This window comes from Sphingomonas panaciterrae (assembly GCF_036890205.1).
In the GTDB taxonomy this organism is placed as follows: Bacteria; Pseudomonadota; Alphaproteobacteria; order Sphingomonadales; family Sphingomonadaceae; genus Sphingomonas; species Sphingomonas panaciterrae.
In genome coordinates this window covers 111,857-226,250 of the sequence record NZ_JAKNQR010000003.1, presented here as the reverse complement: position 1 = coordinate 226,250, position 114,394 = coordinate 111,857, and the positions used below count along the sequence as shown (strand labels likewise).

Genomic DNA, 114,394 nt, shown 5'->3' with positions numbered 1-114,394 from the left:
GGTCCGGCTTGCCGGGCCGCTGGTCGGTGCGAACCTTCTGCAGATGGCGGTCAGCGCGGTCGACGTGATCTTCGTCGCACGTCTCGGCACCCTCGATCTCGCCGCCGCCACCCTTGGCGTCTTTCTCTTCAACCTGTGCATGTACGCGCTGATCGGCCTGACCAGCGCCGCCGCGCCCCTGATCGCGGCCGAACTCGGCCGTCGCCGCCACGCGGTGCGTGAGGTGCGGCGCAGCGTGCGCATGGCGTTCTGGGTCGGTGCCGCCGGCTGCGTGCCCGTCATCCTCCTCCTCGCCCATGGTGAAACGGTGCTGCTGCTGTTCGGCCAGGATCCAGAGGTGTCGCGTCGCGCCGGCAGCTTCCTCGACATCATCCTGCTGGCCATTCCCGCCGGCGTCGCCGCTGGCGTGATGCGCACCGCTGCCGCCGCGCTCGGCCGGCCCGGCTGGGCCTTTGTGGTCACCGGGCTGGCGCTTGGCGTCAGCATCCTGGCCAATTGGATGCTGGTGTTCGGCAACCTCGGCGCGCCGGCGCTTGGCCTCGAAGGATCTGCCTGGGCCAGCGTCATCAGCCTTGTCGCGATGGCGCTGGCCTATGTCGCCATCCTTTTCTTCGACCCGCGGCTGCGGCGCTATCGCCTGTTCGGTCGCTGGTGGGTCACCGAATGGTCGCGCTTCCGCGAGATCGTCCGCCTTGGCGTACCGATCATGCTGACCTGGACCTTTGAAGGCGCGCTGTTCGGCGGGGCGGCGATCCTGATGGGCCTGATCGGCGTCGATTCCGTCGCGGCCCATGCGGTCGCGCTGAACATCGCCGCGATCGCGTTCCAGGTACCGTTCGGCATCGCGCAGGCCGCGACCATTCGCGTCGGCATGGCCTATGGCGCGGCAGACGCCGCATGGATCGCGCGTGCCGGCCGCGTCGCGCTCATTCTTGGCATCGGCTTCATGGGCCTTACCGCGGCGGCAATCTGGCTCACCCCCCGGCTGTTCGTCAGCGCCTATATCGACGTCGACGCGCCGCAGAACGCGGCGGTGGTCGCGCTGGCGGTGAAGTTCCTGGCGGTGGCCGCCATGTTCCAGCTGGTCGACGGCGCGCAGGCCGTGGCCGCCGGCGTGCTGCGCGGGCTGCAGGATACGCGCGTGCCGATGATCATCGCGCTGTTCGGCTATTGGGTGATCGGCTTCGGCACCTCAGGGCTGCTGGGCTTCTACTTCGGCCTGGCGGGCGTCGGCGTGTGGCTTGGCCTGGCCGTCGGGTTGCTCGTCGTTTCGATCCTCCTGATGTGGCGCTGGCACGCCCGCGCACGCCTTGGCCTGCTGCCACGCACGGTCTGACGGATAGTTCCAAAAAATTGTGATCGGCCCCGTTGACGGTGCCTGGGCTCGTCCACATATCCCCCCGGCTGGCACTCGCATCAGGGGAGTGCCAACGAACTGTCATACTCCGCTCAAAGAGAGGGAATCCGCATGAACTTCCGTCCGCTGCACGACCGCGTGCTCGTGCGCCGCGTCGAGGCCGAGGAAAAGACCGCTGGCGGCATCATCATTCCGGACACCGCCAAGGAAAAGCCGCAGGAGGGCGAAGTCGTCGCCGCCGGTGCTGGCGCCAAGGCCGAGGATGGCAAGGTTACCCCGCTCGACGTCAAGGCCGGTGATCGCGTCCTGTTCGGCAAGTGGTCGGGCACCGAGGTCCGCGTCAACGGCGAAGACCTGCTGATCATGAAGGAATCGGACATCCTCGGCATCATCGCCTGAGCGATCGTTCGTACCTGCACTTCTCTCAACATTCGTTCATTTGAAAGGGTAGCCACATGGCAGCCAAGGACGTGAAATTCGGCCGCGACGCACGCGAGCGCATCCTCAAGGGTGTCGACATCCTCGCCGACGCGGTGAAGGTGACGCTCGGCCCGAAGGGTCGCAACGTCGTTATCGACAAGAGCTTCGGCGCGCCCCGCATCACCAAGGACGGTGTGTCGGTCGCCAAGGAAATCGAGCTCAAGGACAAGTTCGAGAACATGGGCGCCCAGATGGTGCGCGAAGTGGCCTCGAAGACCAACGACATCGCCGGTGACGGCACCACCACCGCGACCGTTCTCGCCCAGGCGATCGTCCGCGAGGGCATGAAGTCGGTTGCAGCCGGCATGAACCCGATGGACCTGAAGCGCGGCATCGACCTCGCCGTCCACAAGGTCGTCGACGACATCAAGGCGCGCTCCAAGCCCGTCTCGGGTTCGCAGGAAGTTGCCCAGGTCGGCATCATCTCCGCGAACGGCGACCGTGAAGTCGGCGAGAAGATCGCCGAGGCCATGGAGAAGGTCGGCAAGGAAGGCGTGATCACCGTCGAAGAGGCGAAGGGTCTCGAATTCGAGCTCGACGTCGTCGAGGGTATGCAGTTCGACCGCGGCTATCTGTCGCCGTACTTCATCACCAACCCGGAAAAGATGCAGGTCGAACTGAACGACCCGTACATCCTGATCCACGAGAAGAAGCTGTCGAACCTGCAGTCGATGCTTCCGATCCTCGAGGCGGTTGTGCAGTCGGGCCGTCCGCTCCTCATCATCGCCGAGGACATCGAGGGCGAGGCTCTGGCCACGCTCGTCGTCAACAAGCTGCGCGGCGGCCTGAAGGTCGCAGCGGTCAAGGCACCGGGCTTCGGCGATCGTCGCAAGGCGATGCTCGAGGATATCGCGATCCTCACCAAGGGCGAAGTCGTCTCCGAGGATCTCGGCATCAAGCTCGAGACCGTCACGCTCGGCATGCTCGGCACCGCCAAGCGCGTCACGATCGACAAGGACAACACCACCATCGTCGATGGCGCCGGTGATGCCGAAGCGATCAAGGGCCGCACCGAGGCGATCCGTCAGCAGATCGAAGTCACCACGTCCGACTACGACCGTGAGAAGCTCCAGGAGCGTCTCGCGAAGCTCGCTGGCGGCGTTGCCGTGATCAAGGTCGGCGGTGCGACCGAGGTCGAGGTGAAGGAGCGCAAGGACCGTGTTGACGACGCGCTGCACGCAACCCGCGCTGCCGTCGAAGAGGGCATCGTTCCGGGCGGCGGCACGGCGCTGCTGTACGCGACCAAGGCACTCGAAGGCCTGAAGGGCGACAATGACGATCAGACGCGCGGCGTCGACATCGTTCGCAAGTCGCTCACCGCGCTGGTGCGTCAGATCGCGCAGAACGCTGGCCAGGACGGCGCCGTCGTCTCGGGCAAGCTGCTCGACCAGAGCGACACCGCGTTCGGCTTCAACGCTGCGACCGACACCTACGAGAACCTGGTTGCGGCCGGCGTGATCGACCCGACCAAGGTCGTTCGTACCGCGCTTCAGAACGCCGCATCGGTGGCGGGTCTCCTCATCACCACCGAGGCGACCGTTTCCGAGCTGCCGGAAGACAAGCCCGCAATGCCGGCAATGCCGGGCGGCGGCATGGGCGGCATGGACTTCTGATTTCGGACCGGGGCGGCACCCGCCGCCCCGGGCACGACATCGGATCCGCAGCGGCCCCGCCGCTGCCACCCGACCAAAAAGAAAGGGCCGGAGCGCACCAGCGTCCCGGCCCTTTTCTTATCCGCACCCCTGCGAGCGGCAGGTTCCTCAGGCCTGCTCCCGCTCCGCCAGCAACTGCGTCGCCTTCTTCGATCGCAGCGCCACCACCAGCACCCCCGCCAGCGCGAGCATCGCCCCGGCGATCATCCGCATGTCCAGCTTGTCCCCGGTCAGCGCGACTCCGAAGGCAATGGTGAACAGCGGCGTCATCAGCGTCAGCGGCGCCAGCAAATTGGCTTCATAACGGCGGATCAGCCCGTAATAGCTGGTGTGTCCCAGCACCGACACGACCAACGCGGCAAACAGCACCGCGCCGACGAACGGCCAGCCGACCGCAACGGCGCTCGTCCATTGCCCCTCCTCGAACACGGCTGACGCCACCGCCAGCGGCAGGAAGGAAACCAGCCCCACCCACGCCTGGAAGCGCAGCGGCGCCACGTCCTCCACCTGCTTCATCAGCACCGCGCCCAGCGATCCGGTGAACGCCGCGCCGACGACGAACCACAGCCCGGCGGAGAGATCGATCCCATCGGGATTCCACACCACCAGCAGCACGCCGGCCAGCGTCAGCGCGATGCCCAGCCCGCGGCGCCAGTGGATTCGCTCACCCAGCATCACGATCGACAGCAATGTCGTGAACGGCACGCCGATCTGGATCACCACCGCTGCGGCACTTGGCGACGCGGTCTGCAGCCCGATGAACAGCAAAGCGAAGTTGCCCGCCCCCATCAGGATCCCGATCACCACGATCCGCCAGCGCGGCCGCGGCATCGGCAGCAGCCATGGCAGGGTCGCCGCGATCACCACCAGGAAGCGGATCGCCGCAAAGAACAAGGGCGGTACCGCCCAATTCCCGACCACGATCTTGCTCAATACATTGCTGTATCCCCAGACCAGACAGATGAGGACGAGGAGCAGGAAATCGCGGATCTTCATGTCGCCCCCGTGGCAGAGGCACGCGGCGGACGCCAGACAGCCCAGCTTTTGCGTGCAATACCTCCAGCCATCATAACTATGCCCGCGCGGCCATTGCGCGCTTGGCGCATCGCCCCCGGCCCCCTATCTGCCGCCCTCATGGCAGCCCCTATTCTCGCGTACGAAGACCTTGGCCTCATCCAGGGCGCCGGCTGGTTGTTCCGCCACCTCAATTTCTATGTCGGGCCGCGTGATCGGCTGGCGCTGATAGGCCGCAACGGCGCCGGCAAGACGACGCTGCTGAAGCTCATCGCCGGCACGATCGACAGCGACGAGGGCCGCCGCACCATCGTGCCGGGCACCCGCGTCGTCCTGCTCGAACAGGATCCGAACCTCGCCGGCTTCGCCACGCTCGCCGACTACGTCCTGTCAGGCGACGACGCCCCTCAGCATTTCGAGGCGGATGCGATCGCCGACCAGCTCGGCATCGATCTCTCGCGCGAGGCCGCCACCGCCTCGGGCGGCGAGCGCCGCCGCGCCGCCATCGTCCGCGCGCTGGCGCAGGATCCCGACGTGCTGCTGCTCGACGAGCCGACCAACCATCTCGACATCGGCGCGATCGAATGGCTGGAGGAATGGCTGAACCGCTACCGCGGCGCCTTCGTCGTCATAAGCCACGACCGTACCTTCCTCACCCGCCTGACCAAGCAGACGCTGTGGCTCGATCGCGGCAATTTGCGCCGTGCCGAGGTCGGCTTCGGCGGCTTCGATGCCTGGACCGAACAGGTCTATGCCGAGGAGCAGCGCGCCGCCGAACGGCTCGACGCCCGCCTCAAGCTGGAGGAACATTGGCTGCTGCGCGGTGTCACCGGCCGCCGCCGCCGCAACCAGGGCCGCCTGACCAAATTGAAGGAAATGCGCGCCGCCCGCGCCGCGATGATCGGCCCGCAGGGCGCCGCCGCCCTCGCCATGGGGCATGATGACAACAAGACCAAGGTCGTCATCGACGCGGAGCACGTCACCAAGGAATATGACGGCCGCACGATCATCCGCGACTTCACCTTCCGGGTGACCCGCGGCGACCGGATCGGCATCGTCGGCCGCAACGGCGCGGGCAAGACCACGCTGCTGCGTCTCCTCACCGGAGAGCTCGCACCCGACAGCGGCACCGTTAAGCTCGCCAAGACGCTCGACGGCATCATCATCGATCAGCAGCGCAAGCTGATGGCGCCCGAGAAGACGGTGCGCGAGGTGCTGGCCGACGGCGGCGACTGGATCGACGTCCTCGGCACCAAGAAGCACATCCACGGCTATCTCAAGGAATTCCTGTTCGATCCGAGCCTCGCCGAGGCGAAGATCGCCTCGCTGTCGGGCGGCGAACGCTCGCGCCTGCTGCTCGCGCGCGAATTCGCCCGCCACTCGAACCTCCTCGTCCTTGACGAGCCGACCAACGATCTCGACCTCGAAACGCTCGATCTCTTGCAGGAGGTGATCGGCGACTATGACGGCACGGTGCTGATCGTCAGCCACGACCGCGACTTCCTCGATCGCACCGTCACGGTCACGCTCGGCCTCGACGGCTCGGGCAAGGTCGATATCGTCGCCGGCGGCTATGAGGATTGGGAGCGCCAGCGCGCCGTCCGTACCGAGCCCGCGCGCAAGGCCGCGGCGAAATCCGCGCCCGCACCGGCCGCCCCGCCGCCAGCCCGCACTAAGCTCAGCTACAAGGACCAGCGCGATTTCGATCAGCTGCCGGCGCGCATCGAGGCGCTCGATGCCGCGATCGCGCGCGACGAGGCGCTGCTCGCCGATCCCGCGCTCTACACCCGCGATCCCGCCCGCTTCGACGCGCTCATGAAGGCCATCGCCGCCGCCCGTGATGAAAAGGACGCGGCCGAGATGCGCTGGCTCGAACTCGCCGAGATGGTCGAGGGGCTGGCCTAGACCGACTTCCCCGCGCGCCCGGCAAGGTCGACCACATATTGCCAGGCGACGCGGCCCGACCGGCTGCCGCGTTTCGTCGCCCACAAAAGCGCATCCTGCGGCTCGAACGGCAGGTCGTAGCGCTCGGCATAGCTACGCACGATCTCGAGATAGAGCGGCTGGTCGACCACGTGAAAACCAAGGCTCAGGCCGAAGCGATCGGCCAGCGCCAGGTGATCGTCCACCGCATCACGCGGGTTGATGGCGCTTTCCTGTTCGTGGATGTCGCGCGGGATCAGGTGGCGCCGGTTTGACGTGACGACCAGCCGCGCATTTGCCGGCCGCGCCTCCGCCCCGCCCTCCAGCAACGATCGCAACGTGCGCGCATCCGCCGCGGCATCGAAGCCCAGATCGTCGAGGAACAGGACGAAGGCACGCGGCACGCCAGCGATCGCGTCGAACAGCTGCGGCAAGCTGTCGAGGCGGTCGGCCGCGACCTCGACGATCGCCAGCGCCCCGCCGGCGCCTTGCACCGCGCCAACCACCGATTTCACCAGTGCCGACTTGCCCGTGCCGCGCGCGCCCCACAGCAGCACGTCCTGCGCCGCATGGCCGGCCGCCAGTCGTTCCAGGTTCGTCAGCAGCGCATCCTTCTGCGCCTCCACCCCGTGCAGCAGGTCGAGCGACAGTGGCGCAAAGGCCCTTGCCGCCACCAGCACGTTCTGGCGCCACACATAGGCAGGATGCGCCAGCGGATCGGCACCGGCCGGCGGCGCGGGCGCCAACCGCTCCAGCGCAGCGGCAATGCGGGCAAGGTCGTCCATCTGCCCGCTGCTACGATCGCCGCGTTGGCGGCGCAATGCCGCGTCGCTCAGCCGCTGATCGCCCGCAGCAGCGCCTGCGCCGCGGCGCGCTGCGAAAAGCGGGCGTCTCCGAGCAGCTGCCGCAGCAGCCGCTGCGCCGCCGCCTTGTCGCCCGCCTCCGCCAGCACCTGCGCCTGATGCCAGCGGACCTCCGGCGCATCGGGTGCGAGCGCCACCGCCTTGGCCAACAATTGCCCCGCCCCCTCCAGGTCGCCGGTCTCGTACAGCGCCCAGCCATAGGCATCGGCAACGCCGGGATTCATCGGCAACAAGGCGTAGGCGCGCCGGGCAAAGGATAATCCGGTCCTTGGGTCGCCCGCCTCGGTATGGGCGCGCGCCAGTTGCGCCAGGACGAACGCGTCGCGTTGCGCGCCCGCACCGCGCAGCGTCTCCAGCGTGGCGACGGCCGACTCCCACTCACCGCTTGCCACCTGCAGGTTCGCCAGCAGGCGATAGGCCGGCAGCGCCTGCGGATTTTGCGACAGGTACAAGGTCAGCGCCGCCGCGCCGTCACGCAGCCGGCCGGTGCGCGCGGTCGCCTCCGACAGGCGGAGCAAGACCGGGCCGTCGAACCTCAGGTCAGCGGCCAGTCGGTACCGCTCCATTGCCGCCGCCCATTGGTTCGTCGCGGCGCGGGCGTCCCCCGCCAGCGATTGGGCGTCGGCCGCACCCGGCGACACATTGGCCACCGCCTCCGCCGCGCGCACTGCCGCGCCGGGGTCGCCCTCCTCCAGCAGGCTGCGCACATATGTCACCGCCAAGGCGGGGTCTTCAGGCTCGCGCGCCACCGCCGCCGCCGCCGCAGCCACCCCTGTATCGCTCGCGAACGGCGCCGGTTCGCCGATCGTCGGGCGGCTCGCACGATCCAGGTAGCGAGCGGCCCAGTCACGTTCCCCGTTCGCCTCGAAGGCTCTGGCGACCAGCATCAATGTGTAGCTGTCCGCATCCGCGCGCAGCGCCATCGGCCGCAGGATATCAAGCGCACCGCGCACGTCACCGGAACGCAACAACGAGGCGCCGAGCAGGCGCCGCGCGACAAGGTTCATCGGCTGCCGGCCGACGATCTCCCGAAAACTGACGACGGCCTGCTCATACGCACCATCGGCATACGCCAGCAGCCCCGCCAGCATGACCACCCCGGGCACCTCGACGCCGGCATCGCCGATCTTCGACAGCATGGCGCGCGCCAGGTCACGCTTGCCCGCCCGCGCGGCAAGCACCGCCTGCAGGTACAGGGCCGGGACGTTGCCGGGCCGCGCTGCCAGCGCCTTCCTGCTCGCCTCGAGCATGATGGCATAGCGCCCGGCGTCTCCGGCCGTGGCGGCATATTCGATCAGTGCCGGATAATAATAAGCGTCGGCCTCCAGCGCGCGGGCAAACCACGGCAGGGCCGCCACCAGACCATATCGGCTGCGGATCACTTGCCCGGCCGTCACGATCGCGCTCAGGTTCGATGGATCGATCGTCAACGCCGCCCGGGCCGCCGCTTCGGCGCCAAGGACATCGCCCGCATCCATGCGCAGGCGGGCCAGATCGCCAAAGGCCTTGCTGTCGCGGGGATTGGCACGAGTCACGGCGATCAGCAGCGCGCTTGCCGCGGCGGGATCGCCATTGGCGGCCAGCGCGCGGGCGCGAACCCGCTGTCCGTCTGCCGCGAACGCTCCCGCGACCCGGCCCGCGGTTGCCAACGCGCGATCGGCATCCCCCTGCAGCAGATAGGCTTCCGCAAACAGATGCCTCACCTGCCCGGCGGGCATTCCGGCCGAAACTGCGCGGCTGAACGCGGCCTCTGCGGCCGCCCCGCTTTCCATCAGCAGGTCGACCTGGCCGAGCAGCACGTTGGAACGGGCTTGCTCGCTTCCGGTCACCGCGACGAGCGCGTGGTTTCGCGCCGCGCTGTAATTGCCGCGCTTGAGGGCCGCGATGCCGTCCGCATAGGCGCGCGCCGGATCGGGAGCACTCGCCCGCCGGGCAAGCATGACAAGCCCGCCCAGCACCAGCGCCGCAAGCAGCAGCACCGCGACCACGCGACGCGAGACAACACGTACGCGGCTTCGCGTGCCCGTCGACCTGCGCCGCCGCCGGCGCAGCATGGGATAGCGTGCGCTCACTTCATGCATGCAGGTCGTAGCTCTTCAGCAGGTCGTACAATGTCGGGCGGCTGACGCCCAGCAGCCTCGCGGTTTGCGAGATGTTGCCTTCGGTACGTGCCAGCGCCCGGCGGATGGCACCGCGATCGGCCGCCTCGCGCGCGGCGCGCAGGCTGGTCGGCCGCTCGGCCCCTTTGACCAGGTCCAGGTCCGCCGACGTGATCAGACGCGCGTCAGCCATGATGATGGCACGTTTGATCCGGTTCTCAAGCTCGCGCACATTGCCCGGCCAGTCATGGGCATCGATCGCCGCAATGGCGTCGGCGGCGAGCCCGCGTACCGCTGGATTCATCACGGGCGCGAACTTTGCCACGAAATGCCGCGCGAGCAACAGGGCATCGCCCGGCCGCTTCGCCAGCGGCGGGATCGCCACGACGATCTGTGCCAGCCGATAATATAAATCCTCCCGGAACTGGCCGTCGGCGACCATCTGGTCGATGTCGCGGTGGGTGGCGCAAACGATCCGCGTGTCGACCAGGATAGGGCGCCGTCCGCCGATCCGCTCGATCGCATGTTCCTGAAGGAAGCGGAGCAGCTTGACCTGCAACGGCAGCGGCACATCGCCAATCTCGTCCAGGAACAGCGTCCCGCCCGCCGCCTGCTCGATCTTACCCGGCATCGTACGGATCGCGCCGGTGAACGCACCCTTTTCGTGGCCGAAGAGCTCGCTTTCCAGCAACGTGTCGGGAATCGCGGCGCAGTTGATCGCGACAAAGGCACCCTCGGCACGCGGCGAGGCGGCATGGAGGTGCAGCGCCAGCAATTCCTTCCCCGTGCCGCTCGCACCCGACAGCAGAACCGACACGTCGGTGCGTGCGATACGGCTCACCGTCCTCAGTACCTGCGTCATTTCGGGGGCAGCAGTGATCACACCGCTGTCACCACCAGCCTCCTCTCCCCCGCCCGCTCCGGCGGACGCCGCCGCGTGAAGCGCGTGAACATCAAACGCACGCGCGACGATCTGGCGAAGCGCCTGCGGATCAATCGGCAGATAGCACACGTCCCACGCTCCGGCCGCGACCGCCGCCTGCGCGGCCGCGTACGACCCGGCCCGGCAGATCACGATGACCTTCAACGTCGGACGCGCTTGAAGAAGCGCGGCGATCAACTCGGGATCGCCAGCGTCATCACCAGCCTCCAGCAACGCGCCGTCGATGACCGCGACGCCGGTCGGCGTCGTCGCTACCAGCTCGACCGAACACGCACCCGTCGTCCCAAGGTGAACTGGCCAGGATGCGAGCGCGCCGATCACCGGCTCGAACCCCGCGGGGTCCGCGGTGGCGCACAACAATGCTGGCCGCTCCTTACCCGCGGACGCACTCGCCGAGGCCGAGTTATCTGCCGGGGCGGCCGAGATGCGGCCGCTCACCGGGCGCCCGACGGCCAGAGGACGACCCGCAAGGTTTGCAGCAGGATCAGCAGATCGAGGAAGGGGGAGTAATTCTTGGCGTAATAGAGGTCATATTCCAGCTTATGCCGCGCATCCTCGATCGAGGCACCATAGGGATAGTTGATCTGCGCCCAGCCCGTGATCCCCGGTTTCACCATGTGACGCTCGGCATAATAAGGCAGCTGCTGTTCCAGTTCGGCGACGAACTGCGGGCGCTCCGGGCGCGGGCCGACGAAGCTCATCTCGCCCTTCAGCACGCTCCAGCATTGCGGCAATTCGTCGATCCGGACCTTGCGGATGAAGCGGCCGATGCGCGTCACCCGCGGATCGCGCTCCTGCGCCCAGACCGCGGTGCCGGCGGCTTCGGCATCCTGCCGCATCGAGCGCAGCTTCGGGATGTCAAAGGGCTCATTGTACAGGCCGACCCGACGCTGACGATAGAAGGCCGGACCGCGGCTCTCGAGCCGGATGGCCAGCGCGGTCACTAGGATAAGCGGCCCCGCGATCAGCAACAGCAGCGAACTCACCACAATGTCGAACGCGCGCTTGGCGACGCCGGACAACATGCGCCCGGACGAGAAGCCGTCGGAAAAGATCAGCCAGGACGGGTTGAGGCTGGCCAGATCGATCCGACCGGTCTCGCGCTCGAGAAAGGTGGAATAGTCGCTGACGTGCACGCCCGTCGTCTTGACCCGCAGCAGATCCTTGAGCGGGAGCGCCTTCCGCCGTTCCTCGATGGCAAGAACCACTTCCGTCGCGCGTCGCTCGACCACAAAGGCCGCGAGATTCGCGATATCGGCGCGCGACACGGCATCTTCCACCTCCCGCGCCCCCTCGCTCATCGCAACCACGCCGGCAATGACGAAGCTGGCGCCGTTTGCCTGTTCCAGCTGTCGCAGGCGCGCCGCGCGTGATCCGGCGCCCAGCACGATGATCCGGCGGCGGAAGCGCTCGCCGCCCAGGATGCGCAGGAAAAGCAGCCGCGCCGCGACGAGGCCAACGATGGAGAACAGCATGGCGTAGAACAGGCTCGACCGCCAGAAGCTGACCGAGGGCATGAAGAAATAGAGCAAGCTGAGGAAAATCACGCCGACGCACACGGCGACGATCAGCCGCATGACCGCCTGCCGGACGGAGACTAGGACGTCGGCATGATAGGCGCCAACCGCCACCATCGCCGCGAACAAGGGCATCGCGAAAGCGAAAAGCGCTGGCACGCGCGTGGTCACGGCACCTGGCAGCATGTCCAGCTGCGCCGTCCGCACCAGCCAGCCGAGTTCGGCCGCGAACAGCAGGATGACGAAGTCGATCAGGCCGACCAGCGCCACCGCATTGGGCACATAATGTTTGAAAATCCTGATCATGCCCGCGCTCGCCGATCGGTGTAAGGAAATCCGACAGGATCGTGTCGCAGCAAATGACAAAGAAAGGCTGAATACGGAAGCGCGTGGATCGATTTCGCCGGATGTGCATTGAAGCGTAGGGGAAGCTTCCGCTTACCGTTCGTCTGCCGCGCCCCTGACCGGCGTACCATCACCATCTGCAAAGGAAACAGCGCGCATGTCGCCAATCGTTCCCGTGATCCTGTCTGGCGGATCGGGCACGCGCTTATGGCCGATGTCCACGTCGGACCGTCCCAAGCAGATGCTGCCCCTGACCGCCGATCAGACCATGCTGCAACTGACGGCACTGCGCGCGGTCGGTGATCGGTTCGCCTGCCCGATCGTGGTGGCGAACGTTCGCCACCTCGACATGATCGACAGTCAGTTGAGCGCCATCGGGTGCCGCCCGGAGTCGGTCATTCTTGAACCGCTCGGTCGAAACACTGCTCCTGCGATCGCGCTCGCCGCTCTATGCGCCAGCGATAGCGCCGCGCCGCTGCTGGTCATGCCATCGGACCATGTGATCCACGACGTCTCCGCCTTCCATGCCGCGATCGAGGCGGCACGCCCGATGGTGGAGGAGGGCTGGCTGGTCACTTTCGGCATCACCCCCGATGCGCCGGAAACGGGCTATGGCTATATCAAGGTTGGCACCCCCGTTGCGGAAGGAGTGCACCGCGTCGACCGTTTCGTGGAGAAGCCGCCGCGCGATGTGGCAGAAGCGATGCTCGCCTCGGGCGACCATGTGTGGAACGGCGGCATTTTCCTGTTCCGGGCCGATGCCTATCTTGATGCGCTCGCCCGTTTCGAACCAGCCATGCTGGATGCTGTCCGTCGTTCGCTGGCCGAGGGGGAACGGTCCGGCCCGCATATCCGACCGGCCGCCCAGGCCTTTGCGGACGCGCCCAACCAGTCGATCGACTATGCCGTGATGGAAAAATCCGACCAGGTCGCAGTCGTCCCCGTCGCCATGGGATGGAACGACGTCGGCAGTTGGGACGCGCTGCATTCGATCAGCACGTGCGACGAGGCGGGGAATGCGATCCGCGGCGAGGTGATCGCGCTCGATTCGTCCAACTGCATGGTGCGCACCGACGGTGCCCGCATTGCGATGGTCGGCGTCAAGGACCTGATCGTCGTGGCCTCGGGCAACAACATCCTGATCCTGCCGCGCGGCCGCAGCCAGGAAGTGAAGTCGCTGCTGGACGCGATGCAGAACCGATGAGGGTGGGGGGTGCCGGCGGCTGTCCGGCACCGATGACTTGGGCGCTTTACCGCTCAAGAGGCGCGCGCGCTCAGACCTCCTGATCGGCCAGCAGTGCGGCGGGGTCGAGATCCAGCAACTCGATATAGGCTCGGATCCGCGGCCATTGCTGGGTGACGAACATGTCGCGCTCGGCCACGCGCAGTCGATCCGCCGCCCCCGGCAGCACGAACATACCGACTCCGCGCCGAACCTCGACATAGCCGGCGTCCTGGAACGACTGATAGGCCTTGGCCACCGTCAGCGGGTTCGCGCCATGTTCGGCGGCAAGCGCTCGAACCGACGGCAATTGATCCCCGGCCCGATAATCGCCGCGCAGGATCGCGGCGGCGATCGTGCCACGCAGTCGAATATAGACCGGGCTGTCTTCGTTGCTCAGCGCTGTCATGCTGCCTTAATACAGCAAAAGAGCAGACAGATCGAGCCTTAACCGACGCGATCCGGGTGAACGCACCGTCAGCCTGTCCCGCTTTACCCGCCAACGGCGTGGATCAATCGAGAATGTGCATCCACAAGGGCTCACCGGCGAGGCTCTGCGAACCCCGTAGGCGCTCCAGCGCCGCTTCGATGTGCGCATCAGGCGCTTCATGCGTCACGATCACGACCAGCGCGGTGCCTTCAACCGGCACGGCGCGCTGAATCAGGCTCTCGATCGAGACACCGGCATCTCGCATCGCCGCGGCGATTTCCGCCAGCACGCCGACCCGATCAGCCACCGCGAAGCGCAGATAGGCGCGTCCACGTTGCGCCCCCGCGGCTGCGGGCGCGACTTCGGCCAGCGCGGCGACCGGCATCGCATACGGCGGGCCGGCCTCGCCGCGCGCAATGTCGATCAGGTCAGCGACGACGGCGCTCGCCGTCGGGCCGTCGCCCGCGCCGGCACCCTGGAACAACAGGCGACCGACGAAATTGCCCTCTGCAACGACGGCGTTGGTCGAACCGGTGACATGCGCCAGCGGATGGGCGTGCGGGACGAGATGCGCATGGACACGCTGGAACAGGCCGCTCGCATCGGCCTGCGCCATGCCGACCAGCCGAACCCGATAGCCAAGCGCCTCGGCCTCCGCGACATCCGCCGCGGTGACGTTTCGGATGCCGCCGATCGCAACATCGGCGAACGCCGGCCGCGTGCCAAAGGCGATGGTGGAAAGGATCGACAATTTGTGCGCGGCATCGACGCCATCGATGTCGAAGGACGGATCGGATTCGGCAAAGCCGAGCGCCTGGGCATCGGCCAGCACGTCGCCAAAGTCGCGTCCTTCCGATTCCATCTTGCTCAGGATGAAATTGCAGGTGCCGTTGAGGATGCCATAGACGCGCGACACCGCATTGGCGGCCATCCCCTCGCGCAGCCCCTTGATGACAGGGATCCCGCCCGCCACCGCGGCCTCGAACTTCAACGGAACGCGCGCGGCCTCCGCCATCTCCGCCAGTTCGGCACCGTGATGCGCAAGCATCGCCTTGTTCGCGGTCACGAACCCCTTGCCACCGCCAAGCGTCGCGCGGGCGAGCGCCAGTGCCGGGCCATCGGCCCCGCCGACCAGTTCGACCACCACATCCGCGTCGCAGCGGGCAAGCGCGGTGGTATCGTCCACCCACTCATAGCCGCTGACATCAACACCGCGGTCCTTGGTGCGGTCACGGGCGGACACGGCAACGATCTCGATCGGCCGGCCCGCGCGCCGCGCGATCAACTCGCGATTGGTCTCCAGCACCCGGATCACCCCGCCACCGACGGTCCCCAATCCTGCCAAAGCCACTCGCAACGCTGTCGTCATGACTACCCCTTTCCTCAAGCCGGTCGGCCTAAGCGGTCAGGGCGGGCGTGTCGACTATCACGAGCAGTGGCGCAGCCCGAGCCTTCCTCGGCCGCGCCACCCGCGATCAGGCAGCCTTGGCGAATAGCTGCTCATCCTCCAGCGCCGCCTGATCCTGCGCGATCACCGGCACGTGCGGAGCGACAGCGAACCGCGGCCGCACCAGGATGCGCGAGATCAACACCCCGGCGCCCAGAACGAAATAGAGGGTGACGATCGCGACCGGCTGGAGCACGAACGAAGCACCCAGCGCCAGTCGCAACCACAAGGGGTTGAAGCCGAAATCCTCTCCCACCGCATTGCAGATGCCCAGCAGATTGTCCTTGGGGGCTGCGCGCGAAGAAACGTCGGTCATCATATCTGCTCCGGTCCATATGCAGGCGAACCGCCTATTACCGGCCGCATTGCAGCCGCCGTGCCAATTACACCGCACAAGCAAATACAATGACTTAGGCCTAGCAGGCTGCTAACCGACTGCCAGGAAGCAGGATTATCCGCCAATCCGTGGCAAAGCGCGCCGGCCTGCGGCAAGCAGCCGCCAACTCACATCAGCGACAGCAGCTTCTCGATCTCGACGAAGGCGAAGCCCACCGAACTGTCGGCGATGCCATAGGGGATGAACAGCTTGTCCCCATGGCGCATCGCCCCACAGGTGTAGACGACATTAGGCACATAGCCCTCGCGATCCTGATCGGCAGCGGCCAGGATCGGCTCGCGCGTGCGCCCGATCACCTTGGAAGGATCGTTCTTGTCGAGCAGCGCGGCGCCGATCGAATATTTGCGCATCGCGCCCACACCATGGGTGAGCAGGAGCCAGCCTTCATCGACCTCGATCGGCGGACCGCAATTGCCGATCTGCACAAGCTCCCAAGGATAGACCGGCGTCAGGATCAGTTCGCCGTCGTCCCAATGATCCAGCCGATCGGAACGGAGCAGGTAGAGGTTCTCACCGTCCTGACGCCCGATCGACAGATATTCGCCGTTCACCGTGCGCGGGAACAGCGCGATTCCCTTGTTGCGCGCCGCACTCCCGGTCATCGGCACCAGATCGAAGGCGCGAAAATCGCGCGTGCGCATCAGCTCCGACTGAATTCTCGCGCCATTATAGGCGGTATAGGTGCCGAGCCACTCCTGCGATCCATCCTCATGGGTGAAATGCACCAGCCGCAGGTCCTCGAGTCCCTTCGACTGTGCCTCGGTAATCGGGAAGATCACCGTACCGGACAGCGTCGAATCGCGATCACGGTGCACGGTCACGGGGCCACTCGGCATCTCCGGCCCATCGATGCCATAGGCATCCGCGGCCGTGGCAAAGGGCGGCTCGGGCGCCAGGATCAGCTCATTCTCGTCCGTGATGATGCCTTCGCGGAAGGCGACGGAGGAAATATGCCCCTCCCCCACTGCGCGAAGGCTCATCAGGATGCGCTGCGACCCTTCGGGCATGCCCGACTGGTCGTAATGTGGAACGGCGCTGGGGTTCATCAGCGCCGCGGCCGCATAGCTGTATTCGTGGCAGAAATAGGCACCGATCAACTGCCGCTTTTCGTCGCCAAGCGCGCTGTCGTCGATCCCGTGGGTCTCCGCAATCTCGCGATAGCGGGTCAGGAACACGCGCCGCGTCTGCCAGTGACGCGCCTCGAAATCGCGCAGGACAAGGCTCAATTGCTCGCTCGCCTCGACCGCTGACATCGCCAGCACTTCGTCGATCATGCGCTGCGCACGGCTTTGCCCCTGCCCGTTCAGGGCAGTGCTCGAAATATGAAACGGGCGTACCACGACGCGAGACGGATCGGCGTGCAGCCGGAGCCGGTGATTGTACAAGTCCAAGAGAAAAAGGCCTCGCGTTGCGGTCCGTTGGTCGACGCCGTGGAAAAGCGGTGACTTAAGCGACGGCGCGGCCCGTCCCTGCCACGCTTGGGGCCACCTTTGAAAGCCCCGAAATCGCGCAGCTGGACAATTGCAGCGCGAGGATCGACTCGGCACCCTGATTGCGGTTGAGCCCGGTCGGCATCAGGCCGTCGAAACAACCGCCGTCATGGACCGACGCCAGCGGCAGATCGAGGTCGTTGAGACCAAGGTACCAGCCATAGGCGCGCTCCGCCTCGATCCGCCATTTCTCGTCACGCGTCGCGCTATACGCCGCGCAACAGGCCTCGATCGTCGCCTGCGCCTCCAGCGGCTGCTGGTCGAACGGCAAGGGCGCCTCATAGGCGCGCCCGAAACTCTCCGACCCCACCGCGCGGAAGCGCCCTTCCGGGCTCTTCTGCTGCGAGATGATCCAGTCGAGCGTCTCGAGGCCGGTCTCCACCACCTCCGGACGGCCCAGCGCCTTGCCCGCGCGGATCAAAGCTTCGGGCAGGCGGGCGTTGTCATAGGCCAGCACCACTTCGAACCACACCCAGTCCGGGCGGCGCGCCGTGTCGAGCAGCGCCATATGCTCGTCAGGGAAGCGCGACAGGATGGCATGTGCCAGTTGGTGTCCGGACGACGCCTCCAACATCGCCGCCGCGCCCAGCATCGCAAAGGATTGCGCGCGCGGGCTGCCCAGATCGAATGCCAGGCTCGCGGTCATGTCGAACATCATCGTCGCCCAGTCACGATGCTTGCGCGTGCGCGCGTCCCGCGCCGTGACCCCCAACGCCCACAGCGCGCGACCGTTCGAATCCTCCGAACCGGTCTCCTCACACCAGGTCCGGTCGAAGTTCATGAAATTACGAAAGCGCCGCTTCTCCGGGTTCCAGGCATATTGGACGAAGGAGGCATAGACGGTCGTCCATTTGTCGCGCGTCGCCTCGTCCAGCGTGTCGATCGCGCTCATCAGGATCAGCGCGCGGGCATTGTCGTCGATGCAATAACCGTGGCGGCGATCAGGCACCGAATAGATCGAATGCTGCAGCATCCCGGTCGAATCGCTCATCCGTTCCACCGCCGCGATGTCGGGGGCGAGCGGACTGATCGGCGCGGGCGCACCGATCCGCTGCGGTCGACCGTCGATGATGCTCGCGATCTCACTCATGGCGCGCTCCGCCAGTCGCGACCATGTCATGGTGCGGCCACGCTCATAGGCGCGCTGCGACAGACGGGTGCGATTACGCTCGCTGCCGAGCAGATTGTTGATCTCGCGCGCGAACGCACCGATGTCGCGGAAATCGACCAGCACGCCATGCCCGTCGCCCAGAATCTCGGTCGCGTGCACATAGGGAGTGGAGATCACCGCCTTGCCGACGCCCACGGCGTAGGAAAGCGTCCCGCTCGTGATCTGCGCCGGGTTCAGATAGGGCGTGACGTAGAGGTCGGCCGCCTGGAGATAGTCGATCAGTTCGTCATGTTCGACAAAGGCGTCGATGAAGGCGACATTGTCACCGACGCCCTTCTCCGACGCCAGAGCACGCAGCGAATCGCGGTATCGCTCGCCCTCATGCGCGACAAGGTTCGGGTGCGTGGCGCCCAGCACCACGTACATCGCGTCGGGGTGCTGGCCGACCACCTCCGGCATCGCCTCGATCACCGTCTCAATCCCCTTGCCCGGCGCCAGCAGGCCAAAGGTCAGGATGATCTTGCGCCCTTCCCAGCCGAAACGCGGCTTGAAGCTGTCGGGGTCGGCAAATTCGCGGTCGGGCACGCCATGCGGGATCATCACGATCGAACGGGGATTGGCGCCATAGACCCGAGTGAGGATGTCCACGCCGCGCTCCGCCATCACGATCACCTTGGACGCGCGCCGCAGCAGGCCCTCCATCACCGACCGCTCGTCCGCGCTGGGCTTCTCCAGCACGGTATGAAGCGTCACGATCAACGGCAAGGTGGTGCGGTCGAGCAGCGCGAGGATGTGCTCACCCGCTGCACCGCCATAGATGCCATATTCGTGCTGGACCCAGATCGCCTGCGCGCCCGATTCCTCGATCTTGCGCGCCGTCTCCAGATAGGCGGACCGATCCTGCTGCGGGATCGTCCCCGTCACCGCGGCCGGATAATCGTACCGGCCGACATGATCATCCATCGCATAGACGTCCACGGAAAGATCCGGGAACCGGCTGATCATCGCATTGTAGGTATCGGTAGTGAAGGTCGCCAATCCGCATTTGCGCGGCAGGAAATTACCGATGAGGGCAATGCGCTTGATGCCGTCGAGTGCGACCGCCTGATTCATCTCACTTGCCTTCGCTGGTAGAAAGACGCCCTGTTCACAAAGCGTTCAACCCGCAACAACGGGCGAACCGCAGCTTGGTTGCGTTTTATGCTGCGGTGCAAGATGCGGAAGCTACCAATACCGTTCAGCCGCGCCCGCGGTACGATGGGACCCCCTGATCCGGCACCCACAGCCCGGCCGGCGGGGCGGCGGTCTGCCAGAAAACATCGATCGGGATCCCGCCGCGTGGATACCAGTAACCGCCGATGCGCAGCCATACCGGGTTCATCTCGGCGACCAGCCGCTCGCCGATGCCAACGGTGCAATCCTCGTGAAAGGCCGCGTGATTGCGGAAGCTGCCGAGAAACAGCTTCAGCGACTTCGACTCGACGATCGTCTCGCCCGGCACATAATCGATCACCAAATGCGCGAAGTCCGGCTGTGCCGTCACCGGGCAGAGCGAAGTGAACTCCGGCGCCACGAAGCGGATCAGGTAATTGCGGCCGGGACGCGGGTTGGGAACATAGTCGAGCACCGCTTCTTCCGGAGCCTGGGGGAGCGGGGTGGCCTTGCCGAGATGGAGTGTCATGCGGCGCGAGATAGTGGCACCCGCGCGGCGGCGCCAGTTCCGGGGCATCGCTGCACCGCCACCGGCTGTTTCGACTTCGCACGGCCCGCTCGCTAAGGGAACGCCATGGACGCACTGGTTTCAACCGAATGGCTCGCCGCCGCAATCGCTGACCCCGACGTTAGGATCGCAGATTGCACGTGGTTCCTACCCACCGAAGATCGCGATGCCGCCGCGGAATATGCGCAGGCGCACATCCCCGGCGCGGTCTTCCTCGACCTCGCCGAGATCGTCGATACCGACGCCGCCGCCCCCATGATGCTGCCGCCGCGCGAGAAATTCGTCAGCCGGCTCTCGCGGCTCGGCATGGGCGATGGCACGCGGATCATCCTGTACGATCAGTCGCCGCACCACACGGCGGCGCGCGGCTGGGCGATGCTGCGCAGCTTCGGGATCACCGACGTGGCGCTCCTCGACGGTGGCCTCGCCAAGTGGCGCGCGGAGGGGCGGCCGGTGATCAGCGAGGCCGCCCCGCCCAAGGCACGCCACCTGACCCCGCCGACGCAGGGCGCGCTGATCCGCACGCTCGCCGACATGAAGGATATCGTGGCGAACGGCAGCGAACAGATCCTCGACGCCCGCTCGCCCAGCCGCTTTGCCGGCGCGGAACCGGAACCGCGCCCGGGCGTGACGCCGGGGCACATCCCGGGATCGATCAACCTTCCCTACACGCGCTTCTTCAAAGACGACGGCACGTGGAAGCGCGGTGCCGAGCTCGCGCAGATCTTCGCCGATGACGGCATCGATCTCGACCGGCCGACCGTCGCGACCTGCGGATCGGGGATCACCGCCTCGGTGATCGCCTTCGCCGGACACCTGCTTGGCCGCGAGATCGCAATCTATGACGGCAGCTGGGCGGAATGGGGCGCCGACCCGACGACGCCGAAGGAAACCGGCCAGTGAGCGCGGACCGCTTGAACGACGATCACAAGGGCAACCACAAACCGGTCGGCGATGCCACCCGCGTCGTAACTGCCGGCCGACGGCCGGAATGGACCCAGGGCGTGGTCAATCCGCCGGTTTGGCGCGCGTCGACTCACCTCTACGATACGGTGGGCGATCTGCGCGCCGCCGGCGGGCGCGACACGCACCACCGCCTGTTCTACGGCCGGCGCGGCGCGCCAACACAATGGAGTCTGGCGGAGGCGCTGACCGAACTGGAACCGGGGGCGGAAGCGACGTTCCTCTACCCCTCCGGCGTAGCGGCGATCGCGGCGGCGCTTCTGTCGGTGCTGTCGCCCGGCGACGAATTGCTGCTCACCGATTCGGCCTATGATCCCACGCGGTCGATGGCGACCGGCCTGCTGAAGCGTTTCGGCATCAGCACGCGCTTCTACGATCCGCTGATCGGTGCCGGGATCGCCGACCTTGTCGGTGAGCGCACGCGGGCGATCTTCATGGAAAGCCCAGGCAGCCTCACCTTCGAGGTGCAGGACGTACCCGCCATCGTCGCTGCCGCCAGGGCGCGCGGCGTCACCACATTGCTCGACAATACCTGGGCCACGCCGCTGCATTTCCGCGCGATCGAACAGGGCGTCGACCTGTCGATCCTCGCCTGCACCAAATATGTGGTCGGCCATTCCGACGTGATGCTGGGCAGCGTCACCGCGACCGCGCCGCACTGGCGAAAGCTGCGCGAGACGAGCTTCCAATTGGGCCAGGTGGTCAGCCCCGACGATGCCTGGCTCGGCTCACGCGGGCTGCGCACCATGGCCGTGCGCCTCGCCCATCATCAGGCCAGCGCGCTGAAGATCGCGCAATGGCTGGAGGGCCGGCCGGAGGTCGACCGGGTGCTGCACCCGGCGCTGCCGTCGTGCCCGGGGCACGGCATCTTCACGCGCGATTTTCGCGGGTCGAGCGGCCTGTTCTCGTTCGTGCTCGCCGGCGGCGACGAGGCGGCACGCGCCGCGCTGATCGACGGCCTGCGGCATTTCGGGATCGGCTATTCGTGGGGCGGGTTCGAGAGCCTGGCGATCCCGGTCGACCCCGGCAATTATCGCACGGCGACACGGCCGGACTTCGCCGGGCCCGTCGTTCGGCTGCAGATCGGGCTGGAGGACAGCGATGATCTGATCGCCGACCTCGCGGCCGGCCTGGAGCGATTCGCCGCCGTCCGGGGCTGACCCGGACAGCGGCGCTATCGCTCAGCGGGGCGCGTTCGCGCGCGCGTCCTGCCCGTCGCCTTCCGGCGCGGCGATGATGTCGCGGGTCGTCTGTCCCTTGTCGACGACGTTGGTCTCGGGATCACCTGCGGAGGACCGGATCCCCGCCTCGGCCGAATCGTCACCTGCCGCCCGGATCACTGCCGTCTCGCCCGCGCTACGCGGTGCGTTGCCGAACAGCGCCTCCAGCGTCTGCGCCTGCGCGGCGGTGGCGGACTGGACGCGCGCCGCACCCGGCGTCGGCGGCACCAGCGCGAAATCGGGCGGGATGATCAGCGAGGGCTGACGCGCCACCGCGAATTCGTCGGGACGGTCGCGATTGAGCCCGTTGCTCGCGCATCCGGCCAGCAGCACCGCAAGGCCAGCGCCCATGACAATCGACTTACGCATTCACATTCTCCGAAGCCATCTTGTCAGGCTTTGCCGTGGGCTTATCGCGAATCAGCAGCGCGCGCACCAGCAGAATGAGCACGCCGATGGTGATGGCCGCATCCGCCACGTTGAACACCAGGAACGGCCGCCACTCGCCGAAATGCAGGTCGGCGAAGTCCACGACATAGCCGAACCGCACCCGGTCGACGATATTGCCCAGCGCGCCGCCCAGCACCAGGCCAAGCGCCAGCTTGTCCGCCGCCTTCTCCTCGCGCCACATCCAGAAGGTGACGGCGCCGGCGATCGCCGCGGTCATCACCACGAGTCCCCAGCGCGCCAGTTCGCTCTCCGCGCGCAGCAGCCCGAGGCTGACGCCCATGTTCTGTACGAAGCGAAGATCGAAGAAGGACACGATCTCGCGCGAGGCACCCAGGAAGTTGATGCCGAGCGGCCCGGTCACCACCCATTTGATCAGCTGGTCGAGCACGAACACCGCCGCCGCGATCACCAAGCCGGCAACAGGCACGCTGCGCTTCACGCCGCCACCTCGTCGCTCACCACATCGGCGCAGCGCGCGCACAGCGCGCTGTCCTCGACGACTTCGGGCAGCAGTCGCCAGCAGCGCCCGCATTTGTGATAATCGGTCCGGCTCACCGTCACCTCATCGCCCGGCGATACCTTCGCCACGATGAACGCCTCGGCGAGCTGATCGACCGGCAGCGGCGTGTCGGTGACGGTCACGTCCGCTTCCAGGCTGGAGCGGACGATCTTCTCACGCCGCAGCGGCTCGATCGCCTCGGTCACCCGCTCGCGAAGGCGCCGCACCTCGAGCCAGCGGGCGCTGACGTCCTCGCCCGCTTCCGCCGGCAGTTCGGGCCAGTCGAGGAAGTGCACCGAGCTATCCTCGCTCGGGAAGCGCGATTGCCACGCTTCCTCGGCAGTGAAGACCAGCACCGGCGCCGCCCAGCGCACCATCGCGTTGAACAGCACGTCGAGCATCGTGCGATACGCCCGGCGCTTCACATCGTCCGGGGCGTCGCAATAAAGCGAGTCCTTGCGGATATCGAAGAAGAAGGCCGACAGGTCCTCGTTGGCGAAATCGCTCAGCAGGCGAACGTAGCCGTTGAAGTCGTAATCGGCGATCGCGCGCTTGAGCTGCTGGTCCAGCGCATGGACGAGGTGGAGCATATAGCGCTCCAGCTCGGGCCATTCCGCGACCGGCAGCTTCTCCGCCTCGTCGAACCCGTCGAGCGCGCCGAGCAGGTAGCGGAAAGTGTTGCGCAGCTTGCGATACTGGTCCGCGACACCGGCCAGGATCTCCTTGCCGATGCGGTGATCCTCGGTGAAATCGACCGACAGCGCCCACAGCCGCAGGATGTCCGCGCCATAATCGCGCATCAGATCAAGCGGGTTGATCGTGTTGCCGAGGCTCTTGGACATTTTCATGCCCTTGGCGTCCATCGTGAAGCCGTGCGTCAGCACCGCATCGTACGGCGCCCGCCCGCGCGTGCCGCAGCTTTCCAGCAGCGAGGACTGGAACCAGCCGCGATGCTGGTCCGACCCCTCAAGATACAGGTCCGCCGGCCATGACAATTCCGGCCAGCGCCCGCTTTCCAGCACGAAGGCATGGGTGCAGCCCGAATCGAACCACACGTCGAGAATGTCGGTGACCCGCTCGTAATCTGCCGGATCACGCCCCTCGCCAAGGAAGCCAGCCGTCGCCTCGTCGGTCCAGGCATCGACGCCCTTCTCGCGGAAGGCTTCGACGATGCGCGCGTTCACCGCCGGATCGACCAGCAATTCGCCCGTCGCACGATGCACGAACAGCGCGATCGGCACGCCCCAGGCGCGCTGCCGGCTGATCACCCAGTCCGGCCGCCCCTCGACCATCGCGCCGATGCGGTTGCGCCCCTTCTCGGGCACGAAGCGAGTCGCGGCGATCGCGGCCACCGCCTTCTGCCGCAGCGTGTCGCCACCCTCGATCGGCTTGTCGACGGCGATGAACCATTGCGGCGTGCAGCGGAAGATCACCTTCGCCTTGGAGCGCCACGAATGCGGATAGCTGTGCTTGAAATCGTCGCTCGCTGCGACCAGTGCGCCGGCTTCACGCAGGTCGGCGCAGATCGGGCCATCGCTGGCGACGAACTTCTTGTTGATGACGCTGCCCTGCCCGCCGAGCCACAGCCAGTCGGAACGGTACATGCCGCCGGCATCCACCGCGAAGACCGGATCGATGCCATGCGCCTTGCACAGCTCAAAATCGTCCTCGCCATGGTCAGGCGCCATGTGGACGAGGCCTGTGCCCGCATCGGTGGTGACGAAATCGCCCGGCAGGAACGGACGCGGTTTGGCGAAGAAGCCGCCCAGTTCATGCATCGGGTGCCGCGCGACCGCGCCCGCCAGCTTCTCGCCGCTGAACGCCGCCAGCACCGTCACCGTGCCCGCCGCATCGCCGATCTTCACCACCACCGGATGGCCGATCCGCGCGCCGAAGCTTTCCAGCAGATCGCGCGCCACCAACAGCGTGCGCGGCCCCTCGACCATGTCGTCGAAGCGGGCGAGGACGTATTCGACCTCCGGACCGTAGGCGAGCGCCTGGTTCACCGGGATCGTCCACGGCGTCGTGGTCCAGATCACCGCATGGGCGCCGACCAGCTCCGGCGCGTTCGGCGCCTCGGTGATTTCGAACGCGACGTCGATCTGCGTCGACACCACGTCCTCATATTCGACCTCGGCCTCGGCCAGCGCGGTCTTCTCGACCGGGCTCCACATCACCGGCTTTGCGCCGCGATACAGCTGCCCCGTCTCGGCGAACTTCATCAGCTCGGACACGATGGTCGCCTCGGCGGCGAAGTCCATCGTCAGATACGGCTTGTCCCAGTCGCCGTTGACGCCCAGCCGCTTCAGCTGCTCGCGCTGCGTATCGACCCATTTCTGGGCATAGGCGCGGCATTCGGCGCGGAATTCCGCCGGCGGCACCTCGTCCTTGTTCAGCTTCTTCTTGCGATATTCTTCCTCGACCTTCCACTCGATCGGCAGGCCGTGGCAATCCCAGCCGGGAACGTAGGGCGCGTTCTTCCCCAGCAACGTCTGGGTGCGCACCACCATGTCCTTCAGGATATGGTTCAGCGCATGGCCGATGTGCATGTCGCCATTGGCATAGGGCGGGCCGTCGTGAAGGATGAACTTCTCACAGTCGGCGCGCTGCTCGCGCAGCCGCTGGTACAGGCCCAGCCGCTGCCACCGCTCGAGAATCGCGGGCTCCTTCTGCGGCAGGCCCGCCTTCATTGGGAAGTCGGTCTTCGGCAGGAAGACAGTGTCGCGCCAATCCTTGGGATCGGCAGTCGGTGCGGAGGGTGTATCGTCGGCCATGGGTGCCGCGCGCATTACGGCTTTACCTCCCCTCCCTGCAAGGAGGGTTAGCGCGCGAGCAATTCCCGCGCCCGGTCGCAGTCCGCCGCCATCTGCGCCTTGAGCGCCTCAAGCGAGTCGAATTTCGCCTCCGGCCGCAGATAGTCGATCAGCGCGACGTCGATCGTCTGGCCGTACAGGTCGCCGGAAAAATCGAAGAGGTACGGCTCCAGCAGCTCCTTGGGCGGATCGAAGCTCGGCCGAATCCCCAGATTGGCCGCGCCATCGACCACGCGCCCATCCTCCAGCGTCACGCGCACCGCATAGATGCCGTACGCCGGGCGCAGGTAATTGCCGAGATCGACATTGGCGGTGGGATAGCCGATCTCGCGCCCCAGCTTGTCCCCATGGCGCACTTCGCCGCGGATCGTGAAGGGCCGGGTCAGCAAGCGGGCGGCGTTGCGCGGCCGCCCCTCGCGCAGCGCGGCGCGGATGCTGGTGGACGACACCTTCTCGCCATCCAGCGTCACTGCCCCGACGGTATCGGTCGAAAAGCCGAGCTCCTGCCCCAGCGTCGCCAGCAGGCCGACATCGCCCGAGCGCCCCTTGCCAAAGGTGAAATCGGCGCCGGTCACCACGCCCGCCGCGCCGATCTGCTCGAGCAGGCGCGAGCGAACGAACGCCTCGGCCGATTCCGCTGCCAGCGCCGCGTCAAAGGTGAAGACGAGCAGCGCGTCGGCCCCGGCCTGCTGCATCAGCTCGGCCCGCTGCTCCAGCGTGGTCAGGCGGAACCAGGGCGTATCGGGCTTGAAGAACCGCATCGGATGCGGATCGAACGTCGCGACCAGTGCGGGGCGCCCCTCGGCACGCGCACGCTCGACCGCGCGGCCCACCACCGCCTGATGCCCCAGGTGAAAGCCATCGAAATTGCCCAGCGCCACGATCGCGCGGCGCAATGCCTCGGGCAACGCCTCGCGCGCGTCCAGCCTGATGGGTCCCTGCCGCTCCATTGCAGCGGCGCATAGCGGCACGTGCCTCAGCGCACCAGTGTCACGAAGCTGTAGGCGGGACGATCGCCGTCCGCCGGGTGATCCTCGCGGAATATCTCCCGCCACCCGGTGAAGGGCGGGACGATCGTATCGCCCTCGGGCGTTGAATGAACCTCGGTCAGCTCGACCCGCTCGGCCCGGTCGGCGAACAGTGCGAACACATCCGCCCCGCCGATCACCGCCGCATCGCTCCCGGCGAGCGCCAGCGCCTCCTCCGGGCTGTGCGCGACCTCCGCCCCTGCCGCCTGCCAGGCGCGATCGCGCGTCAGGACGATGTGGCGGCGGCCGGGCAGCGGCGCGGGAAAGCTCTCGAACGTCTTGCGTCCCATGATCATCGGCCGCCCGATTGTCTGCGCCTTGAACCGCTTCAGGTCCGCCGGCAGGTGCCACGGCAGCGCGCCGTCACGGCCGATGACGCCATTGGCCGCCCGCGCCAGGTGCAGCGACAAGGTGACCGGCACGGTCATGCTATCGGGCATGGCCCTGCGCTGCCGCCGGGTCGGTAGCGTTCGACGGGGCCGGCGGGCTGCCAAGTTGCAGCAGCAGGGCCGCCAGGGTCGCCGTGCTGATGGTAATGAGATATTCGCGCATCCTGACCTCCCAAGCCTTCGACTACGCTTGTAGTCGATATCGCTGAACCGGAGGTGAATTGCAAGGTCATACCGCGACGGGCGCCTTGATATGCGCCTGCGCTTCGTACCCGTGAAGCACGAAGTCCTCATATTCATATTGATCGAACGCTGGCGGTTTGCGCAGGATTTCGAGCCGCGGCAGCGCGGTCGGCTCGCGCGTCAGCTGAAGCCGCGCCTGATCCAGGTGGTTCGAATACAGGTGGCAATCGCCCCCGGTCCAGATGAACTCGCCCGGCTCCAGCCCGCATTGCTGCGCCAGCATGTGCGTCAGCAGCGCATAGCTCGCGATGTTGAACGGCACGCCAAGGAAGATGTCCGCCGACCGCTGGTACAGCTGCAGCGACAATCGCCCGTTCGCAACATGGGTCTGGAACAGGCAATGGCACGGCGCCAGCGCCATGGCGTGGAGGTCGCCCGGGTTCCACGCGGTCACGATCTGCCGTCGCGAGGCGGGGTTGGTGCGGATGTCCTCGATCAGCCCCTTGATCTGGTCGATGCGCCGCCCGTCGGCCGTCACCCAGTCGCGCCATTGCTTGCCATAGACCGGGCCGAGATCGCCATTCTCGTCGGCCCATTCGTCCCAGATGCTGACCTTGCGATCCTGCAGCCAGCGCACGTTGGTGTCGCCGCGCAGGAACCACAACAGCTCGATGATGATCGATCGCAGGTGCAGCTTCTTGGTGGTCAGCACCGGAAAGCCCCTGGCCAGATCGAAGCGCATCTGATGACCAAAGACGCTGAGCGTCCCCGTGCCCGTTCGGTCCATCTGCTCCGCGCCCGAATCGAGCACGCGGGCCATGAGGTCTAGGTATTGGCGCATGACAGCGGCCTACATCCCCGCAACGACGGTTGGAAGCATCGCACGATCGTTACGGGATTGCACCGGAACGGAGACATGGCCTTGCGCCATGCTCTGCACGCTCCAGAAACGAAGGAGATGCAAAATCTCGACCCTGCCACGGTGCAGCACCTTCAAAGCCTGGCAGGGGCGCGGCACGAATCGGTGGCGTTCGTCTTTCTCAGCACCGCCGGGGCAACCCTGGGGCTCCAGCATGTGTCCTCACGCGAAATGGCCTCGGTCGAGGTGCCGCTTCGCTCGGTGGTCGGTGTCGCGCTCGCCATGGGCGCGCGGGAGATCGTGATGGCGCATAATCACCCCTCGGGCGATCCGGAGCCGACGGCGGAGGATTTCCGCACCACCCGTCGCGTCGCGGACGTGCTGAGCAGCCTAGGGATTCGGCTGGTCGACCATCTCGTGCTGGCTGGCGACGCCATGGTCAGCTTTCGCGCCCGCGGCCTTTTGTGACGGCGACAGGCGGCACGACCTGATATCCTTCGGCTCCGGCCGCGCGCCCACCGCGCGGAAGGTGGAGAAATAACCGCCGGCCGACGCCATCGGCGTCATCGTCACCATCTGATAACCGACCGCGGCAAATTCGCAGCGGAGCAGCGCCGGCGGGGTGCCATGATTGGCGGTGGGGCGGTCCGCATCCACCACCACCACCAGACCGCCGGGGCGAAGCGCCGGGCGCATCCGCCAGAGGAACTCATACGGCTCCGCGATCTCATGATACATGTGCACCATGAAGATACGGTCGAAGCTGTTTTCCGGCAGCTTCGGGTCCGCCCCCTCGCCCAGCTTGACGCTGACATTGTCCAGCCGCTCGCGCGCCACGCGCTCCGCCAGCATGTCGCGCACCGCGGGGATCACGTCCTGCGCCAGAACGCGGCCGTCCTCGCCCACCTTCTGCGCCAGGCGGATGGTGTAATAGCCTTCGCCAGCGCCAATGTCGGCGACGGTCATGCCCGGCTTGATCGCGGCCTTCGCCATCACCGCCCCCGCCTCGTTCAACCGGTCACGCGCCTCCTCATTCGACCAGCGCGACGAGACGATCGTCGCCACCGGCCGGTCGGCGACCGGGAACGGACCGGGCTCCTTGGGGTCCTTGCGGATCAGCGGCTCGCCGCCGTCGCACGCCGCCAGCAACAGCAGCGCGAGCGCCATCGCGCCCCCGCGGCGCCGGAAGGTGGGAGACGGGGCGTCGGTCACGCTCAGTCGACGTCCTCCACCTCGACCGCCTCACCCGTCACGCGCTGCGCCAGCGCCGCCGCCATGAAATCGTCGAGATCACCGTCGAGCACGTCGCCCGGCGAGGTAGAGGTCGTGCCGGTGCGCAGGTCCTTCACCAGCTGATACGGCTGCAGCACATAGGACCGGATCTGGTGGCCCCAGCCGATGTCGGTCTTCGCCGCATTGACCGTATTGGCCTCTTCCTCGCGCTTGCGCAGCTCATGCTCGTACAGGCGGGCACGCAGCTGATTATACGCCTCCGCCTTGTTCTTGTGCTGCGACCGCTGGTTCTGGCAGGCGACCACGATGCCGGTGGGCAAGTGGGTGATACGCACCGCCGAATCGGTCGTGTTGATGTGCTGCCCGCCCGCGCCCGACGCACGATAAGTGTCGATACGCAGCTCGCTGTCGTTGATCTCGATATCGATCGAATCGTCGATCACCGGATAGACCCACACGCTCGAGAAACTGGTGTGGCGACGCGCGGAGCTGTCATACGGGCTGATGCGTACGAGGCGGTGAACACCGCTCTCGACCTTGGCATAGCCATAGGCGTTCTCGCCCTTCACCAGCAGCGTCGCTGACTTGATCCCCGCCTGTTCGCCGGCGTGATAGTCGATCAGCTCGACCTTGTAGCCGTGCCGCTCTGCCCAGCGCGTGTACATGCGCTGCAGCATCTCGGCCCAGTCCTGGCTTTCGGTGCCGCCGGCGCCGGCGTTGATCTCGATATAGGTGTCGTTCGCGTCGGCCTCGCCTGACAGCAGCGCCTTCACCTTGTCCTTCTGCGCACGTTCGGCGAGCTGCGCGAGTGCGGTAGTGCCCTCGGACGCCATCTCCTCGTCGCCCTCGGCCTCGGCCATCTCGATCAGCTCGGCGGTATCGCTCAGCTCGCGCTCGATCGTGCGCGTCGCGGTGATCGACTCGTCCAGCCGGCGGCGTTCGCGCATCACGTCCTGCGCAGCCTTGGGGTCGTTCCACAGCGTCGGATCCTCGACCCGCGCATTGAGTTCGTCGAGGCGCCTGAGCGCACGATCCCAGTCGAGGCTGCGCCGCAGCAGGGCGAGCGCCTCGTTGATCGTCGCTACATGGGCCTGCGCTTCGGCGCGCATGGTGATTCTCCAATCATCCGTCAGACCAGCGGGGTGCGGGAATCCAGCGATATGGCGCGGTCGGCCACTGAATTCCCGTGGTGCGGGGATGACGATCTAAATAACAAAGCGGCGACTTAGTAGATGCCGCCCTCTCGCTGCAAGAAGTCGCTGTCACTGGCCTGCTTCTTCGCCTCGGCGGTCGCGGACGCGCTGACGGCAGGCGCGCCCCCGGTACGGCGCACCGCGCGGCGGCCTTCCGCCTGCGGCTTGAACGCTTCCCAGATCACCGCTGGCTTGGGATCGTTGCCGCTCGGCCAGGCGCCGAACACCGGGCGTCCGCTCGCGCGATCGACGCGCACCATGCGAATGCCCTGCGGCGCGCGGAACGGCAGCACCTCCATCCCCTCATAGGCCTTGGTGGCCCATTGCTTGAAGATCGGCGCCGCCAGCGTGCCGCCCTGCGCATAACCGCCCAGGTTCACTGGCGAATCGTAACCAATGTAAACACCCGCCACCATTTGCGGCGTGCCGCCGATGAACCACACGTCCTTCGGCCCGGAATTGGTGCCGGTCTTGCCGAAGATCGGGCGGTTCAGGTCGCGCAATGTCGTCGCGGTGCCGCGCTGGATCACGCCCTCGGCAATGTGCACCATCTGGAACGCCGACATGGCGTCGAGTACCTGCTTGCCGCGCGCGATCGGCCGCGGCATCGGCTTGCCGTCCCAATCGGGCATGTTGCACCGGTCGCAGGCGCGCCAATTCTCCGGCCAGATCACCTGGCCGCGACGGTTCTGCACGAAATCGATCAACGTCGGGGAATGCCAGCGCCCCTGGTTGGCCAGCACGCCATAAGCGTTGACCATCTTCATGACGGTCGTCTCGCCAGCGCCCAGCGCATAGGAAAGATACGGCTGATAGTCGCCGATATCCATCGCCTTCATCAGCCGCACGACGTTCGCCATGCCAGTCTGCGCCGCGGCGCGCACCGTCATCAGGTTGCGCGACTGCTCCACGCCCCAGCGCATCGTCCGCGGACCCGCGCCGCGCGAATTGCCGAAGTTGCGGAAGCATTTCTGGCCCAGCCGCGCGCCCTGATCCACGCAGAACGGCCCATCGACGATGATCGAGGCCGGCGTCATGCCATGCTCCAGCGCGGCGGCGTAAACGATCGGCTTGATGGTCGAACCCGGCTGGCGCATCGCCTGCGTGGCGCGATTGAACGATTGGAGCGACGCGTCGAACCCGCCCTGCATCGCCAAGATACGGCCCGACTGCGGCTCCTGCACCACGAACCCGCCGGAGATCTTGGGCACCGAGCGAAGCGCGAACTGCCCGCCCTGCGGCGCCACCGCGATGATGTCGCCCGGCTCCAGCGTGCCGAACGCCGGCGTCGCCTTGCCACGCACCGGCATCTGCGCTGCCGCGCGCGGCAGCACGCCCTCCGTCCCGTTGGCAAAGCCGATTCGGGCAGCGGATGCGTCGCGCGAGATGATGATCGCCGGTCGCCAGTCATTATAGTCGAGCGTGACGTTGGTATTGAGCAGCGCCGACTGCCAGCGGTCGCCCTTGATCTCGACCTTGCGCAGCGGCCCGGAGAAACCACGGCCACGATCATAGCGCAGCAGGCCGTCGCGCAATGCCTGCGCCGCCGCTTCCTGCACCCCGCGGTCCATCGACGTGCGCACCCACAGGCCGCCCGAATAGACGCTGTTCGCCCCGTCGCGGGCGGTTTCGCCGAACTTGTCGATCAGCTCGCGGCGCACCTCCTCGACGAAATAGCCGCCGACCCGCTCGAACTTGGGCACCCGCGTGACGATCGCGCCGATCGGCTGCGCCTGCGCCTCGGCGCGCTGAGCCGCGGTGATGAAGCCATTGCGCTCCATCTCGCCCAGCGCCCAGTTGCGGCGGCTGATCGCCCGCTCGGTATCGCGGATCGGATCGTAATTGGCCGGCCCCTTCGGCAGGATGGCAAGATACGCCATCTGCGCGAGGTTCAGCTGGTCCAGCTCCTTGTCGAAATAGGCATGGCTCGCCGCCTCCACGCCATAAGCGTTCCGACCCAGGAAGATCTGGTTCAGGTACAATTCCAGGATCTGCGGCTTGGTCAGCGTATCCTCGATACGCCACGCCAGGATCGCCTCGCGGATCTTGCGCGTGGGCGAATATTCGTTGCCGATCAGCAGGTTCTTGGCGACCTGCTGGGTAATGGTCGATCCGCCCCGCGCGCGCTGCCCACTGCCCAGCTTCGACACATAGTCGATCACCGCGCCGGCAAGGCCGGGATAATCGACGCCATGATGCTCGAAGAAGGTCTTGTCCTCGGCCGCCAGGAAAGCGTTGACGAGCATCTTGGGATATTCGTTGAACGACAATTCGACCCGGCGCTCGCGGGCATAGGAATAGATTGGCGAGCCGTCGATCGCGCGCACGTTGGTCGGCAGCGGCGGCTCATAGGTCCGCAATTGCTCCACCGACGGCAGGTCGCGAGTGATGAACCACCAGCCACCGCCCGCGAGGAGCAGGCCGATCGCGGCAAGCACCGCCAGCGCCTTGAACCAGCGCCGCTGCCACAGGTCGGACAGGGTCTGGCGAAAGCCGGGCCCGCGACGTGCCAGCTTGATCGGTTCGGGAGAGTCAGACGCCATACGCAGCGCCGGTGTTTAGGCAGCGGCCATGCGGCTGGCAACAAGGCCGCGGAAAACTACGACAATGCGGGCGCCTGCGACGGTGATCAGCGCGCCGCCGTCTGCGTCATGCGCCGCGCGAAATACACCTCCACCGCGCGCCGCACGCTCTGCGCCACCCGCTCGCGCCCCTCGCGGCTGTCGAGGAAGGCGGCGTCCTGCGCGTTGGAGATATAGCCCGTCTCGAACAGCACCGACGGCATGTCCGGCGCCTTCAGCACCAGCAGCGATGCCATGCGATGGAAATTCTGCTTGGTCGGGATCAACGGCTTGGCCTCGCGCCCCAGCAACCGGGCAAAGCCGGCCGATGCGTTCATCGTCTCCCGCTGCGTCAGGTCGATCAGGATCGACGACACGTCGGAATCCTCGTCCAGATTGACCCCGGCGATGATGTCCGCCTTGTTCTCGCGCGCGGCCAGCCGCGCCGCTTCCTTGTCGGACGCGACGTCAGACAGCGTATAGGCGGTCGCGCCGGTCGCCTCGACATTGCCCGCGCTGTCGCAATGCACCGAAATGAACAGATCCGCGCCCAGCCGCCGCGCGATGCCGAACCGCTCGCGATGCAGGATATAGCGGTCGTCATCGCGCGTCAGCGCGACCCGCACCCGCCCCGAATCGAGCAGTTCGTCGCGGATCGCCTTGGCGATCTTCAGCGTCAGGTCCTTCTCGCGCAGCCCCGTTTCCGGGTTGATCGCGCCCGGATCATTGCCGCCATGTCCCGCGTCGATCACCACCAGCGGGCGGCTGTCATCGCCCTGCACCCGCGGCAGCACGGCCTTCTTCGCCTTCGGAACGGGAACGCTGACCTTGTACTTGGGCCGCGATTCTCCCCAGCCGAACGGCAGGAAGCTCAGCGGAGAGGCCGCGCTCGCCGCGGTGAAGCGCCGCCCGTCGACCTCGCGCAGCGACAGTTCCAGCTTGCGCCCCTCGTCGTCGAACGACCCCTTGGTCACGATCATCGGCTGCGCCAGATCCAGCACCACGCGCGCGCCATCCGCGCCGCGCCACCCCTGCCGGACCGCCGTCACCGCGCCATTGCCGCGGCTCGGCCCGCCCGGCCGCGCGCCATCAATATCGATCGCGATCCGCTGCGGTCCATCCAGAATGAAACTAGAGGCACCACGCACCGCTTCGTCAAAGCGGATGGTGATCCGGTCGTCGCCGACCTCGACACGCTCCACCCGTGCCGCCCACGCGGGCAGGGCCGGCAACAGGCCGGCAAATAACGCGAACAACACCGACATACCTCGTACATGCCGTGCCGGCCGCTTCTCGGTCCAGCGAAAAGCCATGGTACGCAAACCCTTCTTCCCTGTCGGGTCGGGATAATCGCCGCTTCTCAAGGCACCGTTTCATACCACGGTTAACGCCGCGTTCGGCAAGTTATTGCCGACCGGTCGGCAATCTTGTTCCGGTTGCCGAAGGATGACTTAGTTGCTACCTCCTGAATTGATCGGCGTGCGGTCGCCTATTGCGCCCGCCTCCGACCCACCGCCCAGCCGGCATTCGCGCCGGTGCGGGCCATCAGGTTGACGTTTGCATGTTGCATATCCCCGCACCGCAGTTCCGACCGGCCTTCGCCGGCGGCGCGGGCGTGGAAGCGGTCCAGGGCGTGTCGCCCGGCCATGCGCGGCAGACGAAGGCACAGTCCACCACCATCCGCGTGCCCGGCCAGACTGCGCCGGCACCGATTCATCATCGCGCGCCCCCGCCGTCCGGCGGCGTGAGGCGCGCGTGGAGACGTACTAATGACCATGCGCATGCTGATCGACGCACGCCACCGGGAGGAAACCCGCGTGGCCGTCGTCAAGGGAAATCGCATCGAAGAATTTGATTTCGAGAGTGCCGAGCGCAAGCAGCTCAAGGGGAATATCTATCTGGCCAAGGTGACGCGCGTTGAGCCGTCGCTGCAGGCGGCATTCGTCGATTACGGCGGCAACCGCCACGGCTTCCTCGCCTTCTCCGAAATCCATCCCGATTATTACCAGATCCCCAAGGAGGATCGCGAGGCGCTGCTGCGCGAGGAGGCGGAGCATGCCGCCGAGGAAGCGAAGCTGCGCGCCGAGCAGGAAGCGGCCGAGGATGATGACGGCGACATCCATGACGATGTCGACGATGCGCATGGCGACGACGCCGGCGATCTCGACGCCGTCGAGGGCGAGGAGGGCGAAGGCGCCCCGGCCCCGACCACCGGCATCAACGACGATCAGGTCGAGGCGCTGCGCCAGCGTCGCATGAACCTGCGCCGCCGCTACAAGATTCAGGACGTGATCCGCCGCCGCCAGGTGCTGCTGGTCCAGGTCGTGAAGGAAGAGCGCGGCAACAAGGGCGCGGCGCTGACCACCTATCTGTCGCTCGCCGGCCGCTATTGCGTGCTGATGCCCAACACGTCGCACGGCGGCGGCATCAGCCGGAAGATCAGCAATTCGTCCGATCGCAAGCGCCTGAAATCGATCATGGCCGAGCTGGAGCTGCCGCCCTCGATGGGCTGCATCGTGCGCACCGCCGGCCTCAGCCGCACCCGCACCGAGATCAAGCGCGACTTCGATTACCTCGCCCGCCTGTGGGACGGTATCCGCGAAAAGACGCTGACCAGCGCCGCGCCAGCGCTGATCTATGGCGACAGCGATCTCATCAAGCGCGCCATCCGCGACATCTACAACAAGGACATCGACGAGGTCATCGTCGAGGGGAACGACGGCTATCGCCAGGCGAAGGAATTCATGCGCCTGCTGATGCCCAGCCACGCGAAGCGGGTGAAGCATTACAGCGATCCCATTCCGCTGTTCCAGCGCTGCCATGTCGAGGATCAGCTCGCCGCCATGTACCACCCGGTGGTGCAGCTGAAGTCGGGTGGCTACCTCGTCATCAACCCGACCGAGGCTTTGGTCTCGATCGACATCAACTCCGGCCGTTCGACGCGCGAGCATAATATCGAGCAGACGGCGACCGCGACCAACCTTGAGGCGGCGCAGGAAATCGCCCGCCAGCTGCGCTTGCGCGACATGGCCGGCCTCGTCGTCATCGACTTCATCGACATGGACAACAATTCCAATGTCCGGAAGGTCGAGAAGGCGATGAAGGAGGCGCTGAAGAACGATCGCGCCCGCATCCAAGTCGGCCGCATCTCCAGCTTCGGCCTGATGGAAATGAGCCGCCAGCGCCTGCGCACCGGCGTGCTCGAAGCGTCGACCCGCCCCTGCCCGCATTGCGAAGGCACCGGCCTCGTCCGCACCGCGTCGTCGGCCGGCCTCAGCGCGCTTCGCCTGATCGAGGACGAGGCCGCACGCGGCCGCGGCTCGATCCTGACGCTGCGCGCCAGCGTCGAGGCGGCGGTGTACGTGCTCAACCGCAAGCGCGCCGACATTGCCGAGATCGAGGATCGCTACGGCGTGACGGTCGAGATCCTGCCCGACGGCGAGCAGGAAGGCGCCCGCATGGAGGTCATCGCCTCCGGCCCGCCGCCGGCCTATGCGCCCAAGTTCGATCCCCCCGTCGAGGAAATCGAGGAGGATATCCCCGAGGAGATCGAGGAAGAGGAAGACGAGGTGCTCGTCGAGGACGAGGCGCCGCGCTCCTCGGAAGATCGTGGCGACGAACCGCGCGAGGGTGGTCGCAAGCGCCGCCGCCGCCGTGGTCGCCGCGGCCGCTCGGGTGGCGAAGGCAGCGAACATGCCGAGGGCGCCGACGAGGCGATCGAGGTGCCTGCCTCCAACGCCGACCTTGCCGAAGACGAGCCGGTCGAGGCGGATGACGAGGGCGAGGCCTTCGAGGCAGCCGCTGAGACGTCGCACGATGGCGAGGGCGAGGGTGGACGCCGCCGCCGCAACCGTCGTGGACGTCGCCGTCGCCGTGAGAATGGTGATGGCCAGCATGCCGGTGCCGAAAACGGCGACCAGCAGGACGCCGCGTCGGTCGAGGCTCCGGTAGCGACCGAGGAAGCACCGGAAGAGGCGCCCGCCGTCGTCGAGGCAGCGCCGGTCGCGGTCGAGCCTGAGCAGCCGGTCGCCGAAGCCGCGCCCAAGACGCGCCGTCGTCCGCGCGCAAAGAAGGCCATCGAGGCACCGGTCGAGGCCGCACCGGCCGCGGAAGACGCCGCACCGATCCCGACCCCGGGCATCGAGGCGATCGCGCCGGCCGCCGAAGAGGCCGCTCCCGCGGAAGAGGCACCGGCCAAGCCGAAGCGTACGCGCCGCAAGAAGGCCGATGCCGCGGCACCAGCCGCCGACGCTGCCGAAGCGGCACCGGCCGGGGCCCCGGCTGCCGAAGAGGCGCCGGCCAAGCCGAAGCGCACCCGCCGCAAGAAGGCCGATGTGCCGGTCGTGGACGTGCCCTCCGCCGATCTGCCGCCGCCGCAGGCGACCGAGGAAGCCGCCGTTCCGGGCAGCGGCCCGGATGGCGCAGCGCCGGCCGACGAGGCTGCCGAGGGCAACGAAGAGTCCGCCGCTGAGGCAACGCCGCGGCGTGGCTGGTGGCAGCGCACCTTCGGCGCATGACGATCGGGTGAGGACAGTGATGCGCCGGGCTTCAGCGATGGTTCAGACGCCATCGGCATGGGTCCGGCGCATGGCTGTTCCTACCCAGCAACAGGCTGCGGGCGGCGACGTGACCGTGCATCGCGCTCCCGCCCCGCGGCGCCTGTCTGCCCTTCGGCTCGCCGCCGCTGCCACGCTTGCCTGCATGGTGCTGGCACAGCCGGCTCAGGCGCAGTCGATCCTGCGCGACGCCGAAACCGAATCGCTCCTGCATGACATGACGGCGCCGCTGGTCACCGCCGCGGGCCTGTCGCCGAGCGACGTTCGCGTCGTCCTGGTCAACGACGATTCGATCAACGCCTTCGTTGCCGGGGGCCAGATCGTCTATGTCCACTCCGGCACGCTGCAGGCGGCAAAGACCGCCAACGAAGTGCAGGGCGTCATCGCGCATGAACTGGGCCACATCACCGGCGGGCACGTCACGCTCGCCGGCCGCGGCTATCAGGAAGCGACCGGGATCACGATCCTGTCGATGGTGCTCGGCCTTGCGGCAATGGCGGCGGGCGCGGGCGAGGCTGGCGCCGGGCTCCTCGCCGCTGGCCAGCAGGCCGCCGTCGGCAAATACCTGTCCTTCTCGCGCCAGCAGGAAGCGTCCACCGACGCCGCCGGCGTCAAATACCTCAACGGCGCCGGCATCAGCGGCAAGGGGTATCTCAACTTCTTCAAGACGATGCAGCAGCTCGAATATCGCTACGGCATCACGCGCAAGGTTGAGTATATGCTCAGCCACCCGGTCTCGTCGGAGCGTATCGCCGCCATCTCCGAATCGCTGCAGGCGTCGCCGGCCTGGAACAAGCCGCTGAACCAGGACTGGGAGGAACGGTTCAAGCGGGTGCAGGCAAAGCTCGACGGCTATCTCCTGCCGCCCGCCCAGGCGCTGCAGAAATATCCGGAGAGCAACCAGACCATCTACGCCCATTATGCGCGCGCCTATGCCTATCATCGCGGCGGCTTCCCCGAGAAAGCGGATGCCGAGGCCGATGCACTGGTGCAGGCGAAGCCGACCGATCCCTATTTCCTCGAGATCAAGGGCCAAATCCTGCTCGAGGCGGGCAAGCCGACCGAGGCGCTGGCCCCGCTGCGCGCCGCGACCGAAGGCTCGCGCACCAATCCGCTGATCGCCACCACCTTCGGCCACGCGCTGATCGCGACCGAGGACAAGGCCAATTACGACGAGGCGAAGAAGGTGCTGCGCATCGCGGTCGCGCGGGATGATCAGAACCCCTTCGCCTGGCAGCAGCTCGGCACCGTCTATGACCGCATGGGCGATCCCGCCCGCGCCGCCCTCGCCACCGCCGAACGCGCCAGCATGATGGGCGACGCCCGGACGGCCGCGATCAGCGCCGGCTATGCGATGGGCGGCATTCCCCAGAACACGCCGGACTGGATCCGGGCACAGGATATCTCGATGACTTCTCAGCACGCACTCGAAGACGGCAAGAAGAAGCGTCGATGAACCGCCTTCAATTGCTGCTTCTCGTGGTGCTCGGCGCCACTTTCGGCGCTGGCGGCATGTGGCTCGCCGAACGGGCTGTTCCCGGCGAACTCTCCGGCGCTGACCGCAGCCGGGTCGAACAGATCGTGCGCGACTATGTGCTCGCCAACCCGGAAATCATACCCCAGGCCATGCAGCGCCTGCAGGAACGCGAAGGCGAAAAGGCGATCGCGGCCGATCGCTCGCGCATCGAGACGCCGTACAAGGGCGCCGTGATGGGCAATCCCGATGGCGACGTCACCCTGGTCGAATTCTTCGACTACAATTGCGGTTACTGCCGCGCGAGCCTTCCGATCATCGAACAATTGATCGAACGCGACCCGAAGGTTCGGGTCGTTTTCCGCGAGCTTCCCATTCTGGCCGAGGAAAGCCGGGATGCGGCCAGAGCATCGCTGGCGGCGGCCGCACAGGGCCGGTTCGTGCCGTTCCACAATGCACTTTACGCCGCCGGCCCGGTCACCGCCGACAGCATCGCCTCCGCGGCACGCACGGCCGGCGTCGACCTTAGCAAGATCCCGGACGATGCCGATACCGAGATCGCCGGCAACATCGGCCTTGCGACAAAGCTCGGCATTTCCGGCACCCCGGCCTGGGTGGTGGGCGACCGCGTCCTGTCCGGAGCGCTGCCGCTCGACCGCCTACAGGACGCCGTCGCCGCGGCCCGCGCGCGCGGAAAATAGCCGAAGCGGCCTACCGCGTGCGGCGCTGTTGCGGCGCTGCTCGCCGGACGGCGGCATGATGGACCGCCCGCTGCACCAGAAACGTCAGATCCTCGCGATCGATGTCATAGGTTTCGCTCAGATCCTCGAGCGCGCGGTCGACATCCTCCCGGTCCGGCGCGCCATGCTGGACGACCGCCGGCGGCCGGTGCGGGTAGGAATGACCGGAAAAGCGGTGAAAGGCGACGGCCGCCAGCGTCAGCAGCACCGCATTCAACCCCACCGGCACCACCGCAAACCAATATCCGGTGGACAGCACCACGGGGCCACCCACCACCGCGGTCAGGGCGGCCGCGCCGCCAGGCGGGTGCAGGCAGCGGCACAGCGACATGATCAGGATCGCGCCGCCCACCGCCACCCCGGCGGCCAGCGCCACATCGGGGATCAGCTTGGCCGCCGTGACGCCGACGAACGCTGAGATGGTGTTGCCGCCAATCACCGGCCATGGCTGCGCCAGCGGGCTCGCCGGGACCGCGAACACCAGCACCGCTGCCGCGCCCATCGGGGCAACCAGCCAGGGGCTCAGGCCGACCGGGTGAAGCAGCGCAAGCGCCAGCGCCCCGGTCAGCCCGATGCCGATCACGCCGCCGGCGCTCGCCACCAAACGGTCGCGCAATGTCCCGCCGGCAAGGATTGCGTGGAAGATCGCCATGCCGGTCAGCGCTGGCTGGCGATCCAGTCGGCGACCTTGCGCTCCAGCACCGGCATGGGCAGCGCGCCGGTATCCAGCAGCGTCGCGTGGAAGCCGCGCGGGTCGAACTTCGCACCCAGCTTCTGCTTCGCGGCCGCCTTCAGCCGCAACATCGTCAGCTGCCCGATCTTGTACGCAAGCGCCTGTCCGGGGATCGCGATGTACCGCTCGACCTCTGCCGTCGCGTCGCTCTCCGGCATCGGCGAATTGTCGATCATGTAGCGGATCGCCTGCTCGCGCGTCCAACCCTTGGCGTGGATCCCGGTATCGACCACCAGCCGCATCGCGCGCAGCATCTCGTCGTTCAGCCCGCCCATCCGCTGGTAGGGATCGGTCTCGACGCCCAGTTCGGGATAGAGCGTCTCGGCATAGAGGCCCCAGCCCTCAACAAAGGCCGTGTTGCCACCAAAGCGCATGAAGGCAGGAAGGCTCTCGTTTTCCTGGGCCAGGCTGATCTGGAAATGGTGACCGGGCACCGCCTCGTGCAGGTACAGCGTCTCCATGCCCCAGAGATAACGGTTCGCCAGATCATAAGTGTTGTAATAGAAGATGCCCGGACGCGAACCGTCGGGGGTCCCCGACTGGTAGGAGCCGGCGGCGGCGGTCTTCTCGCGGAAGGCCGGCACCGGCCGGATGTCGAGCGGGGTTTCCGGGATCAGCGCGAACTGCTCGCGCACCCGCGCGTCAACCTTCTTGCCGATCTCGGCATAGCCCGCCGCGATCTCTTCCGCCGACTTGGGCTGGAAGCGCGCATCGGTCCTCAGATGCTGGAAGAATTGCGGAAGGCTGCCCTGAAAACCGGCGCGGTCCTTCTGCTTTTCCATCTCCGCCAGGATCCGCGCCACTTCGCGCAGGCCCAGCTGATGCACCTCCTCCGCCTTCAGCGGCAGGGTCGTGTTGCTCTCGATCAGATAGTCATAATAAGCGGCGCCCCCGGGCAATGCAGAGGTGCCGATCGTGTCGCGCGCCTCGGGCAGATATTCCTGCTGCAGGAACGCGCGCAGGCGCTGATGGGCCGGGTTCAGCACGTCGCGCACTTGCTTGGCATAAGCCGCCGTCAGCCGCGTACGATCCGCCGCACGCACCGCATCGGGGAACTTGGTCACCGGCTCGTAGAACAAGGATTCCGCGACCGACGGCGCGAGCAGATTGTCGAGCTGCCCGATCACATTCTGCACCACCAGGCGCGGCGGCATGATGCCCTGCGCCATGCCCTCGCGGGCACGCACGATCATGCGATCAACCAACGCCGCATATTGCGCGTTGCGCTTCAGATTGTTGTCGTAATCCTCGGTCGTCTTGAACGGAGCAGCCCCCTGCCCCGAGGCGAATTCCGGGTAGAAGGTCTGAAAGCCGCGAAAGTGGTTGATCGGCAGGACGTCGCTGATCCGGCGCAAGGCAGGATCAAACGCCTTCAGGTCGCGCGCGCGATCACTTTCGAAAACGTCGTAGGCAATGCGGTCGACGGCACCCAGCTTGGAACGGTCAATCTTCCGCAGCGCGTTCAGATCGTCGACGAGCGCCTGGCGTTCAGCCTCGTCATAGGCGCGGGTGTAATAGTCGCCGAGGCGGTCGGCGTAGCGCAGGTCGCCGCGCGAGATTGCTTCGATCGGGTTGCGACGCAACGCCGCCTCGTTGCTCTCCTCGAACAGGCGGCGCAGCTTCGCGCCTTCCGCGGCCTGTGCAGCGGTGGGCGCGGCAGCCCGCGGGGCCGCGGCGGGGCTTGTTTGAGCGATGGCGAGCGTGGGAATAGCGACGGACAGCAGGAGCGGGAGGACGAGGCGCAACAGACGACCTTTCGATGGGGCTGCGCGTCACCTAGAGCCTGTCCCCCCACCGCGGCAATGGTCGCGCGTCATACAATCGCTCGCATCGCCGGATCCGGGGATCGCATCCCGATTCTCGGGGGAAGATATGGCGGGACCCAGGCAGAACAGCCCGCTCGTCGCTCCCCTCATCCGGAGCGCCATCTGAGTCGTACGCCGCATCGCGGGGGAAGGCGCAAACGAAAATGGGCCGCCCGGTTGCCCCGGACGGCCCTTCCCTCTCCTATGGCAGAAGCGGGGTGTTAGCTCGACGTCGACAGGTTGACCGCTGCATACTTGCCGCGACGATCGACTTCGATCTCGAACGACAGGCGATCGCCCTCGTTCAGGCTCGACATGCCGGCACGCTCGACAGCAGAGATGTGCACGAAGGCATCCGGCTGGCCATCATCGCGCTGGATGAAACCGAAGCCCTTCATCGCGTTGAAGAACTTGACCGTTCCGGTCGCCTTCTCGCCCGTCAGCTGACGCTGCGGGGCGCCAGCACCGCCAGCACGCGGCGCGCGCTCGGCACCGAAGCCGCCCTCGCGCGGTGCGCGCTCGGTCACCGGCATCGGCTCGCCCTCGATCTTGAGGTCGGTCGCCGAGATGCGGCCGCCACGATCGACGAGGGTGAAGCCAAGCGGCTGACCTTCGGCAAGGCCCGTCAGGCCGGCCTGCTCGACCGCGGAGATGTGAACGAAGACGTCTTCGCCGCCGTCATCGCGGACCACGAAGCCAAAGCCCTTCTGCGCGTTGAAGAACTTGACCACGCCGGTACCCTCGCCGACGACCTGCGGCGGCATGCGGTTACCACCGCCAAAGCCGCCACCGCCGCCGCCGCGGAAACCACCGCCGCCGCCGCCGCCGCCGAAGCCGCCGCCGCCGAAGCCGCCACCGCCGCCACGGAAGCCACCGCCGCCGCCACCAAAGCCGCCGCGATCACCACCGAAACCACCACGGTCGCCGCCGAAACCGCCGCCGCCAAAACCACCGCCACCGAAGTCGCCGCCGAAATCGCCGCCGCCGAAGTCATCGCGCTTGTCGCGCCCGCGTCCGCCACGATTGCCGCGGCCACCTTTGTCGTAACCCATAAACCCTGTTCGTCTTCCCGCTCCGCCCGCAAAATCGTTCAAGATCCGCGCGATGGACGGCCGGCGCGGAGCTCCGTGACGCGAAAGCTGATGCGCCACGAGACTCGTCATAGCGCATCCGCGCACCTACCGCGAATAGAATCGTCACCAAAAACAAGTATTACGCTGCGATCATTGCGCAACTGTCGCGTTGAAGGCACAGCCCGTCGCTGGATTTTCTGCAGAATGTGGGCGCTGCGGTGTGTTGTTGAGCCTTTTGGCGCGCCGCGCTAGGGCATCACGATGGCCGTATATTTTCATGAAGAAGACCTGCCGGGCGATGTGTTCGTTCCGGGAGCCCCGCTTGCCGTCGACACCGAAACCATGGGGCTCATCACGCCGCGTGACCGGTTGTGCCTGGTGCAGATTTCCGACGGCACCGGCGATGAGCATCTGGTGCGGTTCAACCCCGGGTCCGATTATGCCGCCCCCCATCTGCGGGCGGCGCTCGCCGATCCGGCGCGGCTCAAACTCTACCATTTCGGCCGTTTCGATATCGCCGCGATCCGCCACTACATGGGGATTGTCGCGGCCCCGGTCTATTGCACCAAGATCGCCTCGCGGCTGGTGCGCACCTACACCGACCGGCACGGCCTGAAGGAGCTGGTTCGCGAATTGCTGGGGCAGGACATCTCCAAGCAGCAGCAATCGTCCGACTGGGGCGGTCCCGACCTGAACGACGCGCAGCGTGAATATGCCGCCTCGGACGTGCGCTACCTCCATCGCCTGCGCGAGGAACTGGATCGGCGACTCGCCCGCGAGGGTCGCACGGCGCTGGCGCAGGCTTGCTTCGACTTCCTGCCGCACCGTGCCGAGCTTGATCTCGCCGGCTGGCCGGAAACCGACATCTTCGCCCATGCCTGAGCCACACCCCGCTTGTGATGGCGGCGCGGCGCCTGAGCGCGCCGTGTTGGCACGAAGCAAGGCGGGACTGCGGCTTTTTGGGCGCTCGTCGCGTTTGATGCCCGCCGGGCGACCGGCGACGGGCAAGGGGAATGGCGTCACGCATGTCTGAAATAGCCATCCGGGAACGCTCCAGGCGGCAGCGCTGGGCGGCACCGGGCAGCCGGCACGATCGGTTGATCTCGGTGATGTACTGGCTGCTGCCCGTACTGATCGGCGTTCTGGCGGCCTTTCTGGTGATGGCCCCGCTGACGCGCGCTGGGGACGTGTCGTTCGTTCTGGACAAGAACAAGGTGGAGGTCGCCAAGGAGCGGCTGAAGATCCAGAAGGCGCAATATCGCGGCTCCGACGCTAAGGGCCAGCCCTTCACGCTCGACGCCGGCTCGGCGGTGCAGCGCAGCTCGGCCGAACCGGTGGTACAGCTCAACGAACTGATCGCGCGCATCCGGCTGGAGGATGGCCCGGCGTCGCTGACCGCCCCCAGCGGCCGCTACGACATGGAAAGCGAGCGGGTGAATGTGGACGGGCCGATCGCGTTTCGCGGGCCCAACAACTACACACTCGACACTCAGGATGCCGAGGTCGACCTGAAAACCCGCAAGCTGCGCTCGCGCGAGGCGGTGACGGGCACGGTATCGCAGGGAACGTTCAGCGCGGACCGGCTCGATGCCGATCTGGAGGCGCGAACCGTCACGTTGCGCGGCAATGCCCGCTTGCGCGTGAACCCGCGAGGGGCGAGATAGCGCGCATGACACGTCCGGTCCTTCTCGCCCTTTGCCTGGCAACCGCTCCGCTGGCGACCACGGCCGGTGCTCAGACGCGGCACAATACCAACGCGCCGATCGACTTTGCGGCGGACACGATCGAGCTTCAGGATCGCGCCAACCGCGCGGTACTGCTGGGCAATGTGTCGGTTCGCCAGGCCGAAATGTCGCTGAGCGCCACGCGAATGACGGTGAACTACACCGGCCAGATCGTGGACGGGAACCCGCAGGTATCGCGGCTGGACGCATCGGGCGGGGTCGTCGTGCGTCGCCCTGATCAGACGGCGCGCAGCCAGTTCGCCGTGTATGACCTGAACCGTCGCGTCATCACCATGATCGGCGGCGTCTCGCTGACGCAGGGCGCCAATACAGTGAACGGCGGCCGCCTGACGATCAACCTCGACACCGGCCGCGCGGTGATGGACGGATCGTCGGTTCGCGGGGGCGGCAGTGGCTCGGGCAATGTCACGACGGCGCCGTCGGGTCGCGTCACCGGCACCTTCTCCGTTCCGAAGCGGAACTGACCGGGAGCAACCCGCCGCGATCGGGGGTTTCCCTCTGCGCGTGCATTATGCATCATCACTGATGAATGTTTCTGATGCATGATTCCTGCCAGTTGCCATTCGACTGACGAGGCACTGGAACGATTGGCGAGGCAAGAACAGGCGATGGACGAGGTCACGACACTCGAAGAGGTGGAAGCAGTCCACGAGGCGCCGATTTCCGACGGCCTGCAGGTCGTCTCGATCGCGAAATCCTATGACAAGCGCACCGTGCTGCGCGACGTGTCGGTGTCGGTCGGGCGCGGCGAAGTGGTCGGCCTGCTCGGCCCCAATGGCGCGGGCAAGACGACGTGCTTCTATTCGGTGATGGGGCTGGTGAAGCCGGATGCGGGCCGCATCATGCTGGATGGTGAGGATATCACCGGTCTGCCGATGTACCGGCGGGCGATCCTGGGCCTCGGTTACCTGCCGCAGGAAACGTCGATCTTTCGCGGCCTGACGATCGAGAAGAACATCCTGACCGTGCTCGAACTGAACGAGCCGGATGCCACCGCGCGCCAGCAGAAGCTCGACCGGCTGCTCGACGAATTCGGCCTCACCCGGCTGCGTGATGCGCCGGCCATGGCGCTGTCCGGCGGTGAGCGGCGCCGGGCGGAGATCGCCCGGGCACTGGCCGCCGACCCCTCGATCATCCTGCTCGACGAACCCTTCGCCGGCATCGACCCGCTGTCGATCGCCGACATCCGCGCGCTGGTGAAACAGCTCAAGAGCCGCGGGATCGGGGTGCTCATCACCGATCACAATGTGCGTGAGACGCTCGAAATCGTCGACCGCGGCTACATCATCTACGACGGCCGGGTGCTGTTCTCCGGCGCCCCTGCGGATCTGGTCGCCGATCCCAATGTTCGCCGCCTCTATCTGGGCGAAGAATTCTCGCTCTGAGCCGATGCTGACCGTCCCTCTCCTCGCAGTCCCGGGTTCTGCCCGGACCGCGCGTGGCCAGGGTAGCGTTGGGCGTGCCTGCGGCGGCGCCGCCACGAGATGAGCCTCGCGCCGCGCCTCGACCTGCGTCAGTCGCAATCACTGGTGATGACGCCGCAGCTCCAGCAGGCAATCAAGCTGCTGACGCTGTCGAACCTCGAGATCGAAGGCGTCATCGCCGAGGAGCTGGAGAAGAACCCGCTGCTGGAGGCGCTGCCCGCGGCGGACGATGCGCCGGTGCCGGAGCGTGAGCCCGAAGCGCCCCGCGACGAGCCGGCGCCGGCTGACGAACTCGTCCTCTCGGGCGAAGCGGCTGGCGAGGCACTCGACGTCGACATCGTGGCAGAGCGATTCGACGACAGCCCGCTCGATAGCATGACCGGCGATCGCGCGGCGGGGGACGGCCTCGGCCTCACCGGCGCGACGGGCGGCAGCCTGGAGGACGGCCCCGACCTTGATGCCCTTGCCGCCGGGGATCGATCGCTGGCCGAACACCTGCTGTATCAGGCAGGCGAGGTGCTTGGCGGGGGCGACCTGTTCGTGGCCCAGCATCTGATCGACCTGATCGACGAGGCGGGTTACCTGACGACCGAACTCGCCGACGTGGCCAGCCGCCTGGGCGTGCCGCTGGAGGCTGTTGAGCGCCTGTTGGGGGTCATCCACACCTTCGACCCCACGGGCGTCGGCGCCCGAAACCTCGCCGAATGCATCGCGCTGCAGGCGCGCGAGGCCGACCGCTACGATCCCGCCATGGCGCGCCTGATCGACAACCTCGATCTTGTCGCACGCGGCGATCTCGCCCGGCTGAAGCGGATCTGCGAGGTCGATGACGAGGACATGGCCGACATGATCCGCGAGCTGCGCGGCTATGATCCGAAGCCCGGGCTCCGCTTCGGCGGGGAGCCGATGCAGGCGGTGACGCCCGACCTCCACGTGCGCCGCACACGGGGCGGCTGGATCGTGGAGCTCGACAGCGCCACCCTGCCGCGCGTGCTGGTCAACCGGCGATACCATGCAGAGCTGTCGTCGGGTCCGCAGGACAAGGCCTCCAAGGCGTGGCTCGGCGACATGCTGGCCAGCGCCAACTGGCTGGTGAAGGCGCTGGACCAGCGGCAGAAGACGATCATCCGCGTCGCGACCGAGATCGTGCGCCAGCAGGAGGCGTTCTTCCTGAAAGGCGTCGCGCATCTTCGCCCGCTGACGCTGCGGCAGGTCGCCGACGCGATCGAGATGCACGAATCGACTGTCAGCCGGGTGACGTCGAACAAATATCTCAGCTGCGCGCGCGGGCTGTTCGAGCTCAAATACTTCTTCACCTCGGCGATCCAGTCCGCCGACGGCGGCGATGCCGTGTCCGCCGAAGCGGTGAAAAGCGCGATCCGCGGCCTCATCGCCAATGAAGGCGCCAAGATCCTCAGCGACGATACGATCGTCGAGCTGCTCAACGCCAAGGGCTTCGATATCGCCCGCCGCACCGTCGCCAAATATCGCGAGGCAATGGGGATCGGCAGCTCGGTGCAGCGGCGGCGCCAGCGGGCGCTCAGCGGCGGCTGAGCACCCCGGCCCCGGGGCCGCCGCCCCTCGATCAGCCGACCAGACGCCGCGGCACCTTCACCTTCATGTCCAGGAGCTGCTGCGCCTTGCCCTTGGCCAGCGCATCGAGCCGCAGGCTGGCGAACTGCCCCCCGCCCAGCGACTGGATGCAATGCAGGTTGATCGCATTCATCCCCGGCAGCTCGTACCGGCGAACCTCGGGATGGCTCGCCCCTTCGAACTCATGCGCGAAGAACGCCTGCACCGCGTCCTCGGTCAGCCCGGCGCGGATCCAGGGCAGATATTCCGGCCGCCGCGCGATCACGCCGACGTTGAAGGCATTGCCCTTGTCGCCCGACCGCGCCCAGGCAAGGTCGATCAGCTGAACCTCGACCATCTCCTCGTCAGCACCGACCGCCGGCGCCTCATCATCCACCTGCGGCCGCACGGTCATCGCCGGATCGAACGGCGTCGCCGGCGCCGGGTTGGCAACGGTGATCGTCTCCCCGCCCAGCGACACGCTGCCGTTCACCGATGCCCCATCGACCAGGAACGAAAACACCTGCGCCACCGGCGAGATCGTCGGCCGCGCACCGAACCACCCGGTCGAACCCACGCTCATCGAGGTGGTGGGCGAATCGAACTCGCGCATCATGATGCCCAGCGCCTCGGCATCCTCATGCTCCGCCCCGATCCGCGCGATCACCTCGCGCGTTGCGGACAACGCCGGATTGGCCTGCGCGCCGTAGCTTGCCTCGGTCCCCAGCAATTCGACGCGCGTATCGCGCAGCGGCGGCAGGTTGCGCCCGCGCAGCATCTCGCCAACGCGGGTCAGCACCGCTTGTGCCTGCGCCTGCGCCTTCTTCGCCGCGTCGCGCCCGACCACCGGCATGATGCCGATGAAGCGATTCCCGTTCTCAAACGTGACGCAGGTCTTCAGCTTGCCGGTCGGCGGATAACCCCTGGCATTGGACACGCGCACCCGGCCCTCGCCCTCTTCGGTGACGCTCAGCTGCGAGAAATCGCACACCACGTCGGGCAGCGCATAGGCCTGCGGATCGCCCACTTCGTACAGGATCTGCTCCGCCACCGCCGCTGCCGAGACGAGGCCGCCCGTCCCCTCCGGCTTGGTGACGATGAAATCGCCGTTCTCATGGCACTCGATCACCGGATAGCCGATGTGCGCCCAGTCAGGCACTTTCTCCCAATCGGTGAACAGTCCGCCGGTCGCCTGCGCGCCGCATTCGATCACATGCCCCGCCAGCGATCCCGCCGACAGCCGATCGTGATCGTCCGGCCCCCAGCCGAATTCATGCATCAGCGGGCCCAGCGTCAGCGCGCTGTCGACCACGCGCCCGGTGATGACCACCTCCGCCCCAGCCGCCAGCGCCGCCGCGATCGGCCCGCCGCCAAGATAGGCGTTGGCGGTCCATACCTTCTTGGGATCAGGGAACGGCGCGTCGTTGAACATCTCGACCACGCCCTGGGCGGCAAAGTCGGGCACGCGCGCGATCAGGTCATCGCCGGTGACGATTGCGATCCGGAAGGAAAGCCCGGCATCCGCGGCAAGCTCCTCCATCCGCACGCGGCACGCCTGCGGGTTCACGCCACCCGCATTCGTCACGATGCGGACGCCCTGCTCCTTGAACTCGCGCAGATTGTCCTTCCACACCCATTCGGTGAAATCGCGCGCATAGCCCTGCTCCGGGCGCACCTGCTTCAGCTGGCCCAGCGGCGCCATCGTCGCTTCGGCCAGATAATCGAGGATCATGTAATCGAGCTTGCCGCCTGCCAGCAGCTGCGGCGCCGCCACCGAACTGTCCCCGAGGAATCCGCCCGCACCGCCGATCCTGACCACCTTGGCCATCTCACTCTCCCGCTTGTTTTGCGGAGAGCCGTAACGGAAAGCGGCACGCAGGCAAACCGCCCCTCCCCGCATTGCGCAGGGAGGGTGGTGTCACTCAGTCCGCGAAGGGATCGCGAACCAGGATCGTGTCCTCGCGCTCCGGGCTGGTCGACACCAATGTTACCGGGCAGTTGATCAGTTCCTCGATGCGGCGGATGTACTTGATCGCCTGCGCCGGCAGGTCGGCCCAGCTGCGCGCGCCGGCGGTCGACTGCGACCAGCCTTCCATCGTCTCGTAGATCGGCTCGACCGCGGCCTGATCGGCCGCGTGCGACGGGAAATAATCCAGCGTCTCGCCGCGCAAGCGATAGCCGGTGCAAATCGAGATCGTCTCGAACCCGTCGAGCACGTCCAGCTTGGTCAGCGCGATGCCGGTGATGCCGCTGACCGCTGCGGACTGGCGCACCAGCACCGCGTCGAACCAGCCGCAACGGCGCTTGCGTCCGGTGACGGTGCCGAACTCATGCCCGCGCGTTCCCAGCCGCTCGCCGGTCTCATTGTCGAGCTCGGTCGGGAACGGGCCGGAGCCGACACGCGTGGTGTACGCCTTGGCGATACCCAGCACGAAGCCGACCGCACCCGGCCCGAGGCCGGAGCCGCCCGCCGCGGTGCCCGCGATCGTGTTGGACGAGGTGACGAACGGATAGGTGCCGTGATCGATGTCGAGCAGCACGCCCTGCGCGCCTTCGAACAGGATGCGCCGGCCGGCGGCGCGTGCCTCGTTCAGGTCACGCCACACCGGCTTGGCGAAGGACAGGACGAAGTCCGCAATCTCGCGCAGGTCGGTCAGCAACCGCTCGCGATCGATCGGCGGCTCGCCGAAACCGGCACGCAGCGCGTCGTGATGCGCCGTCAGGCGGTCGAGTTGCGGATCGAGATCGTCGAGATGCGCGAGGTCACACACGCGCAGCGCGCGGCGGCCGACCTTGTCCTCATACGCGGGGCCAATGCCGCGGCGGGTGGTGCCGATCTTGCCGGCGCCGCTCGCATCCTCGCGCAGGCCATCCAGGTCGCGGTGGAACGGCAGGATCAACGCGCAGGTATCGGCGATGCGCAGCGTATCCGGCGACACCGTCACGCCCTGCCCCGACAGCTTCTCGACCTCGGCCTTCAGCGCCCAGGGATCGAGCACCACGCCATTGCCGATCACCGATGGCGTGCCACGCACGATACCGGACGGCAGCAGCGACAGCTTGTAGACGTTTTCGCCCACGACCAATGTGTGGCCGGCATTATGACCGCCCTGGAAGCGGACGACCATGTCGGCGCGCTCGGCCAGCCAATCGACGATCTTGCCCTTGCCCTCGTCACCCCATTGGGCGCCGATCACCGCAACATTCGCCATGGATACAATACTCCCCCTGCCGGGATGATCCTGGCCGCCCTTCGACAGGACTCGGCGACCAGAAGGGTCCATAAATGCGCCGCGCCGGTAGCCGTGGCGCGACGCCGCTGTCAACCAGCCAACGGCCGGGCCTCACCATCAACGAACAGGTGGGTGCACAGTTGCGCTTCGGGCGTGTCACCGGCGGCAAGCGCGGCAACCGTCGCCCAGCCGGCAGAACGCATCGCGGCGCCATCCGCTTCCGACGTGCCGAGCGGCAGGAACAATCGCCGGCGCTTGCCCGCGCTATCGCCAGCGATCGATGCGGCGAACAGCGAGAAGCCGGTCGCCGCCTCCTCCGCGCCACCCTCATGCATCAGCGTATAGGTGCCGCCGCGCCCGACCTCGCGCGTCGCCCCTTGCGCGAACAGCGAGAAACCAAGCCAGGTCTGATATTCGAAGCCATGCCGCTCGGTCGGATCCAGCGTCAGCGTGGCGCGGCCGCCAAGCGCCCTCGAAATCGCCTCCAGCCCGTCGAGTCGTGATGACAGGACGCCGGCGCTGTCGAACGCCCGCAACCGCGCAATCGCCGCATCGAACGGCCCCGCCGCCTCGATCAGCGGCAGATATTCCGGCGCCAGCGCCGCGACGGCGCCCGCATCCTTGGCATCCAGCCGGTCGCGCAACTGCTCGACATCGCTGACCGGCAGCGGACCGGACGACAGCGTCTCGACCAGGTCGGGCAAGGTGAAGTCGACCGACACGCCGGTCGCGCCCGCCGCCGCCAGTGCCTCGACTGCCACCGTCACGACCTCGCGCGCGGCGGCGACCGAATCGAGGCCGATCAGCTCGCACCCGATCTGCCGCGCCTCGCGATCGGGCTGCAATGCCCCGCCGCGCAGCTTCAGCACCGACCCGGCATAGCTCAGCCGCACCGGGCGCGGGTGGTGCGCCATGCGCGTCGCCGCGATCCGTGCGACCTGCGCCGTGATGTCGGGCCGGATCGCCATCGTGCGCTGGCTGACCGGATCGACGAAGCGAACCGCATCGGCGAGGCCGCCGTCCTTCAGGCGCGAGGCGAGGCTATCGGCAAATTCCGCCAGCGGCGGGTCGACCCGCTCGTAACCGTAGGAATGGGCGACCGCGAGCACGCGCGATTCGACCGCCGCCGACGCATCGGCATGCGGCGGCAGGCGATCGCGAAACCCCTCGGGGAGCAGCGTCGTCATCTTACGCGCTCGCCCCGATCAGATCGGCGCACGGGAAAGGAGCAGTCGACAGCACCACGGCGATCATCTGAAAGGCACCTCGTTCAAATTCATCATCCTGCGCCGCGCACCACCGCGCGATGACGCGAAAGCATGGCCGCCCGACCAAAGCGATCGGGCGACGTCGCGCGCCTCGTTGCCCGCACGGGTGCCGCCGTCAACCTCGATGATGCGCGCGCCTGTATCGCGCGCCCGCCGGGGGCCGAAAAACCGATCCGGCCGCGACACCAGGTGCCGCGGCCGGATCATCGCCGAAATGATGCCAGGCGTGGCCATTCTTCTCCGGAAGAAGGCCACGCCGGCTCCGGGCAAAAGGGCTTAGAAGCGAAGCCCCATCGCGGTCTTCACCCCCGGCAGCGCCTTCACGGTCGCCAGCAGTTCCGCCGTCACCGGCTGGTCCACCGACAACAGCAGCACCGCCTCGCCACCCGCCTGACGGCGGCCGAGATGGAAGGTGCCGATGTTGACCCCGGCCTCGCCCAGCGTGGTGCCCAGACGGCCGATGAATCCCGGTGCGTCCTCGTTCACGACGTACAGCATCGCGCCGGTCAGATCGGCCTCGACCTTGATGCCGAACAGCTCGACGAGGCGCGCGGCCTGATCGCCGAACAAAGTGCCCGCGACCGAACGCTCGCCATCCGCGGTGCGGACCGAGACGCGAAGCAGCGTGTGGTAATCGCCCTCACGCTCGGTGCGGATCTCGCGCACTTCCATGCCCCGCTCGCGCGCGAGCAGCGGCGCGTTGACCATGTTCACCGTGTCGGTCTGCGTGCCGAGGAAGCCCTTCAGCACCGCGCTGGTCAGCGGCTTCGGGTTCAGCTCTGCAGCCGCGCCCTCGCTGTGGATCGAAATGCGGTCGATCGCGCCATGCGCCAGCTGCCCGACAAGGCTGCCGAGCTTTTCGGCAAGGCCCATATAGGGCTTCAGCTTGGGCGCTTCCTCGGCCGTCAGGCTGGGCATGTTGAGCGCATTGGTGACGCCCCCCGACACCAGATAATCCGCCATCTGCTCGGCCACCTGAATGGCGACGTTCACCTGCGCTTCGGTGGTCGACGCGCCAAGGTGCGGCGTGGAGATGAAGTTCGGCGTGCCGAACAGCGGGCTTTCCTTGGCCGGCTCGGTGACGAACACGTCGAGCGCCGCGCCACCGATATGGCCGCTGTCGAGGCCCTGCTTCAGCGCCGCCTCGTCGATCAGGCCACCGCGCGCGCAGTTGATGATCCGCACGCCCTTCTTGGTCTTGGCGAGATTCTCGGCCGACAGGATGTTGCGGGTCTGATCGGTCAGCGGGGTGTGGAGCGTGATGAAGTCCGCACGCGCCAGCAGCTCGTCGAGCGTGACCTTCTGCACGCCAAGCTCGATCGCGCGTTCCTCGGTGAGGAACGGATCGTAGGCGACGACCTTCATCTTCAGCCCGAGCGCGCGATCGGCGACGATCGAGCCGATGTTGCCCGCGCCGATCAGGCCCAGCGTCTTGCCGGTGACCTCGACGCCCATGAAACGGTTCTTTTCCCACTTGCCCGCCTGGGTCGATCGATCCGCCTCCGGCAGATCACGCGCCAGCGCGAACATGAGGGCGATGGCGTGCTCGGCAGTGGTAATCGAATTGCCGAACGGGGTGTTCATCACCACCACGCCCTTTGCCGAGGCCGCGGGGATGTCGACATTGTCGACGCCGATGCCGGCGCGGCCCACAACCTTCAGGTTGGTCGCCGCCTCGAGGATGTCCTTCGTGACCTTGGTCGAGCTGCGGATCGCCAGACCATCATATTGGCCGATCATCGCCTTCAGCTCGTCCGGCGTCTTGCCGGTGATCTCGTCCACTTCCACGCCGCGCTCGCGAAAGATCTGCGCGGCCTTGGGATCCATTTTGTCGCTGATAAGAACCTTAGGCATGGGATAGTCCTTTGCCTGCACCGCGCCCCGGCCTGGAGCCGAGGCCCCGCCATCTGCGGCGCTACGGTGAGAAGAAGCGTGACCCCGGATCAAGCCCGGGGTAACGCAAGGGAGTGGGTGGTCTCAGGCCGCCTTGGCCGTCGCGTAGGCCCAGTCGAGCCACGGGCCGAGCGCGACAATGTCCGCGGTGTCGACCGTGGCGCCGCACCAGATGCGCAGGCCCGGAGGGGCATCGCGATAGCCGCCGATGTCATAAGCGGCGCCCTCTGCCTCGAGCAGCGAGACCATCTTCTTGATCACCGCTTCCTCGGCATCGACCGTCAGGCAGACGCTCGTGGTCGAGCGCGAGGCTGGCTCGGCCGCGAGGTGCCCGAGCCAGTCGCGCGCGGCAACGATCTCGTCGAGCGCCTTGGCGTTCGCATCGGATCGCGCGATGAGGCCGTTCTCGCCCAGCGACTTTGCCCATTCGAGAGAGAAGATCGCGTCTTCAACCGCCAGCATCGAGGGGGTGTTGATTGTCTCGCCCTTGAACACGCCCTCGGCGAGCTTGCCCTTCGAAACGAGGCGGAACACCTTGGGCAGCGGCCAGGCCGGCGTGTAGGTTTCAAGCCGCTCGACCGCGCGCGGGCCGAGGATCAGCACGCCATGCGCGCCTTCGCCGCCCAGCACCTTCTGCCAGGAGAAGGTGGCGACATCGATCTTGTCCCACGGCAGGTCGTACGCGAACACGCCGCTGGTCGCGTCGGCGAAGGACAGGCCCTCGCGATCGTCAGCGATCCAGTCGCCGTTCGGCACGCGAACGCCGCTGGTGGTGCCGTTCCAGGTGAACAGCACGTCGTTCGACCAATCGACCTGGCCGAGATCCGGCAGCTGGCCGTAACCGGCGCGGATGACGGTGGGGTCGATCTTCAGCTGCTTGACGGCGTCCGTCACCCAGCCTTCGCCGAAGCTCTCCCACGCAAGCGCGGTGACCGGGCGGGCGCCCAGCATCGTCCACATCGCCATTTCGAAGGCACCGGTGTCGGAGCCCGGAACGATGCCGATGCGGTGCGTGTCAGGCAGCTTCAGCAGCTCGCGCATCAGATCGATGCAATATTGAAGGCGCTGCTTGCCGATCTTGGAGCGGTGCGAACGACCGAGCGTGGCATCGGCCAGCTTGGCGGCATCCCAGCCCGGCGGCTTTGCGCAGGGGCCCGAGGAAAAATAGGGTCGCGCCGGTTTCGTGGCGGGTTTCGCAGGCGCAATGGTGGCGTCGGCGAGCGTCGTATCAGTCATGTCTGACTCTCCTTACAGAGAGCACGCGCGGCGTTGGGACCGCGTGGCCCGCCGACGGCTCTAGTGAACCGGGGACAACGTGGCAACCGCGATAAAGTGCGATCGACTCGCTTCGTCCTCTGCTACCCACCATTCAACCTGCGCGCCCCAACCACCGCTTTTCCTGAGCGACAAAACCGGCAAGAAAAGAGCGGCGCGTCAAACAGTTCATCGCGATCGGGGGAAGTGTTGCGTACCTTCATCATGCTCGCGCTGGCGGCGAGCCTCGCCGCGTGCGGCCGCTCGGAGCCGCCGGCGCGGTCCGATCGGCGCACCCCCGCGCCGCGAATCGAGGGGCCATCGTCACGCGAAACCGCGCAATGCCACCGCGACCTGCGCGAGATCGGCGTTGCTTATGAACCGCTGCCCGATCGCCAGTTCGGGCCCGGCTGCGGCGTAATCGGCACAGTGAAGCTGCTCGACATCGGCGTGCCGACAACAAACCTTGGCGCCGTGCGATGCGGCGCGGCGCGCACCTATGCGCGGTGGGCGCGCAATGCCGTTGCGCCCGCGGCTTACCAGATACTGGGCAGCGAACTGGCAAAGATCGAAAGCATGGGCACATACAATTGCCGCAACGTTGCCGGCACCGGTCGCCGCTCCGGCCATTCGGTCGCCAATGCGATCGACATCGGCGGTTTCGTTCTGAAGGACGGGCGGCGGATTACCGTGCTCAACGACTGGAACTCGCCCGATCCTGCCATCCGCCAGTTCATGCGCACGATCACTGCGTCCGCCTGCCGCCGGTTCGGCACGGTGCTTGGCCCAAACTATAACAGCGCCCATCGCAACCACTTCCATCTGGAGGACGACAAGGCCAATTTCTGTCGTTAAAGGCCGACGAAATGACAGAAACCCGCGTACCGAGCCGCACCTTTCCCCGTGCGCGCCAGGATGCCGAGTCGGCCAAGACCGGCATCTCCACCCCCCAGACCGAAAACCCGGCTTACCGCCTCGCCTTCCAGGACATGGACTTCCTGCTGCGCGAGGATCTGCGGCCGGTGCGTTTTCAGCTGGAGCTTTTGAAACCCGAACTGCTGCTGGAAGAGGCCCATATCGGGTCCACGTTCGTGGTGTACGGCTCCGCACGCATCCCCGAGCCGGAAAAGGCGCAGGCGATGCTGGAGATGGCCGATCCCGAGCATCGCCACATCGCCGAGCGACTAGTCGCCAAGTCCAAATATTACGACATGGCGCGCGAACTCGCCCGACTCGCCAGCAACTTCCCGCGCGACGAACAGGGCAAGCGGCACTTCGTCGTGTGCTCGGGCGGCGGTCCGTCGATCATGGAAGCCGCGAACCGCGGCGCGGCGGACGTTCACGCCGAATCAATCGGCCTGAACATCGTCCTGCCGCACGAACAGGCGCCCAATCCCTATGTGACGCCGTCACTGTCGATGCAGTTCCACTATTTCGCGCTGCGCAAGATGCACTTCCTGCTGCGCGCGCGTGCCTTGGCCGCCTTCCCGGGGGGCTTTGGCACCTTCGACGAACTGTTCGAGCTGCTGACCCTGATCCAGACCGGAAAGGTCGCGCCCATCCCCGTGCTGCTGTTCGGCCGCGAATTCTGGGAGCGCGTGGTGAACTTCGACGCACTGGTAGAGGAAGGCGTGATCTCCGAACGTGATCTCGGCATCTTCACCTATGTCGAAAGCGCGGCCGAGGGCTGGGCGGTCGTCCAGCGCTTCTACCAGGAGCGGGCGGACAAGGAAGCAACCGCCGCCTGACAGCGCGGGCTGATCGATCAGCCCGCGCGCTGCAACAACAGGTCGCGCGCGGCATTCAGCGCGCGCGCCTGTTCGGGCGAGCCACCGCGATCGGGATGCGCTTCCGCCATCAGGCGGCGATGCGCCGCGCGGATCGTTGCCTCATCCGCCTGTTGATCCACCCCCAGCAAGCGTCGCGCCGCCGCCGCATCGCCCGGCTCAGCCATCACCACCCGGCGCTTGACCGACTTCCCGCCCCAACCATTCTTCCACAATCGCCAACCGGCATAAGCGACCAGCAGCGCCAAGATGAGCTTCAGCATCACGCGACGAGCGGCGTGGCGGGTTCAGGCAGCGACAATCCCGACATCATCTCGCGCAACTCCTGCCGCGCCGCGACATGGCCCAGCCCCATTCCGCCAAAATCCTTGGTATCCAGCATCGTCAGCCCCGACGGGAACAGCTCGCGATAGATCACACGCTCGCCAAGGCCAGGGATGATGCGAAAGCCGACCCGCTTCGCCAATTGGTCGAGCGCTTCGGACACGCGCCGCATGTTGCGTGCCTCAATATGCTGCAGGCGGTTGCGCAGCACGACCCAGTCGATCGTTGACCCGTCGGCCTTCGCACGCGCCTTGCGCGCATCCCAGATCAGTTCGGAGTAGAAGCTCGGCCGCGTGACCTTGAACGTCTCGGGATGGACCTGCCCGATCAGATCGAAATCGACGAAGCTGTCGTTCATCGGCGTCACCAGCGTGTCGGCCCGCGTCGCGGCGGCACGTGCATATGGATCGTCACGTCCCGGTGTATCGATCACCAGGAAGTCGCTGTCGCGCAGCATGTCCTGATACGCTTCCTCGAAATCCTCGTGCGCCGTCCGATAGCGCGGGATCATCAGCGCCGATCCGGTGCGACGAACCGTCTCGGCCCGGTTGTCGAGATAGCGTCCCATGGTGCGCTGGCGATGATCGAGATCAAGGCAGGTGACGCGCGCGCCCCGCACGGACAACGCAATCGCTACGTGAACGGCGGTGGTCGACTTGCCCGTCCCGCCCTTCTCGTTGGCGAACACGATCACGTGAGTATTGTCGGAACCGGTCGGCAAATCGTCGCATCCTTTGTTGATCGCGTCCACCGATCCCCATAGATGCCCGCCCGTTCCGTTTCGAGTGGAGTTTCATCGGCGTGCAGACTGTCCGTGACCTGAACGAGCTGCGCGCCGCGATCGCTGCCTTCCGTGCAGAGGGTGCGCGCATCGCGCTTGTGCCTACCATGGGGGCGCTTCACGCCGGGCATATCGCATTGATTGACGCGGCAAAGCGGGCCGGGACTAAGGTTGTTGCCTCGATCTTCGTCAACCCGACGCAATTTGGCCCGAACGAGGATCTGGCGCGCTATCCGCGCCGCGAGGCCGCCGATTCGCGGATGCTGGCGGAGGCGGGCTGCGACCTGCTGTGGCTGCCGACCGTCGAAACCATGTACCCCGACGGCTTCGCCTCGACCGTCAGCGTCGCAGGCGTGAGCGAGACGCTGGACGGCGCGGCACGTCCCGGACATTTCGACGGCGTCGCGACGGTGGTGACGAAGCTGTTCAACCAGGTTTCGCCGGACGCCGCCTTCTTCGGCGAAAAGGACTACCAACAATTGCAGGTGATCCGCCGGATGGTGAACGATCTCGATTTCGCGATCGACATCGTGGGCGTGCCAACGCAGCGCGATGATGACGGCCTGGCCCTCTCGTCGCGCAACATCTACCTCGACGAGGAAGAACGCGCCAAGGCGGTGGCTCTGCCACGTGCGCTTGGCGTCGCCGCCCGCGCGATCGCCCGCGGCATCCCCCCGGAGGAAGCAGCAGCAGAAGCGCAGACGAGCCTCGTCGCAGCCGGGTTCACCGTCGATTATGTCACTTTGGTCGACTCCGAGACGCTGGCCGCCAACCCAGGCGCTGATCGCCCCCGCCGCCTGCTCGCCGCCGCCCGGATGGGGCAGACCAGGCTGATCGACAACATTGCTGTCACGCTCGACTGAGCGCGTTAACCATTTTGATACACGAATCGCGCCAATGTCGCCGCATGGGGACATGAACATGGGGCGAGGGAAATGGGTAACAGTCTCGACAGTGCGCGTTTTCTGATCAACAGCCGGCTCAGCGATGCGCTGCGCGGCGATGATGATGCCTGCTACGATCTTGGCGTTGCCTATTCCACCGGCACCAACGGCGCGGAATACGACCTGATCGAAGCCCACAAATGGTTCAATCTGGCCGCCGTCGCCGGACATGTCGCGGCCCAGGCAGCCCGCGCCGAAATCGCCGATGACATGCCGGCCCGCGACATAGCGGTGGCTCAGCGCGCCGCCCGTGCGATCATCGCCAAGGCGCAGCGCCGCGCCGCCTAGCGCCGCCGCTTCAGGGGCACGCGCAGCACCTGCGGACTTGCCGCTCGCTCAGCGATCGCGGCCGGCGACGAAGCCGTCATAGGGACCGCACGTTTCGGGATTCTTGCGGCAGCGCTTCTGCCATTCGCGCCGCTCCTTGCCTTCGCGCGCCTCGTCCTTGCGCATCTTGCGGCCGTAGTTGCGGTCGGCCTCCTCCTGACTCGTGGTGGACCAGTCGACCACCTTCCCGGCGGCCTTGAACGGCGCCGTCACGACGCTCGCGGCTGTGCGAACGCAGCCGCCAGTGGCGAGCGGGATGATCGCGGCCACCGCGATCAGAACTGTTTTACGCATCACTTCACTCCCCGCACCTGATCGCGCACCTTTACGCCTGTTGCAGGAAAGTCGGTGAAGAATCCGTCGATACCAAGGCGAAGCGCTGCCGAAATCTCGGCGGCCAAGTCACCGTGGCCGCGCGGGTTGATCCCTTGTCGATAGGGGGCGGGAAGGAAGTAATTCTCCGCGCGGTACGTCCAGGGATGGACGCGCAGGCCGGCTGCATGGGCGTCGCTGACCAGCGTGGTCGGCGCTGAGCCATCCCAAAGCATCGCCTTGTTAGGCCCAATGCCCCACGCGTAGCCCGCCACCGCATTCAACCCGGCCGGCGTCATCATCGCGGCATAGCTTGGCGCGGCGCCATCCGCCGGCCCGCCCTTACCATCGACCAGCTGGATCAGCCGCACACTCGTCATGTCATTCAGCCGCTTGAGGTTCGCGATCTCGAACGACTGGATGAACACTGGCGCATCGGCGCTGTCCCATCCGGCACGGCGCAGCGCCTCGACCAGCGGCACATCCGTTCCCATGCCGATCGACGCGAAATAGGTCGGGTGCTTCGTCTCGGGGTAGATCCCCACGCCGTGCTTCTTGGCCAGCACGATTACCTCGTCGAAGGTCGGGATCGTCTCCCTGCCGTCATAGTCCCGGTTGCCCGGGCGCATCAGGGGCAGCCGCTCCTTCGCGCGCAGCGTCTTCAGCTCCGCCAGCGTGAAATCCTCGGTGAACCAGCCGGTCAGTTCCTTGCCGTCGATCGTCTTGGTCGTGCGGCGATCGGCGAATTCCGGATGGTCCGCGACGTCGGTCGTCTCGCTGATCTCATTCTCGTGGCGCGCCACCAGCACACCATCGCTGGTCGACACCAGATCGGGCTCGATCACATCCGCACCTTGCGCGATCGCGAGTTGATAGGCGGCAATCGTATGCTCCGGGCGCTCTCCGGAAGCACCGCGATGAGCAATCACAATCGGCGGCGACAAGGAAGGAACGAAAGTCATCGGCTCCATTTGCGACGTGGATCTACAAGCTGCCAGCGCCATAACAAGAATTATCGGGATATACTTGGATCGTCTCGGCGAGTGGCGCATAGTACGCCCATGCGCTTCACCATCAACGGCAGCAAGCGCGAGGCCGATCCCGACATCCGCGCCTCGCTCCTCGACGTCCTCCGCGAGGAGTTTGCCCTGACGGGCACCAAGAAGGGCTGCGATCATGGCCAATGCGGCGCCTGTACGGTGCTGGTCAACGGGCGGCGGATCAATGCGTGTCTCACGCTGGCCGTGATGCACCAGGATGATGACATCCTGACGATCGAGGGGCTAGGCAGCACCGACTCGCTTCACCCGATGCAGGCGGCGTTCGTCCGCCATGACGGCTATCAATGCGGCTATTGCACGCCGGGGCAGATTTGCTCCGCGGTGGGCATGCTGGATGAAGTGGCCAGGGGCTGGCCCAGCCATGTCACCGACGATCTTTCCGCCCCGGCGCTGGATGATGCGGAGATCAGCGAGCGGATGAGCGGCAACATCTGCCGCTGCTCCGCCTATCCCAACATCGTCGATGCCATCCGCGACGTACATGCGCAGGAGCAGGAGGCGTGAAGACCTTCGACTACACCCGCGCGGAGAGCCCCGAAGCCGCCGTTCGCGCCGGCGGCCGCTTCATCGCTGGCGGCACCAATTTGCTCGACCTGATGAAGCTGCAGGTGGAAACGCCGGAAAGGCTGGTCGACATCAGCCGGCTCGATCTGAATACGATCGAGGAACAGGACGGCGGCCTGCTGATCGGCGCATTGGTGCCGAACAGCGATCTTGCCGCCGACCCGCGCGTCATCGCCCTGTATCCGGCGCTCAGCCGCGCGCTGCTTGCCGGCGCCTCGGGCCAGCTCCGCAACAAGGCGACCACTGGCGGCAACCTCCTCCAGCGCACCCGCTGCTATTTCTTCTACGACACCCACGCCGAGTGCAACAAACGCGACCCCGGCAGCGGCTGCGATGCGATCGACGGGTTCAACCGAATCCACGCGATCCTCGGCACCAGCGACCAGTGTATCGCTACCCACCCTGGCGACATGCCCGTCGCGATGCGGGCGCTCGACGCGACCGTCGTCACGCTGAAGCCCGACGGCGATCGCCGCCGCATCCCGCTCGGCGATTTCTACTGCCTGCCCGGCGACACGCCGCATATCGAGACGGTGCTGGAACCGGGCGAACTCATCACCCACATCGCTCTTCCCGCCCCGCCCCCCGGCGCGCGGCAGCTTTACCGCAAGGTACGTGACCGCGCCTCCTATGCTTTCGCGCTGGTCTCGGTCGCCGGGGTCGTCGCGGTGGAGAACGGCACGATTACCCATGCGGCGCTCGCCTTCGGTGGCCTTGCACACCAGCCATGGCGCGATCCCGCGGTGGAGGCTGCGCTGATGGGAAAGCCGGCCAAACAAGCCACCTTCGATGCCGCCGCCGACGCGCTGCTCACCGGCGCCCGCGGCTTCGGCCACAATGATTTCAAGATCCCGCTCACCCGGCGCGTGCTCGTCACCGCGCTGCGTGACCTTACCGGGGAGCCGGCATGAACGATCTCGCGATGGACGCGCCCTATCGTCCCGCCGCCCTCGACCGCGCGCAGCAGGGCCTGCTCGGCAAGCCGATCGACCGCTACGAAGCACGCGAAAAGGTCAGCGGCGCGGCGCCCTATGCCTTCGAGCAGGCACCGGAAAACACCGCCTACCTCGCCGTCGTGCAGTCCAGCATCGGCCGCGGCCGGGTGACCGGCGTGGATGCGACCGAGGCAGAGGCTGCGCCCGGCGTGATCGCGGTCATCCATGGCGATCCGCGCATGCCGACCGGTGAGGGCAACTCGCGCGCCATGTCCGCGATCGGCAAGGACGAGGTGTTCCACTACGGCCAGGGCGTCGCCATCGTCGTTGCAGAGACGCAGGAGGCGGCCCGCGCCGCCGTCCGCCTCGTGGCCGTCAGCTACGAGGAATCGCCCGGCCGCTTCGACGCCGCCGACGTGGAGGTCCAGCAGGATCACAAGCTCGGCTTCCTTCCGCCGGTGAACCGCGGCGATCTCGACGCGGCGCTCGCCGCTGCCGAGGTGGTGATCGACCGCACCTATACGACCCCGATCCACTTCCCCGCCGCGCTCGAGCCGCATGCTACCACCGCCTGGTGGGAGGGCGACAAACTCATCGTCCGCTCCAGCAATCAGGTGATCGGCGCGGCCAAGTCCACGATCGCCACCGCGCTTGGCATCGACGCTGATCGCGTCCGCGTCGTCGCACCCTATGTCGGTGGCGGGTTCGGCGGGAAGACCGGCGTCGGCCCGGAGGTGATCTTCGCCGCCATCGCCGCGGAGAAAATCGGCCGCCCCGTGAAGGTCGCGCTCAGCCGTCGACAGACCGCCTATATGGTCCATCATCGCTCACCGACGACGCAGCGGCTGCGCATCGGCGCTGATCATGAGGGACGGATCAGCGCGATCGGCCATGAAAGCGTCGCCTATCAGAATGACGACAGCGCCTTTCTGGAGCCGGTGCCGTTCGGCACGTTGCCGCTCTACGCCGGCGAGGCACGCCGTTTCCGCACCGATCTTGCCCGGATCGACTTGCCCGCAACGGGCGCGGTGCGCGCGCCGGGCGAGGCGATCGGCACCTTCGCGGTCGAATGCGCGATGGACGAACTGGCCGAGGCGCTTGGCCTGGACCCGATCGAGCTGCGCCGTCGCAACGAGCCGCCCCGCGATCCCACCACCGGCAAGCGCTTCTCCACCCGCCGCCTGCTCGATTGCTACGAGGAGGGCGCGCGCCGTTTCGGCTGGGATCGGCGCGAGGCGACGCCCGGGAGCCGGCGCGAGGGCGAATGGCTCATCGGCATGGGCATGGCCGCGGCACTGCGCGGCAATTTCACCGTCAATGCCGAGGCCGAGGTGATCCTTGTCGATGACGGCCGGGCCACCGTGCGCACCGACATGACCGATATCGGCACCGGCACCTACACGATCCTTGCGCAGACCGTCGGCGACATGCTCGGCCTGCCGATCGAGGCGATCGACGTCGTGATCGGCGACAGCGATCTGCCGCCAAGCGCCGGCTCGGGCGGATCGTTCGGCGCGGGCAGCGCCTGCGCCGCCGCCGCGCTCGCTTGCGAGGACATTCTCGCCGAGCTCGGCCGCCGCATGAATGCCGCGCCGGAGGACATGCGCCTCAAGGACGGCATCGTCACTGCGGGCACCCGTACCAGTCCGCTCGCCGATCTCGTTCGCGGCTCACCGATCGCCGCCAAGGGCAAGACCTCGCCCGGCAAGGAATCGCAGGCGACCAGCCAGGCGAGCCACGGTGCGCAATTCGCCGAAGTCGCGGTGAACGCCGTCACCGGCGAGCTGCGCGTGCGCCGCATGCTCGGCGTGTTCGATATTGGCCGCGTACTCAACGAGAAGACCGCGAAGAACCAGATCGTCGGCGGCATGGTCTGGGGTCTTGCCTATGCGCTGAGCGAAGATGGCGTGGTCGACACCCGCAACGGCCGCTTCGTGAATCCCGATTTCGGCGAATATCACGTCGCCGTGAATGCCGACGTGCCGCAGATCGAGGCCTATTTCGTCGAGGAGATCGACGATTCCGCCAATCCGGTCGGCGCGAAGGGCGTCGGCGAGCTCGGTATCGCCGGCTCGGGCGCGGCGATCGTCAACGCGATCCACAATGCCACCGGCGTGCGCATCTACGACATGCCGGTGACGCTCGACAAACTTCTCCCTCATCTCCCACCGGTGTGATCCATGGCCGATAACGACAGCGTCCTCTCCGCGGCTCAATCGTGGAAGGGCGCCCGCATGGCGCTCGCCACGGTCGTCTCCACCTGGGGTTCAGCCCCCCGCCCCCGCGGCAGCCACATGCTGGTGCATGAGGACGGCCGCTTCGAAGGTTCGGTCTCGGGTGGCTGCGTCGAAGGCGACATCCTCGATACCGCCGCCCGCGTCATCGCCGGCAGCCCGGTCGCGGTGAAGAAATATGGCGTCGCCGATGCCAGCGCGTGGGAAGTCGGCCTGCCCTGCGGCGGTGAGATCAGCGTGATGGTGCAGCCGGTCTCGGCGGAAGGATTCGACCCCGAACTGTTCGACCGCATCATCGAGGCCCGCGCGGACGGCCAGTCGCTCACCGTCACCACGGACCTCACCACCGGCCACAGCGATCTGCGTCCCGTCGAGACCGGCGAGATCTTCGCCAACCGCTACGATCCGCCACGCCGCCTCATCGTTGTGGGCGCGGTGCAGATCGCCCAGTCGCTCGTCGGCCTCGCCCGCACGCTCGGCATCGAGACGGTGGTGATCGACCCGCGCGGCCGCTTCCTCACCGAGGAGCGCTTCCCCGATACGACGCTCGACGATCGCTGGCCCGACGAGGCGGTCGAGGCATACAAGCCCGGGCCCTCGACAGCAGTGGTAACGCTCAGCCACGATACCAAGATCGACGATCCCGCGCTCGTCGCCGCGCTCGCCGCCAATACCGGCTATGTCGGCGCGCTCGGCAGCCGCAAGAGCCACGCCGCGCGGCTTCAGCGGCTGGCGGAGGCCGGCGTCTCGGCCGATGATCTGGCGCGAATCGACGGTCCCGTCGGGCTCGATATCGGCGCGATCGGGCCGGCCGAAATCGCCCTCTCCATCGCCGGCGCGATGGTGAAGGCCTTCCATGATCGCGGCTGAGGACACCGCGCTCCTCCTGCTCGCAGCGGGCCAGTCGCGGCGCTTCGGTGCTGGTCCGAGCAAGCTAGACGCCGTGCTGGAGGGGCGACCGCTGGGTATCCATGTCGTGGAGACGCTAGCGGTTCTTCCCTTTCACGCCCGGCTCGCCGTCGTCAGGCGGAGCCTCATCGATTATGCCAGCCACGGCTATGCCACGATCGTGAATGACGATCCGGTGGGTGACATGGCGTCATCGCTGCGATTAGGCGTGCGGCGTGCCGCCGAAGTGAAGCCGCAGGCGCTGCTCGTCGTGCTGGCCGATATGCCCCGCGTCACCGCCGGTCACATCCAGCGACTGCTGGCGGCGGCGGATGGACCCTCGGCTATCGTCGCCTCCACGGATGGCGACGCTCCACGCCCACCGGCCGTGTTCGGTTACGCCCTTTTTCCGCTGCTTGAACGCCTGTCAGGCGATAGTGGCGCCCGCGACATCATTCGCCGCGGGAAGCACGTTCATGCACCCGCGGGCGAGCTGGTGGACATCGATACGCTGGAACAATTGCGCTCACTGGCCTGATCGCCGGAGCAGCGCTGGGGCAGGAACGGCCAGCCAGGCGCGCGCCAGGATCGAGCCAGTCGCACGTTCCAGCCGGAAGGGCGCACATTAGTACCGCGCACCCTTCCGGTGGATAATCAATCAGGCAGCCTTGGGCCCGTCCTTGATCAGCTCGGCCAGCTCACCGCTCTCGTACATTTCCATCATGATGTCCGATCCACCGACGAACTCGCCGTTGACGTACAGCTGCGGGATCGTGGGCCAGTCCGAATAGGCCTTGATGCCCTGGCGGATCGCCTGATCCTGCAACACGTCGACGCTCTCGAAATCGGCGTTCAGATGCTGGAGGATAGCCACCGCCCGGCTGGAAAAGCCGCACTGCGGGAACAGCGGCGTGCCCTTCATGAACAGCACCACGGGGTTGTTCTTCACCACCGCGTCGATGCGGGCGTTGGTATCGTCAGTCATTCTTTGTCCTTCGCGTGAAGCGGCTGGCCGTTATTTCGGCACGCCCGTCGTCAACTGCAAGGCGTGGAGTACCCCGCCCATGCGACCACCCAGCGCGGCATAGACCGACTGGTGCTGCTTCACCCGCGACATGCCGGCGAAGGACGCCGCGGTCACACGCGCGGCATAATGATCGCCGTCGCCGGCCAGATCGGTGATCTCGACCTCGGCATCGGGGATCCCCTCGCGGATCAACGCCGCGATTTCGTCCGCCGCCATGGGCACGTTATTGTGCTTCCATCAGCTGGCGGCGCGCCTCGACGGTCTGCTTGTCGAGCGCCTCACGCACCTCGGCTTCGCCGATGTCGACGCCAGCCGCGGTCAGGTCACCGACCAGCTTGCGGATCACGTCACCATCGCCCGCTTCCTCCAGGTCGGCGTGCACCACCGTCTTGGCATAAGCGTCCGCTTCCTCGGGCGTCAGCTTCATCAGCCCGGCCGCCCACTGGCCAAGCAGGCGATTGCGCCGGGCGATGATGCGGAAGGCAAGGTCCTCGTCGCGCGCGAACTTGGTCTCGAAGGCGCGCTCGCGATCGTCGAATGTGGTCATGGCTGCTGCGTTGCTCCTATTTCAACCCGGGATAGGCAGCGCAGCGGCCCGACGCAATATTGCTGCTGCCTCAGCCGCCGCCGGCCAGCGCCGCCAGCAACAGCAATGCCACGATGTTGGTGATCTTGATCATCGGATTGACCGCCGGACCGGCGGTATCCTTGTACGGGTCACCCACGGTGTCGCCGGTCACGGCCGCCTTGTGCGCCTCCGATCCCTTGCCGCCGTAATTGCCGTCCTCGATATATTTCTTGGCATTGTCCCACGCGCCGCCGCCGCTGGTCATCGACAGCGCGACGAACAGGCCGGAGACGATCACGCCCAGCAGCATCGCGCCAAGCGCGGCGAATCCCGACGCCTGGCCATCCACCGCGGTCACCACGAAATACAGCACGATCGGCGACAATACCGGCAGCAGCGACGGTATGATCATCTCGCGGATCGCCGCGCGGGTGACCAGATCGACGGTGCGCCCGTAATTGGGCCGGCTCGTCCCTTCCATGATCCCGGGATTGTTGCGGAACTGGTCGCGCACTTCCTCGACCACCGCGCCTGCCGCCCGGCCGACCGCGGTCATGCCGAACGCCCCGAACAGATACGGCAGCAGCGCGCCGAGCAACAGTCCGACGATGACGTAGGGGTTGGACAGGCTGAAATCGACCGCGATGTCAGGAAAATAGGTCTGCAGGTCAGTGGTATAGGCACCGAACAGAACCAGCGCTGCCAGGCCGGCGGACCCGATGGCATAACCCTTGGTCACCGCCTTGGTCGTGTTGCCTACCGCATCCAGCGCGTCCGTCTTGTGACGGACCTGGTCCTCCAAGCCGGCCATCTCCGCAATGCCGCCGGCATTGTCCGTCACCGGGCCATAAGCATCCAGCGCGACGACCATTCCGGCCAGCGCCAGCATCGACGTGGCGGCAAAGGCGATGCCGATCACGCCTGCGAGCTTGTACGTCGCGACCACCGCGATCACGATCACCAGCGTAGGCAGCGCGGTCGCCTCCAGGCTGATCGCCAGCCCCTGAATGACGTTGGTGCCATGGCCGGTCTCGCTCGCCTTGGCGATCGACTTGACGGGGCGGTAGTTGGTGCCGGTGTAATATTCCGTGATCCACACGATCAGGCCCGTCACCGCCAGGCCGATCAACATGCACCAGAACAGGTCCATGCCGGTGAAGGCGTCCGCCGCCGGCGCGCCAGTGACCTCTGTCACGGTAAGATCGCCCGCCCCGCTGACGATCGTGTCGCTGGTCGCCTCAAGGAAACCAGCGGCGCCAATCGGCACGTTCAGGTCGCCGAGCGTCATCTGCGTCGCGACATAGATCGCCGGGATGGCAAGCAGCGCGGAGGTCCAGAACCCCTTGTACAGCGCGCCCATGATCGACCCCTTCGATCCCAGCCGCACCATGTAGGTGCCGATGATCGAGGTGATGATGCACACGCCGCCGACGATCAGCGGCAGGCTCATCAGGTTCATCAGCTCGGCAGGCGATGCCTGGATTAGCAGCGCGATCGAAATCATCGTCACGCCCAGCGTCACGACATAGGTTTCGAACAGGTCCGCGGCCATGCCCGCGCAATCGCCGACATTGTCGCCCACATTGTCGGCGATCACCGCCGGGTTGCGGGGGTCGTCCTCGGGGATGCCCGCCTCGACCTTGCCGACCAGATCGGCGCCGACGTCAGCGGCCTTGGTGAAGATGCCGCCGCCGAGCCGCGCAAAGATGGAGATGAGCGATGCGCCGAACGCCAGTGCGGTCAGCGCCTCGATGATCACGCGCGCGTTGGGCGCGTAGCCGCCCGGCCCGGTCAGATACCAGAAGAATCCCGCAATCGCGAGCAATCCCAGCCCCGCCACCAGCATCCCGGTGACCGCGCCGGAGCGGAACGCCATCGTCAATCCGCCCTGCAGCGTGCCCCGCGCAGCCTCTGCCGTACGAACGTTGGCGCGCACCGAGATATTCATGCCGACATAGCCGGCAACGCCCGACAGCACTGCGCCGATCAGGAACCCGACCGTCGAGAGGACGCCCAGGGTCGCAAAGATGATGACGGCGACGACCACGCCGACGATGGCAATCGTGGTATATTGGCGGCCAAGATAGGCCTTCGCCCCTTCCTGAATGGCGGCGGCGATGTCCTGCATCCGTTCATTGCCCGGAGAGGCTCGTAGGACTTGCTGGCTGGTGACGATGCCATAGACCACGGCCAGCAGGCCGCAGAGGATGGCGATATAGACCGTGGTCATCGCGTTCCTTCCCCTAACGTGGCCGATCGGCCCCGCCCCCGGGCGGTAACCGCCGGCCTCCTATGCTTATCGTTCTTGTATGACGGAGCGTAACCGTGCGGCAGGAAAGTGCAAGGCACCAATAATGGCCGGTTTTCGGGCAATCAGAGCGGCGTCCTGCCCGCAATGATGACTGATGATTTCCCGTCTTGACTGACGCTGGACTTTGATCGGTCAGGCGCGATGCTCGAAGCCGAGCCGCGGCGGCAGGGCAACAACCTCTCCGCTCTGGGTCAGGACCAGTCCCTTGCCCACAGCAAAGCTGCCGATGCACGTCGCGATGCTGGTCGGCGCAACCTCGGGCGGCAGCGCGCACAGAAGCTGATAGTCATCCCCCGCCGTCGCCGCCGCCAGCACATCGTCACCGGCATAGCTGCGATAGGTCGTCGACAACGGAACGCGATCGAGCGCGATGGTCAGGGCCAGCCCGCTCGCCGCCGCCATGCGCCAGCCGTCGATCAACAGCCCGTCGGACACGTCCATCATCGCATGCGCCAGCGGGGCGAGCGTCCGCCCTTCCGCAAGCCGCGGGCGCGGCCGGCGATAGGCGGCAATCAGCGCATCCGGGCCATCCCCCCGCTGGGCCGCCTTCAACCCCGCGCCCGCATCGCCGATCGTGCCCGTCACCCACAAACGGTCACCCGCCTTTGCGCCCGATCGCGCCGGGACCGCATCGGCCCGACCAAAAGCCGTCACCGTCAGCACGCGCGCCGCACCTTCGGGCAGCCCAACCGTGTCGCCGCCCAGCAATGGGCAGCCCAGCGCCGACAGGCAGGCGTTCAGTCCCGCAAGGAACGCCCGGTCCCAGCCGGTATCCGACAGCGGGTAATTCAACAGGATTCCGACCGGCTCCGCCCCCTTGGCGGCCAGATCCGACAAATTCACCGCCACCAGCTTCCACGCCACATCGCCAGGCGGATCGTCGGGCAGGAAGTGGACCCCCGCGATCATCGTGTCGGTGGTGATGACGAGGTCGCCCAGCCGTGCCACGTCGTCGCTCAGCCCCTGCGCCCCCTCATGCAGCGGCAGGCGGCGCAACGCGGCGATGAATTCGGCTTCCATCATGTCCTGGTCTCCAGCGCCGCCGGGCGGCCCAGCCGGGTCACGCCTCCAGCGCGCTGTCGCTCACGAACATGTTCCACTGCCGCTCATGCGCGAAGGTGGAAGGCTTGCCGTGCCCGGGGATGAACGCGGTCTCGCTGCCCAGCGGCCAGAGCTTGGTGACGATCGAGTTGATCAGCGTCTTGTGATTGCCCTGCGGCAGATCGGTACGGCCGACCGAGCCCTGGAACAGCACGTCGCCAACCTGCGCGAACTTGGACGGCGCGTGGTGGAAAATCACGTGCCCCGCAGTGTGCCCCGGCGTGTGATAGACGTCGAGCGTCAGTTCGCCCACCGTCACCGTGTCGCCATCCTCCAGCCAGCGATCCGGCTCGAACGGGACGCCGCGGATGCCCCAGTTGCGGCCATCGTCACCCAGCCGCGCCAGCCAGAAGCGGTCCTCCTCCTGCGGCCCCTCGATCGGCACGCCCAGCTCCTCGGCCAGCGGCTTCGCCTCGCCGGCATGGTCGATATGGCCATGGGTCAGCAGGATCTTCTCCGCCGTCACGCCAGCCTGCGCCAGCGCTGCCTTGATCTTGGGCAGGTCGCCACCCGGATCGATCACCGCCGCCTTCTTCGTCTTGGTGCACCAGATGATCGTGCAATTCTGCTCGATTGGCGTCACCGGGACGATCATCGCGCGCAGCGCTGGTTCGGTGGTCGCATCGGTCACGGGCATTTCCTCGAAAACTTGCGCTGGATGAGCGGCGCACATTGCTAGCCCGCAGATCGCCCTCACGGCAAGGCAGCAGCGTTGGCGCGGCGCACCAAGCGGGGTTGCCGCCATGGGCGGGGACGGGCATGGCGCCTTGTATGTCCCTCGCCGCACCCTTCGTGCTGCTCGACGATGCCCGGCCCGGTGGCGCGCCCGCACGCCTGTATCGCGATCCGGTGGCGATCATCGAAGCACATTCGGTGGATCAACTGGCGCCCGCGCTGACCAGCGTTCGCGAAGGCATCGCGGCGGGCCATCACGCGGCGGGCTTCATTGCCTATGAGGGCGGCGCCGCGCTGGAGCCGCATGTCGGGACGCTTCCCGCACCGGCCACCCCGCTCCTGTGGTTCGGCCTGTTCGCGGCGGTGGAGGAGCTATGCGCCCCCCACACGATCCTGCCCGCCCCGGACGGCGCATGGATCGGCGCGCTGGAACCCGCCATCTCGCGCGACGAATATGATGCGGCGCTGCGACAGGTGCTGGACCTGATCACCGCCGGCGACATCTATCAGGCGAACCTCACGTTCCGGGCGCGGGTGCCCTTTGCGGGCGATCCACTGGCGCTCTACGCCGCGGTGCGCACCCGCGCTGCTGCCGGATGGGGCGCGATCGTCGCCACCGGCGATCATCTGCTGCTCTCCTTCTCCCCGGAATTGTTCTTCCGCCTTGAAGGAGACACGCTCACCTGCCGGCCGATGAAGGGCACCGCGCGCCGCGATCCTGACCCTTCCCGCGACGACGACATCGCCGATGCGCTGGCCAGCGACGAGAAGCAGCGCGCGGAAAACCTGATGATCGTCGATCTGATGCGCAACGACCTGTCGCGGGTCGCCGCCGCCGGCAGCGTTAAGGTACCTGCGCTCTTTGCGGTGGAGCGATATCCGACGGTTCATCAGATGACCTCCACCGTCACCGCACGGCTCGCCCCCGGGCGCGACGCGATCGACGTGCTGTCGGCCCTTTTCCCCTGCGGTTCGATCACCGGCGCCCCGAAGGTTCGGGCCATGCAGGTGCTTCGCGAGATCGAACATGCGCCGCGCGGCATCTATACCGGCTCGATCGGGGCGATCGATTCCGGCGGCGACGCGCAGTTCAATGTCGCCATCCGCACGCTGGAGATCGCCGCGGGTGCGGATCACGCGACGCTTGGCCTTGGCGGCGGGATCGTCGCTGACAGCCGCGCTGACAGCGAGTGGGACGAGGCACTGGCCAAGGGCGCGTTCCTGACGCACGGCCAGCGAACCCCCGACCTGATCGAGACGATGCGCTTCGATCCCGATGCGGGCATCCTGCTCGTCGAGCGGCATCTGGCGCGTATGAAGGCCAGCGCCGCCCGCCTCGGCTTCGTCTTCGACCGGCATGACGCCCGCAATGAACTGCAGGCGGCGACCTTCCGGTTGCGGGCACCTGCTCGCATCCGGCTGTTGCTGAGCCACAGCGGCCGGATCACGATCGAGGTCGCGCCTGCTCCGCCCCCGATCCCCCGAACATTGCGCGTGGCGCTGGCACCCTTGCCGGTCGTCCCATCCGACTATCGGCTCCGCCACAAGACCAGCAGTAGACGCTTCTATGACGAGGCACGCCGCCGCGCCGGCGCTGACGAGGTGGTGTTCGTCGATCCGGACGGGTTCCTGACGGAAGGCAGCTTCACCAGCGTCTTCGTGGAACGTGATGGGCTGCTGCTCACGCCGCCGCTGGCGCGTGGCCTTCTTCCCGGGGTGCTGCGCGCCGAGCTGATCGACATCGGCCGCGCGGTCGAACACGAACTGACCGCTGATGATCTCGCGGCCGGCTTTCATGTCGGAAATGCGCTGCGCGGCCTCATGTCCGCGTTCGTGACAGTTGCGGAGCCGGGAGACGCCTCGCTATAGGCCGCGGCGCTTAAAGGAGCCGCCCCTATGAAGACGTCCGCCGCGCTCGATCGCATCAGCCCATCGCCCACGCTGGCGATCACCACCAAGGTGCAGGAGCTGAAGCGTGCCGGTATCGACGTCATCGGTCTGGGTGCCGGCGAGCCGGATTTCGACACGCCCGATTTCGTCAAGGAAGCGGCGATCGAGGCAATCCGCCGTGGCCAGACGAAATACACCAATGTCGATGGCACGCCTGAGCTGAAGGATGCGATCGTCGCCAAGTTCAAGCGCGACAACGGGCTCGACTACACCCCCGCGCAGATCAGCGTGAACGTCGGCGGCAAGCACACCTTGTTCAACGCCATGGTCGCGACCGTCGGCGAGGGCGACGAGGTGATCGTGCCGGCGCCCTATTGGGTCAGCTATCCCGATGTCGTTCAGTTCGCCGGCGGCACGCCGATCGTCGTCGCAGCGGGCCCGGAACATGGCTACAAGCTGACGCCGGCGATGCTGGAGGCCGCGATCACGCCGCGTACCAAGTGGCTGATCCTCAATTCGCCGTCCAACCCGACCGGCGCCGCCTATACCGCCGCCGAGCTGAAGGCGCTGGGCGAGGTGCTGGAACGCCACCCCCACGTCTGGATCTTCGCCGACGATATGTACGAGCATATCGTTTACGACGATTTCCAGTTCGCCACGATCGCTCAGGTCTGCCCGTCGCTCTACGATCGCACGCTGACGGTGAACGGCTGCTCCAAGGCCTATGCCATGACCGGCTGGCGCATCGGCTTCGCTGGCGGCGCGCAATGGCTGATCAAGGCGATGGCGAAGCTCCAGTCGCAGTCGACCAGCAACCCGTGCTCGATCGCCCAGGCTGCGGCCGCCGCGGCGCTGAATGGCGACCAATCCTTCCTTGCGGAGCGCAATGCCGCCTTCAAGGCGCGCCGCGATCTGGTCGTCGGCATGCTGAACGACACGCCGGGCATCACCTGCCCGACGCCTGAAGGCGCCTTCTACGTCTATCCCGAGGTCTCCGGCCTCATCGGCAAGACGACGCCCAAGGGGCAGAAGATCGAAACCGACAGCGATTTCGTCGGCTATCTTCTGGAGGAAGCGCGGGTCGCCGCCGTGCAGGGCGTGGCGTTCGGCCTCTCCCCGGCGATGCGCATCAGCTACGCGACGAGCGAGGAGATCCTTCGCGAGGCGTGCACCCGGATCCAGCAGGCGTGCGCCGCGCTGCGCTAGCAGCAATCTCGCGTCGACCAGCTTCAACAATCCGGCTTGGTCGACGCACGAACGGACGTAAAAAAGGTTCCCGTACGGAAACAGTTCCTTTCCTTGTTGACCATACAAGGGCAAGGGCCGCGTCCCTACATGCAAAACACGTGATGAACGGGGGCACCAGCCCCGGTTCAGGCGGTCGTGGCTACCACTGCGACGAACAGAAACGAGATACAGAGTACGCTTATGACCCGCCTCCTCAAGTCCAGCTTCCTGTGGCAGTTCGCCGGCGGGTTCCTGCTCGGTGCGGTCGGCCTGTTCACGCTCACACCGACGACCGATCCGGTGACGGGCGCGCCGGTGGTCGAACAGGTTCGCTGATACGCTGACGGCGGCCGTTACCCGGCCGTCACACGCCTGATACGAAGCTGCTATCAAAGCGTCATCGATCGGTGATCTGCCCGTAACCTGCCGCGGTTAGAACTGCGTGGCAGGGAGGGCCCGCCATGCCGACGACCGTCACGCTCGCCGACGTCACCGACCTTGCGGATTTCGCCAATTCGCGCCCTCATCTTCCGGAACGCGCCGTCGAACGGACGCGCTATCGCACCATCTGGATCAGCGATGTCCATCTCGGCACCCGCGGGTGCAATGCCGGGATGCTCATCGACTTCCTCGACCATGTCGACAGCGACACCATGTATCTGGTGGGCGATATCGTCGATGGCTGGCGGCTGCGGCGGAAATTCTACTGGCCGGCAGCGCACAGCGATGTCGTATGGCGACTGTTGAAACGCGCTGGGCGGGGGACGCGGATGATCTTCATCCCCGGCAATCATGATGAGGCGTTTCGCCAGTTCTGCGGCCTCGACTTCGGCGGCATCGCGATCCGCCGCAACGCTATTCACGTCACCGCCGACGACCGTCGCCTGCTGGTGCTCCATGGCGACGAATTCGACGCGATCACTCTTGCGCATCGCTGGCTCGCCCATGTCGGCGACACTGCCTACAGCCTGCTAATGCTGGCCAATCGCGCGGTGAACGCTTTCCGTCGCCGCGTCGGGCTTCCCTATTGGTCGCTCAGCAAACATGCCAAGGCGCGCGTCAAGAACGCAGTCGCCTTCATCTCCCGCTTCGAGGAGATTGTCGCCGAGGCCGCCGGCGCGCGCGGGGTCGACGGCGTGGTCTGCGGCCATATCCACACCGCCGAGATGCGAACGATCGGCGACATCGCTTATTTCAACGATGGCGACTGGGTCGAAAGCGCCACGGCGCTGGTCGAGCATGTCGACGGGCGGATGGAGATCGTCCACTGGGCCGAAGTAATGGCCCGGCGCGAGGCGGCGGCCGTCCTCGCCATCGCAGCCTGAGCGCGCATCATGAAGATCGCGATCGTCACCGATGCCTGGGCGCCGCAGGTAAATGGCGTCGTGCGCACCCTCCAGTCGCTGGTCGGCGAGCTGACCACGATGGGCCACCATCCTTTGGTCATCGCACCCGAGGGCTTTCGCTCCTTCCCCTGCCCCACCTATCCGGAGATCCGGCTGGCGCTGGCCAGCTCTCGCGCAGTGGGCAGCCGCATCGCCGCCTTCGGAGCGGAGGCGATCCATATCGCGACCGAAGGGCCACTCGGCTTCGCCGCACGCCGCTGGTGCCTCGACCGCGGCGTTCCGTTCACCACCGCCTATCACACGCAATTCCCGGATTATGTCGCCGCGCGCACCGGGTTGAGCCCGGCGTGGATCTGGCACCTTGTTCGCCGCTTCCACCAGCGCGCCGACGCCGTCCTTGTCTCGACCCCCACCATCCAGCACATGCTGGCCTCACACGGCATCTCGCACACGCTGCCCTGGGGCCGCGGCGTCGCGCGCGAGTTCACGCCGGACGGCGCTACGGATCAACATCTCGCCGCCCTGCCCCGCCCGGTCCTGCTGTACGTCGGCCGTGTCGCGACCGAAAAGAATGTCGCCGCCTTCCTCGCCGCCCCGCATCCGGGCAGCAAGGTGGTGGTCGGCGACGGCCCCGCCCTTCCCGACCTTCGCCACCGTTTCCCCAACGCACATTTCCTCGGCCCCCGCTTCGGCGAAGCGCTCGCCGCCTGCTATCGCACCGCCGACGTTCTGGTGTTCCCCAGCCGGACCGACACTTTCGGGTTGGTGATGATCGAGGCGCTGGCATGCGGGACGCCGGTGGCCGCCTATCCGGTGCCCGGCCCGATCGACGTCCTCTCCTCCGCCAGCGGCGTGATGGACGATGACCTCACCCGCGCGATTGCCGGCGCGCTGAGGCTCGATCGGGCACGATGCGCGGCCGAAGGCAGGCGCCACAGCTGGCGCGCAAGCGCCGAGCAATTCCTGGCGGCACTCGTCCCGATCGCACTTCCGCGCGCCGCATAATGCGACGGCGCTTGCCCTGACGGCACGGGCACATTAAGTCACCACAGGTTAGGCGGCCGCTCCGGTAAGGGGCGGCCCTATTTGTTTATACCGAAAGGCTTTCCCGCATGGCCCAGCCGCTCATGCCCCACGCGACCGCTTCATGGCTCGTCGACAACACGTCGCTGACGTTCGAGCAGATCGCGGAATTCTGCGGTTTGCACGTGCTCGAAGTGCAGGCGATCGCTGACGATACCGCGGCGACCAAGCTGACCGGGCGCGATCCGGTGCGCGCACACGAACTGACCCAGGACGAGATCGAGAAGGGCCAGGCCAATCCCGACTATCGCCTGAAGATGACCAAGGGGCCGGAGCAGGTCCGCCGGACCAAGGGGCCGCGCTACACCCCTGTGTCGAAGCGTCAGGACAAGCCGGACGGTATCGCCTGGATCATCCGCAACCATCCGGAGATCACCGACGGGGCGATCTCCAACCTGATCGGCACCACGCGCACCACGATTGCCGCGATCCGCGACCGGACGCACTGGAACATTGGCAACATCACGCCGAAGGACCCGGTGACGCTCGGCCTGACCACGCAGCGTGAGCTGGACGCCGCCGTGGCCAAGGCCGCCAAGACCGCCGGCGTCGAGGCGCAGCCGACCGACACCCGCCTCGACGGCGACCGTGAGGCGCTGATCGAACAGTTGCGCGCCGAACGCGAGCAGGCGTCGCGCGGTGCCGAAATGGCCGGCGACGAGGATGGCGTGTCGAAGTCGTTCTTCGAGGATCCGTTCCGCCGCTGATCCGCCGCCGTCACGGGCGGATGGCTGGTCCGCCACCGGCTGGCACAAACATGACAAGGGGCGCGGTTCCGGATGCCGGGATCGCGCCCTTTGCGCATCCAGGCGCAAATTCTCTCGACGTAACGAATGTTATGCTGATAGCGTCATCGCCATGGCGACGGCAATTCAACGCACGCTGATCGGGGATGAGGGGCTGACGCCCACCAGCTGGGCCGGTCTTACCTTTCCCTTCGGTGATCGCGGGCCGCAGCCCGGCGAACTGCTCACCCTGATGGACGGTATCCGCTGGTGGCGCGTGCCGATGTCGGGGCCGCTGAAACATGTGAACGGCCTGATCCTTGATGACGGCCCCGAACTGCTCGCGATCGACACCGGAACCGCCAGCCCCCGCTCAACCGAGGCATGGCGCACCATCCTGGAGGGGCCGCTCGCGGGCCAGCGAATCGGCAAGATCATGTGCACGCACATGCACCCCGATCACGTTGGCCTCGCCGGCTGGCTGTCGCGCCGGTTCGATGATGCCGACATCGTGATGACCCGCACCGAATGGCTGATGGTGCGTATGCTGGCGGGGGATTCGCGTCCCGAGGTACCCGAGGAGCAGCTCGCCTTCTGGCGCGGCGCTGGCTGGAACGAGGAACAGGTCGCGCATGGCGCCGGCCGTGGCTGGTCCAATTTCGGCAAGGCGATCGCGCGCATGCCGCTCACCTATACCCGCATCCAGGACGGCGAGGTGCTGCAGATCGGTGGCAGCGACTGGCATGTCATCACCGGCAACGGCCACAGCCCCGAACATGCCTGCCTGGTCGATTACGACCGCCGCGTCCTGGTCGCTGGCGATCAGGTGCTGCCGAAAATAAGCTCCAACATCTCGGTCCACGTCAGCCAGAGCAATGACGACCCGCTCGGCGACTGGCTGCGCTCGATCGAGAAGTTTCGCACCTTGCCGGAGGATCTTCTGGTCCTCCCCGGTCATGGCGACCCGTTCTACGGCCTGCACACCCGGCTCGACGCGCTGCGCGACGAACATATCGACCGGCTGGATGCGATCATCGACCTGATGGGCAGCGGCGCGGTGCGTGCGGTGGATTGCTTCAAGGTGCTGTTCCGCCGCCCGATCGGGCTCGACGTGATCGGCATGGCGACCGGCGAATCGCTCGCCCACCTCCACCGGCTGGAGGTCGAGGGTCGCGCCGTGCGCGAGGAGAGCGGCGGCACCTGGTGGTACAGCCGCCGCTGATCGCTGGCTGCTACGCGCGCCGCGCCCGCAGCAGCTTGCCGAGCGCCTGATCCAGCGCCGACAGAAAGCGCGATCGGTCCTCCTTGCTGAACGGCGGCGGGCCGCCGATCCTGTCGCCACCCGCGCGCAGATCGGCCATGATCGCGCGCACCGCCACGGCATTGCCGATCGAGCTGGTGGTGAAGGGCTTCCCCGCGGGCGAGATCACCGTCGCGCCCAGCTTCAGGCACCGGTCGGCCAACAGGATGTCAGCCGTCACGACCACCGTTGCGTCGCTCGCATGGGCGACGATCCAGTCGTCCGCCGCGTCAAAGCCATCGTTGACAACCACGCGCGCGATCAGCGGATGCTGCGGCACGCGCAGGTGCGCGTTGCTGACGATGGTGACCGGCACGTTCAGCCGATAGGCGACGCGATAGACCTCCTCCTTCACGGGACAGGCATCCGCATCGACCAGGATCGCGACCGCGGACGCCATCAGCGGCCCACGGTCCACGATCCGTCCGTCACCGCGATCAGGCTCAATGGCGGAAATGCCGCATGCCGGTGAAGATCATCGCCAACCCGGCCTCGTCAGCCGCGGCGATCACCTCGGCATCGCGGATCGATCCGCCCGGCTGGATCACTGCGGTCGCACCGGCTTCCACTGCCGCGAGCAGACCGTCAGCAAAGGGGAAGAATGCGTCGGAGGCGACGGCCGAGCCGATCGTCCGCGGCGCTGCCCAGCCGGCCTTGTCGGCGGCGTCCTTTGCCTTCCAGGCCGCGATCCGCGCCGACTCCAGTCGGTTCATCTGCCCCGCGCCGACACCCGCGGTGCTGCCCTCCTTGGCATAAACGATCGCGTTGGATTTCACATGCTTGGCGACCGTCCAGGCAAACCGGCAGTCGGCCAGTTCCTGTGCGGTGGGCTGGCGCTTGGTCACGACCTTCAGCATGTCGTCAGACAAGACGCCATTGTCGCGCGTCTGCACTAGCCAGCCACCAGCGATCGTCTTGGCGGTCAGCCCCCCGCGCGCCGGATCGGGCAGCGTCCCCGTCAGCAGCAGGCGCAGGTTCTTCTTCGCCGCGAACAGCGCAATCGCTTCCTCGTCGGCGTCGGGCGCCACTACCACTTCGGTGAAGATGCCGGTGATCGCCTTCGCCGTCGCCGCGTCCAGCGTGCGGTTCAGCGCGATGATCCCGCCAAATGCCGACACCGCGTCGCAGGCAAATGCCGCTTCATAGGCATCTGCCAACGTCGTCCCCGTCGCCACGCCGCACGGATTGGCGTGCTTCACGATCACGCAGGTCGGATCGGCGTCGCGGAACTCGCTGACCAGTTCCAGCGCCGCATCGGCATCGTTGAGGTTGTTGTAGCTCAGCTCCTTGCCCTGCACCTGCCGCGCCTGGCCGATGCCCGGCGTGCTCGGGCCGGCGGGACGATAGAAGGCCGCCTGCTGGTGCGGGTTCTCGCCATAGCGAAGCACGGTGGGCGCCTCGAGCGTGAAGGGCAGGGTCGCGGGAAACTGGTCCTTCTGGTCCTCCAGCCCGAACCACCGGGCGATCATCGAATCATAGGTGGCAGTCGCGGCGAACGCCTTGGCCGCCAGCCGCTTGCGCTCCTCCAGCGTCGTCTCGCCGCGCCCGACGATGGCATAGTCCGCCGGATCGGTGACGATCGCGACATAGGCATGGTTCTTCGCTGCCGAGCGCACCATGCTGGGGCCGCCGATGTCGATATTCTCGATCACCTCGGGCCGGTCGGCGCCCTTCGCCACCGTCTGCGCGAACGGATACAGGTTCACCACGACCAGATCGATCGCGCCAATCCCATGCTCCTCCATCGCGGCGGCATGTGCGGCATCATCGCGCACCGCCAGCAACCCGCCATGAACCATCGGGTGAAGCGTCTTCACCCGCCCATCCATCATTTCCGGAAAGCCGGTCAGGTCGGACACGTCGCGCACCGTCAGTCCGGCATCGCGAAGCGCCTTTGCCGTGCCGCCGGTGGACACCAGTTCCACGCCCTTGTCCGCGAGCGTTCGGGCGAGATCGACGATCCCCGTCTTGTCGGACACGGACAGAAGGGCGCGGCGGATGGTGATGGCGGTCATGACACTCTTTCCGCTCCTCCCCGATCGGGAGGAGCAAGGGGTGGGTGGGTGACGGATCGCGCGCGAGTCGCTGATCGTCACGATGCGACGTGCAGCCCCCTAGCGGTGCCGGCGCGCGCCCCCAAGCCCTCGTGCGCCGCCGCGGCGGAAGAAATCGCCTATCGCGCGCGTTTGAGCACCCAGCCGACGGTCGCGCCGCCGGCTTCGGCCATGCCGCTCACGACCAGCTGCTGCGTTGTTGCCGGGCGGCCATCACCATCGATCCAAAGGCTGTCGTCAATCGCCAGCGACCCGCCACGCGTTCGGAATTGCCACATCGCGCCGCCCGGTACGCGCAGCACCGCCCCCATGCCATCGGCCGTCGGCGACGCCTCCACCCCGCGGCCCAGGTGAAACCGGATGGCGAATGGCTTTGGTCCCATCGGGCGCCGCCGCCCCTTGGGCAGCAGGACGTCGTCGCCGCGCAATTCCCTGCCATCCTCGGTCAGCACCAACTGCCGCCGGTGGACGAAGCCGTAGCGACGGACATAGCCGTCGTGGCTCGCCTCGATCCGACTCGCATTTTCCGATTCCTGCCGGCTCAGCTCGACCTCGCCGACCCCTCGACCCAGCGTGCCGTCCGCGTGAATCGCGGTTGAGTTGGTGTCGGCCAGCGTCAGCGTCGAATGCGCGGCGGTGGTGCGCAGCGCAGAGATGAGCGCCTTGGGCAGCCCTGAAATGGCAGCATTTGCGCCGCCGCAGTTGACGATGATCCGCGCTGGCCCATCGGAAAGCTCGAACGCCAGCGTGGAGGCGCAGCCGCCTTCCACGACCCGCGCGACCGGCGGTGGCGCTGCATCGACCAGCACCACCGCCGTGCCGGCGACCAGCCGCTGATATCCCCAGTCGCGTGGCTGCCGCAGCGGCCGGGTGCGTACGCCGCTCGCCTCGATAACCTGCGCCACCCGCTCGGCCGGCACCGGCCCGCCGCTCTGCCAGCTTGCGAGACCCCGGTCGGCGTGACACACGGCCAACAGCGCCGGCACCATGCGCGCAAGCGTACCCTGGATGCCCTCGGGCAATTCGAGCCGGCGGGTGATGTACGTCTCGCGCAGCATCGCCAGGAGGCCGATCATGTCCAGCAGCGCTTCGGGCGAGCGGCTGACCGCACCGCCATCCTCGAACACCGCGCCCGCCAGCGCGCGCATCAGCCCCGCCTCGCCAAAGCTGCGGCGCGGATCCCCGCCCGGGATCAGCAACCCCGCAGCAATCACCCCGCACCACGCCGCCACCCGCGCCGGCCCGATCGGCGCCTTGTCCGCGCTGGTGTCGAGGTGCCGCGCACCGCGCGCCAGCGCGTTCAGCACCTTGGATCGGTAGACCAGATCGGTCGACGACAGGATCAGCGGGGCATGCGCGGTCCAGAACAGGATGCGCCGCCCCCACAGCTCGGGCCGCCACGCCAGCGCCGTCACCCGCTCACCATGTGCGGCAAGCCACCGCGACATCAGATCCTCGGCGATCGGTGCCCCTTGCGCCCGCGTCGCCACGCTGGACAGGTCGCGCAGCCAGCCGAAACTGTGAAGATAATCGGCAAAGGGCGCCGAAGGCTGAAGGGTGCGCAGGTTCAGCCCTGCAATGTCATGCCGTTCACCGCGGAAGGCCAGTTGCCCCGCGAGCAGCGACTCCCCGCGCGCGATGTCGCCGAACAGGGGATCGTCGGGCACCGCGATCAGCTTCAGCGGATAACGGCCCTTCAGCCGCAGCCCGTGAATCGGCGTCCGCCAGGTCAGGCGATGAAAACGGTCGGTTAGCCGTTCGGCGAGCGACAGCCCCTTGTCGCCGCCGACACGGACCAGCCGCTTGCCTTCGTCTATTCCGTCCGGGACGGCTGCAGGATCGCGGGCGCCTTGGCTCATGCGCCTCGCAGGGCTCGGATATTGGCGGCATAGGCCTCAGGCCCGCCACGGAACGTCGCAGTCCCCGCCACCAGCGCGTCGGCGCCAGCGTCGATCGCCAGCGGCGCAGTGCGCTGATCGATACCCCCGTCGACCTGCAAATCGATGTCGCGCCCGCTCGCATCGATCATCTTGCGGATCGCCGCGATCTTGCGCAGCTGGCTGTCGATGAAGCTCTGACCGCCGAAGCCCGGGTTCACGCTCATCACCAGTACCAGGTCGACCATGTCGATCAGGTAATCCAGCATCTTGGCCGGAGTACCGGGGTTGAGCACCACGCCCGCCCGCTTGCCCAGCGACTTGATGTGCTGAAGCGACCGGTGGATGTGCGGTCCAGCCTCAGGATGAACGGTGATCGTGTCCGCCCCGGCCTCGGCAAAGGCATCGAGATAGGCGTCGATCGGCGAGATCATCAGATGCACGTCGAACGGCTTGTCGGTGTGCGAGCGAAGCGCCTTCACCACCGCCGGCCCGATCGTGATGTTGGGCACGAAATGCCCGTCCATCACATCGATGTGGATCCAGTCGGCGCCCGCCGCATCGATCGCGCGAACCTCCTCGCCCAGCTTGGCAAAGTCAGCGGAGAGGATCGAAGGCGCGATACGGACAGGCTTGGTCATGGAACTCACTGTGGATCGGCCCGCGCCTGCCGGCTTCGCTGCACGCGTGCAGGAACCCGGATCAGCGCGAACGAATGGACGTGTCGCTCAGATGCTTAACGTGCGATTTGATCAGGCGGAAGCACGCACGAGCCGGACGATGAAAAACCCGTCGCACCCGCCCGCATCTTCCAGCGTCCCCGGCAGCGTGCGGAGATAGCCGCCGCTCTGCGCCGCGAACCCGTGGGGCAATTCACCCGGCTGTGGCGGCTCGAGGGCATAATCGGGATGCTCAGCCAGAAACCGCTCCAGCTGCGCCTCGCCCTCCTCCGGCTCCAGCGAACAAGTGGCATAGACCAGCCGCCCGCCCGGCCGCACCCATGCGGCGGCGCGATCGAACAATTGCGCCTGCAGCGCGGCCATGTCGGCGATGATGCCAGCATGGGCGCGATACAATACGTCGGGATGCCGCCGAAAAATGCCCGTCGCGCTGCACGGCGCATCGAGCAGCAGGGCATCAACCGGTTCGCTCGGCGCCCAATCCATCGCGTCGGCGATCACGACCGTCGCCGGCTGCTTGGTCCGCGCCAAATTCTCGTGGAGGCGCGCGGCGCGCGACGGCGATATTTCCAGCGCCGTCACGACCCAACCGGCCGTCGCCAGCTGCATCGTCTTTCCCCCCGGCGCGGCGCACAGGTCGAGCGCGCGGCCCGGCCCCCGCCCGATCAACCGCGCGGGAAGCGAGGCGGCCACGTCCTGCACCCACCAGGTGCCTTCTGCGAACCCCGGCAATTGCGCCACCGGCGCCGCATGGCGCAGCCGCCGATGGTCGGTTGCCAGACTGTCCCCCTCGGGCGCCAGCGCATCAGGAGCGGCCAGCGTCAGGTCCAGCGGCGGCGGCACCGCGATGGCGCGGGCGGCGGCTGCCACCACGTCCTCACCCCATGATTCACGCCAGCGCGCCGCGATCTCCGGCGGCAACGCGGGAACATCCGGCAGGGTCGCACCCCCGCGTGTCAGTGCCCCAAACACACCATGGACCAGCTTGCGCGGCCCGCCATCGACCAGCGGCAGCACCGTGGCGATCGCGGCGTGCGGCGGGGTGCCCAGCGCCAGCGTCTGCACCAGCGCGATGCGCAGTGCGGAACGCGCCTTGGCATCTTCGGGGAGCACCTGGCGGGTCGCCGAATCGATCAGCGAATCGAGATCGGGCAGGCGGCGCAGCGTCTCGGCCGCAATCGCATGGGCGAGGCCGCGATCCGGCCCCTCCAGTCCGCGCGTCGCCTGCGGCAGGGCCGCCTCCAGCGGTTCACCCCGCCGCAACACCGCATCGAGCAGGCGGAGCGCGGCGCGGCGCGGCGCGGTGCCGGGCGGATCCGCCGGGCGACGATGATGGACAGGCGGGCGGGGCTTGGCGGAAGAAGACATCGCGCCCATGTGGCGGGTGAACGCCGTAACCGGAAGAGCCCATGTCCAATCGACCACCTCATGTGAAGCCGCCGGCCTATCTTTCGCCGAACAAGCCGGTGCCCGAGCCCGCGCCGATGGAGCGCCCGCCCGAGGATCCACTCGGCCGCGATCCGGTGCGCTATGGCGACTGGGAGAAGAAGGGCATCGCCGTCGATTTCTGACCCCGCCTGACGACGCACACAGGTGACGTAACGTCATTCCTTTCGCGGCCGGAACGAAGTTTAGGTCGGCGCGTCTCAGCCTCGATGCCCACCTTTCTTTCCCGGCGCCGTGTCCGCGTCATCCTTGCTGCCGCGGGCGCGCTTCTCCTGTGCGCGCTCCTCGCGCTGGCGATCTTCCCCTGGGGCATGCTGAAAGGCGTCGCGGAAAGCCGCCTCACCCAGCGTTTCGGTCGCCCCGTGACCATCGGCGCGATGGAGCGGGTCGACCCCGTCGGCTTCGCCACTATTGTCCGCCTTCGCGACGTGCGGATCCCTGGCCCGGCCTGGTCCGCCCCGCGTGACCTCGCAAAGATCGGCCGGATCGACGTTGGCTTCAACGCACTGTCGCTTCTGCTCGGACGATTGTCGCCGCGCACGATCGACATCTCGGGCGCACAGATCAATCTCGTCCGAACCCGCGATGGGCGGGAGAATTGGCGGCAGGACAAGAGCGGTGATGGCCAGTCGGGCAACAGCAGTCTCGATCGCCTGACGGTCGCCAATTCCCGGCTCCGCTATGACGATGCGAAGCAGGATCGCCGCTTCGACATGGCCTTTGCCTCCGATACAGGCGCCGGCTTGCGGCTGCAGGGATCCGGTACCGTGCGCGGCGCGCCCGTGAAACTTGCCGCCCGGGCGCCCGCCCTGTCGGACCGGGACGGGGGGCGCTGGCCGTTCGAGGCGCGGATCACCGGCCAGGCGCTGTCGATGCACGCCCGCGGCACCATGGCCGCGCCCTTCGACACCGATCGCATGACGCTCGACGTCACGGCGCGCGCGAATGACCTGAAACTTATCGATGCGATCATCGAGGCGGGATTATTCCAGACTCAGCCAGTGACGCTGTCGGCGCATGTGCGCCGCGAACCCACACGATGGTTGATCGACCGGCTCGACGGCCGGATCGGTCGGTCCGACCTGTCGGGGAAGCTGACGGTCGACAAGGTGGACGGCCGCACGAAGCTGTCGGGCACCTTTGTCTCCCGCCAACTCGACTTCGACGATTTCGCTTCCGACGAGGGGCTGCGCCGCGCCGCCGCGAAAAAGCGCGCGATTGGCCCCCGCATCGTTCCCGACACCCGCGTCAACCTTGCAAACGTCGGCAAGACGGACGGCACCATTTCCTTTCGCGTCGGCAACATCGTCAGCCGGCAGGGTCCATCGTCGCTGAAGACCCTCGCCGGCACGCTGGCGCTCGACAACCGCAAGCTCTCGGTGGCGCCCCTCACGATCGGGCTCAGCCAGGGCAGGATCACGGGCAGCGCGGTCGTCGATCAGTCGGATGGTGCGCCTGAGCCGCTCGTCCGGCTCGATCTTCGCCTCCTCGACAGCAGCATTCCGGCGCTCGGCGGCGGTGGCGGTTCGGTAACGGGCCGGGTCGACGCGCGCGCCGTCCTTGCCGGCCGCGGCAGCACGATCCGCGAAGCGGTCGGCAAATCCTCCGGCCGGATCGGCGTGGTCGCCCGCAACGGCGCCCTGCCCGCGGAGATCGCCGCCGCGCTCGGCTTTGACGCGGGGCGCGCGCTGCTCGCCGGTGAGAAGGATCGCGCTGCCCTGCGCTGCGTAGTGGTCGGCATCGCCTTGCGCGGCGGGCGCGGAACGGTCGGGCCGTTTGTTATCGACACCTCGCAAAGCCGGCTCGATGGCGCAGGCACCGTCACCTTCCCCGGCGAAACGCTCGCGGTTCGGCTGACCGGCGCGCCCAAGCAGGACGCCGTGCTGCGCCTTCCCGGGTCGGCCACACTCTCCGGCACGATCAGCGAACCCGATGTTCAGGTGCCCAAGCAGGTCAAATCGGTCGGCAACGTCTTCAAGGCGATCGGCCGTGCAATCACCGGAAAGCAGGGTCCGACCGCGACCGACGCCGACTGCGCGGCGCTTTCCGCGCGCGTCCTGCGGTGATCGTCGCCGCGCGCGTTACGCCTCGTCGCGACGCGGGCGGGCCAGGAGACTGCTGATCACCTCGCTGGCGGGCGCGCCCTGCAACAGGCGGCACACCGCATCGGTGATCGGCATGTCGACGCCCGCCTCTGCTGCAGCCTCGGCCAGCACCGGCGCGGTGAAGGCACCCTCCGCCACCGTGCGCCGGTCCGCCAGCAGGTCGGTCGCCGACCGTCCCTGCCCCAGCCCCACGCCAAGCGAGAAGTTACGGCTGCTGGTCGACGAACAGGTCAGTACCAGGTCGCCCAGCCCCGACAGGCCAGCCAGCGTCTCCGCCCGCGCGCCGCGCGCCAGCCCGAAGCGGGTCATTTCGGCAAAGCCGCGCGCGATCAGCGCCGCGCGCGCATTCTGGCCGAGCCCCGCCCCCTCCACCACGCCGCAGGCGATCGCCAGCACATTCTTCACCGCCCCGCCGATCTCGGCCCCGATCACGTCGCTCGAGGCGTAGGGACGGAAGGTCGGACTGGCGAGCCGCTCGGCCAGACGCCCCTGCAGCGCCGGATCGGCACAGGCCAGCGTCACCGCCGTCGGCAGCCCCGCCGCGACTTCATGGGCAAAGGTGGGGCCGGACAGGACCGCGATCGGCGCGCCGGGATGCGCGGCCTGGGCGACCTCGCCCACCAGACGCCGCGATCCCGCCTCGATCCCCTTGGCGCACAGCACCAGCGGCGTGTCATTGCTGGGCAGCGCATTCAGCACCGCGCCGACATGCTGCGCCGGCGCGACCACCAGCAGCGCGTCACGATCCGCCAGATCGTTCAGCGCCCCCGTCGCGCGGATCGCCGGCGACAGCGGGACGCCGGGCAGGAACATGCTGTTCTCGTGGCGGTTGTTGATCGCGGCGACCACCTCCTCCTCGCGCGCCCACAGCAGCACCTCGCCGCTACGCGCCGCAACCTGCGCCAGCGCGGTGCCCCAGGCGCCGCCGCCGATCACGCCGATCCGCATGTCGCGGCTCATGCCTTCACCCCCGCACCGCGCACCGCCTCGGCGGTTGGATCAAGTGGCCAGCGCGCCCGCGCCGGTGTGTCGAGCGGATCGACCAGCCCGGCGGCGAACCGCTCCGCCCCGGCCCAGGCGATCATCGCGGCATTGTCGGTACACAGCCACAGCGGTGGTGCCACGAAACGCAGGCCATGTGCGTCGGCAAGCGACGACAAAGCACTGCGCACCGCATTGTTGGCCGCCACACCGCCGGCAACCACCAGCGCCGTTGCACCCGGCGCACGGTCGATCGCGCGCGCTGTGCGGTCGATCAGGCAATCCACCACCGCCGCCTGGAACGATGCCGCGACATCCTCCGGTCGATAATCGCCCGCGATCCGCGCCACCGCGGCCTTCAGCCCGGCGAACGAAAAATGCGGCTCCGGGGACCGGAACAAGGGCCGGGGCAGTGGCACCGCTGTCGCATCACCCATCTGCGCCGCGCGCTCCACTGCCGGCCCGCCCGGAAAGCCAAGGCCCAGCACCTTCGCCGTCTTGTCGAACGCCTCACCCGCCGCATCGTCGATCGTCGTTGCCAGCCGGCGGTATCGGTTCACGCCTTCCACCAGCAGCAACTGGCAATGCCCGCCCGACACCAGCAGCAGCAGGTAGGGGAACGCAAGGTCGGGATCGGCCAGACGCGGGCTGAGCGCATGCCCCTCGAGATGGTTCACCGCGATCAGCGGCTTGCCGACCGCATGGGCAATCGCCTTGCCCGTGACCAGCCCCACCATCACGCCGCCGATCAACCCCGGACCGGCGGTGGCCGCGACCGCATCAATATCGGCCAAAGACACTCCGGAATCGGCCAAAGCTGCCTCGATAAGCGGCTCCAGCGCTTCGACATGCGCCCGGGCCGCGATCTCCGGCACGACCCCGCCATAGGGCCGATGCGCCGCTTCCTGCCCCGCCAGTCGATGCGCCAGCACGCGGCGATCACCCGTCACCAGCGCCGCCGCCGTTTCGTCGCACGAGGATTCCAGACCAAGGATCAGCATGCCCGGCTCATATCCGCTCGACCCACGCTTGTCGAAGGGCGCCCACGTCCGATAGAGCGGACCCGATATCTGCAGGATAGAAGAGACCGGTGGCTCAGCGTTTCAGACTCGGCACCCGCGGTTCGCCGCTGGCCCTGACCCAGGCAGGGCTGGTGCGCGACGCCTTGATAGCCGCCCACGGCTGGGACGATGTCGACATTGTCGTCGTGAGTACCACCGGTGACCGCGTGCAGGATCGCGCGCTGGCCGAGATCGGCGGCAAGGCCTTGTGGACCAAGGAGCTCGACCGCGCGCTATTGGCTGGTGAGGTGGATGCCTGCGTCCACTCGATGAAGGATGTGGAAACTATCCGACCGGCCGAAATCGCCATCGCCGCGATGTTGCCCCGCGCGGACGTTCGCGACTGCCTGATCGGCGTCGACACGATCGACGCGCTGCCGCACGGCGCGGTGGTGGGGACCAGTTCGCCGCGCCGCCGCGCGCAGCTCCTGCGCCATAGGCCGGACCTCGAAATCGTGCTGTTCCGCGGCAATATCGACACGCGGCTGGGCAAGCTCGCCACCGGAGAGGTTGCCGCCACACTCCTCGCCGCGGCCGGTCTGGAGCGGCTTGGCCGGCACGACACGGGCGTTGCGATCGAGACGCACGTCATGCTGCCCGCCCCGGCGCAGGGCGCGATCGGGATCGAGACGCTGGCCGACAGCCCCGCCTTTGCGCTGGTTCAGGCTATCGACTGTCCCACCACCAGCATCTGCATCCACACCGAACGTGCGCTGCTGGCGGCGCTGGAAGCCTCCTGTCACTCGCCGGTGGGCGCACTTGCCAGGCGCGAGGGCGACGGCATCACCCTGGCGGCGGAACTGCTGACGGAGGATGGGTCGGAGCATGTCACCGGCGTCATCGCGGGCGAGGATGGCCCCACGCTTGGCCGCGAACTGGCGGCCGATCTGCTCGCCCGTGCACCCGCTTCGGTCCGACATCTGTTCGGGGGATGACACGTCCGATCGCCGTCCTGCGGCCGGAACCGGGAAACAGCGCGACCGCTGACCGGATCGCGAAGGCGGGTTTCACTGCGCTTCGACTCCCGATCTTCACCATCTCGGCTGTTCCCTGGGCGCCGCCGCCCGCGACCGATTTCGACGCGGTGCTCCTGACCAGCGCCAACGCGGTTCGTCAGGCCGGACCAGAGCTCCACACCTTTTCCTCGCTCCCGCTCGTCACCGTCGGACGTGGCACCGCCGATGCGGCGGAGGCAGCCGGCCTCACGCCGCAGATGGTGGGCAGTTCGGACGGGAGGGAAGCGCTCGCTCTCGCCAAGGGACGCGGCTGGCACCGGCTGGTGCGCCTCACCGGCCGCGCGCATATCCATCTGCCGGGCGTCACCGACATCGTCGTCTACACCAGCGACCCTCTCCATCCTGCAGAGGATCAACTACGCGCGCTCGCCGACAGCATCGTCCTCCTTCACTCACCCCGCGCGGCACGCCATTTCGCCGGCCTCATCGCCGGCGCGCACATCGCCCGGCGCTCCATCCGGCTGGCGGCGCTCAGCCAGGCGGTGGCGGACGCGGCCGGCGGGGGATGGCAGCGCATCAGTGTTGCGCCCCTCCCCAGCGACCCGGCTTTGCTCGAAACCGCCATGACGCTCGCGATTGACCGGTGAGCGTCGGGCGGGGATAAGCCGCGGCATGGACGAAAACGCGCCGCTCGCTCCTGCTCCGCGCCGGTCACGAGTTGGCCTGCTCACGGTGTTTGTGATCCTGGCTCTGGTTGTCGGGCTCGCGCTGATCTTCCTGTCGATGCGGGATGGTACCAGCTGGTGGCAGCGCCAGGCCAAAGCACCGACCGCCGTGGACAAGGCCGTCACGACAAAGGACGTCATCGCAGCCACGCCGCCGGCGCCCGCCGCGGTGGATCCGGCCACCCTCGCTGCTCGCGAAAGCGCGCTTGCCGCTCAGCTGGCGGCGCTGGAGGCGAGGACGGCAAGCCTCAGCATGGATGTCACCCAGTCGCAGGACCGCGCCGGCCGTGCCGAGGCGATCCTCATCGCCTTCGCTGCCCGCCGCGCGATCGAAAAGGGCGCAGCCCTCGGCTATCTGGAGGATCAGCTGCGACAACGCTTCGGCGAAACCCAGCAAAAGGCGGTGAATACGGTGATTGAGGCTGGCCGCGATCCCGTCACGCGCGAGGGACTGCGCCAGGCATTGGATGCCAACCGTTCGATGCTGCTCAATCCCGGCGCGGACGGCTGGTTCGCCGGCTTCATGGACGAACTGCGGCGCCTCGTCGTCCTGCATGATGCCAACACGCCGTCGCCCCTGCCCGCGGATCGCCTCGCGCGTGCCCAGCGCCTGCTGGATGCCGGCCAGGTGGAGTCCGCGGTTGAGGAAGTGTCCCGACTGCCCGGCGGGACTCAGGCGGCAAACTGGAGCGCGGCGGCACGACGCTACATTGCGGCGCGCCAGGCGCTCGACACGCTGGAAACCGCGGCGATCGTCGGCACGATCCCGAGCAGCGCGCCGACGGCTGCCGCTGCCCTCGTCCCCGCTGTACCACAGGTGACGGGCGATGCGGCCCCGGCCACGGGCGATCTGGGGAACGATCAGGCCGAACCCGCGCCGCGTCCCTGATCACCGCGCCTTATGGCGCCATGCCGTTCGACCATCGATTGGCACGTTGCGCACCAGCGGCTTCGCTGTAACCTCCCGGTTCAGATAACGACAAAAGGGAGTGGGATGCGCGGCATTTGGAAAGCCATGACGGTCGCCGCCGCAGGAATGGCGCTCGCGCCATTTGCAGCGGCAGCACAGAACCGGGCGGACGAGCGAGCGTTCTTCGATCTCTACAAGCAATTGGTCGAAACCAACACGGTCGTTGGCGAGGGAAGCTGCACCCGGGCCGCGCAACAGATCGCCACCCGGCTCAAATCAGCCGGCTACACCGATGCACAGGTTACCCTTTTCTCGACGCCGGAGCATCCGGAGGACGGTGGCGTTGTCGCCATCCTCCCCGGCACCGATGCGTCCGCCGACGCCATGCTTCTCCTGGGGCACATCGACGTCGTCGCCGCCAAGCGCGACGATTGGGCGCGCGACCCGTTCAAGCTGATCGAGGAAGACGGCTTCTATTATGGCCGCGGTACGGTCGACGACAAGGGCATGTCGGCGATCTGGGCAGACAGTATGATCCGCTTCAAGCAGGAGGGCTTCAAACCCAGGCGCACGATCAAGCTCGCGCTCACCTGCGGTGAAGAAACCACCTATGCCTTCAATGGCGCACAATGGCTCGCCAACAACAAACCGGACCTGGTTCGCGCGGCATTCGTGCTGAACGAGGGCGGCGGCGGCCGGCTGGACGCACAGGGAAAGCGACAGGCGCTCGCGATCCAGGTGGGGGAGAAGGCCGCGCAGAATTTCACCTTCACCAGCACCAACCCTGGCGGGCACAGCTCCGCGCCGACGCCCGACAACGCCATCTACGAACTGGCCGACGCCGTGAAGCGGGTGCAGGGCTACGAATTCCCGATCAAGTTCACCGACACGACGCGCGCGTTCTTCACCGCCAGCGCCCAGGCGCTGCCACCGGAAACAGGCGCGGCGATCAAGCGGCTGCTGGCCAACCCAGCCGACAAGCGGGCGGACGCGGTCGTCAGTCGCGACAAGGTCCTTCACTCGACCCTGCGCACGACCTGCGTCGCCACGCTGGTCAACGCCGGCCATGCGGAAAACGCGCTCCCGCAGCGCGCCACCGCCAACATCAACTGCCGGATCTTCCCGGGCGAGACCGTCGAGAGCACATTGGCAAAGCTGACCGAGTTGGCAGGGCCGAAGGTGACGGTGACGGCCAATCAGCCGGTGCGCCCGATTGCCGTGCCGCCGCCGCTCGACCCGCGCATCATGGGCGCTGTGCAAACACTCGCGGCGAAGCATTTTCCGGGGACGCCGGTCGTCCCGATGATGTCGACGGGTGCGACCGACGCGGTGTTCTTCGGCGTGCTGAAGATGCCGGTCTATGGCGTTCCCGGCATCTTCCTCGAACCTGACCTCAACGGCACGCACGGATTGAACGAGCGCATCCGGGTGACGGCGCTGTACGAAGGCCGGGACTACCTTCACGATCTGGCTAAGGCCTTGGCCACCCAAGGCTGACCCTTGGCGCCCCGCCAGCCCAACGTCGGGCGGCGGGGCACATTCGGTTTAGCGTCCGACCCAGTCGGCGACCTGCACCGCCACCTGATTGGCCGCCTGATTGAGCGCGACCGCAACCGGTGCCGCTTCAATCGCGGCCACCGGGACGCGCACTTCGAAGCGCTGCTTTTCCAGCGCGCCGCCCTCGTCACGGACGAGTGCCGCGTCGAAGGTCACGACCGCGGCGGAAGCGCCCGCATCGACGCCGAAGGTCCGCAATTCGCCCGACAACCGGGCGCCCGGACTTCCCATCGCCTGCGCCCCCGACAGGACGACGCGGCCGGTCCGCGCAGCAACGGTGTCGGACACCACGCGCGCGAACTGCCGCGCCGGCAACTCGACCCACTGCGCATCCCTGACATAGGCCACGTCGGTCAGGTTCGACTGCACCGGAATGCGGTTGGTCGCCAGTTCCTGCGGCACGACTGGCACCTGGATGGTCACCGTGCGGGCGCCCGCCGACGATTGCTCACGCCCGACGGGGACCTGTTCCGTCGAGGACAGGGTAAGAAGTGCCTTGGGCGGCTTTTCGCCAAAGCTGATGCATCCGGCGAGCGGCAGGGCAGCAAGACCGATCAGAAGCTTCTTCATGTGCGTCCTCACTTGCCCTTGTAGTCCGGCAGCTTTCGCGGGCCAACCAAGGCCGCTGCCCCCTGTTGATCGACCTTTTCCGCGACCGATGCGAGCGCCGCCGACATCTGCCGCAGATCCAGAACCAGCTGGTTGACCTCCGGAATGGTCTGCTTGGAGAAGGTTTGCAGGCCGGGTCGCGCATCCTGGATCGCGGAGTTCAGCGTTTCGGTGCTCTGCCGCGCGGAGCGGATCGTCTCGTTCAGATTGGCCAGCGTCGGCTTCACGTCCTCGGCCAAAATGCCGTTCGTCGTGGCCGCCAGGTTGCCGATCTGCTCCGCTGCCGTGCCGGCCTGGGCCACCGCGATACGCGTCTGCGCCAGCGTTGCGGCGATCTCCGGTCCGCGATCAGCCAAGGCGTCCGTCAAGCGGTTGGTATTCTCAAGGATGCCGGCGATTGACGCCTGATTACGGTCCGTCAGCAGCCCGGTCAGCCGCTCGGTTAGGGTCGACAGTCGTTCGAGCAGCTGCGGCGCGGAATTCAGGATCGCGCCAAGACCGCCGGTGCGCGTCGGAATGACCGGCACGCCATAGGGACATACGCTGCCGGGATCGCGCTCCGGACAGACGATCGGCGGGGCACCCTTGCGCGCACCATCCAGGCTGATCGTGCTCGTGCCCGTGAAGCTGCCCTGGATGGTGGCGGCGGTACCCTGCAGAATCGGCGTATCCTGGCTCACCTCGATCCGCACGCGTACGAACTGCGGATCATTGCGCCACAATTGGATCGACTTCACCTGCCCAGACGGCACGCCCGAATAGGTCACCTGCGATCCGCGGGCGAGCCCGTCGACCGATTGCTTGAAGAAGATGTCATACTCCTTCTGCTTGGTGCCGCCCAGACGCGCGATCCACACGGTGAACAGCGCCAGCACGGCAAGCAGGATCAGCACGACGGCGCCGACCAGGACGTGGTTGGAACGGGTTTCCATCAATCAGCCCCTGAATCTGCTGCTGCACCGGCGGTCGATCGTTCCGACCTTTCCCGTTGCGCCTCTTGTGTTGCGACTGCCGCCCGGCCGCGCGGCCCGCGAAAATACTCCTGGATCCACGGATGATCGAGTGCCAGCAGTTCGTCGATCGTGCCGACCGCAATCACACGCTTGTCGGCGAGCACCGCCACCCGGTCACAGATGGCATACAACGTGTCGAGGTCATGCGTGATCAGGAAGACGGTCAGTCCCAGCGTGCGCTGCAAAGATTTGGTCAGTTCGTCGAACGCCGCCGCGCCGATCGGATCGAGCCCCGCCGTCGGCTCGTCGAGGAACAGCAATTCGGGGTCCATCGCCAGCGCACGGGCAAGTCCGGCGCGCTTCCTCATGCCGCCTGACAATTCAGCCGGAAACTTCGGGCCCGCATCATTGGGCAGGCCGGTCATGATCACCTTATAGGATGCGATCTCGTCGAGCAGCGACAGGCTGAGCGACGGATAGAATTCGCGCAACGGCACCTGGACGTTCTCGGCCACGGTCAACGTCGAGAACAGCGCCCCCCCTTGGAACAGCACCCCCCACCGTTTGCGAATCTCAAGCGCATCGGTCTCCGCACGGCCGAGCGTGGGTTCGCCGAACACCGTCACCTCGCCTGCGATCGGCTGCTGCAAGCCGATGATCGATCGCATCAGCACGGATTTGCCTGTGCCCGATCCACCGACGACCCCCAGGATCTCGCCCTGACGCACATCCAGATCGAGATTCTCGTGCACGACCTGGTCGCCGAAGGCATTCTTCAGGCCACGAACTTCGATGATGTTTTCCGGCTCTGCCATCAAATCCAGCCGATCCGCTCGAAGAAGACCGCAAAGAAGGCGTCGAGAACAATGACGAGGAAGATTGCCTGGACGACCGCTGCGGTCGTGCGCATGCCGACCTGCTCCGCATCACCCTTCACCTGCATCCCCTGGAAACAGCCAGCGATGGCGATGATCGCGCCAAAAACGGGTGCCTTGACCAGGCCGACGTAGAGGTCGGTGATCGGCACCACTTCACGCAGTCGTGCGACGAAGGTCACCGGCGGGATATCAAGCTGCCACCAGCAAAGCAGGCCACCGCCAATGATCGCGACGAGCGAGGCGTAGAAGCCAAGGAGTGGCATCATCACCACCGCCGCGATCGTTCGCGGCACCACCAGCGCCTCCATCGGGGACACGCCGATCGTCCGCATCGCGTCGACTTCCTCGGTCAACTTCATCGTACCGATCTGCGCGGCAAAGGCCGAACCGGAGCGCCCGGCAACCATGATCGCGGTCATCAGCACACCCAACTCGCGCAAGGTGATCCGCCCGATCAGGTTGATCGTCAGCACCTCGGCACCGAATTGCCGCAACTGCACCGCGCCCTGCTGCGCAATGACGATGCCGATCAGGAAGCTCATCAGGCCGATGATGCCGAGCGCCGACACCCCGACCACCTCGAAACGCTGCACCGTCGCATTGAAGCGGAAGCGCTGCGGATGGCGGATGACCGACGCCAGGGCCGCCAGCGTCGCGCCCATGAAGCCAAGCAAGCCGACCAACGTGCGTCCCGCGGTGACGGTCGCCTCGCCCACTTCGCCGAGAACGCGGTTGAAGGAGCTGACATGCTGCTGCCGCGTCGGAACAGGCTGATCGGCATTGACCACCTGATCGAAGAGGGCACGCTGTTCTTGGCGCAGCCCCTCGATGTTGGCACCGGTACGCTGCGCGAAGCGGTGGATGACCCATGCACCGATCGTATCGATCCTCGACACGTCGGACAGGTCGATCACCGATACCGCGCCGCTGTAATCATCCAGCCGCGTCGGGAGATCACCAAGGCGAGCCAGCACCAGATCGCCAGTGAAGCGCATCGCTCCGCTATCGTCGCTGAAGTCGGCCAGTGCGCGCATTCCCACCCTTTGCGGGAAACCCCGCACCTCGGCAAGATGAACGTACGGAGCGGCGGCTTGTTGCATGGATGCTGGCACAGCGGCGTGGCCGCACGGCGATCACGCCATCTCCAGAACTTCTATAGCTCGCCTGCTCCTGCTCAGAGCGCGACGTCGACCGTATGGATCAGCAGGCCGACCATGCCACCCACCAGCGTGCCGTTGATGCGGATGAACTGAAGGTCCTTGCCCACCGCATGTTCCAGCCGCTGGGTAATCGTCTGCGCGTCCCAGCCGCGAACCGTTTCAGACACGAGGCCGACGATAACGTCGCCATAATCGGCGGCCGTGCCAACCGCGACGCGGCGCACATAGCGGTTCAGCGTACGGCGCAGGCGTACGTCGCGCTCCAACGTCTCGCCCAACTGCCGCAGCATGTCCCCCATCCCGCCGGACAGCAGCCGTTCGGGATCGCGAGCGGCGCGGAGCATGGCCTGGCGTGCCTGTTCCCACAGGCCGTTGATCCAGTTCTGCATGGCCGGGTTTTCCAGCAGCGCCAGCTTCAGTGCCTCGACCCGCTCGCGCATCTCGGGCTTGTGCTGGAGATCGCGGGCAAGCGTCGCCAGGCCTTCCTCGGCCTTTGCGCGAAGGGGATGGTCGGGCTGCTCCGCCATGTCGACCAGCATCTTGTCGAGACCGTCGATGATCTTGTTGGCAATGGTTTCGTCGAGCCCGGTCCAGCGCAGGATGGAACCGGCCCGCTCGTGCACCATGTTGCGGACGACCTGCTGGTTCGAATCGAGCACCCGCGCCGCCCAGCGCACGATGCCGTCGATGATCGGCTGGTGCCGGTTCTCGGCCATGGCTGCTTCCAGCGCGCGACCGATCAGCGGCGCCAGATCGATCCGCCGTATCTGCTCCACCATGGCGCCGCGCACCATCCCGCCAAGCCGCTCCTGATCAAGCGCTTGCAGTGCCTCCACCACCAGGCGCGACGCGCCGCGCGTCACGCGCTTGCTGCCGGACGACGGGTTCGCCAGCCAGCGCGCGGCGACGCCTGCCACGTCCATGCGTCGCATGCGGCGGGCGACGACGACGGGAATGAGGAAATAGTCACGCAGGAACACGGCGAGCTGGTCGCCGATCCGATCCTTGTTGCGCGGGATGATCGCGGTGTGCGGGATTGGCAGGCCAAGCGGATGGCGGAAGAGCGCAGTCACCGCGAACCAGTCGGCAAGACCACCCACCATCGCCGCCTCGGCAAAGGCGCGGACAAACCCCCAGGCGGGCGCGCTGTCCTGCAACCGGCCAGCGACGAAGAACGTCACCGCCATCACGACCAGCATCCCGGTGGCGATCACGCGCATGCGGACCAGCCCCGGGGGTGCAGACATTCGCAAGGGGCGCCTCAGCGCGACCGGCATCATGCCCCGATCAATCCCCCAAGCGGGGGATTGTTCAAGCCTTCTTTCTCGAAGTTGACGCTTATGATGGGGTCATTCGGCCGGAACGTCGCCGTCGCGGAAGCCGATGCGGCCGTGCGGGGCGGGCAAGACGCCGCTGGGACCCTGGTGGTCGATCACCGTCGAACCATCGTCGCCGGGGCGATAGGTCAGCAGCTTGCGACCGAGCCATGGCCCGATGCGGCGTTCGATCCCGATCGACAGGCTGAAGGCAGCCGGGACGATCAGCAGCGTCAGCAAGGTCGAGACGATGAGGCCGCCGATCACGACAATGCCCATCGGCGCGCGCCAGGCACCGTCGCCGGTGAGCGCCAGCGCGGTCGGCACCATGCCCGCGACCATCGCCACCGTGGTCATCACGATCGGCTGCGCACGCTTATGTCCGGCGTCGACCACGGCGTCGTAGATCGGAACACCGGCCTGCATTTCCTCCAGCGCGAAGTCGATCAGGAGGATCGAGTTCTTCGCCACGATGCCGAGCAGCATCAGGAGGCCGATGAACACCGGCATCGACAACGGGTTGCCGGTGATGATCAGCGCGATGACGCCGCCCAGCGGCGCGAGCAGCAGCGAGCCCATGTTGACCAGCGGCGGCAGCAGCCGGCGATACAGCAGCACCAGCACCGAGAAGACGAGGAACACCCCCGCGATCACCGCGATCACGAAGTTGATCAGCATCTCCATCTGCCACTTGGCCTGGCCGACGCTCATCTTCTGCACGCCGAGCGGCAGGTTCTTCATGATCGGCAGCGCGTTGACCTGCTGCATCGCGTTGGACAGCACCAGCCCCGGGGCCAGATCGGCGCCGATCGTCAGCTGTCGCTGCTGATTGAGGCGGTTGATCTTGGTCGGGCCGGAGCCAAAGCCGATCTCCGCGACCACCGACAGCGGCACCGATCCGCCGTTCTGCGTCGGCACCGGCAGGTTGCGGATCGTCGCCATGCGCGTGCGCGACGACTGATCCAGCGCCACCCGGATCGGGATCTGCCGGTCGTTGAGCGAGAAGCGCGCGCTGTTCTGGTCGATGTCGCCCAGTGTCGCGATGCGGATCGCGTTGGACAGTGCACTGGTCGTGACGCCAAGGTCCGCCGCGAGGTCGAGCCGCGGCTTGATGACGATTTCCGGCCGGTTGAGATCGCCCGCAATGCGCGGCGCAAGGAAGCCGGGGATCTTCGCCATTTCGCGCACGATCTTGTCGGCGGTTTCGCGCAGCAGCACCGGATCGTCGCTGCCGAGCGTCACCGACACGTCGCGGTTGTTGTCGCCCCAGCCGAACTGCGACTGGAAGTTGACGCGCGCATCCGGGATCTTCGCCAGTTCCGGCGCAAGCTGGCGTTCGAACTCGGTCGAGGTCTTTTCGCGCCGATGGCTGAGGTCGCCGCCGAACAGCGCGCCGATCCGTTCGTTGAGGCTCGGCTTGTCCTTGAACTGCACGGTGACGCGGCCAGTGCCGACGAAGGCGCGGGTGTAGATCGTCTCCGCCTCTGGCTGCTGACGCAGCAGGTCATAGACCTTGTCGACGACCTGCTGCGTCTGCGCCAGCGTGGAGCCGGGCGGCATGGTGATCGTGACAGTCGAGCGTTCCTGGTCGATCGACGGCTGGAACTGCATCGGCAGGCTGGCGAAACCGACAATGGTCAGCAGGAAGGCGAGCACGCCGATGCCGATCGTCCAGACGCGGTGATCGCGGAAATAGCCGGTCACGCGGCTGAACCCGCCGCGCGCGCGGATCGCCATCGACTTGCCGGGATCGAGCGTCCAGCGAAGGACGTTCATATAGATGTCCATCATCCGCCCCTCGCCATGCGCTTCGGGGCCGGCGGACTTCAGGAAATAGGCCGCGATCATCGGCGTGATCATGCGCGCGACCGCAAGGCTCATCAGCACCGCGACGACGACGGTGAGGCCGAAGTTCTTGAAGAACTGCCCCGACACGCCCGGCATCAGGCCGACCGGCAGGAACACCGCGACGATCGACATGGTGGTGGCGAGCACCGCCAGGCCGATCTCGTCCGCCGCGTCGATCGACGCCTGATAGGCGGATTTACCCATGCGCATGTGACGAACGATGTTCTCGATCTCCACGATCGCATCGTCGACCAGCACGCCCGCAACGAGGCTGAGCGCGAGCAGCGTCATCTGGTTCAGCGTGAACCCCATCAGGTCCATGAACCAGAAGGCGGGGATCGCGGAGAGCGGGATGGCGAGCGCCGATATGAACGTCGCGCGCTTGTCACGCAGGAACAGGAACACGATGAACACGGCGAGCACCGCGCCCTCGATCATCGCGTGGATCGCGCTCTCATATTGCTCGATCGCATATTTGGAGCCGTCGATCCGCAGCTGGAATTTCACCTGCGGATTGCGCTTCTCCAGCTCGGCGAGCTTCTTCTGCGCCTCCTTGAAGACGCTGACTTCCGAATAGCCCTTGGCCCGCTTGAAATCGAAGGTGATGACCGGTCGACCGTCGACGCCGGCGGCGGATCGCTGCTCGGCATAAAGGTCGCGCACCGTCGCCACCGCGCTCAGCTTGATCGTGCGGCCGTTGCCGGCGATGATCTGCGTCTGGCCCAGTTCATAGGCGTCGCGCGCATTACCCAGCACGCGCACCGACTGTTCGGCGCCGGCGATCTCCGCACGGCCGCCGGCGGCGTTCAGGTTCACCTGCCGCAGCTGCTGGTTGATCTGGGTGGCGGTGAGGCCGTAGGCGGCAAGCTTCGCCGGATCGAGGATCACGCGGATCTCACGATCGACGCCGCCGTTACGTTCGACCGAGCCCATGCCCTCGACGCCGAGCAGCTCCTTGGTCACCGTATTGTCGATGTACCAGCTCAGCTGCTCGATCGTCATGTCGGTGCCGATCGCCGAATAGCTGCCCAGATCATTGTCGTTGATCTTCACACGGCTGATCTGCGGCTCCAGGATGCCTTCGGGCAGGTTGGAGCGGATCTGCGTAACGGCATCGCGCACTTCGTTCACCGCGCGGTCGACCGGCGTGCCGATGTCCAGCTGGATCATCGTCGTCGAATTGCCTTCGGAGACAAAGGACTGGATTTCGTCCACGCCCTCGATCGTCCGCACCGCGGCCTCGATCCGCTGCGTGACCTGCGTTTCCAGCTCGCTCGGCGCGGCGCCCGGCTGCGTGATTTCCACCGCGACCGCGGGGAAATCGATGTCCGGTTCGCGGTTGATGTCCATGCGGATGAAGCTGACGATGCCGGCGACCGTCAGGATCACGAACAGGACGATGACCGGAACCGGGTTTCGGATCGACCAGGCCGAGATATTGCGGAAACTCATGCCGTCACACTCCGGGCTTGCCGAGCACCGGCGCGATCTTCTGCCCCGGGTTCAGGAACGCACCTGCCGAGACGACCACCTTTTCCGTGCCGTCGAGACCAGATGCAATCGCAACCGAATCGTCGTTCACCGTGCCCAGCCGCACGTCGCGGCGCTGCACCACATTGTCCTTGTCGGCGATATAGACGTAATTGCCCTTCTCGTCGCTAAGAACCGCCGATTGCGGAAGCTCGGGCACGCTGGCGGTGCCGCCGACGATCGTGGCGGAGGCGAAACCGCCGGGGCGAAGCGCGGGATCATAGCGAAGCGCAACGCGGGCGATGCCCTGGCGCGTCTGCGGATCGATGACAGGCGAAACCTGCCACACCTCGCCATCGAACTTCGTCTCGCTGCCCACCGGGGTCACGCTGACGCGTGCGCCCGGGCGCAGCTTGACGAGATCATCCTCGGCGAGCTGCGCGCGCATTTCCATCTCGCCGCCCTTGGCCATGCGGAACAGCGTGCCCGAGGCGGAGCTGATGATCTGCCCGGGCTCGACCTGGCGCGTCAGCACGAGGCCGGCGGCGGGTGCCCGGATATCAAGGCGATTGTTGCGCGCGCGCTGTTCGGAGGCGGCGGCGTTGGCAACCTTGAGCCGCGCGGCGGCGGCATCGCGGGTGGCGATGCGGCGCTGGACGTCGGCCTGGCTGATGAACCCGCGGCCAACCAGTTGCTCGGCGCGATCAAGCTCCGCCTGGGCGAGCGTCAGATCAGCCTTGGCCACGTTGACCTGCGCGGCGAGGCTGGCGGCGGTCTGCGTCTGCACCGACCGGTCCACCGTGGCGAGCACCTGGCCGGCGCGCACCCACTGGCCCGGCTCGACCAGAACGGCCGTCACCATGCCGCCTTCGCCAGCGACACCGACCGGCATCTCGCGGCGCGCGGCCAGCGTGCCGGTGGCAGTGACCGCGCGATCGACCGACGCACGGCCCGGCACGATGACCGTGACGCGCGGCGCCTGATCGGCGGCGGAGGAAGCCGAAGGCGCAGGATCGCCCGAGCGCGTCAGCAACATCGCCGCGGCCACGATCGCCAGCACCGCCACCACAGCCACGATGATGAGCCGCCGACGCGGGCGACCATCATCCGTCGGACCTTCGATCAACACGGTCTCGCCACTCACACTACCGGTATCGTGATTCATGCACCCTACATCCCGCTCCGGCGACGTCAGACGGCCGTTCGCTACCTTGCCGGCAGTGTATTATATGAATAAGTCACCGGCCTCAAGTACCGGCTTGCCCCGATTGGCGCCATGGCAGATTGGGTGCTCCACCACAAGCCAGCCTCGTTCAGCTTGCGTTGTCGAAGCGTTGTCCAGGAACGACCAACCGATTGTCCGGAGTTAAACATTCATGCGCATTCTTTTCGCTTCGCTGATGCTGGCCACCGCCGCCACCCCCGCCCTGGCCCAGAATGTGGTGGGCGGGCCGGTGCTGCCGGACGGGACGCTGCTCGACGTCGTCGCGACTGGCGACATTACCCGCGTACCGGACGTTGCGACGCTGCGCGCGGGCGTCGTGACGCAGGCGGCGACCGCGAGCGAGGCGTCGGCGCAGAATGCCAGCCAGATGGCGCGCGTCATCGCCGCGCTCCGCGCCGCGGGAATTGCCGAGCGCGACATCGCGACCGCCAGCATCGGCCTGTCGCCGCAATATCGCTATGGCGAGAACCAGCCGCCGGTGATCACCGGCTATCAGGCGACCAACACCGTGTCGGTGAAGTTTCGTGACATCGCCAAGAGCGGACGGGTGCTCGATGCCCTGGTGAAGGCGGGCGCCAACCAGATCGACGGGCCGCAATTGTCGATCGACAAGCCCGCGGCGGCGCTCGACGAGGCGCGGGTGAATGCGGTTCGGCAGGCACAGGCGCGCGCGCAGCTCTATGCGCAGGCTGCCGGGCTTCGCGTCGACCGGATCGTGTCGATCAACGAGCAGGGCGAAAATCGCGGCGACCAGCCCCGCCCGCCGGTCCTCTACGCCCGCGCGGCCAAGGCGGATGCGCAGACCGAGATGCTGCCGGGCGAGACCGAAGTCAGCGTCACCATCGCGGTGCGTTTCCTGCTGAAATGAGCAAACGCCGCCCCGCAGCGGCGCGGGGCGGCATCAGGCTTTCCCAAGGGCCGGAAAGTACCGGCCAAGAAAAGGGCCGCCCGAGTGATCGGGCGGCCCTTTTATCATGGTCCTGGTAGCGCGGGCTTAACGCACGCTGCCACGACGGACGAGGTTGACGATCGCCAGCAGGACAACCGCACCCAGCAGCGACACCAGGAACGACGTCAGCGTCAGCGGCGAATTGTTGATCGAACCACCCGAAATGATCAGACCACCGATGAACGCGCCAACGATGCCGACGACGATATTCAGGAAGATGCCCTGCTGTGCATCGGTCCGCATGATGATGCTGGCGAGCCAGCCGATCACACCGCCGACGATCAACCAGAGAATGATACCCATAACTAACTCCCCTGCGTTAACGGCCCGAACGGCCGGGCTGGGGAAAATACTCTTGACAGCCAAACTTTGTTCCGATCACGTAACTCAGTTCAGAAGTTCTGCTGGCGCTCATAAAGCGATTTGTAGTGCTGGATGCGCGTGACGCGCAGCCCGGGCATGCCCGACCGGTCGATCGCACGCTGCCAGCTGGCGAATTCCTCCACCGTCAGGCCGTAGCGATTGCACACCTCGTCAACCGTCAGCAGACCGCCGTTCACCGCCGCGACGACCTCCGCCTTGCGACGCACGACCCAGCGGGTGGTGGTCGGCGGCGGCAGCGTTTCGAGGGTCAATGGCTCGCCGAGCGGGCCGATGACCCGGGCGGGACGGATCTTCTGGTTCTCAATCATGACTCAACCTCGGTTGTGGGGACCGCGAGGCCCCCTTTCCACCTGACATTGCACAGCGTGACGAACGCGAACCGGTGTACTCTAGCCACCGATCGGTAAACAGGATGTTCAATCGTCCTTCCATTGCATCATTGCTTTGGCCACGGGACCGTTGAACGCACCGTCCACCGGCGCGAAAAGCGGCGAATCGAGCCGCACCCGCGCCGAACGGGCGTAGATGGTCGCGGTGGGCGACGCCGCCTGTCGCGCCGTCATCTCCACCAGCAATACCGCCAGGTCGCTGGGGAGCTCGACCAGCGGTGCGCGGCGGTCGAACAGGGCAAAACTCAGGTCCACGCTACGCCTGGCTCCTCATGCGTCCTACGGGACACCCCTGCTACGCGCCGCAGATGAAGGGTCCGTAAAGGATGCCACCATCCTGGTGCGCGTTCACCATCCAATTCGGATGTGCTATGGCGCGCACGTGACTGATATCGGTGATTTCCAGCTGGACGGCGGCGCCGCCGGCCGCCGCATCGTCGTTGCCATGTCGGGCGGGGTGGACAGCTCCGTCGTCGCCGCGCTGGCCAAGGCGAGCGGGGCGGAGACGATCGGCGTGACGCTGCAATTGTACGACCATGGCGAGGCGACCGCCCGCCCCGGCGCCTGCTGCGCCGGGCGCGACATTCGTGATGCGCGCGCGGTGTGCGACAGCCTAGGCATCGCGCATTATGTGTTCGACCACGAAAGCAGCTTCCGCAGCCGGGTGGTCGACCGCTTTGCCGACGAATATCTCGCCGGCCGCACGCCCATCCCTTGCGTCCAGTGCAACATGGGACCCAAATTCACCGACCTGTTCGCGTTGGCGCGTGATCTGGGCGCGGACTGCCTCGCCACCGGCCATTATGTCCGCCGGGTGATGGGCAGCGAGGGCGCCGAGCTGCACCGCGCGATCGATCCCGCGCGCGACCAGAGCTATTTCCTGTTCGCCACCACGCGCCAGCAGCTCGATTTCCTGCGCTTCCCGCTGGGCGGCATGCCCAAGGACCAGGTGCGCGCGATCGCTGCCGAGATGGGGCTGGGCGTCGCGGGCAAGCCCGACAGCCAGGATATCTGCTTCGTCCCCGACGGTGACTACGCCGGGCTGGTCAAGAAGCTGCGCCCCGCCGCAGTGGACGGCGGCGAGATCGTCGACCTCGAAGGACGCGCGCTCGGCCGGCACGAGGGGATCATCCATTACACCGTCGGCCAGCGGCGCGGCCTCGACATCGGCGGCCAGCCCGAGCCGCTGTACGTCATCCGGCTGGAGCCCGAGGCGCGGCGCGTCGTCGTCGGCCCGCGCGCGGCGCTGGCGGTGGCCGCCGCGCGGCTCGCCGATCTCAACATCCTCGGACCTCTGGACGGCCCGCTGACCGCCAAGGTGCGATCGATGGCCAAGCCGGTGCCGGCGCGCCTCGATGGCGACATGCTGCTGTTCGACGCGCCCGAATATGGCGTCGCGCCGGGCCAGGCGGCGGTGCTGTATGATGGCGACCGGGTGCTCGGCGGCGGCTGGATCGCGAGCACCGAGGCCGCCGCGCTGGCGGCCTGACGACAGGCGCTGCCACCGATCAGGGCAGCAGATACGTTCCCTCGATCACGGTGACGCACTCGCCGGTCAGCAGGACGCGATCGCCCGCCACGCGGCAGCCGATCCGGCCTCCACGCGCGCTCGCCTGAAACGCGCTGAAGGTGTCGCGGCCAAGCACATCAGCCCAGTAAGGCGCCATCACCGCATGGGCGGAGCCGGTCACCGGATCCTCGGGAATGTCGTAGAAGTCGGTGAAGACGCGGCTGACGATATCCGCGCTCTCACCGCGCGCGGCGACGATATGGACGATCGGCCCCAAAGCCTTGATCGCGCGACCATCGGGCGCGGCGGCGCGCACCGCTGCCTCATCGGCGACGATCACCAACGCATAGCCCTTGTCATGCCACAGCGTCTCCACCGCCTCGACGCCCAGTGCGGCGACGATCGCGTCCAGCGGCTTTGGCTTGGGCCGCCACGCGGGCAGCGCCATCTCATAACCCGCGCCGCGCCGCGCGACCTCCAGCACCCCCGCCTGCCGGGTGGCGAAGCGCACGCGATCGATCGTGGTGTCGGAGGACAGGACGAAATGCCCGCTGGCCAGCGTCGCATGCCCACATAGCGCCACCTCCGCGGCCGGCGTAAACCAGCGCAGCTCAAAATCCGCCGCATCATTCGCCGACGCTGGCACGATGAAGGCCGTTTCGGACAGATTGTTCTCCGACGCGATCGCCTGAAGCAACGTGTCGTCGGGCCAGGCCGAAAGCGGCAGCACGGCGGCGGGATTGCCGACGAACGGCGCGTCGGCGAAGGCGTCGATCTGCGCGAACGGGATCCTCATAATGTCCTTTCGTGAAGCGGCCGGGATGCCGCCTGTGCGACTGCGAACGCCGGATCAGCGGCGAGGTTCAGATACGCTTGCCGAACCAATGCGGCGTCACGTCCGCCTCGACCAGTGGATTGTCGGTATCGACATGCCCCTCCGGATCGAGATGGATCAGCACCTCCACGCGCGGAAACACGTCGCGCAGCCGGCGTTCGACATTCTCCACGATGTCGTGCGCGGCGGCGACGGTCAGCGTGCGATCCACCTCCATGTGGAATTGCGCGAAATCATGCGCGCCGGCCCGCCGGGTGCGGAAATCATGGATGCCGCGGATGCCGGGTTGGCGCGCGGCAACCTCGATAAAGGCGGCGCGCTGATCTTCCGGCCATTCCTTGTCCATCAGCATGTCGATCGCCTGGCTCGACGCCTTGAACGCGCCCCATGCGAGCCACATCGCGATGGCGATGCCGAAGATAGGATCGGCGCCGGGCACGCTGGCGAACTGATCGAGCACCAGCGCCGCGATCACCGCCACGTTGAGCAGGACGTCCGACTGGTAATGGACATTGTCGGCGAGGATCGCGACCGATCCGGTGCGCCGGATGACGCTGCGTTGATAGGCGAGCAGCGCAAAGGTCGCGACGATCGCCGCCACCGACACGCCGATGCCCAGCGTCGCGTCCTGATTGACCTGCGGATTGGTCAGCCGCTCGATCGCGCGCCATGCGATGCCGATCGCCGAGGCAGTGATCAGCACCACCTGGAACAATGCCGCCAGCGCCTCCGCCTTGCCATGGCCGAAACGGTGATCGTGGTCCGCCGGCTCCGCCGCCACCTTGACTCCGTAAAGGGTGACGAGGCTCGCCAGCAGGTCGAGCGCGGTATCGGCCAGCGAGCCGAGCATCGCGACCGATCCGGTGTGCCACGCGGCAAAGCCCTTCAGCGCCAGCAGGAACGCTGCCGTCGCGACGCTCGCCAGGGCGGCGCGCATCGCAAGCGGGATGATCCGGCGGCGTTCGTCGTTGGTCATGGGTAGAGCAAGCCTTCCGTCCACCCCGCTTCTTCACGCGTGAACAATCGACGCTCATGTAGGCGATGCGCGCGATCCTGCCAGAACTCGATACGATCGGGCACCACGCGATACCCGCCCCAATGCGGCGGGCGCGGCACGTCGCTACCCTCGAAACGGAATTGCATTGCCTCGAACCGCCCCTCGAAGATCGAGCGGGCGGCCAGCGGACGGGATTGTTCGGACGCCCAGGCACCCAGCTGCGAGTCGCGCCCGCGCGAGGCGAAATAGGCGTCGCTTTCGGCGTCGCTCACCCGTTCCACCACGCCCTCGATCCGGATCTGGCGGCGCAGCGACTTCCAGTGAAACAGCAGCGCAGCCTGCATATTTTCCTTCAGGTCGTGTGCCTTGCGGCTCTCGCGATTGGTGTAGAACACGAAACCGTCGGGGCCGTGCCCCTTCAGCAGCACCATGCGCGCGGCGGGCCGCCCGCTGGCATCCGCAGTCGCCAGCGCCATCGCGTTGGGATCATTGGGTTCGCTTTCCTGCGCCTCGGCAAACCAGGCGTCGAACAGGCCGAAGGGATCGGTGGACATGCTGGCTGCCATAGCACCGGCGATGCGGCGGAACGACTCCCCGCGCCACGAATTGAATCGGCCTCGCAACGATGAAGGCGGACGATCATGGCGGCACGGGCATATTGGCAAGGGCAGATACGCCTCGCGCTCGTCTCCATCCCGGTGGAAATCTATTCGGCCGTCAAATCGGGCGCGAGCGTCAGCTTTCGCCAGATCCATGAGCCGACCGGCAAGCCGATCAAATATGAAAAGGTGGCCGAGGGTGTCGGGCCGGTCGATGCCGACGACATCATGAAGGGCTATCAGATCGACAAGGGCGAATATGTCCTGCTCGATCAGGACGAGATCGATTCGGTGAAGCTGGAATCGAAGAAGACGCTGGAACTGACGCAATTCGTCGACGCGAGCGACATCGACGTCCTGTATTATGAGAAGCCCTATTTCGTCGTGCCGGCGGACGACCTGGCGGAGGAAGCGTTCATCGTGCTGCGCGAGGCGTTGCGGCGGACCAAGAAGGTCGGGCTGGGGCAGCTGGCGATGCGCGGGCGTGAATATGTCGTCAGCCTGAAGCCGTGCGGCCGCGGCATGGTGCTGGAAACATTGCGCTATGCCGATGAGGTGAACCGGGCGCAGGGCTATTTCCGCGACATTCCCGATGCCAAGCCGGACGAGGAACTGCTCGAGCTGGCCGAGGCGCTGATCGAGAAGAAGAGCGCTGCCTTCGACCCCAAGGAGTTCCACGATCGCTATGTCGATGCGCTGAGGGACCTGATCGAGCGCAAGCGCAAGCAGAAGGGCAATCGCAAGATCATCGAGGAGAAGGATGACGGTGGCGGGCGGTCCGCCTCCAACGTCGTCGACCTGATGGCCGCGCTGAAGAAATCGATGGAAAAATCCGGCGGTGCTGGCGCGGCGACCAAGAGCACGCCCGCCAAGAAGCCCGCTGCGAAGGCCGCGTCGCGCACCACGCCGGCGAAGAAGACGGCCAGCAAGCCGGCGGCGCGCAAACGTGCCTGACCTCATCCTCATGCCGCCGATGGGGGTCACGCCATGAGCAGCGATCCCCTCGCCCTCTACAATGCCAAGCGCGACTTCGCGAAGACGGCCGAGCCCGCCGGCACGTTGGCGCCGGGCAATGGCAACAGCTTCATCGTGCAGAAGCATGATGCGACGCGGCTGCATTGGGATTTCCGGCTCGAGCTCGACGGCGTGCTGAAGAGCTGGGCGGTGACGCGCGGGCCGAGCCTTGATCCCAACGAGAAAAGGCTGGCGGTCAGGACCGAGGATCACCCGCTCAGCTATGCAACCTTTGAGGGCACGATCCCCAAGGGCGAATATGGCGGCGGCACGGTGATGCTGTGGGATCGCGGCACCTGGTCGGTGATCAAGGGCAAGTCGCCCGAGGACCTCGAGAAAGGCCACCTTCATTTCGTGCTCGATGGCGAGCGGATGAAGGGCGAATGGCTGCTGATCCGGCTGAAGCCCAGGGGCAAGGAAAAGCGCGAGAACTGGCTGCTGCGCAAGATCGATGATGGCTTTGCCGGCGGCACCGACACGTTGGTCGAAACCGCGCTGACCAGCGTCACCACTGGCCGGACCATGCAGGAGATCGCCGAGGGGAAGAAACCGAAGAAGGTCGAAAAGGCCCGAGCGAAGAAGAAGGCGCCTGCATCGCGCGGGCGCGGCACCAGCAAAGGCAAGGCAAAGGGTGCACCGCCGGCATTCTCCCCGCCGCAATTATGCACGCTGGTGGACAGCGTGCCCGACGGGTCGGCGTGGATGCATGAGGTGAAATACGACGGCTATCGCGCGGTCATCGCAGTCGGCGGCGGCACCGCAAAGGTCTATACCCGCAACGGGCTGGACTGGACCGACAAGTTCCAGGCGATTGCTGACGCCGCGGCGGCGCTGCCGGTCGACAGCGCGCTGCTGGACGGCGAGATCGTCGCCTTCAAGGACGGGCGGCCCGATTTCTCCACGCTGAAGAACGCGATCTCCTCCGCGGGCGACATGACCTTCTTCGCCTTCGACCTCATCGAACTGGATGGCGAGGATCTGCGCCCGCTCACCAATCTCCAGCGCAAGGAACGGCTGCGGCCGATCATCACCGCCTCCGACCGGCTGCAGTTCAGCGAACATGTCATGGGATCGGGTGAAAAACTGTTCGAGACGATGTGCGCCGAGGGGCTGGAGGGGATCGTCTCCAAACAGGCCGACGCGCCCTATCGCGGGCAGCGCACCAAGGCGTGGGTGAAGGTCAAGTGCACGCGGCGGCAGGAATTCGTGATCGTCGGCTGGACCACGTCCGACAAGGCGCGCGGCTTCCGCTCGTTGCTGCTCGGCGTACATGAGGACGGCAAGCTGCGCTATGCGGGCAAGGTCGGCACGGGCTTCTCCAACGACCTGATGATCGAGCTGAGCGAGAAGCTCGCAAAGCTGGAGCGCAAGACGCCGACCGTCGAGGTGCCCAAGAATCTTGGACGCGCCGCGGTGAAGGGCGCGCATTGGGTGACGCCCAAGCTGGTCGCCGAAATCGCCTTCACCGAGACCACGCCGGACAAGCTGCTGCGCCACCCGAGCTTCCTCGGGCTGCGCGGTGACAAGGATGCCAAGGACGTGGTGATCGAACAGCCGCAGGCCCCGCCCGCCGCCGCCCCCACCGACGTTCCGGCGACCAGCATCAAGGTCAGCAGCCGGGACCGGCTGATCTTTCCCGAATCGAAAGTCACCAAGGGCGATCTGGCCGATTATTATGCTGAGGTGGCCGGAATCATGCTGCCCTGGGCCGGGCGGCGGCCGATCAGCCTCGTTCGGTGCCCGCAGGGACGCGCCCGAAAATGCTTCTTCCAGAAGCATGACGCCGGCTCGTTCGGCGATCACGTCCATCAGGTGCCGATCACGGAGAAGGACGGATCGACCGAAAATTACCTCTGGGTCGACGATGCCGACGGGCTGGTCGCCTGCGTGCAGATGGGCACGATCGAATTTCACGGCTGGGGATCGACGGTCGACCATCTGGAGCAGCCCGACCGGCTGGTGTTCGACCTCGACCCCGACGAGGGCCTCGATTTTGGCGACACCAAGAAGGCGGCCGAGCATCTGAAAAACCAGCTCGCCGAGCTTGGCCTCACCAGCTTCCCGATGCTGTCCGGGGGCAAGGGGGTGCATGTCGTCGTGCCGCTCACCCCCGATGCCGAATGGCCGGCGGTGAAGAGCTTTGCCGATCGCTTCGCCCGTGCGCTGGCGCAGGCCGAGCCCGACCGCTTCGTCGCGACGATGAGCAAGGCGAAACGCAAGGGCCGGATCTTCATCGACTGGCTGAGGAACCAGCGGGGCGCCACGGCGATCATGCCCTATGCGGCGCGTGCACGTGCCGGCGCCCCCGTCGCAGCGCCGGTTTCCTGGACCGAATTGCGCGACATCGACAGCGCCGCGCGCTGGCATGTCACGGACGCGGCTGAACTGATCGAACGCGCGGGCAGCCGTGCGCTCGCCGGATGGGGGGTGGCCGAGCAGACATTGCCGGACCTGTGATGCCGTGGGCCGTTCCGCCCGCGCGCTCCCATCCGATCCGCCCTTCCCCGCAGCACCGATTTCATATTGCGCCGCGACAAGGCCCCGCTAGGGTCCGCGCCGCGCAGGAGCCCCATCGTCTTGGCGACACAGCCCGCCCTTTTTGATCCCTATACCAACGCGCGTCGCTGGATCGACGATTACCGCGCGCATGTCGCCAGCGGCGGCGACGTGCTGTGCGGCGGCGACGAGACTCCGTGGCTGGCGATGTTCGAGGAGCTGGCGACGCTGGTCGGCGATGACCTGGCGCACGCCCGCGAACGCGTGCAGCGCCATGCGGCCGACATCGGCACGGGATTTCGCGTGACCGGCGAGAACGAGGAGCGCCCCTGGCCTCTGTCCCCGGTCCCGCTGCTGATCGAGGGTGACGAATGGGCCGCGATCGAACGCGGAATCGTGCAGCGTGCCGACCTGTTCGAGACCATCCTTGCCGATCTGTACGGGGAGGCAAAGCTGGTCGCCCGCGGGCTGGTCCCCGCCGCGCTGGTGGCGGGCAGCCCGTTCTTCCTGCGCCCGCTCGTCGGCCTGCCGCCACCGGGCGGCCACCAGCTTCACTTCATGGCCGTGGACCTGGGCCGCGGGCCGACCGGCGAATGGCGCGTGCTGGCCGATCATCTTCGCACGCCATCGGGTGCGGGCTATGCGCTGGAAAACCGCCTGGCGGTCAGCCGCACGCTCGGCGGCCTCCAGGCGCGGCTCAATGTCGCGCGCCATGCGCCCTTCTTTGCCGCATTTCGCGACGGCCTCGCCGCATCGTGCAACCGCACCGATCCCCGCATCGGCCTACTGACCCCGGGAAATTACACCGTCAGCTATCCCGAGCAGGCACATCTTGCGCGCTACCTCGGCCTGCTGCTGGTGGAGGGCGCTGACCTCGCCGCGCTGGAGGACAAGGTCTATGTCCGCACCATCGGCGGGCTGAAGAGGATCGACGCTCTGTGGCGCCGACTCGACGCGCGCTTCCTCGACCCGCTCGCCTTCGACACTCACTCGCAGATCGGGGTGCCCGGCCTGATCGACGCCTATGCCGCCGGCAATGTCGTGCTGGCGAACGCACCCGGTGTCGGGGTGCTGGAGGCGCCCGCCTGGCACGCCTTCCTGCCGCAATTGTGCCTTCGCCTGACCGGCGCCAGCCTCAGCCTGCCCAATATCGCGACTTGGTGGTGCGGCCAGCCCTCCGAATGTGCGCGGGTGGAGGAGGATCTCGACAATCTGCTCATCGCGCCGGCCTTTGGCGGCGGGACGCTGGGCTTGCCCACAGACAGCCCGATCGCGGGAAGCGATCTCGACGCCGCACAACGAACGGCGCTGCGCGCCGATCTGGCGCGTCGCCCGCAGGATTATGTCGGGCAGGAGATCGTCCGGCTTTCCACCATGCCGGTCGTCGCCGGTGACACCCTGGTATCACGCCCCTTCACGCTGCGTGTCTTTGCCGCGCGCGGCCCGGACGGCCGCTGGGTCGTGCTGCCGGGCGGCTTCGCCCGCATCGCCGAGCATCCCGATCCGCGCGCGGCGGTGATGGGCGAGGGCATCTGGTCGGCCGATGTCGTGGTACACGGGAACACGCCGGTCGATCCCGTGTCGCTGCTGCCGCCAACCGACACCCAGCATATTCGCCGCAATCCCGGCACCCTGCCGAGCCGCGTGGCGGACAATTTCTTCTGGCTGGGCCGGTATCTGGAACGCGGCGAGGCGCTGCTGGCGATGATCCGCGTGATGCTGGGCAATTCGATCGACGCCGATGGCGGCGCGGCGCTGAGCAGCGACACGATCGGGCGGCTGGCAGGATTGATCGCCAGCACCGGCGCCGCGCCGCGCCCGTCCAGCCA

At 66.9% G+C, this 114,394-nt stretch carries 104 protein-coding genes (2 of these 104 cut by a window edge); 43 read left to right on the top strand and 61 right to left on the bottom strand.

Annotation, left to right across the window (positions count from 1 at the left end; genetic code table 11):
* The 3 genes from L8F96_RS11150 to groL form a co-directional block, all read left to right on the top strand.
* On the top strand, positions 1–1,336 hold the 3' portion of the coding sequence (locus tag L8F96_RS11150; protein ID WP_296220643.1) for an MATE family efflux transporter. The gene continues 71 nt to the left of window position 1, outside the view; only the last 1,336 of its 1,407 coding nucleotides appear in the window; its start codon lies beyond the left edge, outside the window; it ends in the stop codon at positions 1,334–1,336.
* A 132-nt stretch (positions 1,337–1,468) separates the two neighbouring features.
* Positions 1,469–1,756: a co-chaperone GroES gene (groES, locus tag L8F96_RS11145; protein ID WP_046408410.1), complete on the top strand. Its 288-nt coding sequence runs from the start codon at positions 1,469–1,471 to the stop codon at positions 1,754–1,756.
* A 56-nt stretch (positions 1,757–1,812) separates the two neighbouring features.
* The gene (gene groL / locus L8F96_RS11140) at positions 1,813–3,450 is read left to right on the top strand and encodes a chaperonin GroEL (protein WP_046408412.1); all 1,638 of its coding nucleotides are present in this window, start codon (positions 1,813–1,815) and stop codon (positions 3,448–3,450) included.
* A 147-nt stretch (positions 3,451–3,597) separates the two neighbouring features.
* Here groL and L8F96_RS11135 read toward each other — a convergent pair whose 3' ends face one another.
* On the bottom strand, positions 3,598–4,485 hold the full coding sequence (locus L8F96_RS11135; protein WP_046408413.1) for a DMT family transporter: 888 nt from the start codon (positions 4,483–4,485) through the stop codon (positions 3,598–3,600).
* A 138-nt stretch (positions 4,486–4,623) separates the two neighbouring features.
* Here L8F96_RS11135 and L8F96_RS11130 point away from each other — a divergent pair, with 138 nt between their 5' ends.
* Entirely contained in the window at positions 4,624–6,408 is a 1,785-nt protein-coding gene (locus L8F96_RS11130) for an ABC-F family ATP-binding cassette domain-containing protein (RefSeq protein WP_296219374.1), read from the top strand.
* Here L8F96_RS11130 and L8F96_RS11125 read toward each other — a convergent pair.
* The 4 genes from L8F96_RS11125 to L8F96_RS11110 form a co-directional block, all read right to left on the bottom strand.
* Positions 6,405–7,211, bottom strand: a complete 807-nt coding sequence (locus L8F96_RS11125) for an ATP-binding protein (RefSeq protein ID WP_334656017.1) — start codon at positions 7,209–7,211, stop codon at positions 6,405–6,407. The genes L8F96_RS11130 and L8F96_RS11125 overlap by 4 nt on opposite strands.
* Positions 7,212–7,258: 47 nt before the next feature.
* Positions 7,259–9,370, bottom strand: a complete 2,112-nt coding sequence (locus L8F96_RS11120) for a tetratricopeptide repeat protein (protein WP_334656016.1) — start codon at positions 9,368–9,370, stop codon at positions 7,259–7,261.
* Positions 9,363–10,688, bottom strand: a complete 1,326-nt coding sequence (locus L8F96_RS11115; RefSeq protein WP_334656015.1) for a sigma-54 interaction domain-containing protein — start codon at positions 10,686–10,688, stop codon at positions 9,363–9,365. Before L8F96_RS11115 ends, L8F96_RS11120 begins: the two co-directional genes overlap by 8 nt.
* 77 nt (positions 10,689–10,765) lie before the next feature.
* Positions 10,766–12,154, bottom strand: a complete 1,389-nt coding sequence (locus L8F96_RS11110; RefSeq protein ID WP_145120516.1) for a TIGR03013 family XrtA/PEP-CTERM system glycosyltransferase — start codon at positions 12,152–12,154, stop codon at positions 10,766–10,768.
* A gap of 196 nt (positions 12,155–12,350) precedes the next feature.
* Between L8F96_RS11110 and L8F96_RS11105 the strand changes: the two genes are divergently transcribed.
* Positions 12,351–13,397, top strand: coding sequence for a mannose-1-phosphate guanylyltransferase/mannose-6-phosphate isomerase (locus L8F96_RS11105; RefSeq protein WP_334656014.1), 1,047 nt, complete (start codon positions 12,351–12,353; stop codon positions 13,395–13,397).
* A gap of 70 nt (positions 13,398–13,467) precedes the next feature.
* Here the strand turns inward: L8F96_RS11105 and L8F96_RS11100 are convergent, their stop codons facing one another.
* The 6 genes from L8F96_RS11100 to queF form a co-directional block, all read right to left on the bottom strand.
* Positions 13,468–13,824, bottom strand: a complete 357-nt coding sequence (locus L8F96_RS11100) for a GntR family transcriptional regulator (RefSeq protein ID WP_046408419.1) — start codon at positions 13,822–13,824, stop codon at positions 13,468–13,470.
* A 103-nt stretch (positions 13,825–13,927) separates the two neighbouring features.
* Positions 13,928–15,214, bottom strand: coding sequence for a homoserine dehydrogenase (locus tag L8F96_RS11095; RefSeq protein ID WP_125945194.1), 1,287 nt, complete (start codon positions 15,212–15,214; stop codon positions 13,928–13,930).
* Positions 15,215–15,320: 106 nt separating this feature from the next.
* The gene (locus L8F96_RS11090) at positions 15,321–15,608 is read right to left on the bottom strand and encodes a PspC domain-containing protein (protein WP_125945193.1); all 288 of its coding nucleotides are present in this window, start codon (positions 15,606–15,608) and stop codon (positions 15,321–15,323) included.
* A 188-nt stretch (positions 15,609–15,796) separates the two neighbouring features.
* Positions 15,797–17,080, bottom strand: coding sequence for a glycoside hydrolase family 130 protein (locus tag L8F96_RS11085; protein WP_046408423.1), 1,284 nt, complete (start codon positions 17,078–17,080; stop codon positions 15,797–15,799).
* Positions 17,081–17,135: 55 nt separating this feature from the next.
* The gene (locus L8F96_RS11080) at positions 17,136–19,403 is read right to left on the bottom strand and encodes a glycosyltransferase family 4 protein (RefSeq protein WP_334656013.1); all 2,268 of its coding nucleotides are present in this window, start codon (positions 19,401–19,403) and stop codon (positions 17,136–17,138) included.
* Positions 19,404–19,527: 124 nt separating this feature from the next.
* A complete protein-coding gene (gene queF, locus L8F96_RS11075) occupies positions 19,528–19,971 on the bottom strand; it encodes a preQ(1) synthase (RefSeq protein ID WP_046408426.1) in 444 nt (147 codons plus the stop codon).
* A 105-nt stretch (positions 19,972–20,076) separates the two neighbouring features.
* Here queF and L8F96_RS11070 point away from each other — a divergent pair, with 105 nt between their 5' ends.
* A complete protein-coding gene (locus L8F96_RS11070) occupies positions 20,077–20,913 on the top strand; it encodes a sulfurtransferase (protein ID WP_334656012.1) in 837 nt (278 codons plus the stop codon).
* Positions 20,871–22,133 carry a cystathionine beta-lyase gene (metC, locus tag L8F96_RS11065; protein WP_334656011.1) on the top strand — a complete coding sequence of 421 codons (1,263 nt, stop codon included), beginning with the start codon at positions 20,871–20,873 and terminating at the stop codon, positions 22,131–22,133. Before L8F96_RS11070 ends, metC begins: the two co-directional genes overlap by 43 nt.
* Positions 22,134–22,154: 21 nt before the next feature.
* Here metC and L8F96_RS11060 read toward each other — a convergent pair whose 3' ends face one another.
* The 7 genes from L8F96_RS11060 to L8F96_RS11030 all read right to left on the bottom strand — a co-directional run bounded on the left by L8F96_RS11060 (position 22,155) and on the right by L8F96_RS11030 (position 28,396).
* On the bottom strand, positions 22,155–22,562 hold the full coding sequence (locus L8F96_RS11060) for a DUF3035 domain-containing protein (RefSeq protein ID WP_046408429.1): 408 nt from the start codon (positions 22,560–22,562) through the stop codon (positions 22,155–22,157).
* Entirely contained in the window at positions 22,555–23,082 is a 528-nt protein-coding gene (gene lspA / locus L8F96_RS11055; protein ID WP_241212569.1) for a signal peptidase II, read from the bottom strand. Before lspA ends, L8F96_RS11060 begins: the two co-directional genes overlap by 8 nt.
* Positions 23,079–25,931 carry an isoleucine--tRNA ligase gene (gene ileS, locus L8F96_RS11050; protein WP_334656010.1) on the bottom strand — a complete coding sequence of 951 codons (2,853 nt, stop codon included), beginning with the start codon at positions 25,929–25,931 and terminating at the stop codon, positions 23,079–23,081. The genes lspA and ileS overlap by 4 nt, the downstream gene beginning before the upstream one ends.
* A 32-nt stretch (positions 25,932–25,963) precedes the next feature.
* Positions 25,964–26,905: a bifunctional riboflavin kinase/FAD synthetase gene (locus tag L8F96_RS11045; RefSeq protein WP_334656009.1), complete on the bottom strand. Its 942-nt coding sequence runs from the start codon at positions 26,903–26,905 to the stop codon at positions 25,964–25,966.
* Between the two features lie 26 nt (positions 26,906–26,931).
* A complete protein-coding gene (locus L8F96_RS11040) occupies positions 26,932–27,423 on the bottom strand; it encodes a dihydrofolate reductase (RefSeq protein ID WP_334656008.1) in 492 nt (163 codons plus the stop codon).
* Positions 27,413–27,535, bottom strand: coding sequence for a hypothetical protein (locus L8F96_RS11035; RefSeq protein ID WP_334656007.1), 123 nt, complete (start codon positions 27,533–27,535; stop codon positions 27,413–27,415). The genes L8F96_RS11040 and L8F96_RS11035 overlap by 11 nt, the downstream gene beginning before the upstream one ends.
* 66 nt (positions 27,536–27,601) lie before the next feature.
* The gene (locus tag L8F96_RS11030) at positions 27,602–28,396 is read right to left on the bottom strand and encodes a thymidylate synthase (protein ID WP_334656006.1); all 795 of its coding nucleotides are present in this window, start codon (positions 28,394–28,396) and stop codon (positions 27,602–27,604) included.
* A gap of 117 nt (positions 28,397–28,513) precedes the next feature.
* Between L8F96_RS11030 and L8F96_RS11025 the strand changes: the two genes are divergently transcribed.
* Positions 28,514–28,882: a JAB domain-containing protein gene (locus L8F96_RS11025; RefSeq protein ID WP_197075442.1), complete on the top strand. Its 369-nt coding sequence runs from the start codon at positions 28,514–28,516 to the stop codon at positions 28,880–28,882.
* On the opposite strand, the gene L8F96_RS11020 is transcribed toward L8F96_RS11025, so the two are convergent.
* The 4 genes from L8F96_RS11020 to L8F96_RS11005 form a co-directional block, all read right to left on the bottom strand.
* A complete protein-coding gene (locus L8F96_RS11020; RefSeq protein WP_334656076.1) occupies positions 28,805–29,581 on the bottom strand; it encodes a class I SAM-dependent methyltransferase in 777 nt (258 codons plus the stop codon). The two genes, L8F96_RS11025 and L8F96_RS11020, sit on opposite strands and share 78 nt — an antisense overlap.
* A gap of 47 nt (positions 29,582–29,628) precedes the next feature.
* Positions 29,629–30,756, bottom strand: a complete 1,128-nt coding sequence (prfB, locus tag L8F96_RS11015) for a peptide chain release factor 2 (RefSeq protein ID WP_046408439.1) — start codon at positions 30,754–30,756, stop codon at positions 29,629–29,631.
* A 116-nt stretch (positions 30,757–30,872) separates the two neighbouring features.
* Positions 30,873–33,383: a penicillin-binding protein 1A gene (locus tag L8F96_RS11010; protein WP_125945184.1), complete on the bottom strand. Its 2,511-nt coding sequence runs from the start codon at positions 33,381–33,383 to the stop codon at positions 30,873–30,875.
* Positions 33,384–33,469: 86 nt separating this feature from the next.
* On the bottom strand, positions 33,470–34,666 hold the full coding sequence (locus tag L8F96_RS11005) for an N-acetylmuramoyl-L-alanine amidase (protein ID WP_125945183.1): 1,197 nt from the start codon (positions 34,664–34,666) through the stop codon (positions 33,470–33,472).
* Between the two features lie 516 nt (positions 34,667–35,182).
* Between L8F96_RS11005 and L8F96_RS11000 the strand changes: the two genes are divergently transcribed.
* The 3 genes from L8F96_RS11000 to L8F96_RS10990 all read left to right on the top strand — a co-directional run bounded on the left by L8F96_RS11000 (position 35,183) and on the right by L8F96_RS10990 (position 40,132).
* A complete protein-coding gene (locus L8F96_RS11000; protein WP_334656075.1) occupies positions 35,183–37,918 on the top strand; it encodes an Rne/Rng family ribonuclease in 2,736 nt (911 codons plus the stop codon).
* Positions 37,919–38,102: 184 nt separating this feature from the next.
* The gene (locus L8F96_RS10995) at positions 38,103–39,413 is read left to right on the top strand and encodes a M48 family metalloprotease (protein WP_046408445.1); all 1,311 of its coding nucleotides are present in this window, start codon (positions 38,103–38,105) and stop codon (positions 39,411–39,413) included.
* A complete protein-coding gene (locus L8F96_RS10990) occupies positions 39,410–40,132 on the top strand; it encodes a DsbA family protein (RefSeq protein ID WP_417158967.1) in 723 nt (240 codons plus the stop codon). The genes L8F96_RS10995 and L8F96_RS10990 overlap by 4 nt, the downstream gene beginning before the upstream one ends.
* A 10-nt stretch (positions 40,133–40,142) precedes the next feature.
* Here the strand turns inward: L8F96_RS10990 and L8F96_RS10985 are convergent, their stop codons facing one another.
* From L8F96_RS10985 to L8F96_RS10975, 3 genes are all read right to left on the bottom strand, one after another.
* Entirely contained in the window at positions 40,143–40,823 is a 681-nt protein-coding gene (locus L8F96_RS10985) for an HPP family protein (RefSeq protein ID WP_046408448.1), read from the bottom strand.
* Positions 40,824–40,828: 5 nt separating this feature from the next.
* Positions 40,829–42,649 carry a DUF885 domain-containing protein gene (locus tag L8F96_RS10980; RefSeq protein ID WP_417158966.1) on the bottom strand — a complete coding sequence of 607 codons (1,821 nt, stop codon included), beginning with the start codon at positions 42,647–42,649 and terminating at the stop codon, positions 40,829–40,831.
* Positions 42,650–42,930: 281 nt separating this feature from the next.
* Positions 42,931–43,761, bottom strand: a complete 831-nt coding sequence (locus tag L8F96_RS10975; protein WP_301091774.1) for a cold-shock protein — start codon at positions 43,759–43,761, stop codon at positions 42,931–42,933.
* Positions 43,762–44,043: 282 nt separating this feature from the next.
* Here L8F96_RS10975 and L8F96_RS10970 point away from each other — a divergent pair, with 282 nt between their 5' ends.
* From L8F96_RS10970 to rpoN, 5 genes are all read left to right on the top strand, one after another.
* A complete protein-coding gene (locus L8F96_RS10970) occupies positions 44,044–44,664 on the top strand; it encodes a ribonuclease D (protein WP_125945180.1) in 621 nt (206 codons plus the stop codon).
* 143 nt (positions 44,665–44,807) lie between these two features.
* Positions 44,808–45,446 (top strand): LPS export ABC transporter periplasmic protein LptC, encoded by a 639-nt coding sequence (gene lptC / locus L8F96_RS10965; protein ID WP_125945179.1) that lies wholly within the window; start codon positions 44,808–44,810, stop codon positions 45,444–45,446.
* A 5-nt stretch (positions 45,447–45,451) separates the two neighbouring features.
* On the top strand, positions 45,452–45,991 hold the full coding sequence (locus L8F96_RS10960) for an LptA/OstA family protein (protein ID WP_334656004.1): 540 nt from the start codon (positions 45,452–45,454) through the stop codon (positions 45,989–45,991).
* A gap of 144 nt (positions 45,992–46,135) precedes the next feature.
* Positions 46,136–46,912, top strand: a complete 777-nt coding sequence (gene lptB / locus L8F96_RS10955; RefSeq protein WP_046409126.1) for an LPS export ABC transporter ATP-binding protein — start codon at positions 46,136–46,138, stop codon at positions 46,910–46,912.
* A gap of 99 nt (positions 46,913–47,011) precedes the next feature.
* Entirely contained in the window at positions 47,012–48,505 is a 1,494-nt protein-coding gene (rpoN, locus tag L8F96_RS10950) for an RNA polymerase factor sigma-54 (protein ID WP_334656003.1), read from the top strand.
* A gap of 31 nt (positions 48,506–48,536) precedes the next feature.
* On the opposite strand, the gene L8F96_RS10945 is transcribed toward rpoN, so the two are convergent.
* The 6 genes from L8F96_RS10945 to L8F96_RS10920 form a co-directional block, all read right to left on the bottom strand.
* Positions 48,537–50,351 (bottom strand): acyclic terpene utilization AtuA family protein, encoded by a 1,815-nt coding sequence (locus L8F96_RS10945; RefSeq protein ID WP_334656002.1) that lies wholly within the window; start codon positions 50,349–50,351, stop codon positions 48,537–48,539.
* Positions 50,352–50,445: 94 nt separating this feature from the next.
* The gene (locus L8F96_RS10940) at positions 50,446–51,735 is read right to left on the bottom strand and encodes an adenylosuccinate synthase (RefSeq protein WP_334656001.1); all 1,290 of its coding nucleotides are present in this window, start codon (positions 51,733–51,735) and stop codon (positions 50,446–50,448) included.
* 110 nt (positions 51,736–51,845) lie between these two features.
* Positions 51,846–52,943: an ATP phosphoribosyltransferase regulatory subunit gene (locus L8F96_RS10935; RefSeq protein ID WP_334656000.1), complete on the bottom strand. Its 1,098-nt coding sequence runs from the start codon at positions 52,941–52,943 to the stop codon at positions 51,846–51,848.
* 63 nt (positions 52,944–53,006) lie between these two features.
* Positions 53,007–53,258, bottom strand: coding sequence for a hypothetical protein (locus L8F96_RS10930; protein WP_334655999.1), 252 nt, complete (start codon positions 53,256–53,258; stop codon positions 53,007–53,009).
* Between the two features lie 42 nt (positions 53,259–53,300).
* On the bottom strand, positions 53,301–54,878 hold the full coding sequence (gene serA / locus L8F96_RS10925; RefSeq protein WP_334655998.1) for a phosphoglycerate dehydrogenase: 1,578 nt from the start codon (positions 54,876–54,878) through the stop codon (positions 53,301–53,303).
* A 123-nt stretch (positions 54,879–55,001) separates the two neighbouring features.
* Complete coding sequence (locus L8F96_RS10920) at positions 55,002–56,153, bottom strand: phosphoserine transaminase (RefSeq protein WP_334655997.1); 1,152 nt, start codon at positions 56,151–56,153, stop codon at positions 55,002–55,004.
* Positions 56,154–56,378: 225 nt separating this feature from the next.
* On the opposite strand from L8F96_RS10920, the gene L8F96_RS10915 reads away from it, so the two are divergent.
* Together L8F96_RS10915 and L8F96_RS10910 are read left to right on the top strand one after the other, a co-directional pair.
* Positions 56,379–57,026, top strand: a complete 648-nt coding sequence (locus L8F96_RS10915) for an extensin family protein (RefSeq protein ID WP_231621922.1) — start codon at positions 56,379–56,381, stop codon at positions 57,024–57,026.
* Positions 57,027–57,037: 11 nt separating this feature from the next.
* Positions 57,038–57,919 carry an LOG family protein gene (locus L8F96_RS10910; RefSeq protein WP_046409118.1) on the top strand — a complete coding sequence of 294 codons (882 nt, stop codon included), beginning with the start codon at positions 57,038–57,040 and terminating at the stop codon, positions 57,917–57,919.
* A 17-nt stretch (positions 57,920–57,936) separates the two neighbouring features.
* Here L8F96_RS10910 and L8F96_RS10905 read toward each other — a convergent pair whose 3' ends face one another.
* Positions 57,937–58,221 (bottom strand): DnaJ domain-containing protein, encoded by a 285-nt coding sequence (locus L8F96_RS10905; protein ID WP_206430528.1) that lies wholly within the window; start codon positions 58,219–58,221, stop codon positions 57,937–57,939.
* Complete coding sequence (locus tag L8F96_RS10900; RefSeq protein WP_046409153.1) at positions 58,221–59,003, bottom strand: division plane positioning ATPase MipZ; 783 nt, start codon at positions 59,001–59,003, stop codon at positions 58,221–58,223. The genes L8F96_RS10905 and L8F96_RS10900 overlap by 1 nt, the downstream gene beginning before the upstream one ends.
* Positions 59,004–59,083: 80 nt before the next feature.
* On the opposite strand from L8F96_RS10900, the gene panC reads away from it, so the two are divergent.
* Positions 59,084–59,926: a pantoate--beta-alanine ligase gene (panC, locus tag L8F96_RS10895; protein ID WP_046409117.1), complete on the top strand. Its 843-nt coding sequence runs from the start codon at positions 59,084–59,086 to the stop codon at positions 59,924–59,926.
* A 72-nt stretch (positions 59,927–59,998) separates the two neighbouring features.
* The gene (locus tag L8F96_RS10890; RefSeq protein ID WP_334655996.1) at positions 59,999–60,295 is read left to right on the top strand and encodes a hypothetical protein; all 297 of its coding nucleotides are present in this window, start codon (positions 59,999–60,001) and stop codon (positions 60,293–60,295) included.
* Positions 60,296–60,343: 48 nt separating this feature from the next.
* Here the strand turns inward: L8F96_RS10890 and L8F96_RS10885 are convergent, their stop codons facing one another.
* Together L8F96_RS10885 and L8F96_RS10880 are read right to left on the bottom strand one after the other, a co-directional pair.
* Positions 60,344–60,628, bottom strand: coding sequence for a hypothetical protein (locus tag L8F96_RS10885; protein ID WP_334655995.1), 285 nt, complete (start codon positions 60,626–60,628; stop codon positions 60,344–60,346).
* Complete coding sequence (locus L8F96_RS10880; RefSeq protein WP_417158965.1) at positions 60,628–61,617, bottom strand: glycerophosphodiester phosphodiesterase; 990 nt, start codon at positions 61,615–61,617, stop codon at positions 60,628–60,630. The genes L8F96_RS10885 and L8F96_RS10880 overlap by 1 nt, the downstream gene beginning before the upstream one ends.
* Before the next feature lie 90 nt (positions 61,618–61,707).
* Between L8F96_RS10880 and L8F96_RS10875 the strand changes: the two genes are divergently transcribed.
* The 5 genes from L8F96_RS10875 to L8F96_RS10855 are packed head-to-tail and all read left to right on the top strand — an operon-like array spanning position 61,708 to position 66,866.
* Positions 61,708–62,211 (top strand): 2Fe-2S iron-sulfur cluster-binding protein, encoded by a 504-nt coding sequence (locus tag L8F96_RS10875; RefSeq protein ID WP_125945168.1) that lies wholly within the window; start codon positions 61,708–61,710, stop codon positions 62,209–62,211.
* Positions 62,208–63,182: an FAD binding domain-containing protein gene (locus L8F96_RS10870; RefSeq protein ID WP_334655993.1), complete on the top strand. Its 975-nt coding sequence runs from the start codon at positions 62,208–62,210 to the stop codon at positions 63,180–63,182. The genes L8F96_RS10875 and L8F96_RS10870 overlap by 4 nt, the downstream gene beginning before the upstream one ends.
* The gene (locus L8F96_RS10865) at positions 63,179–65,383 is read left to right on the top strand and encodes a xanthine dehydrogenase family protein molybdopterin-binding subunit (protein ID WP_334655992.1); all 2,205 of its coding nucleotides are present in this window, start codon (positions 63,179–63,181) and stop codon (positions 65,381–65,383) included. Before L8F96_RS10870 ends, L8F96_RS10865 begins: the two co-directional genes overlap by 4 nt.
* A 3-nt stretch (positions 65,384–65,386) precedes the next feature.
* Positions 65,387–66,310, top strand: a complete 924-nt coding sequence (locus L8F96_RS10860) for an XdhC family protein (RefSeq protein WP_334655991.1) — start codon at positions 65,387–65,389, stop codon at positions 66,308–66,310.
* Entirely contained in the window at positions 66,297–66,866 is a 570-nt protein-coding gene (locus L8F96_RS10855; RefSeq protein WP_334655990.1) for a nucleotidyltransferase family protein, read from the top strand. The genes L8F96_RS10860 and L8F96_RS10855 overlap by 14 nt, the downstream gene beginning before the upstream one ends.
* Before the next feature lie 120 nt (positions 66,867–66,986).
* On the opposite strand, the gene grxD is transcribed toward L8F96_RS10855, so the two are convergent.
* The 6 genes from grxD to L8F96_RS10825 all read right to left on the bottom strand — a co-directional run bounded on the left by grxD (position 66,987) and on the right by L8F96_RS10825 (position 71,930).
* Entirely contained in the window at positions 66,987–67,313 is a 327-nt protein-coding gene (grxD, locus tag L8F96_RS10850; protein WP_046409110.1) for a Grx4 family monothiol glutaredoxin, read from the bottom strand.
* Between the two features lie 30 nt (positions 67,314–67,343).
* Positions 67,344–67,577: a BolA family transcriptional regulator gene (locus L8F96_RS10845; RefSeq protein ID WP_334655989.1), complete on the bottom strand. Its 234-nt coding sequence runs from the start codon at positions 67,575–67,577 to the stop codon at positions 67,344–67,346.
* A 1-nt stretch (position 67,578) separates the two neighbouring features.
* Positions 67,579–67,902 carry a DUF1476 domain-containing protein gene (locus tag L8F96_RS10840; RefSeq protein WP_046409108.1) on the bottom strand — a complete coding sequence of 108 codons (324 nt, stop codon included), beginning with the start codon at positions 67,900–67,902 and terminating at the stop codon, positions 67,579–67,581.
* A gap of 70 nt (positions 67,903–67,972) precedes the next feature.
* The gene (locus L8F96_RS10835) at positions 67,973–70,153 is read right to left on the bottom strand and encodes a sodium-translocating pyrophosphatase (protein ID WP_334655988.1); all 2,181 of its coding nucleotides are present in this window, start codon (positions 70,151–70,153) and stop codon (positions 67,973–67,975) included.
* A gap of 213 nt (positions 70,154–70,366) precedes the next feature.
* Positions 70,367–71,257 carry a thiamine-phosphate kinase gene (gene thiL, locus L8F96_RS10830; protein ID WP_334655987.1) on the bottom strand — a complete coding sequence of 297 codons (891 nt, stop codon included), beginning with the start codon at positions 71,255–71,257 and terminating at the stop codon, positions 70,367–70,369.
* Positions 71,258–71,294: 37 nt separating this feature from the next.
* Positions 71,295–71,930, bottom strand: a complete 636-nt coding sequence (locus L8F96_RS10825) for an MBL fold metallo-hydrolase (protein ID WP_301091880.1) — start codon at positions 71,928–71,930, stop codon at positions 71,295–71,297.
* 176 nt (positions 71,931–72,106) lie between these two features.
* On the opposite strand from L8F96_RS10825, the gene pabB reads away from it, so the two are divergent.
* From pabB to L8F96_RS10790, 7 genes are all read left to right on the top strand, one after another.
* Positions 72,107–73,879, top strand: coding sequence for an aminodeoxychorismate synthase component I (gene pabB / locus L8F96_RS10820; RefSeq protein ID WP_046409106.1), 1,773 nt, complete (start codon positions 72,107–72,109; stop codon positions 73,877–73,879).
* A 27-nt stretch (positions 73,880–73,906) separates the two neighbouring features.
* Positions 73,907–75,106, top strand: coding sequence for a pyridoxal phosphate-dependent aminotransferase (locus L8F96_RS10815; RefSeq protein WP_046409105.1), 1,200 nt, complete (start codon positions 73,907–73,909; stop codon positions 75,104–75,106).
* Positions 75,107–75,328: 222 nt separating this feature from the next.
* On the top strand, positions 75,329–75,463 hold the full coding sequence (locus tag L8F96_RS10810; RefSeq protein ID WP_269430566.1) for a hypothetical protein: 135 nt from the start codon (positions 75,329–75,331) through the stop codon (positions 75,461–75,463).
* 125 nt (positions 75,464–75,588) lie between these two features.
* Positions 75,589–76,452, top strand: a complete 864-nt coding sequence (locus L8F96_RS10805) for a UDP-2,3-diacylglucosamine diphosphatase (protein ID WP_334655986.1) — start codon at positions 75,589–75,591, stop codon at positions 76,450–76,452.
* 9 nt (positions 76,453–76,461) lie between these two features.
* Entirely contained in the window at positions 76,462–77,478 is a 1,017-nt protein-coding gene (locus L8F96_RS10800) for a glycosyltransferase family 4 protein (protein WP_334655984.1), read from the top strand.
* 107 nt (positions 77,479–77,585) lie between these two features.
* Positions 77,586–78,263: a DUF1013 domain-containing protein gene (locus tag L8F96_RS10795; protein ID WP_046409102.1), complete on the top strand. Its 678-nt coding sequence runs from the start codon at positions 77,586–77,588 to the stop codon at positions 78,261–78,263.
* Positions 78,264–78,414: 151 nt separating this feature from the next.
* Positions 78,415–79,503: an MBL fold metallo-hydrolase gene (locus L8F96_RS10790; protein WP_334655983.1), complete on the top strand. Its 1,089-nt coding sequence runs from the start codon at positions 78,415–78,417 to the stop codon at positions 79,501–79,503.
* A 10-nt stretch (positions 79,504–79,513) separates the two neighbouring features.
* On the opposite strand, the gene L8F96_RS10785 is transcribed toward L8F96_RS10790, so the two are convergent.
* From L8F96_RS10785 to L8F96_RS10765, 5 genes are all read right to left on the bottom strand, one after another.
* Positions 79,514–79,981: a YaiI/YqxD family protein gene (locus L8F96_RS10785; protein WP_136450466.1), complete on the bottom strand. Its 468-nt coding sequence runs from the start codon at positions 79,979–79,981 to the stop codon at positions 79,514–79,516.
* A 43-nt stretch (positions 79,982–80,024) separates the two neighbouring features.
* Complete coding sequence (gene purH / locus L8F96_RS10780; protein ID WP_334655982.1) at positions 80,025–81,596, bottom strand: bifunctional phosphoribosylaminoimidazolecarboxamide formyltransferase/IMP cyclohydrolase; 1,572 nt, start codon at positions 81,594–81,596, stop codon at positions 80,025–80,027.
* 158 nt (positions 81,597–81,754) lie between these two features.
* Entirely contained in the window at positions 81,755–83,494 is a 1,740-nt protein-coding gene (locus tag L8F96_RS10775) for a heparinase II/III family protein (RefSeq protein ID WP_334655980.1), read from the bottom strand.
* Positions 83,491–84,153, bottom strand: coding sequence for a ribulose-phosphate 3-epimerase (gene rpe / locus L8F96_RS10770; RefSeq protein WP_334655979.1), 663 nt, complete (start codon positions 84,151–84,153; stop codon positions 83,491–83,493). The genes L8F96_RS10775 and rpe overlap by 4 nt, the downstream gene beginning before the upstream one ends.
* Before the next feature lie 111 nt (positions 84,154–84,264).
* A complete protein-coding gene (locus L8F96_RS10765) occupies positions 84,265–85,560 on the bottom strand; it encodes an RsmB/NOP family class I SAM-dependent RNA methyltransferase (protein WP_296218073.1) in 1,296 nt (431 codons plus the stop codon).
* A 41-nt stretch (positions 85,561–85,601) separates the two neighbouring features.
* Here L8F96_RS10765 and L8F96_RS10760 point away from each other — a divergent pair, with 41 nt between their 5' ends.
* Positions 85,602–85,763 (top strand): DUF1674 domain-containing protein, encoded by a 162-nt coding sequence (locus L8F96_RS10760; RefSeq protein ID WP_125945152.1) that lies wholly within the window; start codon positions 85,602–85,604, stop codon positions 85,761–85,763.
* Positions 85,764–85,847: 84 nt separating this feature from the next.
* A complete protein-coding gene (locus L8F96_RS10755; protein ID WP_334655978.1) occupies positions 85,848–87,704 on the top strand; it encodes an AsmA family protein in 1,857 nt (618 codons plus the stop codon).
* 15 nt (positions 87,705–87,719) lie between these two features.
* Here L8F96_RS10755 and L8F96_RS10750 read toward each other — a convergent pair whose 3' ends face one another.
* Together L8F96_RS10750 and tsaD are read right to left on the bottom strand one after the other, a co-directional pair.
* A complete protein-coding gene (locus tag L8F96_RS10750; protein WP_334656073.1) occupies positions 87,720–88,691 on the bottom strand; it encodes an NAD(P)H-dependent glycerol-3-phosphate dehydrogenase in 972 nt (323 codons plus the stop codon).
* An 8-nt stretch (positions 88,692–88,699) separates the two neighbouring features.
* The gene (tsaD, locus tag L8F96_RS10745; protein ID WP_334655977.1) at positions 88,700–89,725 is read right to left on the bottom strand and encodes a tRNA (adenosine(37)-N6)-threonylcarbamoyltransferase complex transferase subunit TsaD; all 1,026 of its coding nucleotides are present in this window, start codon (positions 89,723–89,725) and stop codon (positions 88,700–88,702) included.
* 89 nt (positions 89,726–89,814) lie between these two features.
* Here tsaD and hemC point away from each other — a divergent pair, with 89 nt between their 5' ends.
* From hemC to L8F96_RS10725, 4 genes are all read left to right on the top strand, one after another.
* Entirely contained in the window at positions 89,815–90,720 is a 906-nt protein-coding gene (gene hemC, locus L8F96_RS10740) for a hydroxymethylbilane synthase (protein ID WP_125945149.1), read from the top strand.
* The gene (locus L8F96_RS10735) at positions 90,717–91,388 is read left to right on the top strand and encodes a uroporphyrinogen-III synthase (protein WP_125945148.1); all 672 of its coding nucleotides are present in this window, start codon (positions 90,717–90,719) and stop codon (positions 91,386–91,388) included. Before hemC ends, L8F96_RS10735 begins: the two co-directional genes overlap by 4 nt.
* Before the next feature lie 25 nt (positions 91,389–91,413).
* Entirely contained in the window at positions 91,414–92,355 is a 942-nt protein-coding gene (locus L8F96_RS10730) for a hypothetical protein (RefSeq protein ID WP_334655976.1), read from the top strand.
* Between the two features lie 126 nt (positions 92,356–92,481).
* The gene (locus L8F96_RS10725) at positions 92,482–93,873 is read left to right on the top strand and encodes a M20/M25/M40 family metallo-hydrolase (protein ID WP_334655975.1); all 1,392 of its coding nucleotides are present in this window, start codon (positions 92,482–92,484) and stop codon (positions 93,871–93,873) included.
* 48 nt (positions 93,874–93,921) lie between these two features.
* Here L8F96_RS10725 and L8F96_RS10720 read toward each other — a convergent pair whose 3' ends face one another.
* From L8F96_RS10720 to L8F96_RS10690, 7 genes are all read right to left on the bottom strand, one after another.
* Entirely contained in the window at positions 93,922–94,503 is a 582-nt protein-coding gene (locus L8F96_RS10720) for an ABC-type transport auxiliary lipoprotein family protein (protein WP_046409091.1), read from the bottom strand.
* A gap of 8 nt (positions 94,504–94,511) precedes the next feature.
* On the bottom strand, positions 94,512–95,474 hold the full coding sequence (locus L8F96_RS10715) for an MlaD family protein (RefSeq protein WP_125945145.1): 963 nt from the start codon (positions 95,472–95,474) through the stop codon (positions 94,512–94,514).
* The gene (locus tag L8F96_RS10710) at positions 95,474–96,310 is read right to left on the bottom strand and encodes an ABC transporter ATP-binding protein (protein ID WP_046409089.1); all 837 of its coding nucleotides are present in this window, start codon (positions 96,308–96,310) and stop codon (positions 95,474–95,476) included. Before L8F96_RS10710 ends, L8F96_RS10715 begins: the two co-directional genes overlap by 1 nt.
* Positions 96,310–97,407 (bottom strand): ABC transporter permease, encoded by a 1,098-nt coding sequence (locus L8F96_RS10705; RefSeq protein ID WP_125945144.1) that lies wholly within the window; start codon positions 97,405–97,407, stop codon positions 96,310–96,312. Before L8F96_RS10705 ends, L8F96_RS10710 begins: the two co-directional genes overlap by 1 nt.
* A gap of 140 nt (positions 97,408–97,547) precedes the next feature.
* A complete protein-coding gene (locus L8F96_RS10700; RefSeq protein WP_245995203.1) occupies positions 97,548–98,780 on the bottom strand; it encodes a DUF445 domain-containing protein in 1,233 nt (410 codons plus the stop codon).
* A 102-nt stretch (positions 98,781–98,882) separates the two neighbouring features.
* A complete protein-coding gene (locus L8F96_RS10695; RefSeq protein WP_301091738.1) occupies positions 98,883–102,149 on the bottom strand; it encodes an efflux RND transporter permease subunit in 3,267 nt (1,088 codons plus the stop codon).
* 4 nt (positions 102,150–102,153) lie between these two features.
* A complete protein-coding gene (locus L8F96_RS10690; RefSeq protein WP_334655974.1) occupies positions 102,154–103,332 on the bottom strand; it encodes an efflux RND transporter periplasmic adaptor subunit in 1,179 nt (392 codons plus the stop codon).
* Between the two features lie 211 nt (positions 103,333–103,543).
* On the opposite strand from L8F96_RS10690, the gene L8F96_RS10685 reads away from it, so the two are divergent.
* A complete protein-coding gene (locus L8F96_RS10685; RefSeq protein ID WP_046409085.1) occupies positions 103,544–104,260 on the top strand; it encodes an SIMPL domain-containing protein in 717 nt (238 codons plus the stop codon).
* A 126-nt stretch (positions 104,261–104,386) separates the two neighbouring features.
* On the opposite strand, the gene L8F96_RS10680 is transcribed toward L8F96_RS10685, so the two are convergent.
* The 3 genes from L8F96_RS10680 to L8F96_RS10670 all read right to left on the bottom strand — a co-directional run bounded on the left by L8F96_RS10680 (position 104,387) and on the right by L8F96_RS10670 (position 105,369).
* Positions 104,387–104,644, bottom strand: coding sequence for a GlsB/YeaQ/YmgE family stress response membrane protein (locus L8F96_RS10680; RefSeq protein ID WP_046409084.1), 258 nt, complete (start codon positions 104,642–104,644; stop codon positions 104,387–104,389).
* Between the two features lie 89 nt (positions 104,645–104,733).
* On the bottom strand, positions 104,734–105,033 hold the full coding sequence (gene sciP / locus L8F96_RS10675) for a CtrA inhibitor SciP (RefSeq protein WP_046409083.1): 300 nt from the start codon (positions 105,031–105,033) through the stop codon (positions 104,734–104,736).
* Positions 105,034–105,141: 108 nt separating this feature from the next.
* Positions 105,142–105,369, bottom strand: a complete 228-nt coding sequence (locus L8F96_RS10670; protein ID WP_046409082.1) for a hypothetical protein — start codon at positions 105,367–105,369, stop codon at positions 105,142–105,144.
* 109 nt (positions 105,370–105,478) lie between these two features.
* Between L8F96_RS10670 and mnmA the strand changes: the two genes are divergently transcribed.
* The gene (gene mnmA, locus L8F96_RS10665; RefSeq protein ID WP_417158964.1) at positions 105,479–106,603 is read left to right on the top strand and encodes a tRNA 2-thiouridine(34) synthase MnmA; all 1,125 of its coding nucleotides are present in this window, start codon (positions 105,479–105,481) and stop codon (positions 106,601–106,603) included.
* A gap of 19 nt (positions 106,604–106,622) precedes the next feature.
* Here the strand turns inward: mnmA and L8F96_RS10660 are convergent, their stop codons facing one another.
* The 3 genes from L8F96_RS10660 to pdxH all read right to left on the bottom strand — a co-directional run bounded on the left by L8F96_RS10660 (position 106,623) and on the right by pdxH (position 109,010).
* Positions 106,623–107,420 carry a PhzF family phenazine biosynthesis protein gene (locus L8F96_RS10660; RefSeq protein WP_334655972.1) on the bottom strand — a complete coding sequence of 266 codons (798 nt, stop codon included), beginning with the start codon at positions 107,418–107,420 and terminating at the stop codon, positions 106,623–106,625.
* A 67-nt stretch (positions 107,421–107,487) separates the two neighbouring features.
* Complete coding sequence (locus tag L8F96_RS10655) at positions 107,488–108,435, bottom strand: cation diffusion facilitator family transporter (protein ID WP_046409079.1); 948 nt, start codon at positions 108,433–108,435, stop codon at positions 107,488–107,490.
* A complete protein-coding gene (gene pdxH / locus L8F96_RS10650; protein ID WP_046409144.1) occupies positions 108,432–109,010 on the bottom strand; it encodes a pyridoxamine 5'-phosphate oxidase in 579 nt (192 codons plus the stop codon). Before pdxH ends, L8F96_RS10655 begins: the two co-directional genes overlap by 4 nt.
* Positions 109,011–109,097: 87 nt before the next feature.
* Here pdxH and ku point away from each other — a divergent pair, with 87 nt between their 5' ends.
* From ku to L8F96_RS10635, 3 genes are all read left to right on the top strand, one after another.
* Positions 109,098–110,009: a non-homologous end joining protein Ku gene (ku, locus tag L8F96_RS10645; RefSeq protein WP_136450453.1), complete on the top strand. Its 912-nt coding sequence runs from the start codon at positions 109,098–109,100 to the stop codon at positions 110,007–110,009.
* Between the two features lie 33 nt (positions 110,010–110,042).
* Positions 110,043–112,526 (top strand): DNA ligase D, encoded by a 2,484-nt coding sequence (gene ligD / locus L8F96_RS10640; RefSeq protein ID WP_334655971.1) that lies wholly within the window; start codon positions 110,043–110,045, stop codon positions 112,524–112,526.
* 114 nt (positions 112,527–112,640) lie between these two features.
* A protein-coding gene (locus tag L8F96_RS10635) for a circularly permuted type 2 ATP-grasp protein (protein WP_417158973.1) crosses the window boundary here: on the top strand, positions 112,641–114,394 show its 5' portion. Its footprint extends 733 nt past the window's final position; 1,754 of the gene's 2,487 nt are visible here — the first part of the coding sequence; its start codon is at positions 112,641–112,643; the stop codon falls past the right edge of the window.

Coding starts and splice junctions, on each gene's coding strand:
- serA (WP_334655998.1), bottom strand. CDS start 54,878: ATGCCTAAGGTTCTTATCAGCGACAAAATGGATCCCAAGGCCGCGCAG.
- L8F96_RS11020 (WP_334656076.1), bottom strand. CDS start 29,581: ATGGCGCTCGCGCTGCTGTTGCTGGCGGCGTGCGACGGCGGCGAGCCG.
- L8F96_RS10890 (WP_334655996.1), top strand. CDS start 59,999: ATGGGTAACAGTCTCGACAGTGCGCGTTTTCTGATCAACAGCCGGCTC.
- L8F96_RS10880 (WP_417158965.1), bottom strand. CDS start 61,617: ATGGAGCCGATGACTTTCGTTCCTTCCTTGTCGCCGCCGATTGTGATT.
- L8F96_RS10825 (WP_301091880.1), bottom strand. CDS start 71,930: ATGATCGTCCCGGTGACGCCAATCGAGCAGAATTGCACGATCATCTGG.
- L8F96_RS11100 (WP_046408419.1), bottom strand. CDS start 13,824: ATGACAGCGCTGAGCAACGAAGACAGCCCGGTCTATATTCGACTGCGT.
- L8F96_RS10725 (WP_334655975.1), top strand. CDS start 92,482: ATGACGGTCGCCGCCGCAGGAATGGCGCTCGCGCCATTTGCAGCGGCA.
- L8F96_RS10690 (WP_334655974.1), bottom strand. CDS start 103,332: ATGAATCACGATACCGGTAGTGTGAGTGGCGAGACCGTGTTGATCGAA.
- L8F96_RS10910 (WP_046409118.1), top strand. CDS start 57,038: ATGACAGAAACCCGCGTACCGAGCCGCACCTTTCCCCGTGCGCGCCAG.
- L8F96_RS10785 (WP_136450466.1), bottom strand. CDS start 79,981: ATGGCGTCCGCGGTCGCGATCCTGGTCGATGCGGATGCCTGTCCCGTG.
- L8F96_RS10695 (WP_301091738.1), bottom strand. CDS start 102,149: ATGAGTTTCCGCAATATCTCGGCCTGGTCGATCCGAAACCCGGTTCCG.
- L8F96_RS10750 (WP_334656073.1), bottom strand. CDS start 88,691: ATGCGGATCGGCGTGATCGGCGGCGGCGCCTGGGGCACCGCGCTGGCG.
- metC (WP_334656011.1), top strand. CDS start 20,871: ATGGGGCGCCGACCCGACGACGCCGAAGGAAACCGGCCAGTGAGCGCG.
- L8F96_RS10855 (WP_334655990.1), top strand. CDS start 66,297: ATGATCGCGGCTGAGGACACCGCGCTCCTCCTGCTCGCAGCGGGCCAG.
- prfB (WP_046408439.1), bottom strand. CDS start 30,756: ATGCGCGCCGAAGCGCAGGCCCATGTAGCGACGATCAACGAGGCGCTC.
- L8F96_RS10815 (WP_046409105.1), top strand. CDS start 73,907: ATGAAGACGTCCGCCGCGCTCGATCGCATCAGCCCATCGCCCACGCTG.
- L8F96_RS11130 (WP_296219374.1), top strand. CDS start 4,624: ATGGCAGCCCCTATTCTCGCGTACGAAGACCTTGGCCTCATCCAGGGC.
- L8F96_RS10960 (WP_334656004.1), top strand. CDS start 45,452: ATGACACGTCCGGTCCTTCTCGCCCTTTGCCTGGCAACCGCTCCGCTG.
- lptB (WP_046409126.1), top strand. CDS start 46,136: ATGGACGAGGTCACGACACTCGAAGAGGTGGAAGCAGTCCACGAGGCG.
- L8F96_RS10705 (WP_125945144.1), bottom strand. CDS start 97,407: ATGCGCGCACTGGCCGACTTCAGCGACGATAGCGGAGCGATGCGCTTC.
- L8F96_RS10700 (WP_245995203.1), bottom strand. CDS start 98,780: ATGTCTGCACCCCCGGGGCTGGTCCGCATGCGCGTGATCGCCACCGGG.
- L8F96_RS10795 (WP_046409102.1), top strand. CDS start 77,586: ATGGCCCAGCCGCTCATGCCCCACGCGACCGCTTCATGGCTCGTCGAC.
- L8F96_RS10970 (WP_125945180.1), top strand. CDS start 44,044: ATGGCCGTATATTTTCATGAAGAAGACCTGCCGGGCGATGTGTTCGTT.
- L8F96_RS10860 (WP_334655991.1), top strand. CDS start 65,387: ATGGCCGATAACGACAGCGTCCTCTCCGCGGCTCAATCGTGGAAGGGC.
- L8F96_RS10885 (WP_334655995.1), bottom strand. CDS start 60,628: ATGCGTAAAACAGTTCTGATCGCGGTGGCCGCGATCATCCCGCTCGCC.
- L8F96_RS10655 (WP_046409079.1), bottom strand. CDS start 108,435: ATGACCAACGACGAACGCCGCCGGATCATCCCGCTTGCGATGCGCGCC.
- L8F96_RS11045 (WP_334656009.1), bottom strand. CDS start 26,905: ATGGAGCGGCAGGGACCCATCAGGCTGGACGCGCGCGAGGCGTTGCCC.
- queF (WP_046408426.1), bottom strand. CDS start 19,971: ATGACACTCCATCTCGGCAAGGCCACCCCGCTCCCCCAGGCTCCGGAA.
- L8F96_RS10810 (WP_269430566.1), top strand. CDS start 75,329: ATGACCCGCCTCCTCAAGTCCAGCTTCCTGTGGCAGTTCGCCGGCGGG.
- L8F96_RS10775 (WP_334655980.1), bottom strand. CDS start 83,494: ATGAGCCAAGGCGCCCGCGATCCTGCAGCCGTCCCGGACGGAATAGAC.
- pabB (WP_046409106.1), top strand. CDS start 72,107: ATGTCCCTCGCCGCACCCTTCGTGCTGCTCGACGATGCCCGGCCCGGT.
- L8F96_RS10790 (WP_334655983.1), top strand. CDS start 78,415: ATGGCGACGGCAATTCAACGCACGCTGATCGGGGATGAGGGGCTGACG.
- L8F96_RS10865 (WP_334655992.1), top strand. CDS start 63,179: ATGAACGATCTCGCGATGGACGCGCCCTATCGTCCCGCCGCCCTCGAC.
- L8F96_RS11080 (WP_334656013.1), bottom strand. CDS start 19,403: ATGAATCAGGCGGTCGCACTCGACGGCATCAAGCGCATTGCCCTCATC.
- L8F96_RS11030 (WP_334656006.1), bottom strand. CDS start 28,396: ATGCGCCAATACCTAGACCTCATGGCCCGCGTGCTCGATTCGGGCGCG.
- L8F96_RS10975 (WP_301091774.1), bottom strand. CDS start 43,761: ATGGGTTACGACAAAGGTGGCCGCGGCAATCGTGGCGGACGCGGGCGC.
- L8F96_RS11090 (WP_125945193.1), bottom strand. CDS start 15,608: ATGACCGACGTTTCTTCGCGCGCAGCCCCCAAGGACAATCTGCTGGGC.
- L8F96_RS10995 (WP_046408445.1), top strand. CDS start 38,103: ATGGTGCTGGCACAGCCGGCTCAGGCGCAGTCGATCCTGCGCGACGCC.
- L8F96_RS10840 (WP_046409108.1), bottom strand. CDS start 67,902: ATGACCACATTCGACGATCGCGAGCGCGCCTTCGAGACCAAGTTCGCG.
- L8F96_RS11135 (WP_046408413.1), bottom strand. CDS start 4,485: ATGAAGATCCGCGATTTCCTGCTCCTCGTCCTCATCTGTCTGGTCTGG.
- L8F96_RS11005 (WP_125945183.1), bottom strand. CDS start 34,666: ATGTCGGTGTTGTTCGCGTTATTTGCCGGCCTGTTGCCGGCCCTGCCC.
- L8F96_RS10930 (WP_334655999.1), bottom strand. CDS start 53,258: ATGGCCACGCCTGGCATCATTTCGGCGATGATCCGGCCGCGGCACCTG.
- L8F96_RS11095 (WP_125945194.1), bottom strand. CDS start 15,214: ATGACGACAGCGTTGCGAGTGGCTTTGGCAGGATTGGGGACCGTCGGT.
- L8F96_RS11040 (WP_334656008.1), bottom strand. CDS start 27,423: ATGCCCGATAGCATGACCGTGCCGGTCACCTTGTCGCTGCACCTGGCG.
- L8F96_RS10715 (WP_125945145.1), bottom strand. CDS start 95,474: ATGGAAACCCGTTCCAACCACGTCCTGGTCGGCGCCGTCGTGCTGATC.
- L8F96_RS11000 (WP_334656075.1), top strand. CDS start 35,183: ATGCTGATCGACGCACGCCACCGGGAGGAAACCCGCGTGGCCGTCGTC.
- ileS (WP_334656010.1), bottom strand. CDS start 25,931: ATGCGCGCGGCACCCATGGCCGACGATACACCCTCCGCACCGACTGCC.
- sciP (WP_046409083.1), bottom strand. CDS start 105,033: ATGATTGAGAACCAGAAGATCCGTCCCGCCCGGGTCATCGGCCCGCTC.
- ligD (WP_334655971.1), top strand. CDS start 110,043: ATGAGCAGCGATCCCCTCGCCCTCTACAATGCCAAGCGCGACTTCGCG.
- L8F96_RS10805 (WP_334655986.1), top strand. CDS start 75,589: ATGCCGACGACCGTCACGCTCGCCGACGTCACCGACCTTGCGGATTTC.
- L8F96_RS10905 (WP_206430528.1), bottom strand. CDS start 58,221: ATGCTGAAGCTCATCTTGGCGCTGCTGGTCGCTTATGCCGGTTGGCGA.
- groL (WP_046408412.1), top strand. CDS start 1,813: ATGGCAGCCAAGGACGTGAAATTCGGCCGCGACGCACGCGAGCGCATC.
- L8F96_RS11105 (WP_334656014.1), top strand. CDS start 12,351: ATGTCGCCAATCGTTCCCGTGATCCTGTCTGGCGGATCGGGCACGCGC.
- L8F96_RS10720 (WP_046409091.1), bottom strand. CDS start 94,503: ATGAAGAAGCTTCTGATCGGTCTTGCTGCCCTGCCGCTCGCCGGATGC.
- mnmA (WP_417158964.1), top strand. CDS start 105,479: ATGTGCTATGGCGCGCACGTGACTGATATCGGTGATTTCCAGCTGGAC.
- L8F96_RS11025 (WP_197075442.1), top strand. CDS start 28,514: ATGCAAAATCTCGACCCTGCCACGGTGCAGCACCTTCAAAGCCTGGCA.
- L8F96_RS10755 (WP_334655978.1), top strand. CDS start 85,848: ATGCCCACCTTTCTTTCCCGGCGCCGTGTCCGCGTCATCCTTGCTGCC.
- L8F96_RS10710 (WP_046409089.1), bottom strand. CDS start 96,310: ATGGCAGAGCCGGAAAACATCATCGAAGTTCGTGGCCTGAAGAATGCC.
- grxD (WP_046409110.1), bottom strand. CDS start 67,313: ATGACTGACGATACCAACGCCCGCATCGACGCGGTGGTGAAGAACAAC.
- L8F96_RS10875 (WP_125945168.1), top strand. CDS start 61,708: ATGCGCTTCACCATCAACGGCAGCAAGCGCGAGGCCGATCCCGACATC.
- rpe (WP_334655979.1), bottom strand. CDS start 84,153: ATGACCAAGCCTGTCCGTATCGCGCCTTCGATCCTCTCCGCTGACTTT.
- L8F96_RS10920 (WP_334655997.1), bottom strand. CDS start 56,153: ATGACTGATACGACGCTCGCCGACGCCACCATTGCGCCTGCGAAACCC.
- L8F96_RS11060 (WP_046408429.1), bottom strand. CDS start 22,562: ATGCGTAAGTCGATTGTCATGGGCGCTGGCCTTGCGGTGCTGCTGGCC.
- L8F96_RS11035 (WP_334656007.1), bottom strand. CDS start 27,535: ATGCGCGAATATCTCATTACCATCAGCACGGCGACCCTGGCGGCCCTG.
- L8F96_RS10735 (WP_125945148.1), top strand. CDS start 90,717: ATGACACGTCCGATCGCCGTCCTGCGGCCGGAACCGGGAAACAGCGCG.
- L8F96_RS10685 (WP_046409085.1), top strand. CDS start 103,544: ATGCGCATTCTTTTCGCTTCGCTGATGCTGGCCACCGCCGCCACCCCC.
- purH (WP_334655982.1), bottom strand. CDS start 81,596: ATGACCGCCATCACCATCCGCCGCGCCCTTCTGTCCGTGTCCGACAAG.
- tsaD (WP_334655977.1), bottom strand. CDS start 89,725: ATGCTGATCCTTGGTCTGGAATCCTCGTGCGACGAAACGGCGGCGGCG.
- L8F96_RS10940 (WP_334656001.1), bottom strand. CDS start 51,735: ATGGCGAATGTTGCGGTGATCGGCGCCCAATGGGGTGACGAGGGCAAG.
- L8F96_RS10660 (WP_334655972.1), bottom strand. CDS start 107,420: ATGAGGATCCCGTTCGCGCAGATCGACGCCTTCGCCGACGCGCCGTTC.
- L8F96_RS10835 (WP_334655988.1), bottom strand. CDS start 70,153: ATGACCACGGTCTATATCGCCATCCTCTGCGGCCTGCTGGCCGTGGTC.
- pdxH (WP_046409144.1), bottom strand. CDS start 109,010: ATGTCCACCGATCCCTTCGGCCTGTTCGACGCCTGGTTTGCCGAGGCG.
- L8F96_RS10730 (WP_334655976.1), top strand. CDS start 91,414: ATGGACGAAAACGCGCCGCTCGCTCCTGCTCCGCGCCGGTCACGAGTT.
- L8F96_RS10945 (WP_334656002.1), bottom strand. CDS start 50,351: ATGGCCAAGGTGGTCAGGATCGGCGGTGCGGGCGGATTCCTCGGGGAC.
- L8F96_RS10765 (WP_296218073.1), bottom strand. CDS start 85,560: ATGTCTTCTTCCGCCAAGCCCCGCCCGCCTGTCCATCATCGTCGCCCG.
- L8F96_RS11070 (WP_334656012.1), top strand. CDS start 20,077: ATGGACGCACTGGTTTCAACCGAATGGCTCGCCGCCGCAATCGCTGAC.
- L8F96_RS10800 (WP_334655984.1), top strand. CDS start 76,462: ATGAAGATCGCGATCGTCACCGATGCCTGGGCGCCGCAGGTAAATGGC.
- L8F96_RS11120 (WP_334656016.1), bottom strand. CDS start 9,370: ATGCATGAAGTGAGCGCACGCTATCCCATGCTGCGCCGGCGGCGGCGC.
- L8F96_RS10680 (WP_046409084.1), bottom strand. CDS start 104,644: ATGGGTATCATTCTCTGGTTGATCGTCGGCGGTGTGATCGGCTGGCTC.
- L8F96_RS10985 (WP_046408448.1), bottom strand. CDS start 40,823: ATGGCGATCTTCCACGCAATCCTTGCCGGCGGGACATTGCGCGACCGT.
- L8F96_RS10760 (WP_125945152.1), top strand. CDS start 85,602: ATGTCCAATCGACCACCTCATGTGAAGCCGCCGGCCTATCTTTCGCCG.
- L8F96_RS10935 (WP_334656000.1), bottom strand. CDS start 52,943: ATGACGACGCTGCTCCCCGAGGGGTTTCGCGATCGCCTGCCGCCGCAT.
- groES (WP_046408410.1), top strand. CDS start 1,469: ATGAACTTCCGTCCGCTGCACGACCGCGTGCTCGTGCGCCGCGTCGAG.
- rpoN (WP_334656003.1), top strand. CDS start 47,012: ATGAGCCTCGCGCCGCGCCTCGACCTGCGTCAGTCGCAATCACTGGTG.
- thiL (WP_334655987.1), bottom strand. CDS start 71,257: ATGATGGAAGCCGAATTCATCGCCGCGTTGCGCCGCCTGCCGCTGCAT.
- L8F96_RS11110 (WP_145120516.1), bottom strand. CDS start 12,154: ATGATCAGGATTTTCAAACATTATGTGCCCAATGCGGTGGCGCTGGTC.
- L8F96_RS11125 (WP_334656017.1), bottom strand. CDS start 7,211: ATGGACGACCTTGCCCGCATTGCCGCTGCGCTGGAGCGGTTGGCGCCC.
- L8F96_RS10990 (WP_417158967.1), top strand. CDS start 39,410: ATGAACCGCCTTCAATTGCTGCTTCTCGTGGTGCTCGGCGCCACTTTC.
- ku (WP_136450453.1), top strand. CDS start 109,098: ATGGCGGCACGGGCATATTGGCAAGGGCAGATACGCCTCGCGCTCGTC.
- lptC (WP_125945179.1), top strand. CDS start 44,808: ATGTCTGAAATAGCCATCCGGGAACGCTCCAGGCGGCAGCGCTGGGCG.
- L8F96_RS11010 (WP_125945184.1), bottom strand. CDS start 33,383: ATGGCGTCTGACTCTCCCGAACCGATCAAGCTGGCACGTCGCGGGCCC.